We start from the raw sequence: 115,343 nt of genomic DNA on the forward strand, positions 1-115,343 counted from the left end.
CCCAGATCCACCGTCGCCAAATCGTGATACCGCTCCGTCGTCCCGCCATTGATCGCAAAATGCTTCGCGCCCGACAACTCGATCACATCCCCAAACGGCGCGAACGCCTCTCGCGTCAATCGCGCTATCTTCAACGTCGGACCCGACATATCACGTTCTCCTTGTGTCTGCATGCGCTTTTCTTTTTCTCCTCGCAGCCGGTGCGAGGAGCGTTGGTCTGGCCTTATGCCGTCTTCTCGCTCAGGCGGCCCCACAGCCGCAGACGCGACACCCCGCCGTCCGGAATGATGTTGAAGCGAATGTGCGTGATGGCCCCCAGCTTCTGCACCGGCGCCTCGAAGACGAACTGCCTGTCCATCGCCAGCTTCTGCTCGGGCAGCAACACCGGCCAGAACATGGACTGGGTAATCAGCGACTGCTCGGTACCGCCCGTCACGTAGGCCGCCTGGATGGAGCACCGGTCCGGGAAATTCCCCTTGAAGTGCGCCGTATCGACTTCGATCTTCTCGATCTCGCCCGGCTGCGCCAGCGCGATGATGGCCCAGTCGTTGCCCGGCTCTCGCCGGCGGCGCGTCTCCCAGCCATCGCCCATGTTCACCCCGCGGCCCGGCATCAGCAGGTTCGACGCCAATCCGAAATGCTGGTTGTTCGCCGCCACGACGTACCCGCCGTTTTCCATTGCCACCAGATCGATCAGCGCGTCGCGCGAACGGTGGGCCCAGTCGCCCTGCGGCAAGCCGTACAGGCGCAGACGGGCCAGACCCCCGTCGGGATACAAGTTCACGCGCACGTGCGTCACCGCGCGCTGCTCGGCAATCGCGTGGTAGTGGTGCGCATTGCCCTGCAGGGTGGTCGAGGGCAGCAGTTCGAACCACTCGGCCGACGCGCAAGGATCGCCGCTCGGGCTGTAGCAGCCCTCGAGCGAGGCGGCCGGCGGGAAGTTGCCGGTGAAGTGGCTGGTGTCGAGGTCAACGCCGTAGAGCACGCCCGCGCGCGCGAGCTTGACCACGCACCAGTCGTAACCGTTCACGCGCTTGCGGCGCGTCTCCCAGCCGTCCATCCACTTGCCGTTCTCGTCATACTTGCCCGGAATGAAGACCGCAGGCTCGGGGTTGAGCATGCGCTCCTTGGCCGCGAAGAACTCGTCGCTGGCCTGCAGCGCCTGCGCGCCCAGACGCGGATCGGCCAGATTGACGTAACGGCGCACGAATTCCGGTGCGTTCGGATCTTGCGGGGCGAGGGCCATGCCAACTCCTTGATGCTCGGTAATGTCCTGAAACTGAACTTCGATTCTCTTGAAAACAATCCGGGCGACGTCTCGCCGCCCGATGGCAAGCGCTCAGTCGCTCACCAGGTCCTGCAACCGGAAACCCGCGATCCGGAAAATCTGGCGCAGGCACTCCTCGATTTCGTCGGCCCGGCTGTTCTCGAGCCGCTTCGCGAAGTTCTCGATGATGCTGCTGCGCGTATGCCCACGCACTGCCAGAATGTACGGAAAACCGAACTTGGCCTTGTACGCGTCGTTGAGCTCGGTGAGCCGCGCAAATTCCTCCGTGCTGCACTGGTCGAGACCCGCCCCCGCCTGCTCGCGCGTCGATTCGGCCGTCAGCTCGCCGCGCACCGCGGCCTTGCCGGCCAACTCGGGGTGCGCGCGAATGAGGTCGAGCTGCGGCCCCTCGCCCACGTTGATGACGGCCTGGCACATGGCGTCGTGCAATGCCGCCACCGTGGCGAACGGTCGGTCCTCCCAAGCCGCTTCGGCCACCCACGGGGAGTGCTCGAAAATGCCGTCGAGCGCGGCCACGAACTCGGCACGCGGCAACGCCGAAAGCTCGGCAACGGTACGTCGGGTCATAGGCAACGGGGCGTTCATTGACTGCTCTCCTGCAGAACATGGTGGCGCCCCGCCGCACGTACTCGCGCAGCCCGATGACGCCTGTCGGATTCAATCTGCTTTGACCGCCCGCCGTTTTCCCGGACGCGGCAGTCGCTCTCAACATCTCAGGCCGCCACGAACGGGTGGCGCTCCTGCCAGTGGCGCGCCACGTCGATCCGACGGCACACCCACACACGATCGTGCTTCTCGATGTGATCGAGAAAGCGCTGCAACGCCGCGAATCGGCCCGGACGGCCCAGCAGCCGGCAATGCATTCCGATCGACAACATCTTCGGCGCCTCGTCGCCCTCGGCATACAAGACGTCAAACGCATCACGCAGATAGTGGAAAAAGTGATCCGCCGTGTTGAAACCCTGCGGCGCGGCAAAGCGCATGTCGTTGGAATCGAGCGTATAGGGCACGACCAGATGCGGCTTCACTTCGCCTCGGCTCGTCTGCACCTGCGTCCAGAACGGCAGGTCGTCGCCATAGTTGTCGGAGTCGTACACGAAGCCGCCGTGCTCGACCACCAGCCGGCGCGTATTGGGACTGTCCCGGCCCGTGTACCAGCCCAGCGGCGCGCTGCCCGTCATCTCCTTGAAGATGTCGATGGCAATGCGCATGTGCTCGCGCTCGGTCGCCTCGTCGATGTTCTGGTAGTGAATCCAGCGCCAGCCATGACACGCGATCTCATGTCCGAGCTCCTGGAACGCGGCCGTCACCTCGGGATGACGCTGCATCGCCATCGCCACGCCGAACACGGTCAGCGGCAGACCACGACGCTCGAACTCGCGCAGGATTCGCCACACGCCGGCACGCGACCCATACTCGTAGATCGACTCCATGCTCATGTGACGCGCCTCATACGCTGCCGCGCCAATGATCTCGGACAGGAACTGCTCGGACGCCCGGTCGCCATGCAACACGCAGTTCTCGCCGCCCTCTTCGTAGTTCAATACGAACTGCACAGCAATGCGCGCACGCCCCGGCCAGTCGGCAAACGGTACGTGGCGGCCATAACCGACGAGGTCACGGGGATAGTCCTTGGCACTTCCGATGTTGCTGGCCATGATGTCCTGGCATCCTTCTGGTAGCGAAACGATCGATGAAGTTTAGCCAAATCCCCGAGCGCTAAACATAGCCATAATCAGATAGTCAGGCTGCGGCCAGACGTATAGTCGCTTGCGCAATGCACCATTTTTCGTCGCATTCCGCTGCATTCCGTCGCATTCCGTCCGCATGTCGCCCGCCCGGCCGCCCCTCACCGCGCCTTCACCGCCCCTCACCGCCCCCCACCGCTCTGTCGCCAGCCCCTCGCCCGTGGTGTTCAACGACGGCGTTACGCACCGCCACGTCCGGCACATGGACGCGTTCGAGCGATCAAACCCGGGCAAAGGCCGCCCCCCGACGGCAAAATTCGACGAAAACCGCGCCCCGTAAAAAAAGCACGCCGGGCCGTCGACTCGGCCCGGCGTGCCCCGGCATGGCAATGCGCTCGGTTTCCCGGCCTTCGGCCGGCCGTTCAGCTCGCGATATAGGGATATCCCGTGAGCGTGAGCGTGACCTGGGCTCCCGCCGTCTGCAGCCTCGCCTGTCCGCCGACCGGCAAGGTCAGCTTGTCGCGACAGTGGCCGAACGGCATATCGGTCACGATCGGGATGCCAACGACTCGCCGGACGTTCTCGATCATGGCCGCCATGTCGTAACCGTTGTCGTAGTCGCTCACGCGGTATTCGGAGAAGTCTCCCAGCACCAGGGCGCGCTGGCGCGCCAGAATTCCCGTCTGGTGCAACTGGTAAATCATCCGCTCCACCCGGTAAGGCGGCTCGTTGACGTCTTCGACGAACAGCACGCCGCCCTCGACCCTCGGCAAGTACCGCGTGCCGATGAGGCTGCACACCATTGCCAGGTTGCCGCCCCACAAGGGGCCCGCCACGTCGATGTCGCCGCTCGCCCCGTCGCCCGTCCATCCGACACTATGGCTGGGCGCGCCCAACACCGACCGGAACTGGCCGAGCGTAAAGTCGCTCGGCGTCTCGGCACCGAAGTCGGCCAGCAACATGGGCCCGGCGAACGTGGTGAGGTGCGCCTGCGACAGCAACGCGAGTTGCAGGGCCGTGAAGTCGCTATGGCCCACGATCGCTACCGGCGCTCCCGATAGCCGACGATGCAACCCCTCGTAGTCGAGGTGATCGAGCAGATGCACCGCCCCATAGCCGCCGCGCACGGCCAGCACGATGTCGGGCAACGGACGGTCGCCCCGCGCCAGTTGATTGATCTCGGCCACGCGCTCCGCGTCGGTGCCGGCAAAGCGCAAATAGCGACGCGCGAGCGCCTCGCGATTGCTGACGTTGTAGCCGAGCCGCTCGAGCATCTGCACGCCCCGCTCGGCCACTTCGGCGTTGGGCGCGTAGCCCGAAGGGGCAATCAGTTCGACAAGCCTGTTTTGCATCAGTTGGGGGATTCCGGAGTTGGGATTGCACCGGCGCCATCCGACTCGGACGCCGCCGGCGAGCGCCGCGCCTTCGCCGCCGCGCGCCGCTCACTGAAGAATTGTTGAAGCACGCCAACGCACTCATCGCGCATGAGGCCGCCGACGACTTCGGCATGATGGTTCAGACGGGGTTCCGCAAAGAGGTCGACCACGCTGCCGCACGCGCCCGTCTTGGGATCGGCCGCCCCATAGACGACCCGCCTGATACGCGCGTGCATGATCGCGCCCGCGCACATGACGCACGGCTCGAGCGTCACGTACAACTCGCATTCGGGAAGCCGGTAGTTGCCCAAGGCCTGTGCCGCCGCGCGAAGTGCCTGCATCTCGGCGTGCGCAGACGGGTCATGGCCGCCCACCGGACAGTTGTGGCCCACGGCCACCACCCGCCCGTCGCACACCACCACGGCGCCGACCGGCACCTCGCCCTTTGCCATCGCGGCGCGCGCCTGCGCCAGCGCTAAGCCCATGTAGGTCTCGTCGGTCGGAGGTAAATCTCGATTCATGAAACGTTGACGAAAAGCCGCCGTCCGCAGCCATCCCCGCAGGGCCGGCAACGCACGGCGCAATTGGCCGCTGTCGGCAATGCGTTATTCTCGCACGGCAGCCGTTACCGTTCACTTCATGACGCCATGGCCGCATCCGCGTCCGGCATGCCGCGCTTGCGGTACAGCACGAGCGTGGCAATCAGCCCGCACACGGCCGCAAAGGTCATCCACCAGCCGGGCGCCGCCTTGTTGCCCGTGAGCCCGATCAGGCCTGTCGCCACCGCCGGCGTGAAGCCACCGAACAATGCCGTCGCCAGGCTGTACGCCAGCGAAAAGCCCGCGGTGCGCACGTCGACCGGCATGATCTCGGTCAGCGCCACGACCATCGCGCCGTTGTAGCTGGCGTAGAGGAACGACAGCCACAACTCGACCAGCAGCATCTTGCCGAAGTTCGGCTGCACCACGAGCCATGCCATCGCGGGGTAAGCGGTCAGGATGGTCAGCACGGTAAACGCGATCAGCAATGGCCGGCGGCCGACTCGGTCGGACAACGCTCCCATCACCGGCAGCCAGAAGAAGTTCGACACGCCGACGCAAAAGGTAACGACGAGCGCATCGGTCGTGGAGAGCTTCAGCACGGACTTGCCGAAGGTCGGCGTATATACGGTGATGAGGTAGAACGACACGGTGGTCATGGCCACGAGCATCATGCCCGCAATGACGAGCCCCCAGTTTTGCACCATCGACCGGAATATCTCGCCCGTTCCCGGACGGTGCTTGCGCGCCAGAAACGCCTCGGTCTCCTGCAACGAACGCCGGATCATGAACAGCACCGGCACGATCATGCAGCCGATGAAGAACGGCACGCGCCAGCCCCAATCGGCCACCTGCGCCGGCGTGAGCCACTTGTTGAGCCAGTACCCGAGCAGCGCTGCCACGATGATCGCCACCTGCTGGCTGCCCGACTGCCAGCTCACGTAAAAGCCCTTGCGGCCCGGCGTCGCCATCTCGGACAGGTAGACCGACACCCCGCCCAGCTCCACGCCCGCCGAGAACCCCTGCAACAGCCGGCCGACAAGCACGAGAAACGGCGCCGCGTATCCGATAGTCGCGAAGCCTGGCACGAAGGCGATCAGGATGGTGCCCATCGCCATGATCGACAGCGTGACGATGAGCCCCTTGCGCCGGCCAATCCGGTCCACATACGCGCCAAGGATGATCGCGCCCAAGGGCCGCATCAGGAAGCCCGCGCCGAACGTCATGAAGGTGAGCATGAGCGACGCGAACTCGTCGCCCGACGGGAAGAACGTGGCGGAAATGTAGGTGGCGTAAAAGCCGAACAGGAAGAAGTCGAACATCTCCATGAAGTTGCCGCTGGTGACGCGAATCACCGTGGCAATCTTCGAGGGAGACGAATGCGGTACCGACGCGGGATTTGCGGGGCTGGCAGCCATGGTGCGTTCACCTCACCGGACGTGATGCCGCCCACGATAGCACCTGAGGCGAGGCGCGCGCATCAACTTTTCGCCAACGCCCGCCCGCCGCCGCTGGCTCGCTCAGTCCCAGGCCGGGGCGAGCGACGCCGGATTGGCCTGCCGGTCGTTGCGATCGAGCGTGGCGATCCGCGCCATCTCGTCGTCGCTCAGGCGCAACTCGCGCGCCTTCATGTTGCTCGCCAGATGCTCGCGCTTGGTCGACGACGGAATCACGGCATAGCCCTGCTGCATCGCCCACGCCAGCGCGACCTGCGCCGTGGTCGCACCATGCGCCTGGGCAATTCCGGCGAGCACCGGATCGCCCAGCACCTTGCCATAGGCGAGCGTCATGTAGGACGTCAGCGCAATATCCTGCGCGCGGGCAAACTCGGCGAGCTTGCGGTTCTGCAAATACGGGCTCAACTCGACCTGGTTGGTGGCCAGCTCGCCCGGCCCGACGATGCCCATAGCCTGCTGCAACAACGCAATCGTGAAGTTGGACACGCCGATGGCACGCGTCAGGCCCTGCTCGCGCGCCTCGCGCAATGCACCCAGATATTCGGCCATCGGCACGGCGTTGCCCGGCGACGGCCAGTGAATGAGCGTCAGGTCGACATGATCGGTGCCCAGCCTGGACAGGCTCTCCTTGAGGCTCGGAATCAGCTTGTCCTGCGCGAAATTGTCCACCCAGATCTTGGTCGTGAGGAACAGCTCGTCACGCTTGACGTTCGATACGGCCAGCGCTCGGCCGATGTCGGCTTCATTTTCATAGATCTGCGCCGTGTCGATGGCGCGGTACCCAAGCGCCAATGCGTTGGTGACGGCGTCGAAAACGGTCTGGCCCTTCAGGCGAAACGTGCCCAGGCCGAAGGCGGGAAGATTCATGGCTACCACTCCTGTCGAAAACGTCGCACAAGCCGCTCAACGTCGGTTGAACGGTGCGACCCAAAACCCCAGTGTGTCGAATTCCCACGAGCGGCAGAAGTCCCCACAAACGCACAATATTCGTGCCGTGAATTCACAAATGGAATGAACTTGATACACCCACGGAGCCAATCCGCGGTGAGGCGAACGCGCTCAGAGCGTGGCGCGGGAAAGGAAGCTGCTGTCCAGTCGTGCCAGCGCCTTGATTTCGTTGCGCGTGGCGAGGATGTGGGCTTCGAGCAGCGAAACGACCGCACCGACGTCGCGACGCCGGCATGCCGCCAGGATCTCGTAGTGGTCGTGCTGCGGCTTCTCCTTGCCGGTGGCCTGCGACATCGCGAGATGCGAGTACCGATCGGTGTTCAGGCAATACTCCTCGATGAGCATGCGCAAACGCCGGTTGTTCGCGGGCGCCGAGAGCGCCAGGTGGAAGCGCCGGTTGTATTCGGCCCACGCCGACACGACTTCCGAGGCCGAGTAGTCGGCCAGGATCTGTTCCATCAGCTGGAAGTCGCGTTCGGCCATGTTCGGCACCGCCAGCTTTGCCGCGTGGCATTCGAGCGCCACGCGGATGTCGAGCAATTCGCACAACTGCTCGAGGTTCATGCTCGCCACGGTTGCGCCGCGGTTCAGGTGATGCGTGACCAGCCCCTCGGCTTCGAGCTGCCGCAAGGCTTCGCGCACGGGAACGCGGCTGGCCTGGAAACGCTCGGCCAGCGCTTCCTGACGCAGTTGATACCCACCCGGGAGCACGCCGCTCAAGATCTCGTCTCGGAGCGTGTCGCGGATGACCTGATGGCGGGCTTGGGGTCCGGGAGTTCGCATGGCGCGATTAGAGCACACTTCGCGGCGGCACGCGCCTTACCTGCCGGCCCGCGCCTCGGCCAGCGCAATGCTCAGGTGCGCGACCTTTTTCTTGAGCGCGTCGCGCTCCGCGCTCACCGCCTTGAGCTCGCGAGCCAGACGGGCAAGTTCCTGCGCGGGATCGGCGCTCGTGTCCCACGGCGGCATGCCGTCGTCCTCTTCCGGCTCGACCGCTTCCTTTGCCTTGCGCGGCTTGGCGGGACGCGCCTCGCGCACCTGGCGCGCCAGCTCGCGCAGTTCCTGCTTGCCGGCCGCAACGGCCGCGACCTGCGCCGCTTGCGGCAACGTCGACACGGCAGCCGCTGCGTTGATCGACACGTCGCCGCGCTTGACCGCCTCCACCAGTTCGGGCGCGGCGGCGTTATGGATCCGCTCGATCTGTCCGAGCGTGTTGCTCGACAGGCGGGCCGCACGGGCGAGCGCCGCCCGCGTGAGCGCCATGGTGTGCGCCGTGGCAGCCTTCGCGCTGTCCTTCGGGGCGTGCGCGTCGGTCGATGCGACCTCCCCGGCGGCCGGCGGCGCCGTGGCAATCGCGGCCGTGCGCGCTTCCAGGATGGTCTTCTTGCGCAGCGCCAGGACCCCGCGCTGGTAATCCGACACGCTGCGACGCCCGAGGTGATTGTCGATCATCCACAGATGGACGTCCTCCATCGAGCGGAACGTTGTGTTCTGCACCGTCCGGAATTCGATGCCGTGCTTGCGGCAGATCTCGTAACGGTTGTGCCCGTCGACGAGTACGTCGCCCCAGAGGACCAGGGCGTCACGGCACCCTTCGGCCAACAGACTTTGCTCGAGTGCGGCGTATTCGTCAGGCGTGAGCGGGTCGATGTACGCCTTGAGTTCTTCGTTGATCTGGACTTGGACTGTCATGGTGTTCTGTGACGATGCTGCCGTGCGGCGACGCTGCACGCAGCGTGCCCGGTGAGGGCAGCAGAGAAACCGTTGCAGGCGGCATTATCGCCTGAGTTGTTGTCGCCGCGTTTTCGCCTGAGCCGTTGTCGCCCGAGTTGGCGAACCGGGGGCGCCGAAGCGCCCATGCAAGACGCGATGTCGCGCGGGCGGGAATGCGTTCGGGCCTTGCGCGAGGGCCGCAAGCGGTTGCCGACGCGTGCGGCGGCGCAAGCCCTCACGACAACACGCCGTGATCGGTGAGGAACGCCTGAATGCGTGCGAGGCGCGCGACGGGATCGGCCATGCCGAGCAACGTTTCCTTCTCGTGCGCGGGCAGCGGCAGCAGTTCGGCCCACCGGTCGGCGACCCAGCCGCACTCGTCGAGGCGGTAAGGCGGCGCCAGCGGCAACTTCGCAGCGCGTGCGGGATCGCGCTGCAGCCCCGCGATCAACTTGCCGAGCGTGTCGGCACTAATCTGCAGGCCGTCCGGGATCTCGACGGGCGCGTCGTCGGGCAGCATCTCGGCCTCGCCCATCCATAGCCCGTATTTACCCGGCTGCGCGCATGAAAGCCGGAACTTGGTCGTGCCGCGGCACACCAGTTCGAGCAGCGCGGGCATCGGCGCGCGCCAGTCGTCGATACGCGCCATCGTGCCGACCATCGCCGGCTCCTCGACGCTGTCGGGCAGCCTCACCTCGCTGCCCTGGCGCAAGACGACGACACCGAATTCGGTGCCGTCGGCAAGGCATCGCTTGATCATGTCGAGATAGCGCACCTCGAAGATGCGCAGATGCAACACCCCGGCGGGAAACAGGGCGTTGCCAAGCGGGAAGAGCGGGATCAGGGCCATGCCGTATCATGACACGAAGTCAAACCCCACACGCGCCGATATCGGGCCACCCGGCCGATTCCCGGGCGAACCGTTCGATCAGGAAGTCGAGCAGCGCCCGCACCCGCGGCACCATGTAGCGCGTGCGATGGCGCACGGCATACACTCCCGGCTCCTTCGCGATGTAGTCCGAGAGCAGTATCTTCAGCCGGCCGGCACGGACGTCGTGCGCCGCATCCCAGAGCGTCTTGCGCACGATGCCGCGTCCGTCGAGCGCCCATCGGCGCGCAAGCGTCCCGTCATTCGTCTCCCAGGCCTGCGCCATCGGCACGGTAAACGCCCACGTCGCCTCGCCCTTGCGGAAGTGAAATTCATTGAGCGGCCCCGCCGACGTCACCAGCACGATGAACTGATGCGCCGACAAGGCCTCCGGCGTGTGCGGCTCGCCATGCCGCGCGAGATAGTCCGGCGACGCGCACAGCACCCGGCACATCGGCGCGAGGCGCCGCGCCACGAGCGTGCCGTCGTCCGGCTCGCTGAAGCGGATGGCGAGATCGACGTCGTCCTGCACCAGATTGGACAGCGAATCGGTCAGCGTGAGCGACAGGCGCACGTCCGGATGACGCGCGATGAATTCGTCGAGCCACGGTGACAGCGTGTGCAGCCCGAAGTCGGTCGACGCCGATAGCCGGATCTTGCCGCGAATCGCCGCACAGCCCGCCTGCAGCGCCGCCTCGCCATCATCGATGGCCTGCAGGGCCACCAGGCAATGCGCGAGGTAGACCCGCCCCTCGTCGGTGAGACGCAATGCGCGCGTCGTTCGCACGAAAAGACGCGTCTGCAGCGACGCTTCGAGCTTGGCCAGACGCGCGCTCGCCGCCGCCGGCGAAAGGCCAAGCCTGCGCCCGGCGGCCGACAGGCTGCCCAGTGTTGCCGCACTCGTGAAAAGCCGCATGTCGCCCAATCTGTCAGTGGCCATTTTCTATCTGGATTTGAAAGTCATTCAATCTCACGACGGATTATCAAATATAGCGCGCGTTGGCAGACTACGTCACGTCGCCCCGGCCCGGGGCTTTCATTGGCAATCATGACCATGTCTTCTCCCTGCTCTCGCGCTACCTGCGTCGCGTCATCACAACGCGCCACCGCTGCCCGGACTGTCCCGGCTGCCGGCCCGGATGCGGGCAGCGAGGCCATGCCATGGGCTTCGCTCGTCGCGCTCATGCTCGCCACCTTCTGCGCCGCTGCCAACGAGACCGTGCCCGCCGGCTTGCTCCCGCAACTGGCCGACGGCTTTGCCGTCTCCGAATCGTGGGCGGGCCAACTCGTCACGCTGTGCGCGCTGGGCGCCGGCCTCGGCGCCGTGCCGCTCACCGCGCTGCTGCAACGCTGGTCGCGGCGCACGGTGCTCATCGCCGCCCTGCTCGGCTTCACCGCGTGCAATCTCGTCACCGCGTTCTCGACGCATTTCGCGATCACGCTCGCCGCGCGCTTCGTCGTCGGTCTCGCGACGGGCCTCGCCTGGAGCGAGATCGCGACGTATGCGCGTCGCCTCGTGAGTCCGGCGCGGCAAGGACGTGCGCTGGCTGTCGCGATGCTCGGCGTGCCGCTCGCGTTGGCGCTGGGTGTACCGATGGCCGCCCTGCTGGGCCACATGATCGGTTGGCGTTGGGTGTTCGGCGGGCTCGGCGCCTTCGCGCTCGTCCTCGCTGGCTGGATGCGATGGATCGTGCCCGACGTGCCGGGCGCCGCGCCAGGCACACGCGCCCCGGTTGGCGACGTGCTGCGGCTGCCGGGCGTGCGTGCGGTCCTCGCGGTCGTGATGCTGTGGGTGGTCGCGCATTACACCCTCTACACCTACATCGCACCGTTTCTCGCGTCGGCCGGCATGGGCGAGCGGCTTGCCACGGTGCTCTCGACGTTTGGCGTGTTCACGCTCGTCGGCTTGTGGGGAATCGGGCTGTGGGTGGACCGTTGGCTGCGGCGGCTCGTGCTGCTGGCGCTCGCGGCGTTCGTTGCCGTGATCGTCGCCTTCGGGGCGTGGCCCACGTGCCGGGTCGTGCTTGTCGCCGGGGCCGTGCTGTGGGGGCTGAGCTTCAGCGGCGCGCCAACGTTACTCCAGACGGCGCTCGGCAACGCGGCCGGCGCGCACGAGAACGTCGCGCAATCGATGCTCGTCACCGCGTTCAACCTGTCGTTCGCCGGCAGCGGCGTTCTCGGCGGCGCCGTGCTCTCGACCCTGGGGGCGGCTGCGCTGCCGCACGTACTGCTGCTCCTCGCGATCGCCGCATGGGGCGTCGCCTACCTTGCGCGCCGGCACGGGTTTGTACAGCGCGCCGGGCATTGACCGGTTCTCACCGCGCGCGCCCGCTTGCGCCCCCTTGCGTCCGCCGGTTCGCGGCGCGCGCCTGCCGCAGGAGCCGGCCCTGGATGTTCGCAATCTGTGCCGCATGGCGCGTGCGGCGCGGATACACGAGGTAGAAGCCAGCACCGGTGCGCAACGCCGTGTCGAAGAGTCGGATGAGGTGCCCCGCCGCGATGTCGGCAGCCACGAAATCCTGGTGCGCAAGCGCGAGCCCCTGGCCGGCAAGCGCTGCGTCGATCGCCAGCGCCGTCTGGTTGAAGCGGATGTTCTTGGCCGCATGCAGCGGGGCGTCGGGCATGGCGCGCTGGAGAAATTGCGGCCAGGCGTTGTGCGCATCGTGCAGCAACGCATGCCCGTGCAGGCCGCCGGCCTGTCCGGGATGTCCCGACGCGGCAATGACCTGCGGCGACGCCACGGCGATCTGCACCTCGTCGAACAGCGGCTCGACGACCAGACCGGCACCGAACGGCGGCCGCCCATAACGCACGGCGAGGTCCACGGCATCGGCCTGGAAATGCGAGAGCCGGTCGGTGGCGAGAATGCGCAGATCGATATCCGGATGCGTGTCGAGAAACGCCGGCAAACGCGGGACCAACCACTTGGCGGCAAACGTGGGCGTCACGCTGATCGTCAGCCGCAGCGGCTCGGGACGCAGCGCCTGCGTCGCCTCCGTGAGCAGTTCGAAGGCGCGTCGCACGCCCCCGGCATAACGGCGCCCGTTCTCGGTCAGGGACAGCGCACGCGGATGCCGCTCGAACAGTTTCATGCCGAGCTCGGCTTCGAGCGCGCGGATTTGCTGCGCGACCGCGCCTTGCGTCACGCCAAGCGCCTCGGCGGCAAGCCGGAAGTTCAGATGTCGGCTCGCCGCCTCGAAGGCGCGCAGTGCGTTGAGCGAGGGCAGTCGGCCGATGGTTTCCGTCATGGTGCGATCACGGTGTAGTTTTTCTACTGGATGATGTGTCGAAATCTGGTGCCCGTGGGGTGCGCTGCGATGTTACGCTGCTGCCCATGGATTTCTCATTGACGACAAGCGCCGGCGCGCCTGTGAGCGGATGCCGGCTTTCCCGGAGGATAGCAGCATGACAGTAGAAAAAGTCGCGTTGATTACGGCAGGCGGCAGCGGAATGGGCGCGGCAGCGGCACGGCGTCTGGCCGCCGACGGCTTCAAGGTCGGCATTCTGTCGTCGTCAGGCAAGGGCGAAGCCCTGGCCAACGCATTGGGCGGCGTGGGCGTGACGGGCTCGAACCAGTCCGGCGAGGCGCTGGCCAGGCTCGTCGACGCCGCTATGGCCCGCTGGGGACGCATCGACGTGCTGGTCAACAGCGCCGGGCACGGTCCGCGCGCACCGATCCTCGACATCACCGACGAGGACTGGCACCGCGGCATGGACACGTATCTGATGAACGTGATTCGTCCGACGCGGCTCGTCACGCCGATCATGCAGAAGCAGCGCGCGGGCGTGATCGTCAACATCTCGACGGCGTGGGCGTTCGAGCCGAGCGAGATGTTTCCGACGTCGGCGGTGTTCCGCGCCGGATTGGCCTCGTTCACGAAGCTGTTCGCGGACAAGTATGCGCCCGAGAACGTTCGCATGAACAACATCCTGCCGGGCTGGATCGACAGCCTGCCGCAGCAGGAAGCGCGTCGCGAGCGCGTGCCGATGCAGCGCTACGGCAAGGCCGAGGAGATCGCGGCGACAGTGGCGTTTCTCGCTTCGGACGGCGCTGGTTACATCACCGGCCAGAACATTCGGGTCGACGGCGGACTGACGCGCTCGGTTTGAGTGGCAGCACGGGGTCGAGCGTGACAGGTCCTGGCTGGCGCGGCGTGCGTCTCGAGTCCGATGGCGCCCGGGCCGGGCGTGTGGCGGCCCTGACCCGCGCGGCGCCTCGAAACGAGGCGGATATGGGCGCACCACAGGCCGGGATGTCACGGAATATCGGACCGGGCTCAGAGGGTCTGTAGAATCATGCATCGATTCGCATTGACCCATGTCGCGATCGCGTGGCGCGAATGCTTGCACACCGATCGCCGACGAACCTGAACCCCTGCATGCAGACCGTAGCAATCCTCGACTTCGAAACCACGGGCCTGTCGCCCGCTCAAGGCGAGCGCGCAACCGAGATTGCCGTCATCCTTTGGCGCGACGGCGAGATCGTCGATCGCTATCAGAGCCTGATGAATGCCGGCCGGCGGATTCCGTCGGACGTCGCGGCGCTGACGGGCATCACGAATGACATGATCGCAGCGGCGCCGCCCGCATCGAAAGTGATGCGAGAAGCCGCGGCGTTTGTCGGCGCGTGCCCGGTCGTCGCGCACAATGCCGGCTTCGACAAACGGTTCTGGCAAGCTGAATTGGCTTTGCTCGGCATGAGGGCCGATCACGCCTTTGCATGCACCATGCTCACGTCGCACCGCATCTACCCGCACGCGCGCAATCACCGGCTCTCCAGCCTTGCGCAGATGCTGTGCCTGCCGCAAACCGGACGCGCCCACCGGGCAATGGTCGACGCGGAAATGACGACACACCTCTGGCACCGTTTGCAGAACGACATCGGGCGCACGTATGGGCTCGCATACGTGGACCATGCGCTGATCTCGCGCGTGCAGACAACGAGCAAGGACAAGGTGCCCGCCATGCTGCGGGCGTTGGCGCAGTCCCGCTAACGTCTCTTGCGTCTGTCACGCCTGTCACGTCGGTTACGTCTGTCGGCCGGTCGGCAACAGGGACAGCGCGGCGGGTCCATGCAAAGCGGCGCACGGGCTTTGCGCGCCTTACGCGTCAACCCGTTCGAGATCGGCAATCAGACCCGGCCCCGTGGGGTTCCAACCCAGCGTTTTCCGCGTCTTCTCGCTCGAGGCCACGAGATCGAGGCCGGCGAATGTCGCCAACCAGCCGAAATGCGCCGGCGCCTCCTGCGCGGATATGGATCTGACGGGTACGTTTAACGCGCGGCCGATGGCATCGGCAATATCGAACATCCGCACCCCTTCTTCGGCCACCGCGTGATATTTCGCGCCCGCTTCGTTCTTCTCCAGCGCGAGCCGGTAAAGACGAGCGACGTCGGAGATGTGCGCCGCTGCCCAGCGGTTGCGTCCTTCTCCGACATAGGCGGACACGCCCTTCTCCCGCGCCACGGCAACGGCATAGGTCAGAAGCCCTTGCCGCGCCGTATCGTGAACTTGAGGAAGACGCACGATCGCGGCACGCACGCCCTCGAGCGAGAGCGCCGTCTGTTCAGAGACGCGGGGAAGCGGGTAATCAGGCGGCACGTCGTCGTCCTCGGTAGCCACCCGGCCCTGCCCGGTCAATCCGGCCGTACCCGCCGTGACGATGAGAAGCTTGTCCGACCCCGCGAGGACGGAGCCCAATGCTTCGATGGCGTGGCGATCGATCTCGCAGGACCGGGCGAAGTTCGACCAGTCGTGAACGAAACCCAGATGGATGACGGCGTCGGCCGCCGCTGCGCCGGCGCGCAGGCTGTCGACATCTTCGAGCGAGCCGCGATGAACCTCCGCGCCGATGGCCGCGAGGGATTTCTCGCCTTGCTCCGAACGCGCCATGCCAAGCACCTCATGGCCGGCAGCGATCAGGGCCTTTACGGTGGGAATGCCAACAAATCCGGTCGCACCGGTAACGAAAACACGCATGATCCGATCTCCAAGTTTTGCCTGGAGACAAATCTAGGTGCTACAGCTATCCTGGTAAAGTAGTGACGTTATCATATTAAGGAGATTAACAGGCTCCAAATGCAGCAGGCGAACGAAAACCTTCTCGGGGCATATTTGCGGGACAGGCGCATGAGGCTCGATCCCGCGGCACTCGGCTTTCCCGCGGGGCGTCGGCGCACGCCCGGACTGCGCCGTGAGGAAGTGGCGCAGCGCGCCCATATCAGCCCCACCTGGTACACCTGGCTGGAGCAGGGTCGCGGCGGCGCCCCCTCGGCCGATGTACTGGACCGGATCGCGCAGGCGCTGATGCTGACGGACGTCGAGCGCGAACACCTCTTTCTGCTCGGCCTTGGGCGACCGCCCGTGGCACGCTATCAGGAGAAGAATGGCGTCACGCCTCGTCTGCAGCGCGTCCTCGACGCCCTGGAGCCGAGCCCGGCTCTCATTCGCACGGCCACCTGGAACGTCCTGGCCTGGAATCGGGCAGCCACTGTCATGTTGGGCGACTATGGTTCGCTGCCACCGCATCAGCGCAATGTGCTGCGCACCATCTTCCTCGATCCGCGCGCCCGCGCCTTGCAGTACGACTGGGAGAGCGTGGCGCGCCACGTCATCGGTGCATTCCGCGTGGACGCCGCGCGTGCCGGCGCGGCAACGGAGGTGGAGCCTCTCGTCGACGAACTCTCGCGGCTCAGTCCCGAGTTCAGAGCGATGTGGCGAGACAACGACGTTCGCGAAATCCAGGGAGAAGCGATCAAACGGATTCGGCATCCGGTGCTCGGCCCGCTAGCGTTCGAATATTCCACCTTCTCGGTCGACGGCCGGACCGACCTCAGCATGTGCGTCTACAATCCCGCAACGCCCGCGGACGTGGAGAAGATCGCATCGCAGATCGGTTTGATGCCACATGGAAGTACTCAGCCACTGCCGCATCCTGCGACCGGCGCGCCGCTCACCTCGCCATAGAAACGGGCGTGGCCGGGGAGTGCACAGCTTGCCCGACAATGCCAGTCAGCGAATAAAAAAGCCCGCAGTGACGCGGGCTTCGAGGTGGTTTCGTGCTCTTTGGTGCCGGTCTATGCCGGACGCGGGATCATTCCCACTCGATCGTCGCAGGCGGCTTGCCCGAGATGTCGTACACCACTCGATTCAAGCCACGCACTTCGTTGATGATACGGTTCGAGACCTTGCCAAGCAGTTCGTGAGGCAGATGGGCCCAATGCGCCGTCATGAAGTCTTGCGTCTGCACCGCGCGCAGCGCCACTACCCACTCGTAAGTCCGGCCATCGCCCATCACGCCCACGCTCTTGACGGGCAGGAACACCGCGAACGCCTGGCTCGTCAGCTCGTACCACGTCTTGCCGCTGTTCGGCTCGACCGTGTTGCGCAGCTCTTCGATAAAGATCGCATCCGCGCGACGCAGCAAATCGGCGTACTCGCGCTTCACTTCGCCCAGAATTCGCACGCCCAGGCCCGGGCCGGGGAACGGGTGACGGTACACCATGTCGTGCGGCAGGCCCAGCGCCACGCCCAGCTCACGCACTTCGTCCTTGAACAGATCTCGCAGCGGCTCGAGCAGCTTCAGACCCAGCGTCTGCGGCAAGCCGCCCACGTTGTGGTGGCTCTTGATCGTCGTCGCCTTCTTCGTCTTCGCGCCGCCCGACTCGATCACGTCCGGATAGATCGTGCCCTGCGCCAGCCACTTCGCATTCTTCAGCTTCTTCGCTTCGGCCTGGAACACTTCCACGAACTCGCGGCCAATGATCTTGCGCTTCTGCTCCGGATCCGTCACGCCCTTGAGGTGCCCCATGAACTGCTCGGACGCATCCACGTGCACCACCTTCGCGTGCAGACGGCCCTGGAACATGTCCATCACCATCTGGCCTTCGTTCAGGCGCAGCAGACCATGGTCGACGAACACGCACGTCAGCTGGTCGCCGATCGCGCGATGAATCAGCGCCGCGGCCACGCTCGAATCCACGCCGCCCGACAAGCCCAGAATCACTTCTTCGTCACCCACCTGCTCGCGGATCGCCTGCACGGCCTCCTCGATATGGTCGCGCATGATCCAGTCCGGCTTCGCACCCGCGATTTCCAGCACGAAGCGCTCTAGCAGCTCGCGTCCCTTCACGGTATGCGTGACTTCCGGGTGGAACTGCACCGCGTAGTAATGACGCTTCACGTCCGCCATGCCCGCGATCGGGCAACTCGGCGTGGACGCCATCAAGGCAAAGCCCTCCGGCAGCCGCGTCACCTTGTCGCCATGGCTCATCCATACCTTGAGCATGCCGTGGCCCTCGGGGGTGCGGAAATCCTCGAGACCATCGAGCAGCGGCGTATGGCCATGCGCACGGACTTCCGCATAACCGAACTCGCGATGGTTGCTGGCTTCGACCTGACCGCCCAGTTGCACCGTCATCGCGAACATGCCGTAGCAAATGCCCAGCACCGGCACGCCCAGATCCCAGACAGCCTGCGGCGCGCGCAGGTCCTGATCTTCGTAGGTACTCGCGTGGCTGCCCGACAGAATGATCGCCTTCGGATTGAACTCGCGGATGAATTCGTCCGTAACGTCGTTCGGATGGATCTCGCAGTAGACGTGCGCCTCGCGAACGCGGCGTCCAATGAGCTGGGTGACTTGCGAGCCGAAGTCAAGAATGAGGATTTTGTCGTGCATCGTGAGGTACGGATGAAGTGGATTCGTTGGACGTCGGCGCCGTGGCCGAAGGCACGGGCGTGACAATGCCGGTGGCGCCCACGGGCGCGACCGGCGTGGTGTGGGCGGACGCCCCCACCGGCGTTTCCATGCGCGGCTCGGCGCGCCGGCCCTGGGGGTCGTCGTCGACGCCCCGGGCCTCGGAGTATTCGTTGCCCGTATTGCGTAGGTCGCGTGGATCGCGCGGGTCGCGGCGGCCGTCGCTCACGACCCCGCCGCGCACGCGCTCGCCCGCCTGCTGCGCCGCCAGCACGCGCTCTTTCGTGCGCACGCTCGAGGCGAGCTTGACGAGGATGGCACCCGTCACCAGCAACACGGCGCCGAGCGCGGGCATCAGCAACTTGCCCCCGCCCGTGACCGCCAGTTGGCCGGAGATCAGCCAGCCCAGCACGAACGCACCGGTCACCCAGTTGATATGCCCCGTCACTTTCGCGACGGTGGCCGTCAACTGGCCGTTCACGGTGGCGTGCCATTGCAGCCAGGCCACGCCGATGAAGGCCACGCCGAGCGCCTGCGCATACAGCACGGGCGACGGCGCGGGCACTTCGATGGCCGCGTACAGCGATGACCAGAACGAGGCGATCAATAACACACCGAGTGCCAGATTGAGCGCTGCATCGAGGAACAGGACCGTACGCAACATGGCCTTCATGGGCGATTACTCCACGTGGTAGTTGGGGGCTTCCTTCATGATCTGGACGTCATGCACGTGCGATTCGCGCATGCCGGCGGCCGTGATTTCGACAAACTCTGCCTTCTCGTGCAGATCCTTGATCGTCGGGCAGCCGAGATAACCCATCGACGAACGGATGCCGCCGGTCAACTGGTGCAGGATCGCGTTCACGCTACCCTTGTAAGCCACGCGGCCTTCAATGCCTTCGGGCACGAGCTTGTCCGCGTTGTTGGCCGGGTCCTGGAAGTAACGGTCGGCCGCGCCATCCTTCATCGCCCCCACCGAGCCCATGCCGCGGTAGCTCTTGTACGAGCGGCCCTGGTACAGGAACACTTCGCCCGGCGCCTCTTCCGTGCCGGAGAACATGCTGCCCATCATCACGGTGTGCGCGCCGGCGGCCAGCGCCTTGGCAACGTCGCCCGAGTAACGGATGCCACCGTCGGCGATCAACGGCACGCCCGAATCCTTCAGGGCTTCCGCCACGTTTGCGATGGCCGTGATCTGCGGCACACCCACGCCGGCGACGATACGCGTCGTGCAGATCGAGCCCGGGCCGATACCGACCTTGACGGCGTCGGCGCCGTGCTCCACGAGCGCCAGCGCAGCGCTTGCCGTGGCAATGTTGCCGCCGACCACTTCGATCTGCGGGAAATGCTTCTTGACCCACTGCACGCGATCGAGCACGCCCTGGCTGTGGCCGTGAGCCGTGTCGACCACGATCACGTCAACGCCCGCGGCGACGAGCAGTTCGACGCGCTCCTCGTTCTCCGGGCCCACGCCCACGGCCGCGCCGACGCGCAGCTTGCCGTGTTCGTCCTTGCTTGCGAGGGGGTACTCGGTCGCCTTCGTAATGTCCTTGACGGTCATCAGGCCGCGCAGCTCGAAGGCGTCGTTGACCACCAGCACGCGCTCGAGGCGGTGGTCGTGCATCAGACGCTCGGCGTCGGCCGGCGATGCGCCTTCGCGCACCGTAATGAGCTTGTCCTTCGGCGTCATGATCACGCGCACCGGCTCGTCGAGGCGAGTCTCGAAACGCAGATCGCGGTTGGTGACGATACCGATGAGCTGAGCGCCCTCCACGACCGGGAAACCGGAAATGCCATGCTGGCGCGACAGCGCAATGACATCGCGCACTTTCATGTGCGGCGGGATCGTGATCGGGTCACGCAAAACGCCCGATTCAAAGCGCTTCACTTTCGAGACTTCCCGCGCCTGCTCGGCCGGCTTCAAGTTCTTGTGAATAATGCCGATACCGCCCTGTTGCGCCATGGCGATGGCCAGACGCGCCTCGGTCACCGTATCCATGGCGGCCGACAACAAAGGCATGTTCAGGGTGATGTTGCGCGTGAGCTTGGTTTTCAGGCTGGTGTCGCGCGGGAGAACGGCGGAGTACGCCGGGACGAGGAGCACGTCATCGAAAGTGAGTGCTTTTTGGATCAGACGCATGGCAAATCCTATAGGCGCAAAACCGAATTATACAGAAATCGCGCGCGGCATGGAGCGTCTGCCCCACATGTCAAGGGGCTTTTTCCCCGACGCCCGAATCGACCGGTCGGCGGCGCGCCGGGTGCCGGATTTCACAATAGGGCGCGACGGCCCCATGCTATTCTTGCGCCCTTCCTGCACCGGCCTCACCCGCCTCACCGGCGGCACCTGCAGCAATCCCGGCGCCGCCGCTGGCCGACGTGCCCGTCGTTCGGCCAGCGCTACGCTTTCGCTGGCGGGCCCAGGCGGATGCGGAATATCGACCTCTCGACACTCTCAACATCACGAACCACGGACGCGACTTCATGGGGCAAGGCATTTCGTATGGACTGGCGGCGGGCGCGTTATGGGGGCTGGTCTTCCTCGCCCCGCGCCTGCTGCCCGGCTTCTCGCCGCTCGAACTGTCGGCCGCTCGTTACGTACTCTACGGCGTAGTATCGGCGATGCTGCTCGCGCCGCTCTGGACGCGCCTGCGCCGGTCCGTCACCACAAACGACTGGCAGGCGTTATTCCGACTGAGCCTCGTCGGCAACCTCGTCTACTACCTGTTCGTTGCCGGCTCGGTACAGATGGCCGGCGTGGCGCCGGCCTCGCTCATCGTTGGCGTACTGCCGGTGACGGTGACGCTCGTCGGCAGCCGGGACCAAGGCGCCCTGCCCCTGTCTCGGCTGGCCGGGCCGCTCCTGCTCGTGGCCGCCGGCATCGTCTGCATCAACGTCGACGTGTTTGCCCACGCCACGCAAACCGGCGGGGACTGGCGGCTGACGCTCGTCGGCATCGTCTGCGCCGTGGGCGCGCTTGCCAGCTGGACCTGGTACGCGGTGGCCAACGCCCGCTATCTGTCCCGTTTCGGACACTTCACCAGTCAGGAATGGTCGCTACTGACCGGCGTCGCGACCGGGGTGCTGGCATTGGGACTCGCCATCGTGGCCGCGCTCGTGCCGCATCCGGCGACCGCCGGCGCGCCGCGCGACTGGCCGATGTTCCTGGGGGTGAATATTGCTGTGGCGGTGGGCGCGTCGACCATCGGCAACGCATTCTGGAATGCCGCCAGCCGGCGCCTGCCGCTCACGCTCTCGGGCCAGTTGATCGTATTCGAAACGCTCTTCGCGCTGCTGTACGGCTTTCTCTATGAACACCGGCTGCCGCGTCCGCTGGAAGTCGCCGCCATGGTGCTGTTGCTCGCGGGGGTGAGCGCGTCGGTGCGCCTGCATGCACGAGGGGCGCACTAGGCAGCGGTCAGCGGGCGAACGAGTGACGACCGGGTGGAGAGCGGGTGGAGAGCGGGCAATGACCGAGTGGCGATCGGGTGGCGGCCGCGTAGCGCCCCGCGGTACGCTCCTCGAACGGTGCCCGCGGGGCGTTCAACCGCTGCGGCGGCTACCGAGCCACTTCTGGCCCTCGCGACTGCCCTCGTTGCGCACTTTCTCGACGCGCCGTTGTCGCGCCACCTTCGGATCGGCTTTGAGCGGACGATAGATTTCGACACGGTCGCCGGCTTCGACGAGCGCGTCCAGCGCCCGTACCTTGCCGAACACGCCAGTCTTCACCCGCGCCAGATCGAGTTCGGGATACCGCAGCAGCAAGCCGCTGCGCTCGATGGCATCGCCGACGGTGGCGCCTTCGGGCAGTTCCAGCACCACGATGGTCTGCTCGGCCGGCAACGCGTAACAGACTTCCACCTTCATCTCACCTGGCATAGACGGTCTCCGCGCGTTTGACGAACGCGTCCACGAACGTATTGGCGATGTGACTGAAGACCGGCCCGATGACCTTTTCGAGCAGGAAATTCGCAAATTCGTAGTGCAGGGAAAACTCGATCTTGCAAGCGTTCTCGCGCAGCGGCGTGAATTTCCACGTGCCATGAAAGCGCTTGAACGGCCCTTCGACAAAGGTCATCTGAATGGAGTGCGGACGCTCCTGGACATTGCGCGTCGCGAACGAATGCTTCAGGCCCTTGAAGTCGATAATCAGCGACGCCTCCATGCTGTGCTCGTCCTGGTGCCGAATGTCGACACCGCCACACCACGGCAGGAACTTGGGATAGTCGGCGACATTGGTCACCAGATCGTACATCTGCGCAGCAGAGAAATGCACGAGAACGGTTTTACTGACTTCGGCCATCGTCTGTCGGGCGAGGTCAGCGTGGACGCGTCGCGTATCGGTGCCTGGTCAATCCACCGATCCTCAATGACTACGCGTCGCTGGCCGCCTCTTGCCGAGACTCTTTGTTAAAATCACCATTTTACCCGAGCCCGCCTCACCGGGTCCGACCAAGTTACCCGCCAAGGATCCATGAGTATCATCGACAACAAGAAAGCCTTCTTCGACTACTTCATCGAGGAGCGATACGAAGCCGGGATCGCGCTCGAAGGCTGGGAAGTCAAGGCCATTCGCGCCGGGCGGGCGCAGATCAAGGAAGGTTACGTCGTCATCAAGGAAGGCGAGATCTTTCTGATCGGCACGCACATCAGCCCGTTGCCCACGGCGTCGACGCACATCAAGCCCGACCCGGTGCGCACGCGCAAGTTGCTGCTCAAGGCCGACGAGATCAAGAAGCTCATTGGCAAAGTCGAGCAGCGCGGCTATACGCTCGTGCCGCTGAACCTGCATTACAGCAAGGGGCTCGTCAAGGCGGAAATTGGCCTTGCCAAGGGCAAGAAGCTGCACGACAAGCGCGAGACCGAGAAAAAGCGCGACTGGGAACGCGAAAAGGCGCGCCTTATGCGCACGCCGACCTGAACAGCCGGGCGGCGGCGCGAGGCACGGCACCGGCGCCGGTATGCTTCACTCTCAAAGGAAAACGGCCCGAATGGGCCGTTTTTTTTTGAGCGGAGATGGCGCCGCCGCGGAAGCCGTACACCGGAAACCGGCGTCGCCGTCGCACGCCCGGCGCTTATCGATTGCGGGCAGTCGCAGTCATCGGCAGCCCGCAGCTCGTTGCCCGCTTTGCGCCATCGGGCTCAGCGGCGCACGCTCGAATTACCGAAGCCGCCGACACCGCCGTCGGCAGCGACGCTCGAACCGCCTTCCGCCCCACGAACGATCTTGAGCGCCGCGGCGATCATGCCGCTCATGTCGGTCAGATTCCCCGGCACGATCAGCGTGTTGTTCGTCTTCGCGATCTTGCTGAATGCGTCGACATACTGCTCGGCCACCTTCAGGTTGACGGCTTCCATACCGCCCTGCGTCTGAATCGCCGTCGCAATCTTGTGAATGGCCTCGGCGTTGGCCTCCGCCACCGCCAGAATCGCCGCCGCTTCACCCTGCGCCTGGTTGATCGCCGCCTGACGCTCGCCTTCCGACTTCTGAATGGCCGCTTCGCGCGCCCCCGACGCCAGGTTGATCTGCTCCTGCTTCTTGCCCTCGGACGCCGCAATCAGCGCCCGCTTTTCGCGCTCGGCCGTGATCTGCGCCTGCATGGCGTGCAGGATTTCCTTCGGCGGTGTCAGGTCCTTGATCTCGTAACGCAGAACCTTTACGCCCCAGTTCGACGCCGCTTCGTCCAGCGCATTGACCACGCTGTGGTTGATGAACTCGCGCTCCTCGAATGTCTTGTCGAGTTCGAGCTTGCCGATCACGCTACGCAGCGTCGTCTGCGCGAGTTGCGTGATCGCGACGATGAAGTTGCTCGACCCATACGACGCCTTCATCGGGTCCGTCACCTGGAAGTACAGAATGCCGTCGACCTGCAACTGCGTGTTGTCCTTGGTGATGCAGATCTGGCTCGGCACGTCGAGCGGCACTTCCTTGAGCAGGTGCTTGTACGCCACACGGTCCACGAACGGCACGACGATTGAGAGCCCCGGCGTGAGCGTCGCGTGGTACTTGCCCAGACGCTCCACCACCCAGGCGTGCTGCTGCGGCACGATCTTGATCGAGCGCGCCGCGATGACCACCGCGATGATGAAGATGATGAACGCGACGTTGGATAGATCGAACATAGTTTCCCCTGATGCGCCCGCCTCGCCGGCAGGCTGTTACCCCGATTTCCTGCGACCGTCCGCCGTTGCCTGCCGCACGGCGGGGCGCGCGCCTCGTCCGACACGTGCGCGCCGCACAAGTTGCCGGGCCGCGTTACGCCGCGACATTCGCCACATACAGGCGACTGCCGCGAACTTCCCGAATCACGAACCAGCCGGCATTGGGCAACTCGCCCGGCAACAGTTCGACGTCCCACTCCGCCCCGCGATACATCGCCCGTGCGCGGCCATCCCGCTGCCACGCTTCGATGCGCAATTGCTGACCGATATCGAGGTTCGTATTCGGGTCCGCCGCGGCGTCGGCCTTGATACCGCGACGCCCGAACCGGCTGCGCCGCAGCAGCCAGACCGCCACGCCCGCCACCACGGCCGCAACCACCCACTGCAGCGGCCACTCCACGCGAAACACCGCAGCAACGCCACCGGCGGCCATGCCGAGCGCCACCATCAGGAGATAGAACGTTCCGCTTGCCAGCTCCAGTACCACCGTCAATCCGGCAACGCCGAACCAAAGCCAAGCCTGTTCCATCGCAACTCCCCGACATAAAAAAAACCCCGGCGTGATACCGGGGTTTATAGCATGAAACCCACCGATCGGCGCGAGCTTCCCCTGGGGGAGCCACTGCCTTTCGGTGGCGTCCGAGTGCCGCTCGGACGCTTCCCAACCGGACCTCAGACGAGCCTCAATACGAGGCCCGGGACGAGGCCCAATACCAGCACAATACGGGGGGCTTCGTAGGTCTTACTTCGCCAGCTTGGCGAGTTGCTGCCACGTATCGATGACCGTATCCGGGTTGAGCGACATGGAAGCGATACCCTCCTTCGCCAGCCATTCGGCCAGGTCCGGATGGTCCGAGGGGCCTTGACCGCAGATGCCGACGTACTTGCCCTTGGACAGGCACGCCTTGATGGCGCGGCTCAGCATGAACTGCACGGCCGGATCGCGTTCGTCGAAGTCCTTGGCGAGCAGTTCCATACCGGAATCGCGGTCCAGGCCCAGCGTGAGCTGCGTCAGGTCGTTCGAACCGATCGAGAAACCGTCGAAGTACTCGAGGAACTCGTCGGCCAGAATGGCGTTCGACGGCACCTCGCACATCATGACGAGCTTCAGGCCGTTTTCGCCACGCTTCAGACCATAGCCGGCCAGCATGTCGACCACGCGCGCCGCCTGACCCAGCGTGCGCACGAACGGCACCATGATCTCGACGTTGGTCAGGCCCATTTCGTCGCGAACACGCTTGAGCGCACGGCATTCCATCTCGAACGCCTCGGCGAAGTCTTCCGAGATGTAGCGCGACGCGCCGCGGAAGCCTAGCATCGGGTTCTCTTCGTCGGGCTCGTAACGCGAGCCACCGATCAGCTTCTTGTACTCGTTGGACTTGAAGTCCGACAAACGCACGATGACGCTCTTCGGATAGAACGCCGCGGCAATCGTGGCGATGCCTTCCGCGAGCTTGTCGACGTAGAACGCGCGCGGCGACGCATGACCGCGAGCCACCGACTCCACCGCCTTCTTCAGGTCCGCATCGATGTTCGGGTACTCGAGAATCGCGCGCGGATGCACGCCGATATTGTTGTTGATGATGAATTCCAGGCGGGCCAGCCCCACGCCTTCGTTCGGCAACTGCGCGAAATCGAAAGCCAGTTGTGGGTTGCCCACGTTCATCATGATCTTCACCGGGATCTTCGGCATTTCGCCGCGCTGGATCTCGGTCACTTCGGTCTCGAGCAGGCCGTCGTAGATCTTGCCTTCGTCGCCTTCGGCGCACGACACGGTCACGAGCGCGCCGTCCTTGAGCACGTCGGTCGCGTCACCGCAGCCCACGACTGCCGGCACGCCCAGCTCACGCGCGATGATGGCGGCGTGACAGGTCCGCCCGCCGCGGTTCGTCACGATGGCCGAGGCGCGCTTCATCACCGGCTCCCAGTTCGGGTCGGTCATGTCGGCCACGAGCACGTCGCCCGGCTGCACGCGTTCCATCTCGCTCGGATCCATGATCACACGCACGGGACCGGCGCCGATCTTCTGTCCGATGGCGCGGCCCGTGGCCAGCACCGGCGCGTCGCCCTTGAGCTTGAAGCGCTGTTCGACCTTGCCGGCCGCCTGGCTCTTCACCGTCTCCGGGCGGGCCTGCAGAATGTAGATCTTGCCGTCCTTGCCGTCCTTGCCCCACTCGATGTCCATCGGACGACCGTAGTGTTTCTCGATGATCAGCGCGAACCTGGCGAGCTCGGCGCAATCGTCGTCGGTGATGGAGTAGCGGTTGCGCAGTTCCATCGGCACGTCGACGGTCTTCACGCGGCCCGGCTCGCCCGGCTGCGTGAACTCCATCTTCACGAGCTTCGAGCCCAACGTTCGGCGGATGATCGGATACTTGCCGGCTTGCAGCGTCGGCTTGAAGACGTAGAACTCGTCCGGATTCACGGCGCCCTGCACCACCGTCTCGCCCAGACCGTAGCTCGACGTGATGAACACCACGTCCTGGAAGCCCGACTCGGTGTCGATCGTAAACATCACGCCCGAGGCGCCGCAGTCCGAGCGCACCATGCGCTGCACCCCGGCCGACAACGCCACTTCGGCATGCGTGAAGCCCTTGTGGACGCGGTACGAGATCGCGCGGTCGTTATAGAGCGACGCGAACACGTGCTTCATGCGATCGAGCACGTCGTCGATGCCCACGACATTCAGATAGCTTTCCTGCTGACCGGCGAACGAGGCGTCCGGCAGGTCCTCGGCCGTGGCCGACGAGCGCACGGCGAACGACGCCTCGGGCTGATCGGCCGTCAGGCGTGCAAACTGCTCGCGGATGTCCTTCTCGAGCTGCGGCTGCAGCGGCGCGTCGACGATCCATTGACGGATTTCCGCACCGGCCTGCGCAAGCGCCTTGACGTCGTCGACGTCGAGACCCTCGAGGCGCTGGGCAATGCGCTCGGTCAGATTGTTGTGATGGAGGAACTCGCGAAACGCGTGAGAGGTCGTGGCGAAACCACCCGGCACGCGCACGCCTGCGCCCGCCAGCTGGCTGATCATCTCGCCAAGCGATGCATTCTTGCCGCCGACCGACTCGACGTCGGTCATGCGCAGATGCTCAAACGGCACCACGTAGGCGCCGTTGTGTGCTGCGTTAGTCATAAAAGCCCCTAAGGTAAGAAAAAAATTCTCGGTGAACCGGCTGGGACTGACATGGGCCGATCGACCTGTTGGATAAGAAATCGCGCTTCGGCGGCGTCGAGCACCAGGGGCTAGCGCCCGACGACCTGCGTCCGGTTTCCGCGCCCCGGACTTCCCGCGGTGCCCCGCCGCACGGGGCTGGCGCCCGGTCGCACGCGAGGGCCGCGCAATTGCTTATCCAACAAGTTGCCGCTATTCTACCGTGCAACGCACCATTTTGCGATTCTGCGCATGACCGACGCCCCCCATACCGGAAATTCCCCGACACCCGCCTCCGACAACGCTGCTGCCCCGGTCAGGCCGGTGTCCGCGCGCCCGGTATTCATCGTGTCCGACGGCACGGGGATCACGGCGGAAACGTTCGCGCACTCGATCCTCGCGCAGTTCGAAATGCGCTTCCGTCAGATCCGCGTTCCGTTCGTGGATTCCGTCGATAAAGCCTATGAAACGGCACAACGGATCAACGAAATGTATCGGACCGAGAATGTACGGCCGATCATCTTCAGCACCCTGGTCGACGCTCGCGCCAACGAGATCCTGCGCAACAGCTCGGGCGTGATCCTCGACATGTTCCAGACATTCATCGAACCGCTGGAGCAGGAACTCGGCCTCAAATCGATGCACGCCATCGGGCGGGTTCACCAGAACGCCGACAGCGAGGCGTACAAGAACCGGATCGAGGCCGTGAACTTCTCGCTCGCCCACGACGACGGCCAGTCGAACAAGAACCTGGAGAGCGCCGACGTGATCCTCGTGGGCGTGTCGCGCAGCGGCAAGACGCCGACGACGCTCTACCTCGCCATGCAATACGGCGTGAAGGCGGCCAATTACCCGCTGATCCCGGAGGACTTCGAGCGCGAGAAGCTGCCCTCCACGCTCGACCAGTACAAGGACAAGATCTTCGGCCTGTCCATCGATCCGCAACGGCTCTCGGAAATTCGCAACGAGCGTCGGCCGGGCAGCAAGTATGCGTCGCTGGAGAATTGCCGCTACGAGGTCAACGAGGCCGAGGCGATGATGCGGCGCGAAGGCATCAAGTGGCTGTCCTCGACCCACAAGTCGATCGAGGAAATCGCCACGACCATCCTTCAGGAAATCAAGCTCGAGCGCGACGTCTACTGAGGGCATCGAGCCCGGGCCCGGCTCGCCCGTCACGTGAGCCGCTGGCGCACCGCCTCGAACAGGCAGATGGCCGCGCACGCGGCGACGTTGAGCGACTCCATCCCTCCGGGCTGCGGGATGCGAATCGGCGTTTGCACACGATCGAGCCAGTGCGGCGACACGCCTGCCCCTTCGTTGCCGAAAATCCACGCGAGCGGCGCGCGCAGATCCAGCGCATAGAGCGAGGTCTTCGCCTGCAGGCTGGTGGCGATCAGCGGCACCGCCAGCCGTGGCCCGAGCGAATCCGGCGTGCAATGCTCCACGATGTTCAGCGAGAAATGCGCGCCCATGCCCGCACGCAGCACCTTGCTCGACCAGGCGAGCGCGGTGCCCGACATGCAGTAGACGTCGCGCACCCCGGCGGCCGCCGCGCTGCGCAGGATGGAGCCGACGTTGCCGGCGTCCTGCACGGCGTCGAGGATCACGCAGTCGGCCGTTTGCGAGACGGGCAAATGCCCCGCCGGCATCTCGACGACGAACAGCAGGGGCACGCCGTTGACGAGCGTCGAGAGCGGCTCGAACAACGCATGCGGCAGGCACACGCGGCGCTCCGCCTCCACGCGCGCCCAGATCCGGGCAACCTCATCGTTGCCGAGCGCCGATTCCGCCGCGACGCACACGAGCGGCTGACCCAGGGCATCGAGATACGCGTCGGCCAGGTGCACACCTTCGAGCAGCGTTTGCCCGAGCTTGCGACGCTGCTGGTTCGACTGCGCCAGTTGCTTGAGCCGCTTGTAGAACGGGTTGTCCTTGGAACTGATGAGCTTCATGAGGTGCTGACCACGCGCGACACGGTCAGCGTGCCGAAGATTTCGAACGCCTCGCGCACCGGCGCGAACGACTGGCGATGATGGGGACACGGCCCGTGCAAACGCAGTGCCTCGAGATGGCGGGGCGTACCGTAACCGACGTGCTCGTCGAAGCCGTACTGCGGAAACGCGTCGTGCAGCGCGATCAGTTGACGATCGCGCGTGACCTTCGCGAGGATCGACGCCGCCGAGATCGCGGGCACCTTGTCGTCGCCCTTGACGATGGCCTGCGCACGCATCGGCAACACGGGGCAACGATTGCCGTCGATCAGCGCGAGGCTCGGCACGCGTGACAGGCCGTTGACGGCGCGCTGCATGGCCAGCATCGTCGCGTGCAGGATGTTGAGCGAATCGATCTCGGCCACACTGGCTTCGGCGACGCAGAAGGCCAGCGCGCGCTCGACGATCTCCTCGTACAACGCTTCGCGCCGCTGTGGCGTCAGCTTCTTCGAATCGGCCAGCCCCTTGATCGGGCGCGCCGGGTCGAGAATGACGGCTGCCGTGACCACGGGGCCCGCCAGCGGCCCACGCCCGACTTCGTCAACCCCACAGGTGAGGTCGGCCGCCACGTCGGCGAACAAATCGAGCGCCATCTGCGACCGCGTCGCGTTGGCGCCACGGGCGCGCGGCTTCGCGGCCGCGGGCGGCACGCCCTCGCCCGCCGCTTTGCGAGCCGTTCGGCCAATCCTGATGTCGTCGCTCATATCCGCCCCTTCTCGCGCAGCACGCGTTCGATGACCTCGGCCGAACGCGCCGCGGTGTTCTGGCGCAGTTGCTCGTGGATCTTCGTGAAGCGCGCCTGCAGGGATTCGCGCAATGCGGGGTCCGTCAGTTGTCGCCAGACGGCGTCGGCCAACGCTTCGGGCGTCGCGAAATGTTGCAGCAGTTCCGGTACGACAAATTCGCCGGACAGGATGTTGGGCAAGCCGACGTAAGGCAGATACCCCTGACGCTTCATGATCTGCGCGGTGAGCCAGGGCACCTTGTACGAAATCACCATCGGCTTCTTGTACAGCGCCGCTTCGAGCGTTGCCGTACCGCTCGCGAGCAGCACGCTGTCGGACGCTTCGAGCGCGAGCGGCGCCTGCGCGTCGATCACCTTGAGATTGAGGTCGCCGTGCGCGTCGATGATCGGCTGCATCATCGCGCGCAGGCGCGGCGTAGCGGCCGGCAGCACGAAACGGATGGACGGCTCGCGCTTGGCGAGCCGTCGCATCGCGGCAAAGAACACCGGCGTGAGACGCTGCACTTCCGAGGTGCGGCTACCCGGCAGGATGGCGACGACCGGGCCGCTGCCCGACAGCGCCAGCCGCGCGCGCGCACCGGCCACGTCGGGCACCATCGGAATCTTGTCGGCCATCGGATGGCCCACGAACGTGGCGTCGATCCCGGCCCGATGATAAATCTCCGGCTCGAACGGGAACAGGCAGAGCATGTGATCGACGGCCCGCTTGATCTTCTTGATGCGCCCGCCGCGCCACGCCCAGATCGATGGGCTCACGAAGTGAATCGTCGGCACGCCCGCTTCGCGCAGCTTGATCTCGAGGTCGAAGTTGAAGTCGGGCGCGTCGAAGCCGACGAACGCCAGCGGTCTGTCGGCCAGCCAGCGCTCGCGAAGTTGCTTGCGGATGGAGAGAATCTCGCGCAGGTGCTTGATGACTTCGACGTAACCCATGACCGAGAGCTTGTCGATCGGGAAATAGGCGTCGAAGCCGGCTTCGGCCATGTGCGGGCCGCCAACGCCCGCATAGGCGATGTCGGCCGGCAGGCTCTGCTTGAGACCGGCAAGTACGTTGCCGGCAATGAGATCGCCGGACAGTTCCCCGGCCACCATCGCCAGGGTTCGCTGGCCGGCGCCGGGAAAGTTCGGCGACATGGGTCAGCGCACGATACCGCGCGTGCTGGTGTTGAGGAAGTCGAGCAGCGTGCGCACGGCGTCGAAAACGTCGGAAGCGCCGGTGTTGCCGAACGCCTCGATCTGCACCTTCGCTTCGTCGAGTGTCAGCCCGCTCTTGTACAGCAGCTTGTAGGCGTGACGCAGGGCAGTGATCGTCTCCGCCGAGAAGTTGCGGCGGCGCAGCCCCTCGACGTTGATGCCATATGGCACTGCGCGATCGCCCGAGGCGATGACGTAAGGCGGCACGTCCTGCACCAGTACCGAAGCGCCCCCGACCATCGAGTGCGCACCGATGCGCACGAACTGGTGCACCCCCGTCATGCCGCCGATGATCGCCCAGTCGTCGACGTTGACGTGACCGGCGAGCTGCGCGTTGCTCGAAAACACCGTGTGGTTGCCCACGTGGCAATCGTGCGCGATATGCACATACGCCATGATCCAGTTGTCGTTGCCGACGCTGGTCAGCCCGCCGTCCTGCACCGTGCCGGTGTGGATCGTCGTGAATTCGCGAATGGTGTTGCGATCGCCGATGACAAGCCGGGTCGGCTCGCCTGCGTACTTCATGTCCTGCGGGCTGCCGCCGATCGACGCGAACGGACCGATCTTGTTGCCCTCGCCGAGCGTCGTGTGACCGTCGACGACAGAGTGCGAAAGGATCTGCGTTCCCGCGCCGAGCGTGACGTTCGGCCCGATGATCGCATAGGGGCCGACGACGACGCCCTCGGCCAGTTGCGCCTTCGGATCGACGACTGCGGTGGGATGAATGTTCGTCATGAGCGTCTCAATTCCGGTTATTCGCCGTTCTTCTTGACCATGCACATGAACTCGGCTTCCGCCGCGATCTTGCCATCGACCAGGGCCTTGCCCTTGAACTTGAAGAAGCCGCGCCGCTCGCTCAGGAAGTCAATGTCGAGCACGATCTGGTCGCCCGGTTCGACAGGACGCTTGAAGCGAACGTTCTCGATACCCACGAAATAGTAGAGCGTGTTTTCGTCATGCACCGGCTCCTCGGAGAACGTGAGCAATGCGGCGGCCTGCGCCATTGCCTCGACGATCAGCACGCCCGGCATGACCGGACGCTGCGGATAATGCCCCGTGAAGTACGGCTCATTGATCGTGACGTTCTTGATGACCTTGATGTTCTTGTGCGGCTCCAACTCGATCACACGGTCCACCATCAGCATCGGATACCGATGCGGCAGCAGCTTCATGATCTTGTGGATATCGATATTGATAGTGGTCTCGCTCATTTGTCTTGCAGGTCTTTGACCTTCGCTTCAAGTTGACGCACGCGGTCGCGCATCTTGTCCAGATTGCGCATGATGGCCGCGTTTTTGTTCCATTCGGCGTTCGGAATCGCCGGGAATGCGCTCGTATATGTGCCCGGGCCGGGAATCGATTTCGAGACGCCGGACTTGGCCGTCACGATAACCCGGTCGCCGATGGTGACGTGTCCGGCCACGCCGACAGCCCCGCCCAGCATGCAGAACTTTCCGATCGTACTGCTGCCGGCAATGCCCGTACACGCGGCAATCACGGTGTAGGCGCCAACGCGCACGTTATGCGCGATCTGCACCTGGTTGTCGATCTTGCAACCGCGCTCGATCACCGTATCGGCCATCGCGCCGCGGTCGATGGAGGTCGACGCGCCGATCTCCACGTCGTCCTCGATCACGGCACGGCCGACCTGCGGAATCTTCACCCATTCGCCGCCCGTGGCCGAGAAGTCGGGGGCAAAGCCGAAACCATCGGAGCCGATCACCGCCCCCGCGTGAATCACGCAACGCGCGCCGATCACGCTCGTGTGGTAAATCGTGACGTTCGGGTAGACGAGCACGTCGTCTCCGAGCGTGGTGCCGCGGCCGATGAAGACATTGGCCATCAGACGCACACGCTCGCCCAGACGCACGCCCGCTTCGATCACCACGTTCGGGCCGATCACGCACGAGGCCGGAACTAGCGCCGCCGGGTCGACCACGGCGCTCGGGTGAACGCCGGGCGCCACGGCCGGGGCCGCGGCCTGTGCGAACATCTGCGCCACACGGGCGAAATACGCGTAAGGATTCGGCGCGATGATCCAGGTGCGACCGTCGTGCGACGGCAGCTTGTCGAAATCGGCCTTGGAGAGAATGATTGCCGCCGCGCCCGACTTGGGCACTTCGGCGAGATACAGCGGATTGGACAGGAACGCGAGTTGACGCGCGCCGGCGCGATCGAGCGGCGCGAGGCCCTCGACCGTCACGTCGCCGTCACCGACGAGATCGCCGCCGAAGCGGGCGACCAGTTGAGCAATCGAAACCGACGGCGCTCCCGACATGGAAGACGCCCCCGTCACTTGCCGCCGCCCGAACTGGCGTTCAGGGTCTTGAGCACCTTGTCGGTAATGTCGATACGCGGGCTCACGTAGACAGCCTCCTGCACGATCAGATCGTACTTGTCGGCCTCGGCAATTTGCTTGATGACGCGGTTGGCGCGGTCGAGCACGGCGGCGAGTTCTTCGTTGCGACGCTGGTTCAGGTCTTCACGAAACTCTCGCTGCTTGCGCTGGAACTCGGTGTCGGCCGCGGCCAGATCGCGCTGGCGCTTGGCGCGCTCGGCGTCGGACAGCGTGGGATTGTCCTTGTCGAGCTTGTCCGACATCGCCTTGAGACGTTGGGCCATGCTTTGCAGATCCGCGTCCCGCTTGGAGAACTCGGCTTCGAGCTTGGCTTGCGCCGCCTTGGCCGGTGCCGAATCGCGCAGAATGCGATCCGAATTGACAGCGGCGATGCGCGCATCCTGGGCCGTGGCGGCAAACGCCGCGCCGGCCAGCAACGCCGCGGCCACGCCGCGCAGGCAATGCTTACGGATACCGTTCAATGTATTACCCCTTACAACGATGATTCATTCGTAACCGGTCGACGCGCCGTCGTCAGAACGACGTACCGACCTGGAACTGGAATTTCTGATACTGGTCGCCCGTCTTCTTGACCAGCGGGAAGCCCATCGAGAGTTTGAGCGGGCCGATCGGCGAAATCCACGACAGGCCGAAGCCGTAAGAATAGCGCAGGTTATTGAAGGTGATCGCCTGGCCGTTATCGAACACGTTACCGCCATCGAAGAACGTGAAGATGCGCAGCGTGCGATCGTAACCCGTGCCCGGCAGCGGGAACGTCAGTTCGACGTTGCCGATGAGCTTCGAGGCGCCACCCAGCGGCTCCCCGTTCGTATCCTTCGGCCCCAGCGAGCTCGGCTCGTAACCGCGTACCGAACCGATACCGCCCGCGAAGTAGTTCTTGAAGATCGGGAACGGCTGGCCGCCCAGCCCGTGACCGTAGCCCACCTCGCCGTTCAACGCCAGCGTGAAGCCGCGGCTTACCGGATAGTAGTACTGGTGCTGGTAATACGCGCGGAAGTACTTGGTCGTACCGATCGGCGTGCCGACTTCCAGGTTGGCCTGCTGATAGTGACCGCGGTTCGGGATCAGCGCGCTGTCACGCGAATCGCGCGACCAGCCGATCGTGAGCGGATAGTTGTTGCTGACGTAGCCGAACTGGTTCGCGTAGTCGATGTAGCGCTGCGGCGTGGTGCCGTCGCTCGTCAGGTGCAGGCGCGTCTGTTCGAAACCCAGACCGAAGAACACCGTATCGACTTCCGAGAACGGCACACCGAACTTGAGGTTGCCGCCCAGCGTGTTGATACGGAAGTCCGAATCGCTCGTGAGCAGCAGCGGCTGATACGTGCGGTAATAGACGTCGGTAATGCGGCTCACGCCGTCGACGGTGAAGTACGGATCGACCTGCGTGACCGCCAGCGTGCGGTAGGTCTTGCCGGTGTTTACGTTCACCGAGAGCGACGTGCCCGAGCCGAACACGTTGTCCTGGCTGATACCGGCCTGCAGCACGACCTTGTCGGTCGACGAGAAGCCGGCACCGACGTTGATCGTCCCCGTCGGCTTTTCCTCCACCTTCACCTGCAGGTCGACCTGATCGTTCGAGCCGGGCACCGGCTCGGTCGTCACGTTCACGTCGGTGAAGTAGCCCAGACGGTTGATACGGTCCTGCGAGAGTTTCAGGCGGTCCGCGTCGTACCACGAGCTCTCGAGCTGGCGCAGCTCGCGGCGAATGACTTCGTCGCGCGTGCGCGAGTTGCCCACGATGTTGATCTTGCGCACGTACACGCGGCGGCCCGGATCGATCGTCATCGTCAACGCCACCGTGTGGTTGTTGCGATCGATCGTCGGCTGCGCGTTCACGTTGGCGAAGGCGAAGCCGTAGTTGCCGAGCAGATCGGAGATGGCCTTGGTGCTCGCCTGCAGCTTCGCCGCGGAGAACGTGTCGCCGGCCTTGAGTTGCACGAGCTTCTGGATGTCGTCCTGCTTGCCGAGCATCTCGCCGGTGAGCTTCACGTCCGAGACCTTGTACGGCTCGCCTTCGTGCAGATTGATCGTCAGGAACATCTGGTCCTTGTCCGGCGTAATCGAGACGTCGGTGGAGTCGATGTTAAATTCCAAATAACCGCGATTCAGGTAGAACGAACGCAGCTTTTCCAGATCGCCGGTGAGCTTGTCCTTGGAATACAGATCGTTCTTCGAGTACCACGACAGCCAGTTCGGCGTGCCCAGCTCCATCTCGGACATCAGGTCCGAGGAGGAGAACGCCTTGTTACCCACGAAGTTGATCTGCTGGATCGTTGCCTTCGGGCCTTCGGTCACGGCGAACTGAATGCCCACCCGGTTGCGCTCGAGCGGCGTGACCGTCGTCTTCACCTCGGCAGCGTAATAACCGCGCGTAAGGTATTGACGCTTGAGTTCCTGCTCCGACTTGTCGAGCAGGTTGCGATCGAACGTGCGACCTTCGGTCAGGCCGACCGAGCGCAGCGCCTTCTTCAGACCGTCCTTGTCGAATTCCTTGATGCCGAGAAAGTCGATGCTCGCAATTGCGGGACGCTCGTTGACGTGCACCACCAGCACGCTGCCTTGCGCTTCGACGCTCACGTCCGAGAACAGGCCCGTTGCATAAAGGGCACGAATTGCTTCGGTGCCCTTATCGTCGTTGAACTTGTCACCCGGTTTGACCGGCAGGTAGGAGAACACCGTGCCGGGTTCGATGCGCTGCAAGCCCTCCACTCGGATATCCTTGACCACGAACGGCTCGACGGCGCGCGCCAGGAAACTGTGTGCCGCCAGAACCGCAATCACCAGGGTCTTCGGAACAAGGTGGTATTTATTCGACAACTTGCTTCCCCAAGAAACAATTGAATCGTAAAAACTCGGATTTGCCTGCGACCGGCAGGCGCGTGACGCTGTCTAGTGCAGCAACTTCGACAGGTCGTTGAAAAGTGCTACGGCAGAGAGCGCAAGGATGCAGACGATGCCCACTCGTTGCAGCGCGCCCTGCCACCGTTCGGAAACCGCCCGCCCGGTAATCGCTTCGACCGCATAATATAACAGATAGCCACCGTCCAGAACCGGAATCGGCAACAGATTCAATACGCCGAGACTAATGCTGACAAGGGCCAGAAAGGCGACGAAATAATCGAGTCCCAGACGTGCGGAACGCCCCGCATAATCGGCAATCGTGACCGGCCCGCTCAGGTTTTTGAGCGACGCCTGCCCGACGATCATCTTGCCGAACATGCGCACGCTGAACGCCGTCACATCCCATGTGCGCTGCGCACCGCGGCCGATTGCCTCGAAGAGGCCGTAACGCACGCTCACCGAATCGACCTGGCTTGCGAGCGCGGCGCCGATCTTGCCCACGGGGGCGCCCGCCGGCCTGGCTGCACTGCCCTCGCCCGCCGGCTCGACTTCGGCGCTCGGTGTAAGCGTTACGCTGCGCACACCGCCGTCGCGGCGCACGGTCAGCGTCATGGGCTTGCCGGGGTGCGCGCGCACGGCATCCACCAGCGCCTTGGCCGACGCCAACGGGCTGCCATCGACGGCCGTGATCTCGTCGCCTACGCGCAAGCCCGCCTTCTGCGCGGCGCTTCCCGGCACCAATTGCCCGACCTTGACGCGCGCCGACGGCACCAGCCCCAGGCGCTGCATGAAATCCTGCTCGCCGTCGCCTTCGAAATGCTGACCCGCGGCGTCCAGCGTGTACTCGGCCCGGCCGTCGCGCGTACGCGCCACCAGCGTGACGCGCTGCCCTTCGATGATCGGATCGACGAGCCGCCAGCGCAGGTCTTCCCAAGAGCGCACCGGCACTTCGTCGCCTACGGCGGCATCGGGATCGTTACCGTTTTCGCGAACGCCGGTGATCAGTTCGCCCCCCGAGAGGCCCGCGCGCGCAGCCAGCGTTCCGGCCGCCGGCGGCGCAATGCGCGCGACCGGCTCGGTCACGCCGGTGAGATTCAGACCGGTGTAAAGCGCGATGGCAAGGAGGAAGTTGGCGACCGGCCCGGCCGCCACGATGGCGAATCGCTTGTAGACGGATTGACGGTTGAAGGCGCGATCCCGGTCTTCCGGCGCAACGATCTGCGTCTCGTCACGCTCGTCGAGCATGCGAACGTAGCCCCCCAGCGGCAAGGCGCACACCGTCCATTCGGTACGGTCACGCCCCATCGTCCACTTGAAGAGCGGCGCGCCGAACCCCACCGAGAAACGCAGCACCTTCACGCCGCAAAGCCGCGCCACCGTGTAATGCCCCAACTCGTGGAACACCACCAGCACGCCAATGGCGACGGCGAAAGCGAGCAGCGTGGTGAGCAGATTCATGAGCGGGACGGGGCCTCGGGGACGTTATGACATCGACGTGGCGTCAGGAAAACGCCGGGGCGGGCAATGCGGCGACGATGCCCGTCGCCAGTTCGCGGGCGCGGCGGTCGGCCTCGAGCACCACCTCGAGCGACGTGGCTTCGCCGACCGGCACGGTATCGAGCACCTGTTCGACCACCTGTGCGATTGCCGTGAAGCGGATGCGCCCTTCGAGGAAGGCGGCGACGGCGACTTCGTTGGAAGCATTGAGCAGCGCACCGGCCGTGCCGCCGCGATGCAGCGTCTCGAACGCCAGGCGCAGGCACGGGAAGCGGCGCAGGTCCGGCGCCTCGAACGTCAGACGGGCAATGTCCGCCAGATTCAGGCTCGGCACGCCCGACGCCACCCGATCGGGGAACGCCAGCGCGTGCGCGATCGGCGTGCGCATGTCGGGGTTGCCGAGCTGGGCGAGCGTGGAACCGTCCGTGTACGTGACCATCGAATGGATCACGCTTTGCGGATGAATCAGCACCTCGATCTTCTCGGGCGGCATATTGAAGAGCCAGTGCGCCTCGATGACTTCCAGCCCCTTGTTCATCATGCTGGCCGAGTCGACGGAAATCTTGCGGCCCATGACCCAGTTCGGGTGCGCGCACGCTTGATCCGGCGTCACGTTTTCCAGCGAGGCCAGTTCGCGCTCGCGAAACGGTCCGCCCGAGGCCGTCAGCACCAGTTTCTCCACGCCGCGCGTGGAAATCCGGCTCTCGCCCGCCACTTGCGGCAGGCACTGGAAAATGGCGTTGTGCTCGCTGTCGAGCGGCAGCAGCGTGGCGCCGGCGCGCTCGGCCGTCGCCATGAACAGCGCCCCGGAGAGCACGAGCGACTCCTTGTTGGCAAGCAGAATGCGCTTGCCAGCACGAGCCGCAGCGAGCGTCGACTGAAGACCCGCGGCGCCAACGATGGCGGCCACGACCGTCGTCGCTTGCGGCGCTTGAGCGATGTCCACGAGCGCCTGCGGCCCGTAAGCGACTTCGGTCTTCAGCCCGGCGTCGGCCAGACGCGCCGCGAGCGAGCGAGCCCCGTCGGCGTCGGCGACCACGGCCACCTGCGGACGATGCGCGACGCACTGCTCGAACAGGCGATCGAGGTTGCGATGCGCCGAGAGCGCGTAGACGGCAAAGCGGTCGGGATGACGGCCCACGACATCGAGCGTGCTGACGCCGATGGAGCCGGTGGAGCCGAGAATGGAGAGACGTTGCGACATGATCAGACGAGGAGCAGAGCCAACGGGAGGACCGGGAGCAATGCGTCGATTCGGTCGAGCACGCCTCCGTGGCCGGGCAGCAGCGCGCTGGAATCCTTCACGCCGGCCTGCCGTTTGAGTTGAGATTCGAACAGGTCGCCCACGACCGAGAACGCCACCAGCAGCGTCAGCGCCAGCGCGCCGAGCGCCAGTCCGAGCGTGCCGGCGAGGTGCGAGACGAGGGTCGGCGCCTGCATGCCGCTCGCGAGCACGCCAGCCGCGACCACCAGTACCAGCAGCCATCCGCCGACCGCCCCTTCCCACGACTTGCCGGGGCTGATGGACGGCGCCAGCTTGCGGCGGCCGAATGCGCGCCCCGCGAAGTAGGCGCCGGTATCGGCCAGCCATACGATCACCAGCACCGACAGCAGGAACGCCACGCCGCGCTCACGCGCCAGACACAGCGCCTGCCACGCCGCGATCAGCAGCACCGGGCCGGCCACGAGCAGCAGCGCGCGCCAGGCGCCCTTCGTGGCGGGCTTGCGCATCAGCGTGTAGGGGCCCGCGAGCAGCCAGAAAATGGCCGCGGGCTTGAGCCAGAGGCCCGAAGAGGTCCAGCCGCCGCCCCACGTGAGGCCCACGCCCAGCAGCGAGAGCGCCCCGTAGAAAACCGCGCCGGTACTGTTGAGTCCGACCAGCCTTGCCCATTCCCAGCCGGCCGCGGCGACGATGACGGCCGCGAGCAATGCGAACTGCGCCGGCGTACCGACGAAGATCACGGGCAACAGAATGGCGAGAAGTACGACAGCGGTAATGACGCGTGTCTTGAGCATCAGGCGGATTGTCCCGAGGAGTTCTGGACTTGCGCGCTGGTACGGCCAAAACGGCGTTCGCGCTGCTGAAACTCGGCGATCGCCCGCTTGAGCGTGTTGGCGTTGAAGTCCGGCCAGTATTCTTCGGTGAAATACAGTTCAGTGTACGCCAGTTGCCAAAGCAGAAAATTACTGACCCGCTGGTCGCCGCCGGTGCGGATGAACAGGTCCGGCTCCGGGGCGTAGGCCATGCTCAGATACGGCGCGAGATCTTCCTCGCTGAACGAGGTCTCGAGCGCAGCGGCCCCACCCTGCGCGACGCGCGCCGCCGCAAGCTTCTGCGCCGCTTGCAGAATGTCCCAGCGCCCGCCGTAGTTGGCGGCAATGGTGAGCGTGAGGCCCTTGTTGTCCTGCGTGCGCTCTTCGGCACGCCGGACCAGTTCCTGAATGCGCGGCTCGAACGCTTCGAGCGCGCCGATGACGCGCAAACGAATGCCGTTGCTGTGCAGTTTGCCGACTTCTCGCTCCAGCGCGAGGATGAAGAGCTGCATCAGCGTCGAGACCTCGTCCTGCGGGCGACGCCAGTTCTCGGAGCTGAACGCGAACAGGGTCAGGTACTCGACGCCGAGTTCGGCGCACGCCGTCACCGCTTCACGCACGGCATCGACACCGCGCTTGTGGCCCGCCACGCGTGGCAATTTACGACTGGTGGCCCAACGCCCGTTGCCATCCATCACGATGGCGACGTGGCGCGGGATGCTCGCTGTCTCGGGAACGGTGAGCGTGGAGCTGAGAAAACCCATTGAGATACGGCGCGGAAGTCGCAAAAAGTCGACGAGAGTCTTACGGTGAAGGCCGGCGGCCCTCAGACCGTCATGATCTCGGCGTCCTTCTGCTGCACGAGCTTGTCGATTTCGGCGACAAACTTGTCGGTGAGCTTCTGCACGTCTTCGCTGCCGCGGCGCTCGTCGTCTTCCGAAGCCTCCTTGTCCTTGACCAGCTTCTTCAGCTGCTCGTTGGCATCGCGACGCAGGTTGCGCACGGCGACCTTCGCACTTTCGCCTTCGGACTTGACCAGCTTGGTCAGCTCGCGTCGACGCTCTTCGGTCAGCATGGGCATCGGCACGCGGATCAGATCGCCTTGCGTGGCGGGATTCAGGCCGAGATCCGACTCGCGGATGGCCTTCTCGACGGCGGCGACCATCTTCTTTTCCCACGGCTGCACGCCGATCGTGCGACCGTCGATGAGGTTGACGTTGGCCACTTGCGAGATCGGCACCATCGAGCCGTAGTAATCGACCTGCACATGATCGAGCAGGCCGGTATGCGCGCGACCGGTACGAATCTTCGCCAGGTTGTTCTTGAACGATTCGATCGAGCTTTGCATTTTTTGCTCGACATTCTTCTTGATGTCAGCAACGGTCATGACAACCTCCAAACCTTGAATTGATACGCAAACGTAAATGATACGGCGTCGGCGCGCCAATGCCCGCCGACGCCGCAATTTGAGCTCAAACGTGGACGAGCGTTCCCTCGTCCTCGCCGAGGATGACGTGCTTGAGCGCGCCCGGCTTGACGATCGAGAACACGCGCACCGGCATCTTCTGATCGCGGCACAGCGCGAAAGCGGTCGCGTCCATGACCTGCAGGTTCTTCGAGATGGCCTCGTCGAAGCTGATGGTCGAATACTTTACTGCGTTGGGGTCCTTCTTGGGGTCGGCCGAGTATACGCCATCGACCTTGGTTGCCTTGAGCACCACTTCCGCACCGACTTCGGAGCCGCGCAACGCGGCGGCGGTGTCGGTGGTGAAGAACGGGTTGCCCGTACCGGCGGCGAAGATCACGACCTTGCCCTCTTCGAGCTGACGGATCGCACGCGGACGAATGTAGGGCTCGACCACCTGGTCCATGCGCAGCGCGGATTGCACACGCGCTTCGATGCCGGCGTGACGCATGGCGTCCTGCAAGGCCAGCGCGTTCATCATCGTCGCGAGCATGCCCATGTAGTCGGCCGTTGCGCGGTCCATGCCGGCGGCCCCGCCTGCCACACCCCGGAAAATGTTGCCGCCGCCGATCACGACGGCCAGTTGCGTGCCCAAGCGCACGACTTCGGCAATGTCGGCCACCATCCGCTCGATGGTCGCGCGATTGATGCCGAACGCATCGTCACCCATGAGGGCTTCACCAGAGAGCTTGAGAAGTACGCGTTTGTAAGGAGTAGACATGGCGGTCCTTAAGAAGTCTGGTCGGGCACTGTGAGGGTATTCTGGATGAAACAACGGGGACGGCATGGCCGCCCCCGGGTACTGCGTGCTGCGCGAATTACGACTGCTTGGCAGCGGCCACCTGGGCAGCCACTTCGGCAGCGAAGTCGTCCTGCTTCTTCTCGATGCCTTCGCCGACCACGAACATGGTGAAGCCCTTGACCGTGGTGTTGTTGGCCTTGAGCATCTGCTCGACGGTCGACTTGTCGTCCTTCACGTAAGCCTGGTTGAACAGCGAGACTTCCTTCAGGAATTTCTGCACGCTGCCTTCCACCATCTTGGCGACGATCTCGGCCGGCTTGCCCGACTCGGCGGCCTTCTCGGCGGCGACCTTGCGCTCCTTCTCGATCAGTTCCGGCGAAACCTGGTCGCCCGACACGGCCACCGGCTTCATGGCGGCGATGTGCATGGCCACGTTCTTGCCGACTTCCGGATCTGCGCCGTCGTACTCGACCATCACGCCGATGCGCGTGCCGTGCAGGTAGGCCGCGAGCTTGGCCGACGTTTCATAGCGCTGGAAGCGGCGAATCGTCATGTTCTCGCCGATCTTGCCGATCAGGTCGGCGCGCACTTGTTCGACCGTCTTGCCGTCGAGCGGCAGGGCCGAGAGCGCCGCCACGTCGGCCGGGTTCTGCTCGGCGACCAGCTTGGCCAGGTCGTTGGCGAACTTCAGGAAGTCGTCGTTCTTCGAGACGAAGTCGGTCTCGCAGTTGATTTCGACCACGGCGCCCTTGCCGCCGTCGATGTAGGCGGCGATCACGCCCTCGGCCGTGATACGGCTTGCGGCCTTGCTCGCCTTGCTGCCCAGCTTGACGCGCAGGATTTCCTCGGCGCGGACCATGTCGCCGTCGGCTTCGGTCAGCGCCTTCTTGCATTCCATCATCGGCGCATCGGTCTTGGCGCGCAGTTCGCCCACCATTGCTGCAGTAATTGCCGGCATCTCTTACTCCTGTATATCGAATCAGTCGGGTGGAGACGGCGCCGTGACGGCCTCGCTGCCCGCCCCTGGCGCCCCGCGCACCCGACGCGGGGAAATCAGACTAAAAAAAGGGGCGCCACCAGCAGCCCCTTTTGTTACGCAGCGGTGGCCGCTTACGCCTCTTCGTTCACTTCGACGAACTCGTCGCCATCGCCGCGCACGGCTTCGACGACTTCCTTGACGGCGTTTGCACGGCCTTCGAGGATGGCGTCGGCAACGCCTTGCACGTACAGCTCGACAGCCTTGCTCGAGTCGTCGTTACCCGGGATGACGTAGTCCACGCCATCCGGCGAGTGGTTCGTGTCGACCACGGCGATCACCGGAATGCCCAGCTTGTTGGCTTCGGTGATGGCGATCTTGTGGTAGCCGACGTCGACCACGAAGATGGCGTCGGGCATGCCGCCCATTTCCTTCACGCCACCGATGGACTTCTGCAGCTTGGCCATTTCGCGATCGAACAGCAGCGCTTCCTTCTTGCTCATGCGCTCTTGTTCGCCGGCTTCCAGAGCCTGCTCCATGTCCTTGAGCTTCTTGATCGACGACTTCAGGGTCTTGAAGTTCGTCAGCATGCCGCCCAGCCAACGGTTGTTGACGTAAGGCATACCCGCGCGCGTTGCGGCTTCCGCCACGATTTCACGCGCCTGGCGCTTCGTGCCCACGAACAGGATCGTGCCACGGTTGGCGGCCAGTTGACGCACGTACTTCAGTGCGTCCTGGTACATCGGCAACGTCTTTTCGAGGTTGATGATGTGAATCTTGTTGCGATGGCCGAAGATATAGGGGGCCATCTTGGGGTTCCAGAAACGGGTTTGGTGACCGAAATGGACGCCCGCTTCCAGCATCTGACGCATCGTGACAGACATGTGATTCTCCGTGAGGGTTGGGTCTTAGACCGGCTGCCGTACCCGTTTCGCCAGACTGCCACACAGCTTTGCATGACCCGCCTGCGAAAATCGGGCACCCTGGGTGCGCCGGCCCGCGATTTCAAAAGTTTCCAAGCCGAGGCGAATATCGCCCGCCTCACCGGACGCGACGCCTTTATTTGGCACCACACGGGGGCAAAACACCCCAAAAATCCGGCCAGGACCCTTGAAAGCCAAGGGAAAACCCTTGGCTTTATTGACAACTCGTCCTCGACTTAGCCCGAGATTATAGCATCGCGGGGCGCCTTCGCTCAAGTGACGCACAAGCCTGTCATGCGACCCGCCAAACGCCCGGTCCATGCGGCATTGCGCCCGGTCCGGGGCGCCGTCCGAGGCCGGGTCCGGAAGTTCGGAAAATTCGCCTCGGAATCGGCCGAAATCCGCGCCGCGCGGGCCGAAACCGGCCCATTGATGCGATAATGCGGCATTGTTTCCGCAATCTGTCAGATCCAGCAATGGCCATCACCCTCAAGAATGCCCACGACATCGAAATGATGCGCGTCGCCTGCCGCCTGGCCAGCGAAGTGCTCGATTTCATTACGCCGCACGTCCGCGCGGGCGTGACGACCGGGGAGCTCGACCGGCTGTGCCACGAGTACATGGTCAAGGAGCAAGGGACCGTGCCCGCGCCGCTGAACTATCAGCCGCCCGGCTATCCGCCCTACCCGAAGGCCACCTGCATTTCCGTGAACGACGTGATCTGCCACGGCATTCCGGGCGACAAGGTCCTCAAGAACGGCGACGCGCTGAACATCGACATCACCGTCATCAAGGACGGCTACTTCGGCGATACGAGCCGCATGTTCATCGTCGGCGAAGGCTCGATCCTGGCCAGACGCTTGGCGCAGGTCACTTACGAGTGCATGTGGCTCGGCATCAACCAGGTCCGGCCAGGCGCGCATCTGGGCGACATCGGGCACGCGATCCAGACGCATGCCGAAGCGCAGGGTTACAGCGTCGTGCGCGAATACTGCGGCCACGGCATTGGCCAGGTGTTTCACGAAGATCCCCAGATCCTGCACTACGGACGCCCGGGCACCGGCATCGAGCTGCAGGCCGGCATGATCTTCACCATCGAGCCGATGATCAACGCCGGCAAGCGTGAAATCCGCACGATGCCGGACCAGTGGACGGTGAAGACGCGCGACCGCAGTCTGTCGGCGCAGTGGGAACACACCGTGCTCGTGACGGAAACGGGGCACGAGGTGCTCACGCACTCGGCCCTCACGCCGCCGCCGCCGCCGGGGTCCGCCTATGTGGCGTCTTTTCCCGCGGCCGCCTGACGTTCGCCGACTTCGAAGCCCCCATGCCCGGCCGCCGATGAGGGCGGCCGCCCCGGCCTGACCCGTCACATACACTCAGGAAGAAGCCGCCATGCACGCGCGTGCTCATGCCCCGTCCCCGCTACGTCAGGCCCTCAGGCAACGCAAGGCCGACCTCGTCGAGCGTTTCACCGCGCATGGCAAGGTCGACGCCCTGCTGCACGGACTCTGCCAGGCCGTCGATCAATCGATGCGCGAGGCCTGGGCCCAGTGCGGCATGCCAGACGGTCTCGCGCTGGTCGCCGTGGGCGGCTACGGGCGCGGTGAGCTCTATCCGTATTCGGATGTCGACATCCTGTTGCTGCACCGCAGCATCGATGGCGAGGCGCTCACGCAGCACGTGGAGCCGTTCATTGGTTTTCTGTGGGACATCGGGCTGGAAATCGGCTCGTCGGTCCGCACGGTAGACGAGTGCCTGACCGAAGCCCATGCCGACATCACCGTGCAGACAAGTCTGCTCGAGGCGCGCTTTCTCACGGGCAATCGCGCGCTTTTCGACGAATTCGGGCAACGCTTTGCCGCCGATCTCGATCCGCTCGCGTTCTTTCGCAGCAAGCAGCTGGAGATCCGCCAGCGGCACGCCAAGTATCAGGACACGCCGTACAGTCTGGAGCCGAACTGCAAGGAAAGCCCGGGCGGGCTGCGCGACTTGCAGGTAATCCTGTGGATGACGAAGGCGGCCGGCCTGGGCAACAGTTGGGCGGAGCTCTTCGCACGCGACTTGCTCACCGAGCGCGAGCTCAAGGAACTGCGTCGCAACGAGCAGTTCCTGAAAGGGCTGCGCGCGCGGCTCCATCTGATTGCGCGGCGTCGCCAGGACGTCCTCGTGTTCGACATGCAGACGTCGCTCGCGCAAAGCCTCGGGTTCGAGGCAACGCCGACCAAGCGCGCGAGCGAGCAACTCATGCGCCGGTATTACTGGGCCGCGAAAGCCGTCTCGCAGCTCAACACCGTGCTGCTGCTCAATGTCGAAGCCCGCCTCTTCCCGCAGACCAGCGGTGTGACGCGCGTAATCAACGAGCGATTCGTCGAAAAGCAAGGAATGATCGAGATTGCGGACGACGAGTTGTATCAGCGTCACCCGAACGCGATCCTCGAGACCTTCCTGCTGTACGAGCAGGTCGTCGGCGTGAAGGGCCTGTCGGCGAGAACGCTGCGCGCGCTGTATAACGCCCGCGAACTGATGGACGCCCGCTGGCGCGCCGATCCGGAGAACCGACGGACGTTCCTCGAAATCCTGCAGCAGCCGCAGGGCATCACGCACGCCTTGCGTCTGATGAACCAGACAAGCGTGCTGGGCCGCTATCTGATCAACTTCCGTCGCGTCGTGGGCCAGATGCAGCACGACCTCTACCACGTCTACACGGTCGACCAGCACATCCTGATGGTGGTGCGCAACATCCGCCGCTTCGCGGTGGCGGAACACACGCACGAATACCCGTTCTGCAGCCAGTTGATCGCGAACTTCGACCGGCCGTGGGTATTGACCATCGCCGCCCTCTTCCATGACATCGCGAAGGGCCGCGGCGGCGATCACTCCACACTGGGCATGGTCGACGCCCGGCGCTTCTGTACGCGCCATGGCCTCGGCCGCGAGGATACGGAGTTGATCGTGTGGCTCGTCGGCGAGCATCTGACGATGAGCACGGTGGCGCAGAAGCAGGACACCACCGACCCCGAGGTCATTCGCCGGTTCGCCGACAAGGTCGGCAACGAGCGTCGTCTGACGGCGCTCTACCTGCTGACGGTTGCCGACATTCGCGGCACCAGCCCGAAGGTGTGGAACGCGTGGAAGGGCAAGCTGCTCGAAGACCTCTACCGCCTGACATTGCAGGTGCTGGGCGGGGCCAATCCCGATCCGCATGCACGGCTCAAGGCGCGCAAGGAGGAAGCGCTCGGCCTGCTACGGCTGTACACGGTGCCCGAACGCGCGCAGGAGGCGCTGTGGAACACGCTGGACGTCGCTTATTTCCTGCGCAACGACCCGGCGGATGTCGCATGGCAGACGCGCCATTTGTGGCGACATGTGCAGAGCGCCGAGCCCATCGTCAAGGCGCGTCCCTCGCCGATTGGGGAAGGATTGCAGGTGATGGTCTACGTGCGCGACCAGGTGGACCTGTTTGCCCGAATTTGCGGCTATTTCGAGCGCAAGGGCCTGTCGATTCTCGACGCCAAGGTACACACGACCAGCGAGGGCTTCGCGCTCGACAGCTTCCTGCTTACCGACCCGGGCCTCGATACGAGCTATCGCGACATCATCAGCCTGGTGGAGAGCGAGTTGGTCTCGCTGCTCACGCGCGCCGAACCGTTGGCCGAACCGAACAAGGGGCGCCTGCCGCGCCGCTCGCGCAGCTTCCCCGTCACTCCGCGCGTCGATCTGCGCCCTGACGATCGCGGCCAATACTACTTGCTGTCGGTATCGGCCAACGACCGCACCGGCCTGCTCTACGCGGTCGCCCGCGTGCTCGCGCGTCATGGCGTGAGCGTGCGTACCGCCCGCATCAACACCCTCGGCGAGCGTGTCGAAGACACGTTCCTGCTCGACGGCAGCCGCTTGCAGGATAACCGCCTGCAAATCGCCGTCGAGACCGAATTACTCGAAGCACTGGAACCATGAGCGATACCCCGCGCGCCAAGCTGAGCGCCAAACATCCCCGCATCCTCGACAAGACCCGCGCGCCCGTGCGCTCGTCGAGCCCGCTTCGGCGCCCGACCAAAGCCGTGCCCGCGTCAATGCTCGATGGGTCCGGCGCGAAGATGAGGCCGACGAAGCCGACGAAGGCGAATGAGCCGACTAAGCCGACTAGGCCGACTAAGCCCGCGCGGCCGCGCCCGGCGGGCGATGTGCCGGCACCCGCCGGTGGTGCTCGCCCCTCCGGGACTGCGCCCCGCAAGGCCGCAGGCAGTACCAAGCCATACGAGAAGCGCACGAGCGGCGAACGCCCACCGGCGCGCGGTCAGCGCGAGCGTGTGGCGGGCGCCCGTCCGGCTCGCTTCAATGCTGAGGAGAGCCCGCGCCGCAGCGCCGAAGGCAGCGCCCGGAGCGGTGACTACGCACGCCCGGTCAAGCGCGGCGCGGACGATCGCCCTCCGCGTCGCTTCGATGAAGAGCGCCCGCGCCGTGGCGCCGAAGGCAGCACCCGGAGCGGTGACTACGCGCGCCCGGTCAAGCGCGGCGCGGACGAGCGCCCGCCGCGTCGCTTCGATGAAGAGCGCCCGCGCCGTGGCGCCGAAGGCAGCGCCCCGGGCGCCCGGAGCGCCCGCCCGGCCCCCCAGGCTCGCCCCGCACGCGCCCGGCGTGACAGCGATGACGACATCAAGATTCACCACGACGCCGCCGGCTCGCTGCGTCTGTCCAAGCGCATGTCCCAACTTGGCCTGTGCTCGCGTCGCGAAGCGGACGAGTGGATCGCCAAGGGCTGGGTGCGTGTCGATGGCAAGGTGGTAACCGAGCTCGGTACGAAGATTCTGCCGACACAGGACATCACGGTCGTCCAGGCCGCCCAAAAGGAACAGGCCAATCGCGTGACGGTCCTTCTGCACAAACCCGTCGGATACGTGTCGGGACAGGCGGAGGACGGCTATGAGCCGGCCGTCGTACTGGTTACGCGCGAACACCATTGGAGCGAGGACGACGCCGGCATACGCTTCTCGCCGTCGCATCTGCGCAGTCTCGCCCCGGCGGGACGCCTCGACATCGACTCGACGGGCCTGCTTGTCCTGACGCAGGACGGCCGCGTCGCGAAACAGCTGATTGGCGAGGACTCCGAGATCGAAAAGGAATATCTCGTCCGCGTCTCGTTCAACGAGCATTCGCACAACGTCCAGGCGCACTTCCCGGCCGAGCGTCTGGCGTTGCTGCGTCACGGTCTGGCGCTCGACGATCAGCCGCTCAAGCCGGCGCAGGTCGACTGGCAGAACCCGGAGCAACTGCGTTTCGTGCTCAAGGAAGGCAAGAAGCGCCAGATTCGTCGAATGTGCGAACTCGTCGGACTGCATGTGACGGGCCTCAAGCGCGTGCGAATGGGGCGCATCACGCTTGGCAACCTGCCTGTCGGCGAGTGGCGTTACCTGCGCCCGGGCGAAACGTTCTGATTCCCGCACGCCGGTTGCCAGGGCCGGCGTGAATGCCGCAGAGGGCTTCCACCACTCCCGGTCGCACCAAGAAAAAGCCCGCCATTTTCGGCGGGCTTTTCCATTCCAACGCGCCAACGTGTCGCGCGTCAATCGTCGTTGGCCGGGTCCAAGCCCGGGAACAGGATCTCCGTGAAGCCGAACTTGGTGAAATCCGTGATGCGTATCGGATAGAGCTTGCCAATCAGGTGATCGCACTCGTGCTGCACCACTCGCGCATGGAAGCCTTCCGCCACACGGTCGATGACGCGACCGTATTGATCGAAACCTTCATAACGCAGCATGGAATAGCGGTTGACCATCCCCCGCAAGCCGGGCACCGACAGGCACCCTTCCCAGCCCTCCTCCATGTCCTGCGTGAGCGGCGTGATCACCGGGTTGATGAGCACCGTCTCGGGCACTTCGGGCGCGTCCGGATAGCGATCGTTGTGTTCGAAGCCGAAGATCACCACCTGCAGATCGACGCCGATCTGCGGCGCGGCCAGACCCGCGCCGTTTGCGTGCTTCATCGTGTCGAACATGTCGGCCACGAGTTCGTGCAACTCGGGCGTATCGAACTGCTCCACCGCCTTGGCGATGCGCAACAAGCGCGGATCGCCCATCTTCAGAATGTCGCGAATCATCGGTCGGGTCCTCACATCAAAGCGCGGCCAACATTGCGCGCATAGCGTCCTCGTCGAGCACGGGCACCCCCAGTGCCTCGGCCTTCGCCAGCTTGCTGCCGGCCTCGGCGCCCGCGACGACATAGTTCGTCTTCGCAGACACGGAGCCGGCCACTTTCGCTCCCTTCTCTTCGAGCATCGCCTTGGCCTCGTCGCGCGAGAGCGTCGGCAGCGTGCCTGTAAGCACGAAGGTCTTGCCTGCCAGCGGCAACGGCGCCGCGGCGGCCGGTTCCGACTCCGGCCAGCTCACGCCCGCGGCGCGCAACTGCTCGATCACCTCGACATTATGATCTTCGCAGAAGAAATTGTTGATCGACTCGGCCACCACCGGTCCGACGTCCGGCACGGCAAGCAGTTCCGTCAGGTCCGAATCGCGCTTGCACGCCGCAATCAGGTTGTCGAGCTTGCCGAAATGACGGGCGAGATCCTTTGCGGTCGCCTCGCCCACATGGCGAATGCCCAGCGCAAAAATGAAGCGGGCGAGCGTCGTGTGACGCGCCTTGTCGATCGACGCCACCAGATTGGACGCCGATTTGTCGGCCATCCGATCGAGCGCGGCCAGCTTCGCCACGCCCAGCTTGAACAGATCGGCCGGCGTGCGAATGATCTGCTGGTCGACGAGCTGCTCCACCAGCTTGTCACCCAGCCCCTCGATATCGAGCGCACGGCGCTGCGCGAAATGCAGCAGCGCCTGCTTACGCTGTGCTGCGCAAATCAGGCCGCCAGTGCACCGCGCGATCGCCTCATCGGGCAGCCGCTCGATCGCCGAGCCACAGACCGGGCATTCGGTCGGCATGACGAAGGCGCGGGCGTCGGCCGGGCGGCGATCGAGCACCGCGCCAACGACCTCCGGGATCACGTCGCCGGCGCGCCGGACGATCACCGTATCGCCGATCATCACGTCCTTGCGGCGAATTTCGTCCTCGTTGTGCAACGTGGCGTTCGTGACCGTGGCACCGCCCACGAACACCGGCGCAAGGCGCGCCACGGGCGTGATTGCCCCCGTGCGGCCGACCTGCACCTCGATGTCGAGCAGCGTCGTCAGCGCCTCCTGCGCCGGAAACTTGTGAGCCAGCGCGAAGCGCGGCGCGCGCGAGACGAAGCCGAGGCGGTCCTGCTCGTCGCGGCGATTCACCTTGTAGACCACGCCGTCGATGTCATACGGCAGCGACTCGCGCGCCGCGCCGGCGGCCCGATAGAACGCGAGCAGGCCGGCCGCGCCCTGCACCACTTCGCGGCGATCGTTGACGGGAATACCCAGCTCGACATACCAGTCGAGCAGCGCCGAGTGCGTCTCGGGCATCGGTACCCCGACCAGTTCACCCACGCCGTAAGCGAAGAATGACAGCGGGCGCCTGGCCGTGATGCGCGAATCGAGTTGACGCAGACTGCCCGCCGCCGCATTGCGCGGGTTCACGAAAACCTTCTCTCCGGCCGCTTCCTGCGCGCGGTTGAGTTTGTCGAAGTCGGCGCGAAACATCAGCACTTCGCCGCGCACCTCGAGCACCTCAGGGGGCGTGTCGGTGTTCAGGCTGAGCGGAATCTTCTTGATGGTGCGAATGTTGGCGGTGACATCTTCGCCCGTCGTGCCGTCGCCGCGCGTCGCGGCTTGCACCAGCACGCCGTGCTCGTAGCGCAGCGCGATCGCGAGGCCGTCGAACTTCAGCTCCGCCGCGTATTCGACGGGCGCGCCGAACAGATCGCCGCTGGACACGTTCGCGCCCGCCCCGTCGCGCAGCGCGTCACTCACGCGACGGTCGAACGCTTCGACATCCTCATCGGTAAACGCGTTGTTGAGCGAGAGCATCGGCACCCGGTGCACGACCGGCGCGAAGCCCTCCACCGGCTTGCCGCCGACGCGCTGCGTGGGCGAGTCGGGACGCTGCAATTCCGGGAAGGCGTTCTCCAGCGCGACCAGTTCGCCGAACAGGCGGTCGTACTCGGCGTCGGGGATGAGCGGTGCATCGTCTTCGTAGTAGGCGCGGTTGTGGCGAGCCAGTTCGATGCGCAACTCGGCGGCGCGCTTTGCTGCCGCCGTGGCGTCGGCTGCCGTATGGGCTTTCGCGCCCTGGCCCGTAGCGGAAGTTTGGGACATGCGTTGAGACTCGGGATTCGAGAGTTCAGAACATTATGCCTTCGACGCCCGCGGCTTGGCGTCGTCGATAGCAGGAATCAATGGGAATAAAAACGCCGCTCACCCAACGGTGAACGGCGTGCATCGAACGCCCGCCGGAGAGCGCCGCACCGGCGCCGCCACCCGCCGGGCATCGGCCCCGGGCTTACTGACTGAACAGGCGGCGCGTGACCGGCGAGCCGGCCGGCAGTCCCCTCGCCTCGAGGCGCTCGTAGAGCTTGAGCAGTTGCTTGTCGACGTTTTGCAGCGCAGCATCCGAGAGCGGCCGGCGCTGATCGTCCACCACCCGGCCGCCGATGCGCTGGCCGATCGAGCGCGCGTAATCGCACATCAGGCGAAACGGCAGCAGGTCCTCGTCGGCCACGGGCACGTCGAGCAGCATCGTGATGAGGTCGCCGCCCTTGTACGTCAGATCGTCGCGCAGGAAATTCGTGTCGCCGAACTGCAGCATGAACACCGGGTTCTGCCGCGTGTCGAGCTTGACGAACCGCATGCCGTCGCGCGAGAGCAGCAGACCATCCTGGGTTGCCACCGCCTGCACGTAGTTGGCCGACCACGGTGCGCCGTCGGACAACACGTTCACGGACAGTTGCGCGTCGCACTGTGCGGCAAAGCCGTCGAGCTCGCGGGCGCGTGCCACCGTCTCCATCATGTCCGGCAACTCGGGCAGCGCGTCCACGGTGTCGGAGAGCGTCTGCACGAGATTCGAGAATTCGGAGAATTCGACTTCGTTGAGTGCGCCCGCGCGGTTGGCCAATTGCACGGCCATGCGCAACTGGTGGTAGCGCCCGCCCGTGCGGATCGGCTCCCACGGCGAATGCTCGTCCGCACGGCCCTCGATGTTGACGGGCTTGCTGCCCGCACGGCGCATGCGCACCGTGAGCGGCATCAGGCGCTCGGCGGCGATCACGTTCGCGAGCGGCAGATCGACGATGCAGTCGATGCGCTCGTCGATGATCGGCGCCGGCCCGCTCGGCGCGGCAGCGCGGACCGCCGTCGGAATGGTGGCTGCGGTGGCTGCGGTGGCTGCGGAAGCTGCAGTGGCAGCAGCGCCGGCCCCGTCCGGCGCGGCCGCGACCGCATCCGACGGGGCGCCGGCCGCAGCCGAGACGGACGCCGCAGCGCACGCATCGACGGTATCGTCGGCCGCCAGTTCCGCATCGACGCGCGCGACGGTCCCTGCGGCGTCGTTCGCCTCGCCCTGCTCGGCGCCATGCGCGACGGCGTCCGTTCCGGCGGCCGGGGCCGAGGTTGATGTCAAGGCCGAGGCAGCTTCGGTTTCGACGGCGAGCGCGGCGTCCCCGGCGTCCCCGGCGTCCCCGGCGTGCGCGGCGGCGGACGCGGCCGACATAGCGGCCTCCTGCGCAGCGCGCCTGCGCGCGGCGGGCGGCGCATCCCAGGCGTCTTCGTTGATGGCAAAGGCGTCCTGCACCGACGTGCCGGCCGGCGTCGCCTGGCCCAGCGCGCCGAGCGTCGGCTCACGACGCTCGCCCGATTGCACCGGCACGCGCGGCGGCGAGAGCGTCGGTTCGATGAACGGACGATCGTCATCGGTCTCGGGCGCCGCGGCGCTCGCGTCGATGCCCGCTGCGTCGACCGGCATGCGGCGCGGGATGCGCGCTCGCGCCTTGCTGCCCTGCCAGGCGTTATAGGCCACCACCCCCAGCAGTACCACTACCCCTGCGGCAATCAAGCTAAGCTGCAGTTCATTCATGCGCGGCGTTCCTCTCTCTTCTCCATCGTGGGCGCGGGGTCAGGCGATCTCGGCCAGATTGATCGCGGACTCCATGTCCACCGCCACGATCCGCGACACCCCTTGCTCCTGCATGGTGACGCCGATGAGCTGGTTGGCCATTTCCATCGCGATCTTGTTGTGCGAAATAAATACGAATTGAGTGCGATCCGACATGCGCGCCACCATCTTGGCGTAGCGCTCGGTGTTCGCGTCGTCGAGCGGCGCGTCGACCTCGTCGAGCAGACAGAACGGCGCCGGATTGAGCTGGAACATGCCAAACACCAGCGCAATGGCCGTGAGCGCCTTCTCACCGCCGGACAGCAAATGAATCGTCGAGTTCTTCTTGCCGGGCGGCTGGGCCATCACCTGCACGCCGGCGTCGAGAATTTCGTCGCCGGTCATGATGAGCTTGGCCTGCCCGCCGCCGAACAGCATCGGGAACAGTTCCCCGAAATGCTTGTTCACCTCGTCGAACGTGCCCTGCAGCAGCACACGCGTCTCCTCGTCGATCTTGCGAATGGCGCCTTCGAGCGTTTCGATGGCGTCGTTCAGATCGGCCGATTGGGCGTCGAGGAAAACCTTGCGCTCGCGCGCGGCCTCCAGTTCTTCGAGCGCGGCCATGTTGACCGGTCCGAGCGCGTTGATCGCGTTGTTGATGCGGGTGACTTCGCCTTGCAGGTACGACGGCTTCATGTCCGGCGTGAGCTTGGCCGCGAGGGCTTGCTCGTCCACCTCGGCGGCCGCCAGTTGCTCGACGAACTGCTCGCGATTGAGCCGCGCCGCCTGTTCCTTCAACTGCAGTTCGGTAATGCGCTCGCGCAGCGGCTGCAGACCGCGCTCGGCCGCGAGACGCTCCTCGTCGCTTTGACGCAGCTTCTGCGTGAGCGCTTCGAGTTCCCTGCGCGCCGCGGCCAGGATTTCTTCCTTCTCGGCGCGCAGTTCCAGCGCATCCTGCAAGCCGTTCTCGGCCGTCTGTTCGGTGATCTGGGCGAGTTCGGCCTGCGCCTGCTCGATCGACGCGACGAGTCGCTCGGCCTGTTCGTGCGCCGTCTGGATATTGCGGCGATGCTCATCGATCTTGCTCGCGACGCCCTTCTGGCCATATGTTGCTTCCTGCGCCAGGCGCTCCAGTTCGCGCGCGCGGTTGCGCGCTTCGGAGAGCTGGGCGTCGAGCGATTCGAACTCGAGCTGGCCGTCTTCGAACGTTGCCTGCAGTTCGGCCAGACGCGCGTCAGCCTGCTCGAAGTTGGCTTCCGACTCGGCACGCATGGCCGATTGCTCTTCGATCTGCGCGGCGATTTCGCGCAGTTCTTCGTCGATCTGGGTGCTGCGAGCGTTGTAGCGCTCGTGCGCCTGGGTGAGCTTGAGGACGTCCAGTTGCAGCGCGTGCACGCGCTGCGTGGCGCGCTCGGCGCGGCCCCGCACTTCGGTCAACGACTGCGCCGCCTGGCTGTAGGCGGCCTCGGCGCGCACCGCGTTGGCCTTCGCTTCGTCCGAGAGCAGCGCCTGCGCACGCAATTGCTTGCCGAGGTTTTCGATTTCCTGCTGGCGGGCGAGCAAGCCGGCCTGCTCGGAGTCCGCCGCATAGAGCTGCACGCCTACGCGCGTGACCTGATGCCCGGCCTTGACGACGATCGCGGCGCCTTCGGGCAGTTGGCCGCGCGCGGCCATCGCCTGCGCGAGATCATCGGCGACGAATACGTGACCGAGCCACTCCTGCAGCACGGCGCGCAGGCCCGGATCGTCGATGCGAAGCAACGACAGCAGCGCACGCAGCGACGCGGGCGCGTCGAGCGCACGCGCGGCCGGCGGCGGCGAGTAGAACGCCAGCTTGGCCGGCGGCGCGTCGCTCGCGAAAGCCTTGACCCAGTCGAGATTGCTGATTTCGAGCGCCGCCAGACGCTCGCGCAGCACCGATTCGAGCGCGTTTTCCCAGCCCGGCTCGATGTGCAACTTTTTCCACAGACGCGGCAACTGGGCAAGCTCGTGCTTGTCGAGCCACGGCTGGACCTTGCCCTCCGTCTGCACGCTTTCCTGCAACTGCTTGAGCGCGGCGAGACGGGCTTCGAGCTGGGCGATGGTCGCCGCTTCGGCCTGCACGCGCGCCTGCGCTTCGGCGCGTTCGGCCTCCAGGCGAGGCAGACGCTCCTGCGCTTGGGCGAGTTCGGCCTGCGCGTCTTCGAGCATCGCCTGATGCTCGGCCAGCTCCGCACGCTGCATCTCCAGCTCGGCTTCGTCAGGCTTGTCCAGCCCGCGCGCCTCGCCCTGCAGGCGCTCCTGACGCTGCTGCAACTGCTGCAGCGCCTGATCGGCGTTGCGCTGGTGCGCCGCCTCGAGCTTCAAGCTCTGCTCGACTTGCGCGATTTCGCTGCGTTGCTCGTTGAGCAGGTTCTGCGCGTCGCGCCAGCGCGCCTCGAGTGCGGGAAGCGCATCGTTCTGTTCTGCGGCCTGGTCCTGCGCCGTGGCGGCGCGCTCTTCGGCGATGATGAGCTCTTCCTCGGCAAGCGCGAGCGCCTCTTCGGACTGCGCCGAGCGGGCCTGCCACTGTTCGCGCTGCGAAGTCAGCGCGGCCAGTTGCGCCTGCACGCGATTGCGCGACTCGACCACGTAGCGGATTTCCGCCTCCAGGCGGCTCACCTCCGAGTTGGCCTCATACATGGCGCTTTGCGCGGCCTGCACCGCATCCGTCGCGGTGTAGTGCGCGGCGCGCAGCGTTTCGAGGTCCGATTCGGAGCCGCGCAAACGCGCCATCTGCGCTTCGAGGTCGACCTGCGCCGCCTCGATCGCGCGCTGCTGACGCTCTTGCTCGTTCTGCGCTTCGTTCTTGCGCAACAGCCACAGCAACTGCTGTTTTTCCTCGCCGTCGCGCTGCAGATCCTTGAATCGATTGGCCACGACGGCCTGCGACTCGAGCTTCTCGAGATTGGTGCCGAGCTCGCGCAGGATGTCCTCGACGCGCGTCAGGTTCTCGCGCGTGTCCTGCAGGCGGTTCTCGGTCTCGCGGCGGCGTTCCTTGTACTTGGACACGCCGGCGGCTTCTTCGAGGAACACGCGCAGTTCCTCGGGCTTCGCCTCGATGATGCGCGAGATCATCCCCTGCCCGATGATGGCGTAGGCGCGCGGCCCCAGGCCGGTGCCGAGGAAGATGTCCTGAATGTCGCGGCGGCGTGCCGGCAGGTTGTTGATGTAGTAGCTGGACGTGCCGTCGCGCGTGAGCACGCGCTTGACGGCGATTTCGGCGTACTGGCTCCACTGCCCGGCGGCGCGCCCCGCGCTGTTGTCGAATACGAGTTCGACGCTCGCACGGCTTGCCTGCTTGCGGGCGGTCGACCCGTTGAAGATCACGTCCTGCATCGATTCGCCGCGCAGCTCCGAGGCGCGCGACTCGCCGAGCACCCAGCGCACGGCGTCGATGATGTTGGATTTGCCGCACCCGTTCGGGCCGACGATCCCGACCAGTTGGCCGGGCACCGCAAAGTTCGTCGGATCGACGAACGACTTGAAGCCAGCGAGTTTGATGGAAGTCAGACGCACGGCAGGTTCGCTTTTTCGGTCATTGAATGATGGGAAAGACGCAGACGCGCTCAGCTGGTCCTGTCGGGCCTCGCGCACGCTGGCGCGCGCGGGGGCCACACTACGCCGAGTCCACGAGATTCGCGCAAAAACAATGCCTTATCGGCACCGCCCCGCTATCGCATGCGACCCGGCGTCACATCGGTACGCATCATACCATCGCATCCCCGGGCGTCGCGCTTTTACCACGCCGCGGCGCGGGCAAAATGCCGGACAGCACGCCGGCCGCGACGATACACAGCCCGCCCGCGATTTCGCGCATGCCGAGGCCCTCGCTCGCCAGCCACCACGAGGAGACGGCGGCCACCACGATTTCGAACAGCATGATGAGTGCCGCCTGATTGGCCGGCACCCGCGCCAGCCCGAACTGGACGATGACATTCGTGATCGCAATGGTGCAACCGAGCGCGAGTGCAACCGCTGCGCTCGTCCCGCTCGACGAGAGTTCGGCGAGCGCCGCCCGTCCGGCCTCGACCCCGCCGTCGAGCGGCAGCACCAGCAAGCCGCCCACGACGCAACCCAGATAGAGCGTCCAGCTGCGCATCTCCGGGCGCACGTCGGGCAGCGCCTGGCTGACCTTGCGCAGCAGCACGTTGTTGAGCGCAAACGCCGCGCCGGCCATGGCGCCGGCCCATTCGCCGGGGTTGTCCGGCATGGGCCAGCCCAGCTCGGGCGACCAGAGCATGAGCCCGGCGCCGCCCAGCGCCAGCGCGATGAGCCCCGCGCCGCGCAGCCCGACGCGCTCGCCGAGCAGCCAGTGGGCGAAGAGCGCCGTCCAGACCGGGGTCAGATAGAAAAGCAGCAGCACGCGCATGACATGGCCGTGCGTGGTGCCCCACACGAACGACACGTTGGTGGCGCCGCCCGCGAACGCCACGCCCGCGAGCAGCCACGACCAGCGCAGCGTGCCGAGCGAGCGGTGATAGACGAGCGTGAGCAACAGCAGTGCGACGGTCGCCGTACAGGCCTGGGCGGGCACGGCCGCCACGCCCCACTGGGCCAGCATCCGGTAGGGAAACCAGGCCAGCCCCCACACCGACGATCCGATGAGAATGGCCAGGGCGGGCGCCGCCCGGGTGCGCACAGACGCGCCAGACGCCAGGTCCGGGCCCTGCGAGCCGTTGCCGGCTACGGTCATGCTGATGACTCCTGAAAAACCTGAGATACTCCGCAGGCTTGCCCCATTGGCGCCTCGGAATGTGCTGAATTACGCGGCGGTCGCGCCTTCAGCGCGCCGTGACGGTATAATTTTCGCTTTGCCGATCTTGCCATTCTTGCGGGCATCCGGGAACCCCTTCGGGAGACGGTTCTTGTCCGCCAAGCCCTGCCGCACGCGTGCGCCAAGCTGCCTCGAATTGCCTCGAATCGAATCGCGCCACAGCGCGAACCCTAGTCCTGAGTCTGTTTGAATCTCGTGAACCCATTACTCGACAAGCTCCAGCCTTACCCCTTTGAACGCCTGAAGTCGCTGGTGGCCGATGTCACGCCCGCCAGCGCCTTCAAGGCCATCAGCTTCGGTATCGGGGAGCCCAAGCACCCGACGCCGCAGTTCATCAAGGAAGCCCTGATCGAAGGGCTGGGCGGCCTTGCGAACTACCCCGCCACGGCGGGCAGCGAGCCGCTGCGCGCGGCCATCGCGCAATGGCTGGAGCGGCGCTACACGCTGCCGAACGTGAACCCGGCCACCGAGGTGCTGCCGGTGACCGGCTCGCGCGAGGCGCTGTTCTCCTTCGCACAGGCTGTGGTCGACGGCAGCAAGCCCGGCGCGCGCGTGCTGTGCCCGAACCCGTTCTATCAGATCTACGAGGGCGCGACGCTGCTCGCCGGCGCCACGCCCTATTACGCCGACAGCGATCCGGCACGCAACTTCGCGCCGAGCTACGACGCCGTGCCCGCCGACGTCTGGCGCGACGTCCAACTCGTCTACCTGTGCTCGCCGGGCAACCCGACCGGCGCGGTACTGGGTCTGGAGGACTGGAAGCGCCTGTTCGAACTGTCTGACCAGTACGGTTTCGTGATCGCCTCGGACGAGTGCTACTCCGAGATCTATTTCGACGAAGAGCACGCACCGCTGGGCGGCCTGGCCGCGGCGCATCAGCTCGGGCGCGGCTTCGAGCGCCTGGTGGTGTTCTCGAGCCTGTCCAAGCGCTCGAACGTGCCGGGCATGCGCTCGGGCTTCGTCGCCGGCGACGCCGCCATCCTCAAGAAATTCCTGCTGTATCGCACGTACCACGGCTGCGCGATGAGCCCGGCCGTGCAGGCCGCGAGCATCGCCGCGTGGAACGACGAAGCGCACGTGCGCCTGAACCGCAGCAAGTACCTCAGGAAATTCCAGACGGTCACGCCGATGCTCGCGCAAGTGCTCGACGTGCGCCTGCCGGACGCCGGTTTCTATCTGTGGGCCAGGGTCGACGCGAAGACCGGCCTGTCGGATACGGAATTCACGCGCCAGTTGCTGGCGCAATACAATGTGGCCGTACTGCCCGGGTCGTATCTGGGCCGCGCGGCGCACGGCACCAACCCGGGCGAGAACTACGTTCGCATCGCCCTCGTGGCCGATGTGGACGAATGCACCGAAGGCGCGCAGCGCATCGTGCAGTTCTGCCAATCCCTTTAATTACTCACTGCAACTGATTCTCGCCATGTCGCAACAACTGCAAACCACCATCGACCAAGCCTGGGAAAACCGTGCCGAGATCTCGGCCAAGTCGGCGCCCGCCGACGTGCGTGAGGCGGTCGCCCACGTCATCGCCGAACTCGACAAGGGCGCGCTGCGCGTGGCCCAGAAGCGGGACGGTCAGTGGATCGTGAACCAGTGGGTCAAGAAGGCCGTGCTGCTGTCGTTCCGCCTGGAAGACAACGCCGTGATGCCGGCCGGCGGCTTCAGCCAGTTCTACGACAAGGTGCCGAGCAAGTTCGCCAGCTACACCGCCGAAGATTTCGCACGCGGGGGCTTTCGCGTCGTGCCGCCGGCCGTGGCGCGCCGCGGCTCGTTCATCGGCAAGAACGTCGTGCTGATGCCGTCTTACACCAACATCGGCGCCTACGTCGACGAAGGCACGATGGTCGACACGTGGGCCACCGTCGGCTCGTGCGCCCAGATCGGCAAGAACGTCCACCTCTCGGGCGGCGTGGGCATCGGCGGCGTGCTCGAGCCGCTGCAGGCCAACCCGGTCATCATCGAGGACAACTGCTTCATCGGCGCGCGCTCGGAAGTCGTCGAAGGCGTGATCGTCGAAGAGAACTCGGTGATTTCGATGGGCGTGTACCTCGGCCAGTCGACCAAGATCTACGATCGCGAAACCGGTGAAGTTCACTACGGCCGCGTGCCGGCCGGCTCGGTCGTCGTGCCGGGCAACCTGCCCTCGAAGGACGGCAAGTACAGCCTGTACTGCGCGGTGATCGTCAAGAAGGTGGATGCGCAAACGCGCGCCAAGACCGCCATCAACGATCTGCTGCGCGGCGAGTAAGCCAGCGCGCAGGATGCCGGCGAGTGCGAGGACCTCGCCCGCCGGCTTTTTTTGTAACAGCGACATCAGGAGTCCAGGCATGACGGCAGTGCTGTACGGCATTCCCAACTGCGATACCGTGAAGAAGGCGCGCACGTGGCTCGACGAGCACGGCGTGGCGTATGACTTTCACGACTTCAAGAAGGCGGGCGTGAGCGACGCAATGCTGGACCTCTGGCTCGCGCAGGTGCCGCTCGCCACGCTGCTCAATCGCCGGGGCACCACGTGGCGCAAGCTCTCGCCGGAGCAGCAGGCCGCGGCGGCCGAGGTGCCGGCGGCGCGCGCCCTGATGATCGAAAACCCGTCGCTCATCAAGCGCCCCGTGCTGGTGGCCGACGGCAAGGTTTCCGTGGGCTTCACGCCCGACAGTTACGCTTCACGATTCTGACTTCATGACTTCCTCCCAAGGCGCCACGCTCGCGCTTACCGAGCAACTGATCGCCCGTCACTCGGTGACGCCCGAAGACCGCGACTGCCAGACGATCCTGGCGCGCCGGCTGGCCGCGATCGGCTTCGCGTGCGAGACCATCGCGTCGAACGGCGTGACGAACCTGTGGGCGCTCAAGCGCGGCACGCGCGGCACCGACGGCAAGCTGCTCGTCTTCGCCGGCCACACGGACGTGGTGCCGACCGGCCCGCTCGAGCAATGGCACTCGGACCCGTTTGCCCCGACGCACCGCGACGGCATGCTCTACGGTCGCGGCGCGGCCGACATGAAGACGTCGCTGGCCGCATTCGTGGTCGCTTCGGAGGAATTCGTCGCCCAGCATCCGGATCACGCCGGCGCCATCGGCTTCCTGCTCACCAGCGATGAGGAAGGTCCGGCCACCGACGGCACGGTCAAAGTCGTCGAAGCGCTCCAGGCGCGCGGCGAGCGGCTCGATTACTGCGTGGTCGGCGAGCCGACCTCGAGCCGGCGTCTGGGCGACATGGTCAAGAACGGCCGGCGCGGATCGATGTCGGGCAAGCTCGTCGTCAAGGGGGTGCAAGGTCATATCGCGTACCCTCATCTGGCGAAGAACCCGACACATCTGTTCGCCCCGGCGCTGGCCGAACTCACCCAGACCGTGTGGGACGAAGGCAACGAGTACTTCCCGCCCACCACGTGGCAAATCTCGAACATTCACGCGGGCACCGGCGCGACGAACGTCATCCCCGGCGAACTCACTGTAATGTTCAACTTCCGCTTCTCGACGGCGAGCACGTCCGAGGGCCTCCAGCAGCGCGTGCACGAATTGCTCGACCGCCATGGCCTGACCTATACGCTCGACTGGACGATCAGCGGCCAGCCGTTCCTCACGCCGCGCGGCGAGCTCTCCGAAGCGCTGTGTGGCGCGATCCGCGAGGAAACGGGGCTGGAGACGGAGCTGTCGACGACCGGCGGCACGTCCGATGGCCGCTTCATCGCACGCATCTGCCCGCAGGTGATCGAGTTCGGCCCGTGCAACGCGAGCATCCACAAGATCGACGAGCACATCGCGGTGGCCGACATCGAGCCGCTCAAGAACATCTATCGCGGCGTACTCGCGCGTCTGGTGGCCTGATGACCATGCACGCGCATTCCTCTCACCCGTTTCGGACGCTGCGCGACCTGCTGCGCTACGCCGTGTCGCGTTTCAACGAGGCCGGGCTCGCGTTCGGCCATGGCTGCGCCAGCGCATACGACGAAGCCGCGTATCTGCTGCTCCACACGCTGCACCTGCCCATCGACACGCTCGAGCCGTTTCTCGACGCGCGGCTGCTGCCCGAGGAGATCGAGCGCGCGCTGTCGGTCATCAATCGCCGTGCCGGCGAGCGCGTGCCCGCCTCGTACATCACCAACGAAGCATGGATGCACGGCCGGCGCTTCTACGTCGACGAACGCGTGATCGTGCCGCGCTCGTTCTTGGGCGAACTGCTCGAAGACGCGCTGCAGCCGTGGGTCAACCATGCCGAGGACGTGACCGACGTGCTCGAACTGTGCACCGGCTCGGGCTGCCTCGCCATTCTCGCCGCCGAAGCCTTCCCCGCGGCGCACATCGACGCCGTGGACATCTCCCCCGACGCCCTCGCCGTGGCCAGGATCAACGTGGCCGATTACGCGCTGGAAGACCGCGTCGCGCTGCATCTGGGCGATCTGTATGCGCCGCTGCCCGAGGGCAGGCGTTATGAGGTCATCCTGACCAACCCGCCCTATGTGAACGAGGGTTCGATGCAAGCGCTGCCGGCCGAATATCGTCACGAACCGCGCCTTGCGCTCGCCGGTGGCGACGACGGCATGGACGTGGTCCGGCGCATCATCGCGGGCGCACGCGAGCGCCTGAGCGACGATGGCGTGCTGATCGTGGAAATCGGCAACGAGCGCGCTTTCGTCGAGGCCGCGTTCCCTGATCTGCCCATGACGTGGCTCGCCACCAGCGCGGGCGACGACATGGTGTTCCTGGTGCACGCGGCCGACCTGCCGTAAGCGAACGGTCGCCAGCACGGCGCCCGGCCGCTGCGATCGCGGCTGTCGCCGCACTCGCTGCTCTCGGGACGGTGGCATCGCCGCCCCCCTCGCCCAAGTCGACACACCCCGGTTACACTCGGGGTCCCGAGTCGGCTCGACTCTTGGCTGGGAGGAAAGAAGTCCGTCATGGTGCTCAATTGGCTCGACGTCGGCTTTGGCGTGGCCTGTATCCATGCACTGGGGATCATCGCCGCGATCCACGCGGTCCTGACGGTGCGCACGTCGCAGGGCGCTGTCGCGTGGGCGGTATCGCTCACGACGATGCCGTACCTCACGCTCATCCCGTATCTCTTTCTCGGACGCTCGAAGTTCGTCGGCTACGTCGAAGCGCGGCGTGCACGCAACGAAGCGCTGCAGTCGCGCATGGGCGAAATCCAGTGGACCGGCGAGCCGCCCGTTTCGATCGACGCCCACCCCGAATTCGCCGCGCTCACCGCCATGACGCGCATGCCGTTCGTGGCGGGCAACCATGTGCGTTTGCTCGTGAACGGGCGCGCCACGTTCGAGGCCGTCTTCGCCGCCATCGACCGCGCGCGCGACTACATCCTCGTTCAATTCTTCATCGTCAAGGATGATGCGCTCGGACGCGCACTTGCCGCCCGCCTGCTCGCGCGCGCCGCAACGGGCGTCAAGGTCTACTTTCTCTACGATCGCATCGGCAGCCACGACCTGCCGCGCAGCTATTGCGAGAAGCTGCGCGAGGGCGGCGTCCTCGTGCATGAATTCGCGGCGGCCAGGCGCGGCATCATCGTCAATCGGTTCCAGCTGAACTTCCGCAACCACCGCAAGATTGTCGTCGTCGACGGCAACGAGGCGTTCGTGGGCGGGCACAACGTCGGTGTGGAGTATCTCGGCGAAAGGCCGCCGCTCGCGCCGTGGCGCGACACGCATGTTTCGGTGCGCGGTCCGGCTGTCGTGGGCATCCAGCGCGCCTTCGCGGAAGACTGGCACTGGAGCACGGGCACGGTGCCCGAGCTCAACCGTCAGCCGGCCGCCTCGGGCGAGGACATGCACTGCCAGGTGGTGCCGAGCGGCCCCGCCGACCGGCTCGAGACATCGTCGCTGTTCTTCGTGACGCTCATCAACGCCGCGCAAAAGCGCGTATGGCTCGCCACGCCCTACTTCGTGCCCGACGAAGCAGTCTTCTCCGCCCTGCGGCTCGCGGTGCTGCGCGGCGTGGACGTTCGGCTGCTGATCCCCGACCGGGCCGACCACTACGTGGTGTTCGAGGCGACCACGTCATACGCCTTCGAGGCGGCGCGCAGCGGCATCCAGGTCTATCGCTACCAGCACGGCTTCGTCCATCAGAAGGTCGTGCTCATCGACGACAGCGCCGCGGCCGTGGGCAGCGCGAACCTCGACAACCGGTCGTTGCGCCTCAACTTCGAGCTCATGCTGCTCACGGTCGATCGCGCCTTCGCCGACGGCGTGGCATCCATGCTGGCCAATGACTTCGCGCGCGCCGCGCTGCTCGACAAGGACGACTTTCGGAAAGTGCCGAGGTGGCGCCAACTCGTGATGCGCGTGGCGCGGCTCTTCGCGCCGATTCTCTGACGCTCGCCGGCGTGTCGCGACAAGGCGTGCGGGCGTGGCTGGCGCAATGGATTTCCGCCGGGACCGCCCCACCCGGTAAAATGCGCGTTTGGCCGCCCAGAGGCGGCCTCGCCCGCATTCATACCGCTATCTCGTGATCCGATTCGAACACCTCACGCTCGCGCGCGGCACCAAGCCGCTTTTCGAGGACACCTCCGTCACGCTCAATCCCGGCGAACGCGTCGGCCTCGTCGGCGCCAACGGTGCCGGAAAGTCCACGCTGTTCGCGCTGCTGCGTGGTCAGTTGCACGCCGACGGCGGCGATGTTCTCGTGCCGGCCAGTTGGCGCGTTGCCCACGTCATGCAGGAAACGCCCGCCGTCGAGCGCACCGCACTCGACTACGTGCTCGACGGCGACACCCGTCTGCGCGAGATCGAAGCGGCCATTGCCGCGGCCGAAGCGGCCCACGACGGCCACGCACAGGCCGAGGCGCACGCGGCGTTCGCCGACGCCGACGGCTACACCGCGCCGGCGCGCGGCGAGGCGCTGTTGCTCGGCCTGGGATTCACACTGGCGCAGACGCAGCTGCCGGTGGCGAGCTTCTCGGGCGGATGGCGCATGCGCCTGAATCTGGCGCAGGCGCTCATGTGTCCGTCCGATCTTCTGCTGCTCGACGAGCCGACCAACCACCTGGATCTGGACGCCATCGTCTGGCTCGAAGACTGGCTCAGGCGCTACGCGGGCACGCTCATCGTGATCTCGCACGATCGCGAGTTTCTCGACGAAGTCTGCAACGTCACCCTGCATATCGAGAACCAGCAGATCAAGCGCTATGGCGGCAACTACAGCCAGTTCGAGATTTTGCGCGGCCAGCAACTGGCGTTGCAGCAAAGCGCGTTCGTGAAACAGCAAAAGACGATCGCGCATCTCGAATCGTTCATCTCGCGATTCAAGGCCAAGGCCACGAAGGCGCGTCAGGCGCAAAGCCGCATGAAGGCGCTCGAGAAGATGGAGCGCATCGCGCCCGCGCATGTAGCCTCACCGTTCACGTTCGAGTTCCGGGCGGCCGACAGCGCACCGAACCCGATGCTGGTGCTCGATGCCGTGCGCTGCGGCTACGCGCTCGACGACGGCTCCGAAAGGATCATCCTGCCGCATGTGACGATGTCGGTGCAAAACGAGCAGCGCATCGGCTTGCTCGGCGCCAACGGCCAGGGCAAGTCGACGCTGATCAAGACGCTTGCGGGCACGCTCGCGCCGTTGGCCGGCACGGTGAAGACCGGCAAGGGGCTGCAGATCGGCTACTTCGCCCAGCACCAGGTGGAGACGCTGCGTCACGACGATTCGCCGCTGCAGCATCTGCAGCGCCTCGCGCCCGACACGCGCGAGCAGGAGCTGCGCGACTTTCTCGGCGGCTTCAATTTCCGCGGCGAGATGGCCACCTCGCCCATCGCACCTTTCTCGGGCGGGGAAAAGGCCCGCCTGGCCCTGGCGCTCATCATCTGGCAAAAGCCCAATCTGCTGCTGCTCGACGAGCCGACCAACCACCTGGACCTGGAAACGCGTCATGCGCTCACGATGGCGCTCGCGCAATTCGACGGCACGCTGATTCTCGTCTCGCACGATCGGCACTTGCTGCGCGCGACGACCGATCAGTTCCTGCTCGTGGCCGGTGGCGAAGTCAAGCCGTTCGACGGCGATCTTGACGACTATCGCGACTGGCTGCTGCAGCACGCGGCCGAGCAGCGCGCGGCCGCACGCCAGATGCGCGGCGAAGCCGACGACAGTGAGGGTGCGGAGGGCGCCGACGGTGCAGACGGCGTCACGCGCAAGGACCAGAAGCGCGCCGAAGCGCAGGAACGCCAGCGCCTGTCGCAGTTGCGCAAGCCGCTGCAGCGCAAGATCGAGAAGCTCGAAGCGTCGATGGCGGCACTGTCGGAAGAAAAGGCCCGGCTCGACGCGCTGCTCGCCGACAGCGCGACATACGACGCGTCGAACAAGGCGCTGCTCACCGAGAGCCTCAGGCAGCAGGCGGATGTCGCCGCGAAGCTGTCGGCGGTCGAAGCCGAGTGGCTGGAAACGCAGGAAGCGCTCGAGCAGATCGCCTGATAGCGGCCGAGCGCGGCAGGGCGAGCCGTTCGTCCCCGCGCCCCTGCCGCCCCCTTGCCTGCCTGCGACGACACACTTCGCCGCCGTTACATCCCGGCGACCACCGAAATCGCTTGCTCCAGACGGTCGACGGCGTGGACTTCGAGCCCGTCGATCGGTTGCTTCGGTGCGTTCGCCTTGGGGATGACCGCAATCGAGAAGCCGAGCTTGGCGGCCTCCCGGAGGCGCTCCTGCCCTCGCGGGCTCGGCCGGATTTCCCCCGCCAGACCGACTTCGCCGAACGCCACGATGCCGCGCGGCAGCGGCTTGTTGCGCAGCGACGAATGGATCGCGAGCAGCACCGCAAGATCGGCCGCCGGCTCGGAAATCTTCACGCCGCCCACGGCATTGAGAAACACGTCCTGGTCGAAGCACGCGATGCCCGCGTGGCGATGCATCACCGCCAGCAGCATGGCCAGACGGTTCTGCTCCAGCCCGACCGCCAGACGCCGCGGGTTCGGCACCTGCGCCGTGTCGACGAGCGCCTGCACTTCGACGAGCAACGGGCGCGTGCCCTCCTGCGTGACGAGCACGCACGAGCCCGGCACGCTCTGCTCGTGCTGCGAGAGGAACAGCGCGGAGGGGTTCGCCACACCGCGCAGCCCCTTCTCGGTCATCGCGAACACGCCGAGTTCGTTCACGGCGCCGAAGCGGTTCTTGAATGCGCGCACGAGACGATAGGACGAGTGCGTGTCGCCTTCGAAATACAGCACGGTGTCGACGATGTGCTCGAGCACGCGTGGCCCGGCCAGACTGCCCTCCTTCGTCACGTGACCGACCATGATGACAGTCACGCCGCTTTGCTTGGCCGCGCGCGTGAGCTGCGCGGCGCACTCGCGCACCTGCGCCACCGAGCCGGGCGCGGAGCTCAGCGCTTCGGAATAGATGGTCTGGATCGAGTCGATGACGACGACGTCGGGCTTCTCCGAATCCATCGCCCCGAGAATCTTCTCGAGCTGGATTTCCGCGAGCAGATCGAGCTCGCCGCCGCCCTCGCCCGACGCCCCCAGGCCGAGTCGCTGCGCGCGCAACGCAATCTGCGCACCGGATTCCTCGCCGCTCACGTAGAGCGCGCGGCGCTCGCGCGACAGATGCGCCAGCGACTGGAGCAGCAGCGTCGACTTCCCGATGCCGGGATCGCCGCCGATCAGCACCACCCCGCCGGCCACGAGGCCGCCGCCGAGTACGCGGTCGAATTCGCTCACGCCGCTCGAAAAGCGCGGCACGTCCGCCGCTTCGATCTGCGCGAGCTTGCGCACCGGCGTGCTCTTGGCGAGCGACTGATAGCGGTGGCCGGTCGACGTTTCCGCCACGGACTCGACGAGCGTATTCCAGCCGTTGCAGTTGGGGCACTGACCGGCCCACTTGGGCGTTTGCCCACCGCATTCGGTGCAGAGGTAGACAGTCTTGGCTTTGGCCATGCGTTTGCGATCCCGTCCCGGTGTTCCGTGGTTCAGTTGGCGTGCACCGGAACGCGGCGCGCAACCGCACACATCAACTCGTAGCCGAGCGTGCCAGCCGCGGCAGCCACCTCGTCGATGCTAAGCCCGCGGCCCCACAGCGTAACGCTCGAGCCTACGCGCGCCTGCGGCACCGGCGTGAGGTCGACGGCCAGCATGTCCATCGACACGCGACCGACCGTGCGGGTGCGCACGCCGTCGACGAGCACCGGCGTGCCCGTGGGCGCCACGCGCGGATAACCGTCGGCATAACCGCACGCGACCGTGCCGACACGCATCGGCGCCTCGGCCGTAAAGAGGCTGCCGTAGCCGACCGTGCCGCCCGCGGGCACGTCCTGCACGCCGATGAGCGAGGCTTCGAGCGTCATCGTCGGCTGCAGATCGAGCGACGCGGCGCTCACCTCGACGCCCTTCGGCGACGACCCATAGAGCATGATGCCGGGACGCACCCAGGCACCGTGCGTGCCCGGATGAAACAGTGTGGCCGCCGAATTGGCGAGACTGCGCTCGCCGGGCACGTCGCGCGCGCCGCGCTCGAACGCTTCCATCTGGTGCTCGATGCCTCGCGGGCCGTCGGCGTCGGAGAAGTGAGTCATCAGCACGATCTGGCTCACGCACGGAATCGCGCGGGCACGCTCCCACGCGGCACGAAAACGCTCGGGCGCGAAACCCAGGCGATTCATGCCGGAATTCATCTTCAGCTGCACGTTGACCGGCTTGGTGAGCCGCGCCGTCTCGAGCATGCGCAACTGGTCGTCGCAGTGCACGGTGGTCGTCAGACCGTACTCGTCGACGACGGCCAGGTCGTCCGGCGTGAAGAATCCCTCTAGCAGCAGAATGGGGCCGGCCCAGCCGAGCTGGCGCAAACGGACGGCCTCGTCGAGGTCGAGCAGGCCGAAGCCGTCGGCGTCGCGCAATCCGGGATAGGCGTTCTCGATGCCGTGCCCGTAGGCGTTGGCCTTGACGACCGCCCACACCTTCGCGGCGGGCGCATGGCGGCGGGCGACGTCGAGATTGTGGGCAAGGGCTGCGGTATGAATCGAGACTTTGATGGGACGAGGCATGGCAGGTTCGGCAACGGGAGGAGAAGCTCGCCGGCACAGGCCGGCGGCATAACGCATCGGCATATTTTCGTGTTATAAAGCCGTGCGCACAACTTGTTTTGCCGAAATCTTTATCCCGACAAGAATATCGGTCTCAGACCGAGGGCGACCGGGCGCCCGACACGGGGACTCCAAGACCGAGCATACGGTCGTTTGACGACATTTGAAGGCTGGATGAGCGCAGATACCCCTGTGTTTAAGCCCGGTTTCTTCCCGTTAAGGCGCCTGCGGAGGGCGCCGCGGATTCCGACAACCGAGACACGCAAGTTTTACGCCGCACGGGATCGACTCAAGTACCGATGAAGAAAGGCTTTTACACCATCATGGCCGCGCAGTTTTTTTCGTCGCTGGCCGACAATGCATTGCTCATCGCCGCAATCGCACTCCTGAAAGACTTGCATTCCCCGCAGTGGATGACCCCGCTGCTCAAACTCTTCTTCGTTCTCTCCTACGTCATTCTCGCCGCCTACGTGGGCGCGTTCGCCGACTCGATGCCCAAGGGCCGGGTGATGTTCATCAGCAACTCGATCAAGGTAGCCGGCTGCCTGATGATGCTGTTCGGCTCGCATCCGCTCATCGCCTATGGCGTGGTGGGGTTCGGCGCCGCGGCCTACTCGCCCGCGAAGTACGGCATTCTCACCGAATTGCTGCCCGCGGAGAAGCTCGTCGCGGCCAATGGCTGGATCGAGGGGCTGACGGTGAGCTCGATCATTCTGGGCACGGTGCTCGGCGGTGCGCTCATCAGCCCGCACGTCTCCGAGTGGATCCTGCAGCGCACGCCCGAGGTCATCAATTCGCCCGCGATGGCCGCCATGGTGGTCATCATGGGCATCTACGTGATCGCCGCACTGTTCAATCTGCGCATTCCCGATACCGGTGCGCGCTATGCGCGCCAGGAACGCAATCCGATCAAGCTCGTCTCGGATTTCGCCGATTGCTTCGTCACGCTGTGGCGCGACAGGCTCGGTCAGATTTCGCTCGCCGTGACCACGCTGTTCTGGGGCGCCGGCGCGACGCTGCAGTTCATCGTGCTGCGCTGGGCCGAGAAGGCGCTCGGCATGACGCTGTCCGAAGGCGCGATCCTGCAGGCCGTGTCGGCCGTGGGCGTGGCCATTGGCGCCATCGTGGCGGCTTCGCGCATTCCGCTCAAGCGCTCGCTGTCCGTGCTGCCCGTGGGCATCGCCATGGGCGTCGCCGTCATGGCCATGGCGTTCTTCTCGAAGGACCTTCTGCCCTGGGGCACCGAGTGGAAGATGCCGCTGTACCTGATCATCGCGTACATCTTCCTGATCATCGTGGGCGCGCTCGCCGGCTTCTTCGTGGTGCCGATGAACGCCCTGCTCCAACACCGCGGACACGTGCTGCTCTCGGCCGGCCATTCGATCGCCGTGCAGAACTTCAACGAAAACCTGTCGGTGCTGATCATGCTGTGCCTCTACGCCCTGCTGATCTGGTGCAACGTGCCGGTCGGGGTCGTCATCATCCTCTTCGGTGTGTTCGTCTCGGGCACGATGTGGCTCGTCATGAAGCGCCACCAGGCCAATCAGCGCGAATTCGACTCGGTCGCGCTCATTGGCGAAGTCAAGCATTGATATGGATTTGCGTCAGTCGTCCGCCCCTATCGCCCTCACCATCGCCGGCTCGGATTCCAGCGGCGGGGCCGGCATCCAGGCCGATCTCAAGACCTTTTGCGCGCTCGGCGCATACGGGGCGAGCGTCATCACGGCGCTCACCGCGCAGAACACGCAAGGCGTGACGGGCATCCACACGCCGCCTGCGAGTTTCGTCACGGCTCAGATGGACGCCGTGTTTCAGGATCTCGAAGTCGACGCCGTAAAGCTCGGCATGCTCGCGAACGCCGACGTCGTGCGTGCGGTGGCCGCCGGCCTGCGGCGGTACAAGCCGCGCTTCGTGGTGCTCGATACGGTGATGATTTCGAAGAGCGGACACGCGCTGCTGCAACCGGACGCCGTCGCGGCATTGCGCGACGAATTACTGCCGCTCGCGGATCTGATCACGCCGAACCTGCCCGAGGCCGCCGCGTTGCTGGGCGTGGCGCCTGCGACGGACGAAGCCGGGATGGAGCGCCAGGCGCAGGCGCTGCGCTCGCTCGGCGCTCGCCATGTGCTCGTCAAGGGCGGACATCTGGCGAGCGACCTGAGCCCGGACTGGCTCGTGAGCGCCAGCGGCGTCGAGCGCTTCAACGCGCCGCGCATTGCCGCTCACAACACGCACGGCACCGGGTGCACGCTTTCGGCCGCACTCGCCGCCTTGCGTGCACGTCGCGAAGACTGGTCAAGCACCGTGCGCGACGCCAAGGCCTACCTGAGCGGCGCACTCGCGGCCAGCGACGCGCTGCGCGTCGGGCACGGCATCGGCCCCGTTCATCACTTCCACGCGATCTGGCCGAAGCCGTAGCGCGTGTCGGCGAACGCGCCGCGCGTTCGCCCCTCTCACGTTCGCCTCTCACGTCTGCAAGCCCGGCGCCCTGCCGCCGCCGTCAGATCGACGGCGCGCTGTCTTCGGCGGTGCGTGCGAGCGCGCGTTGCGCAGCCGCCTCGGCGCGCTCGCTCAACTCCTCGATGCGATGCCTCGCTCGCGGCGCCCAGAAATCCGGCACGATGAAGCCGCGCTCGCATTCGAACCAATCGTCCGCTGCGCCGGGCTTCTCAACGCCCTCGCGGCGTGCGAGCGAGACGACGAGCAGCGGCTCGGCGACGCCGCGCTCGCGCCAGTGCGCCTCGATGCGCTCGTGCATCTCGACGAGCGAGCATGCGCGGGACGCCGCAACGCGCGCAGGCGCCAGCCAGCGCGCGCGCGGCAGCATGGCCCACGCACGCGCAGGAGACGACGCGCCCGCGGGCGCGGCCGATTGCGCGTGCGCCCACCACTCGTCGAGCGTCGCCCACCAGCCCCTGCCGTGCGTCTCGGAGGCCGCCTGCGGCAACTGCACGGGCTGCGTGAGCGGATGGAACAACCAGCCCTTGAGGTACACCTGCGGCAGCCACGGGCCGGCCGCCGGCAACGCACTGCGGGCAGCGTCGAGGGTCGTGAGCCGCAGCTGGTGTCCGAGCAATCGCGCGACCTTGTCGGCGAAGCTGTCGGCGAGGTTCGGCCCGAGCCAGTGAAATTGCACGGCGCGCTCGTCGAGCGGGGCCGACGCGGCCGGGGGAACGAACAGATACAGCTTCACGGCCAGTTCCCAATGCAGCAGCCGGCCGTCGGCGCGACGCTCGAGCAGGAAGTCGCATTCGCCGAGCGTCATGTTGCCACGCCGCGCGTCGCGCACCTGAAGGCCGGCCGCGAGCAGTTCGAAGCGCGGGCTGTGCAGCAGTGCGTAGTGCAGCAACTGTTCGGCATAACGGCCGAGCCGGTGACTCTCGCCGCGCGCGAGAAATTCGCGCAACGGCCGCGAATCGGCGTCGCAGGCGAGCAGCCAGTCGTGCAGGTCGCGGGAATGGAAGATGGGATCGGGAGCAGAACCGGGATCGGGACCGGGATCAAAATCGCCGGGCGGCGACGTGCCGGGCGCTTGCGGCGCTGGCGAGGATGGCGATGGCAGTGGCGGTGATGTCGGTCGCGATGACGGTCCCGATGATGGTCGCGATGACGGTCCCGATGGCGGCGACGTCTCGGCCGCGGCGTGGACGCCGTCGAAGTGGGCAAGCGCCGCGGGAAAGCGCGCGGCACTGAGCAAATCGGCAGACAGCAACAACCACGCGAGGTCGCGCACCGGCGCCTCGCGCAGCGCTTGCATCAGTTCGCCATAGGCTTGTTGGCCGGAGTCGATTCGCACACTGCCTCGTAGGTAGCCCGCGCCAGGCACCAATCCGTCCAGGCCTTGGCCTTGTCGGGCAGACTGCGTAACAGATAGGCCGGATGATAAGTCACGATCACCGGCACCCCTTCGTACTCGTGTACGCGCCCGCGCAGGCTGGCAATGCTCGCCTGCGTGCGCAGAATGCTCTGCGCCGCGAAGCGCCCCATCACCACGATCACCCGCGGCTTGAGCAACGCCACCTGCCGCTTCAGATACGGCTCGCAGTTCGTCACTTCGCCGGGTTCCGGATCGCGGTTGTTCGGCGGACGGCACTTGAGCACGTTCGCGATATACACGTTCTCGCCGCGCCGCAGCGTTACCGCGCGCAGCATGTTATCGAGCAGCTTACCCGCTTGTCCGACGAATGGCTCGCCCTGCAGGTCTTCCTGTTGCCCGGGCGCCTCGCCCACGAGCAGCCAGTCGGCTTCGCGATCGCCCACGCCGAACACCGTCTGCGTGCGCTTTTCGCACAGGCCGCACAGACGGCAATTGGACACGCGCTCGGTCAGCGCGTCCCAGTCGAGCGTGTCGAGCGCCGGTACGGCCAGGCGCGCCGCCGCACCGCTCGCCTGACCGGCCTCGCCGGCCTCGCGCATGATCGACCACAGGGCCGCATCGGCCGCCGCGTCGCCGTCGCCGCTGCCATCGGCGTCGAGCCACATCGGAATGTCGTCGGGCGGCGCAGCGCCCATGCGGCGCTGGGTGCCGCGCGCCGCCCCATCGGACGCATGATCGGACGCAGCATCCGGCCCGGCAGCCCGGGCCGCCGGGCGAACGGCGGCAGGCGGCGCCATCGTCGCCGTGCGCGCCGAAGTCGCGGCGACCGGCGTCACGTCCCACGGCGGCAGTTCGTCCGCCTGTGCAGGGCTCGCTGCGCGCATGGCGTTCGTCGCCCGCGCGATAGCGTCGGGCGCAGCAAGCGTCGCCCCGCCGTCGGCTTGCGCGTCGGCCACAAGGGATGCGGCACCTTGCGGCACCCACACCGGCCAAAGCCCGAACTCTTCCAGAATCGCTTTAGGCCACGGCACGATCGGTCTCCCACGACAGGCGCATCACGATAGCGTCTTCACGACGCCCGCTCGCCGGATAGTATCCCTTGCGACGGCCAATCTGCTCGAAGCCGAAACGCTCGTAAATGCGCAGCGCGCGCAGGTTCGACGGGCGCACCTCGAGCAGCACGCCGCCCATTCCCTGCGCGCGCGAGACGCGCACGACTTCTTCGAGCAACTGCACGCCCAGTCCGTTGCCCTGCATCTCGGGTGTGACGCAGACGTTGAGCAGATGCGCCTCGTCCACCACCGGCATCAGCAGGAAATAGCCGAGCAGCGTACCGTCGACCGCCCGCAGACAAACCCCGTGATGTCCGGCGGCAAGCGAATCGGCGAAGTTCTGGCGCGTCCACGGGAACGGATAGGCGCGCACCTCGACGGCGAGAATCTCGTCGAGATCGGCCATCGTCATCGGTGAAAAGTGGTTCGGCCCGCTCTGGCGCATCACGACGCTCCCTTGCCGCCGCCGGGCGCGGCCGCCTTGATCGCCTCGCGCTCGGCCGTCGTCTGCGCCACCTTGTTGCGGATGTACACCGGCATGGCCTGATCGGCGGGAATCGCCTCGCCGCGCGCGAACGCGCGGGCCGCCAGTTCGGCGACGTAACGTGCGCGCGGCATGGCGTCGGCCAGCACGGCCTGCGCCGCGGCAGCCGCCTGCAGACGCTCGCCGAACGCAGTCGCGGCGTTGCCCGCGACGACGAAGGCCGCGTCGGGCGCGCGCACCTGCTCTGCGGCGTCGAGCGATGGAGCCCGCACCTCTTGCCATTCGCCCGCCGCGGCATCCCAGGCGTAGTCGGCCCAATACGCTTCGTTCATGCGGGCATCGAGCGCAACGAGCACACGCCGGGCGTCGGCACGCGACGCGCGAGCCGCCTCGGCGCAGGCCAGGAGCGTGCCGACGGGCACCACCGGCAGTCCGGCGCCGAATGCGAGCCCCTGCGCCACGCCGCATGCGGTGCGCAGCCCGGTAAACGAGCCGGGGCCGGCGCCGAACGCGATCGCGTCGCAACCGGCGAGCGCAACGCCCGCCTCACGCAGCACCTCGCGCGCGGCGGGCAGGATGTGAGTGCTGGAAACCGGACCGGTATCGAGGTGACGCTCGACGACGAGGGCCGGAGCGCCGCTGGCAGGATCGTGGCGATATACGGCGACCGAGCAGAATTCGGTCGAGGTATCGAGAGCGAGAAACGTAATCGAAGACATGGCGCTATTGTAATCGGCCACACGGCGCGCGACCTAGCGGGATCGCGAGCTTGCAGGATGCGCGCGCCGCCGCGGGCGCCACGCGGCTCGCCGTCCGCCCTCTCATCCCCCGTGAAAATCCGAACGTGCACTTTTCCAAAAAACCAGGTATAATCCGCGCTTCGCTTAGCGGGACCCTACGCAATTTCCCGTCAGGCGACGAAAAACCGCGTTTTGCCCCAATTCTGTGATAAGCCGTAGTAGTGCTTGCCGGCACTGGCGTTCGCCACGAATGAATCGCGAACGACCCGCCGCCGTCCCTGGCTTACGATACGGATTACGATCCGCTTTCTGCCCCATCCGCGATTTGCTTCCTGCTTGCGACGAATTGGGTTTGCCGATTGGCGCCAACGCCCCGACACAACCTATCCATCCGCAAGAGGATTCATGGAACAGACTTCCAAGCTGTCTGCGCTCGCGCAGACGTATTTCCCTACGTCCGAAGAAAATGCCGACGCCACCGTTGACGCTGCAACCGCGGGCAACGACGACGGCAAGCCCACGTTCGCCGAGCTCGGCCTGAACCCGGCCATTCTCTCGGCACTCGCCACCGCCGGCTACCACCATCCCACGCCCGTGCAGCAGCGCGCCATTCCGGCCGCGCTCGCCGGGCGCGATCTGCTGGTGTCGAGCCCGACGGGTTCCGGCAAGACGGCCGCCTTCATGCTGCCGGCCATCCATCGCTTCGCCGAGATGCAGGCCAGCGGCGAGCTCAACGGCCGCGCCCCGGCCGCGCATCCGCGCAATCAGCCGGCCGCGCCGGGCGAGAAGCCGCGCAAGGGCCAGCGCGTTCGCCGCGTGGCCGCCCAACCGCTGCTGCTCGTGCTCACGCCGACGCGCGAACTCGCGCAACAGGTGTCGAGCGCCGCGGACACGTATGGCAAGCAACTGCGCCGGCTGCGCACCGTGAGCATCCTGGGCGGCATGCCCTACCCGCGCCAGCTCGAAATGCTGGCCAAGCAGCCCGAGATCGTCGTGGCGACGCCGGGCCGCCTGCTCGATCACATCGCCAGCGGCAAGATCGACCTGTCGCAACTGATGATGCTCGTGCTCGACGAAGCGGATCGCATGCTCGACATGGGCTTCATCGACGATATCCAGACCATCGTCGACGCCACGCCCGAATCGCGCCAGACGCTGCTGTTCTCGGCGACCATCGACGCTCGCATGGGCGAGATCACCCGCCGTCTGCTGCGCGATCCCGAGACCATCGAGATCACGCGCGGCACCGAGCAGCGCACCAACGCCAACATCGAGCAAACGCTGCACTACGTGGACGATCGCGCCCACAAGGACCGTCTGCTCACGCACCTGCTCGGCAACGACGCGCTCGATCAGGCCATCGTGTTCACGTCGACCAAGCGCGACGCCGACCTGCTGGCCGATCAGCTCGAGCAAGCCGGGTTCGACAGCGCCGCGCTGCACGGCGACATGCCGCAAGGCGTGCGCAACCGCACGCTGCGTGCGCTTCGCGAGCGCCGCGTGCGCGTGCTCGTCGCCACCGACGTGGCGGCGCGCGGCATCGACGTGCCGGGCATCACGCACGTGTTCAACTATGACCTGCCGAAGTTCGCCGAGGACTACGTACACCGTATCGGCCGTACCGGCCGTGCCGGCCGCCGCGGTGTCGCCGTGAGCCTCGCCGCACACGCCGAAATCGGCGCGGTGCGCCGCATCGAGCGCTATACGCGCCAGCCGCTGCCGGTCAACGTCGTGGCCGGTTTCGAGCCGCGCCGTGCGCCGCCCAAGGCGGGTGCGGGCGGCAAGCGTCCGGGCCAGGGTCGCGGCGGTCCGCGTCACGGCCAGGGCAACGGCGGCGGTCGCTGGAACAGCAACGGCCCGCGCTACGCCAGCCAGGGCGGTAACGGCGCTGGCGGCAGTCATGGCGGTAATGGCGGTGGCGGCTATCAGGGCGGCCAGCGTTTCGGCGGCGGCAAGCCGGCCGGCGGCCCGTTCGAGCGTCGCGAGAGCAACGGCTTTCACGGCGGCTACCAGCACAGCGCCGGCGGCAATGCCGGCAACGGTTTCTCGAACGGCAGCAGCACCGACCGCTTCGAGCGTCGTTCGCCGCGCCCGTTCGACGGCAATCGCCAGGAGCGAAGCGGCCGTTCGTTCGAAGGCGGCTATCGCCAGGATCGCGGCGGCCGTGACTTTGGCGCCGCACGCCAGGATCGCGGCTTCGGCCATCGAAACGGTGGCAATGGCGGCGGCTTCAACAAGCGTCGCGGCGACTGAGCGTTCTTGGCGCGTCCCGGCCCGAACGAGGCGTCGGGGCGCTGTCCGGCAAGACATCCGACGAGACGCTCGGCGCCTCGCCCGCCCGCATCAAAACCCAAACCCCGAACGTCGGCGTGCCTCGTCGAAGCCGGGGTTTTTCTTTGTCCGCGTGAGGCGACCCGGCGAACGCCTCACGAGGCGCGCGCGAACCGGTCCGTGGCCTCGATCAGCCAGTGCAGAATGGTCGGCTCGCTGAACGCGTGTCCCGCATCGGGCGCCCAGTAGAAGTCCGCCTCGGGCCAGGCCTTGTGCAACTCCCACGCCGTGCGCGCGGGCGTGGCCACGTCGTAGCGCCCCTGCACGATCACGCCGGGAATGTCGCGCAGCGCCGACGCCCCGTCGATGAGCTGATTCGGCGCGAGAAAGCCGTCGTTGACGAAGTAGTGATTTTCGATGCGCGCGAACGCGATCGCGTAGTACGGATCGCCGAACGCTTCGGTGAGAGACTCGTCGGGCAACAGCGTGATCGTGCTGCCCTCCCACTGGCTCCACGCTCGCGCCGCTTCGACCCGCAGCGCCTCGTCCGGACTCGTCAGCCGCTTCTGGTAGGCGCGCATCAGATCGCCGCGCTCCTCGAGCGGAATCGGCGCGAGGAACCTCTCCCAGCGATCCGGGAACAGCCACGACGCCCCCTTCTGGTAGTACCACTGCAACTCCTCGCGCCGCACGGTGAAGACGCCCCTCAGCACCAGTTCGCTCACCCGCATCGGGTACGTCTGCGCATAGGCCAGCGCCAGCGTACTTCCCCAGGAACCGCCGAAGACGAGCCAGCGGTCATAACCGAACTTCGCGCGCAGCCGTTCGATGTCGTCCACCAGGTCCCACGTCGTGTTGTGTTCGAGGCAGGCATGCGGCAACGAGCGCCCGCACCCGCGCTGATCGAACAGGGTCACGCAGTACTTCTCGGGGTCGAACAGGCGCCGGTGCTCCGGCGAGCAGCCACCGCCCGGGCCACCGTGCAGAAACACGGCCGGCTTGCCGAGCGGATTGCCGCACCGCTCCCAGTAGAGCGTGTGACCGTCGCCCACGTCGAGCTGCCCGCTCTCGAACGGCTCGATGGGCGGGTAAGCGCCGCGCAGCGACGTCGGCCGCGCCTCGATGACCCGCCCCGGAGCGCGCGGCGTTCGCGGCGACACCGGCGCAATGGCGTGAGCGTCGGTTCTCGCGTCATGGGGCGCATCGTCGGGAAAATCGGCTGACATCGGCATCCTCTCGTGAGCGGGGGCGGCTGGGACGAACGGCTTCGCCCAAGCCGGGCGCCGGCGGGGGCGAATACGTGAAGTCCAGTGTAGCGCGGTGCCGCAAACAAGACAAAGGACGCCCATCGACGGAAATGGGACGATGCTGCCATCGTCCGGCCCGCCCCGCTCGAGCCCTGCTCGAGCCGTGCTCCAGCCCGCGCGCACCGCCCGTAGTCCGGGTGGTGCGCGCCGGCTCAGCGTGCGGGCGTCACACTTCTTCGTACAGCGGCAGCGTGAGGAAGTCGACGAAGTCCTCGCTCGTACTCATCTGCTCGAAGATCACCGCGGCGCGATCATACGTGGGCGCGCCCTGTCCGACGATTTCCTTGACCTTCGCGAGCTCCTGCGCCACCAGCTCCCGCACCAGCTCGGCCGTCACCTTGCGGCCGTCTTCCAGCTTGCCCTTGGGCGAACGAATCCACTGCCACACCTGCGAGCGCGAGATCTCGGCAGTCGCCGCGTCTTCCATCAGGTTGTGAATCGGCACGCAGCCGTTGCCCGCAAGCCACGCACCCAGATAGTGAATGCCGACGTTGATGTTGTTGCGCAGACCGGCCTCGGTGATCGGCGCCTCGGGCTTGAACTCGAGCAGATCGCGACCCTTGACGTTCACGTCGTCGCGTTGCCTGTCGATCTGGTTGGGGCGATCGCCGAGCACCTTCACGAACGCTTCCATGGCCACCGGCACGAGCCCCGGGTGCGCCACCCAGCCGCCGTCATAGCCATCGGTCGCATCGCGCGCCTTGTCGTCGCGAATGCCGGCCATCGCCTTTTCGTTCGCTTGCGGATCGTTCTTGATCGGAATGAGCGCGCTCATGCCGCCGATGGCCGGTGCGCCGCGACGATGACACGTCTTGAGCAGCAGCAACGCATAAGCGCGCATGAAGGGCACGGTCATGGTGATGCGGCTGCGCTCGGCCAGACAGAACTCGGCGTCGACCTTGAATTTCTTGATGCAGGAAAAGATGTAATCCCAGCGGCCTGCGTTCAGGCCCGCGCTGTGCTCGCGCAGCTCGTACAGGATTTCGTCCATCTCGAACGCGGCGAGGATCGTCTCGACGAGCACGGTCGCCTTGATCGTGCCTTGCGCCACGCCGAGTTCGCTCTGAGCGAGCACGAAGACGTCGTTCCACAAACGCGCTTCGAGGTGGCTTTCGAGCTTGGGCAGGTAGTAGTACGGTCCGAAGCCGCGCTCGAGCGACGCCCTGGCGTTGTGGAAGAAGTGCAGGCCGAAGTCGAACAGGCTGCCCGACATGCGCGCGCCGTCCACGCTCACGTGCTTCTCGTCGAGATGCCAGCCGCGCGGGCGCACGATCAGCGTGGCGACCTTGTCGTTCAATTTGTAGTGCTTGCCGTTCTGCTCGAGGCTGATCACGCCGCGCACGGCATCGCGCACGTTGATGTGGCCTTGCAACTGATTGTGCCAGTTCGGGGTGTTCGAGTCCTCGAAGTCGGTCATATAGCTGTCCGCCCCCGAATTCAGCGCGTTGATGATCATCTTGCGCTCGACCGGGCCGGTGATTTCCACGCGGCGGCATTGCAGTGCGGCCGGCAGCGGCGCAATGCGCCAGTCGCCGTCGCGAATCGATTGTGTCTCGGGCAGGAAGTCGGGCACTTCACCGGCGTCCAGACGGGCGGCGCGCGCCGCGCGCGCGGCGAGCAACGCCTGGCGACGCGGCTCGAACGCGCGATGCAGCTTGGCGATGAACGCCAACGCCTCGGGGGTCAGGATCGCTTCGTACTCGGGACGGATATCGGTCTTGGCATCGACATGCAATTGCATGCCGGGGGGCAGCATCAGGGGCATCAGGATCTCCAGCTCTCTTGATTTATGTAAGGGAGTGCGCCGCAAGGAAGAACGTCAGGGGCTTTGCACGAGGCCTCACACCACGCGGGTGTCAGGCGCGCGCTCCCGTCAATGCCTCGACGAACCGCTGCAAGTCGCGCATGTCGCGCCCCATCCCTTGCGGCGTCACGCCGAGTTGTTCGACCGGCCATCCGGCGCGGTTCACCCAGAACGACGGGTAACCGAACCAGGTGGCGCCGGCCGCGTCCCAGCCGTTGCTGGAGACGAAAACGATGGCGTCGACCGGCAGGCCGAACGCGTCAGGTCCGAGCTGATAAGCCTCGGGCGCCGTCTTGTATTTGCGGACCGCGTCGACCGACAGCACGTGATCGAACAGGTCATGGATACCCCCGCTCTTCAAGCCGACGTCGAGCATCTGCGGATTGCCGTTCGATAGCACACCGAGACGCAGCCCCATCGCACGCAGCGCGCGCAACACGGGCGGGTTCTCGGGAAACACGGACAGGCACGTGTACTCGTCCATCAGCCGCTTCTCGGCAACGGGCGTGAGCACGAGGCCCAGACGCGCGGCGGCATAGCGCAGCGCATCGGCAGTGATCTCCCAGAACGGCCGATAGCGCTCGCCGCGCGGGCCGCTCAGCGTCCGCAGTTGCGTGTATTCGATCTGCTTGGCGCGCCACAGCTCGGCCAGCGCCGCCCCGTGACCGGGGAATTGCTGCTCGGCCGCCGCGGCGACGGAATACACGTCGAACAGCGTGCCATACGCGTCGAAGATCACTGCCTGAATACGCGAAGCCATAAGCCGGGTATCACTCTCAGAGACTTGTCATTGCTGACCGATTGTATTATTCATTGCCAGTGGCATAAAAGATCGGTCAAATCACTTTATCTTTTACTTTTAAGTACATAATCCCCGCGTGGATCGCTTCAAACAGCTCGAAACGTTCGTGGCCGTGGCCGCGAAGGGAAGTCTCTCGGCAGCCGCGGCAATGGAAGGCGTGGCGCCCGCCGTCATCGGCCGGCGCATCGACGCGCTCGAAGCCCGGCTCGGCGTGAAACTGCTCGTGCGCACGACGCGACGCGTCACGCTCACGTTCGAAGGTTCAGCCTTTCTCGAGGACTGCCAGCGCATTCTCAACGAGATGCACAACGCCGAAGCGGCGGTCTCGGCAGGCGGCGTGAAGGCGAGCGGCCACCTCCGTATCTCGGCCCCGGCGGGTTTCGGCCGTCGACACGTCGCGCCGCTGCTGCCCGTGTTCATCGAGTCGCACCCCGACGTCACGCTCACGCTCGACCTTTCCGACCGCCTCGTCGATCTCGTCAACGAAGGCTTCGATTGCGCCATCCGCCTCGGCGAGTTGCCCGACTCGAGCTTCGTGTCGCTGCGACTCGGCGAGAACCGGCGCGTGTGCGTGGCGGCGCCGCGCTACCTTGCGCGGCATGGGTGTCCCGAGTCGCTCGACGCCCTCGCCCGCCACAATTGCCTCGCCTTCGGATCGACCGCCAATCAACAACGCGGCTGGACGTTCTCGCAAGCGGGCAAGGTCGTCACCATTCGCGTGAGCGGCAACATGGAGTGCACCGACGGCGCCGTGCTGCACGACTGGTGTCTGGACGGGCACGGACTTGCGTGGCGGTCGTGGTGGGAGGTCGGCGACGACATTCGCGCAGGGCGCCTGGTCACCGTGCTCGACGAATTCGCGGCGCCTCCTATCGGCATTCACGCCGTGTTCCCCCAGCGGCGCCATCTGCCCCTGCGTGTACGGCTGTTCATCGATCATCTCAAGCATCACTACAGCCGCTCGGCCTACTGGCAAGACGAACTCCCGGCCGGCAACACAATGCCCTGATGCCGGCCCGGGCCGGGCCGGAACGTTTGTCACGCATCGCGCGTCTCATGCACGGATGAGGAATGCCGACGATGTCGGCCGGGCGTATCGAATTCCAGCGTTTTCCGCGCAAGCGGACACGCAGGCAGCGCCGGGGCGCGCGCCGTGCGCTTTACTGGAGATGCCAGGGTGTCAACAGCCTCGGGTTTGCCCCCGTTGTTGCGCCGCGCCAAAGCCATAGAATCGAAGCGAAGGGTCCGTTGACAGAGCGCCGCAACGGGCTGGGTGCAAGACCGTAATACCTGCGCGAGCCTGTGAACGCGTGTTCAGCAACGCAAACAGCGGGAGGTCATATGTTGTTTACCCACATCCTCATTCCGACCGACGGCTCGGAGCTCTCCGAGAAGGCCGTCACCGGTGGACTTGAGTTGGCGCGAGCGCTGGGCGCGAGAGTGACCGGCTATTGCTGCCTTGCCGAATATCCCTATTCGCCGTTCAGCGAATACGTACTCGAGGCGCCCGCCACGTTCAGCGAACGCATTGCCGAGGAGGCTTGCGCACACCTCGACAAGTTGGCCGAAGCGGCCGCGGCCGCAGGAGTGCCCTTCGATCGCGACAGTTCCACCTTTCCAGCCCCCTATCTCGGCATCATCGACGCGGCCGAACGTCACGGCTGCGACGTCATCCTGATGGCCTCTCACGGCCGGCGAGGCCTCACCAGCCTGCTGCTCGGCAGCGAGACACAGCGCGTTCTCGTGCACTCCAAGATTCCCGTTCTCGTCTATCGGTAACCGCCGCGCGTCGACGGCGCGGCGTCGCGACACGCGAATGAAAAAAGGCCCGCGAGCCGGATAAGCTCGTGGGCCTTTTCTCGTCAGGCGTGCATTGCGACGCTCGCCGCGACGGGACCGCGGCTCGCGCCGCTCCGGCCGGATAGGCCGGGTGCGCAGTCATGGCGCCGTGCGTTGCGCGCCGCGACGACGCGCCCCCACGCGCATCGTCACGGGCGGGCGCACCGCGCCCTCCCTCAGCCCGGTCAGGCTGCCTTGACTTGCGCCTTCTTCTCGTCGAAGAACTGTTCGTCCTCCGTCGAACCCTTCAGGGCCGTGGTCGATGCGTCGCGCTCGATCGTCTGCGTGACGGCGTCGAAGTAGCCCGTGCCCACCTCGCGTTGGTGCTTGACCGCCGTGAAGCCCTTGTCGGCGGCGGCGAATTCGGCTTCCTGCAGCTCGACGAAGGCGCTCATCTGGCGGCGGGCATAGCCGTGTGCCAGGTTGAACATCGAGTAGTTCAGGCTGTGGAAACCGGCCAGCGTGATGAACTGGAACTTGTAGCCCATGGCGCCGAGTTCCTTCTGGAACTTGGCGATGGTCGCGTCGTCGAGGTTCTTCTTCCAGTTGAACGACGGCGAGCAGTTGTACGAGAGCATCTTGCCCGGGAAGTGCTTGTGAATACCTTCTGCGAACTGCTTGGCGAACTCGAGGTCCGGCTTGCCCGTCTCGCACCACACCAGATCGGCATACGGCGCGTAGGCCAGACCGCGCGCGATGGCCTGATCGAGACCGTTGCGCGTGCGGTAGAAGCCCTCGACCGTGCGCTCGCCGGTGCAGAACGGCTGGTCGAGCGGATCGACGTCGGCGGTAATGAGGTCCGCCGCTTCGGCATCGGTACGGGCGATGAGCACCGTCGGCACGCCGAGCACGTCGGCGGCCAGACGCGCCGCCACGAGCTTGGCCACGGCTTCGCGCGTCGGCACGAGCACCTTGCCCCCCATGTGGCCGCACTTCTTGACCGAGGCGAGCTGATCTTCGAAGTGAACGCCGGCGGCGCCCGCTTCGATCATTGCCTTCATCAGCTCGAACGCGTTGAGCACGCCGCCGAAGCCGGCTTCGGCATCGGCCACGATCGGAGCGAAGTAGTCGATGTAGCCTTCGTCGCCCGGATTCTTGCCTTCCGACCATTGAATCTGGTCGGCGCGCGTGAAGGTGTTGTTGATGCGGCGCACGACCTGGGGCACCGAGTTGGCCGGATAGAGCGACTGGTCCGGATACATTTCGCCGGCAAGGTTGGCGTCGCCGGCGACCTGCCAGCCCGACAGGTAGATGGCCTTCAGGCCGGCCTTGACCTGCTGCATGGCCTGATTGCCGGTGAGCGCGCCGAGGGCGTTGACGAACGGCTCCTCGTTGATCATGTTCCACAGGCGCTCGGCGCCGCGACGGGCCAGCGTCTGCTCCGGTTGCAGCGAGCCGCGCAGGCGCACCACGTCCTCGGCGGTGTAGCCGCGCTTGATACCGTTCCAGCGCGGATTGTTCGCCCAGTCCTGCTCGAGTTGCTTCACTTGCTCTTGACGCGTCGTCATGATGATCTCTCCTGGTTTCTCGATACAAATAAGAGGGTGACTCTTGCTGCCTGGTCCTCGCCGGGGGTCTGGGTTGACCGCTCGCGGCGTCTCCAAATTGGCAGGTCTTGTATAAGAGTTTAGGGATTTGTCATGCAACGCAACAGGACGAATTACGGTTTTATTTGATATTTTTTATCATTAAAAATCAAGTACATAACTATTTTATTTCTTGATGTGAAACGATATTTTCCTTCCTGAAATCGCCGCGTTGTGCCAAGCAGCGCAAATTTTTACGCACCGCAAAGACATTTCACATCATGAAAAAATCGATGCGCGGAACCACCGGCCCGGAAGGGACACGGGCGGGGCCGGCGCAATGCCCGTCATCGGGCCTCACGGCGCGTGCGAGCCCGCGCCGCCGTGCGCGGCGTCACGATGCGGCGCGGCTGGGGGCCGGCACGGCCTTCGGGGGCTTGCACACGAGCCATACCGCCAGCGCGATGAAGCAGCCGCCCGCGAGATGCGCGAGGGTGACGGCCTCGTCCAGGAAGAGCGCGCCCCACAGCACGCCGAACGGCGGGATCAGGAACGTGACGGTCAGCGAGCGCAGCGGCCCCAGATCCGCGATCAGGCGGAAGAACAGCATGTAGGCGATGGCGCTGCACAGCAGGCCGAGCGCCGCCATGGCGGCCCATACGCCGCCCGTCGCCGGACCGGGAATGCCGGACGTGGTCGAGATGTAGGCAAAGAACGGCAGCAGCACCACCGAAGCGCCCAATTGACTCCCGAACGCGACGAGCCTCGCGTCGAGTCCACCCCGCTCGGTGATCCAGCGCTTGGTCAGATAGCCGGCGAGGCCGTAGCAGGACGTGGCAAGCAGGCACGCCAGCGCGCCCATGAGCACCGGCCCCGACAGCGTAACCGGCCCCGTGCGCGTGAGCACCGCCACGCCGGCCAGACCGAGCAGTACGCCGAGCGCCTTGGCGCCGGTGAGGCGTTCACGGAAAAACAGCGCGCCGATGATCGCGCCCATGAGTGGCGTGGTCGCGTTGAGGATGGCGGAGTAGCCGGCGGGCAGCACGCGCGCGGCAAGGCAGTACATCACGAACGGAATGCCGGAATTGATGACGCCGAGCGCCATCGACGCTGCGAGCAGGCCCTTGAACTGCCAGCGCACGCGCATCGCCATCAGGATCGCGGCGAGGCCCACGGCGCCCAGCACGACGCGCAGGAACGCCGTGGGCAGCGGCCCGAGTGCGGGCACGATGATGCGCATGAACAGAAAGCTCGCGCCCCAAATCGCGGAGAGCGTCAGCAAGCGGGCAATATCGGAGGAACGCATGTTCGGGGGTGGCGGCGCAACGCGCCGACCGCAGATGGGAATGGCTGAATCGTCCCATATCGGCGGCGGGCGTGCTGGTCATAATCGGACATGGCGGCAGGCGCATCAGGAACGTCCCGAGCCTCGGGCGACGTCACCGCGCGCGCGTCGATGCCGCGCGTTCCACGCATGCCGCATCTATCGCCAACGTGCGCACCGTCGGGCCATGAACCCGCGCGTCAGTCAAGCCGGGCTCGTATCCCGGGCGCGGCGGTAGGCAACCCAGTCGCCGTCCGGGATCCGGGAAAGTTGCGAGACGGCCGACGCACTGACCGGATAGACGATGCACGCGTATGTCGCGCCATCGCAAACGACATCCCGCACTTCGCGAACGAACAGCCCCGCCTCCCCCGGATACACCGCTTCGATTTCGTCGAGCACCGGAACCAGCGCCGCCGGAATGCGGTAGATGTCGCCGGTCACGCGACCGATGTCCGCGTCCGAGGTGGCGAGGACCATGCCGGGGTAATCGCCGAAGTCGTAAAGGCGTCCACGCAGCGTGGCGGTGCCCACGTAGACCGGTGCGGCAATGCCGTGCCGCTGCGCGGCGCGCGTCATGTCGTTGATCTCGCCGGCACGCAGCGTGCCGTAGACGAAGGCGTGGATGGCGTCGTGCTCGGACGCGGCGTGCGCGGGTCGATTCATGGCATGTCCCATCGTGTCGGTGAGGTGACGATCATAGCGCCCTGGCGGGCCGGAAAGCTGATGCCGCCCGCCGGCGGCGTCGATCCGCGGCGTGCCGGGCCGCTCGGGCATGGATCGCCCAACGACCGCCGCGGCTGAATTACACTTGTCGAACCCGAATTGTCGCGCTTACGCCATGCCCCACGTGCCGCACGTACCCGACGCCCCTGATGCCCCTGATGCCCCTGATGCATCTGACGCATCCGACGCACCTGACGCCGTGGCGAAACACGTGGTGCCCGAAGCGTTCACGCCAACGCGCCAGCGTCCGGTACGCTTGCGCGCGCGGCCGCTGCGCGACGGAATTCGCGTACCGGACCATCGCCACGCCTGGGCGCAGGTCGCCTACACGCCGCGCGGCGTCATCCAGATCGCGGTGGCCGACGCCGCGTGGATCGTGCCGCCGTCGCGCGCCATCTGGATCCCGCCGGACGTCGAGCACAGCCTGCAAGTCAACGAGCCGTCCTACCTGCGCACGCTGTACGTACATCCGGCGGTCATTCCTGCCGGACTCGATCACTGCCGCGTGGTGGAAGTCTCGCCGCTGCTGCGCGAGTTGATCGCCGCCATCGACGTACCGGAGGCCGACCTCGACGCCCCGCGCGAGCAATTGCTGGGCAAGCTGATTCTCGACGAATTGCGACGCGCCTCCCCCCTGCCGCTGGAAGTGCCGCTGCCGCGCGACAAGCGTCTGCTGACGCTGTGCAACGCAATGCTGGCCGATCCGGCGCGCGCCTGGACGCTCGACCAGTGGGCCCGTTACGCGGGTGCGAGCCCGCGCACGATCGGGCGGCTGTTCCGGCAGGAACTGAACATGAGCTTCGTGCAGTGGCGGCAGCAGGTCGTGCTCGCGCAGGCGATTCCGCTCGCGTCGAAGGGCTATCCGCTCGCGCGCATCGCGCGGGAACTCGGCTACCGGAGCCAGAGCGCGTTCTCGGCGATGTTCAAGCGCACGTTCGGACGCACGCCCAGCGAGTTCTTCGCCACCGCCCCCGACGCTACATCTGTCGGAACAGGTGAGCATACTGGCGGCTGACCGCCACCCGGTCCTTGCGGCGCCTGAGTTTGAGCGTGAGGCGGCCGAGCGGCGTGTGTTGCGCGCTGACGACTTCCGCCACATTCACGACCGTGCTGCGATGCACCTGCCAGAAACGCGACGGATCGAGTTGCGGCAACAGTTCGCGCAGACTGGTGCGAATGAGCAGGTCGCCGTCGGCGGTCGCGACCATCACATACTTGTCCGCGGCCTCGAAGAAGCACACCTCCTCGACTGGCACGATGCGAATTTCGTCGCCGACCGACGCCCGCACGAAACGCAGGTACTCGCGCGGTGATGCCGCCGCTGTCGCGTCCCTCGGCGCCCCGCCCTCCTTCTGCTCACCCTGCTCATCCCGCTCACCCCGATCCCCTCCCTCATCCGCCGTGATCACCGTGATCGCCGCCATCGCCGGATTCGCCGCAATCGCCTGGGCTGCGACGCCTTGCTCCAGGTGCGCCCTCAGCGTCTCCAGCAAGTGCGAGAGCGTCCCGTTCGACGGCGACGCGAGGCGCGCGCGCACGCGCGCGACGGTACGCGCGAGCCGCTCGGGCTCGACCGGTTTGAGCAGATAGTCCACGGCGGCGGCTTCGAAGGCGTCGAGCGCGAAGCGGTCGAACGCCGTCACGAAGACGATCTGCGGCGCATGTGTGAGGCGCGCACATGCGCGCGCGACCTCGATGCCCGACGCGCCGGGCATCGCAATGTCGAGAAAGACCACGTCCGGCTGCGATTGCGCGATGGCGGCGATCGCCGCCACACCGTCCGGCGCCACGGGCAGCACTCGCAGTTCCGGCCACGCCTGTGCGAGCCGCGTGCGCAACGCCTCGGCAAGCAACGGTTCGTCTTCGGCAATCAGGGCGACGGGGGATGTCATGCACGGCACTCGCTGGGACGGAAAACCTGAGCCGTTGGCGACCCGGGCGACCCCACGGGCAGGCGCAACGTTGCAACGGCGCCGCGCGGCACGCCTTCGGCGAGCGAAAGACGGGCGGCGTCGCCGTAGAGCACGCGCAGGCGCTCTCGAATATTCGCCAGACCGACGCCGCCCGCGCGTGCCGATTCGCGCGCGGCAGTCCGGGCGGGCGGCGCGCCGCCTGGGCCCGCCGTGCGAAATCCGGCGCCGTCGTCGGCCACGCGAAGCACAATGCATTCGCCACCGTCGGCCGCGGGCTCTCGCTGCGCGCTCACGGACACCGTGGCGCCCTCGGTGAGCGGTTCGACGCCGTGCTTGACGGCGTTCTCCACGAGCGGCTGGACGAGCATGGGCGGCATGCGCAGCGCACGGCAATCGTCGGGCAAATCGATGCGGTATCGCAATCGCTCGCCAAAGCGAATGCGGTCAATCGCGAGCAGCGCGTCGATCAGTGCGAATTCGTCGGCGAGCGTGACGGATTCTGCGCGCGTTGCGGCAAGCGACGCGCGCACGAACCGGTTCAGATGACCGAGCAGTTCGCGAGCGCGCGGCGGATCGGTCGCAATCAGCGAATCGAGATTGGCGAGCACGTTGAAGAGGAAATGCGGTTCGAGCTGCGCCTGCAGCGTCTGCAGTCGCGCCCGCACGAGCTGCCGTTCGGCGGCTGCCTCGCGCAGCGCCTGCTGCGCGGCGGCTTCGCGCAATTGTGCGAGCCGGGCGCGCGACCAGCCGTTGTACGTGCCAATCGCGGTGCCGAGCAGCGCGATCAGCAGCACGATCGGCACCGTGTGACCGTTGACGGGGCGCCATATCGCCATCGGCACGCCGAGCAGCGACGTGCCCAACGCGATCCCTGCGGCAAGCCCCGCCACACACCCGAGCGCCACGAGCAGCAGGAATGGCGCCATCGGCGGCGCGCCGCGGCGCCACAGCACGCGGCGGCCGCCGTCGATCAACACCGCGATCGAAATGCCGATGCACTGGCTGAACACGAAGTTCTGCCAGACCGTGCCGCCAAAGCCGATAAGCCGAAGGACCACGGCAATGATCGTGTTCAAGAGCAGGACGCCGACCAGTTCGCGGGCAAACGACAGCCAGGGCCCGCGCGGCGGCGAGCGCTCGGGCAGCGCGGCCGAGGGCACGGATTGCGGTCGTCTCGTCGTCATTGTCATTGTTGCTCCCCCTGCCCGCCTGCCCCGCGAGCTCCCTTGTATTGCCTCGTCAGCATCGTCGCCTGCCGTGCGCCGCCATCCGCTGCCGGGAGTATCGTTGCCGGTCCCTCCGCGGCGACGAGCATGCGCGGCGCGCCGGCGCGCGACAGACTCAGCGTGCGCCCCGGCACCGCGAGCGCGGCCACTCCGGCAATGACGAGGCCGGCGTAGAGGCCCAGCATACCGCGCCGATGCAGCGCCACGTTGCCGCGCCGGACGGCGGCGATCGCCATCGTCAGGCTGATCAGCACCCACGCCGAGAGCAAGTGTAGCCATGACAGCTCACCGTGTCGCAACTCGCGAATACCGAAGCTGGAAACCGCCGTCGCCACCATCGCGAGCGCCCAGACACGCCCCAGCCAGCGGTGGCGCGGCGTGCCGCGCCGCAATGTCCAAATCCCGATGCCAAGCAAAACCGCCGCCACGGCGGCGCTGACATGCAATGCCACTATCGTCGTCATCCTGTCCTCTCGTCGATCGATTCGATGACGGGACGATAGGGCCGACGCGCCGGCCCGGCACGCGCGTTGCGACGAAAGCCGCGCCGTGCGGCGCGAACGGTCGGCAGACGTCGCCAACGGTGCGCGGCGCACAGTGGTTTGCGTGCCCGCGGCCTGGGCCGGCCACGCCCGGCATTCTCGCCGACGATTGTGACACGCCGATGCCGGGCGGCCCCCCGCCCGCGCGTGAGGACATGAGGACATGAGGACATGAAGGCATGGAGGCACGGCCGACGGGACTTTCCTTGCCGCCGCTCGCTGGGCGCGGAAAAAAATAACCCCGCGCTCCGTGAGGAACGCGGGGTCGTCTGTTTCAGTTTGTTTCGCAAGGATCGCCCCGCGCCGCCGTCGGCATCAGGCGCGGGCCCGACGCCATCCGGCCGGCGTGACTTACTGGGACGCCGCTTCGGTACTCGTGTCCTTCGCGACCTGCGCGGCCGTCTCGCCTTCGAAGGTGAAGCGGCCGTTGCGCCAGTCGACCGGAATCGTGTCCTTCGGTCCGAACTTGCCCGCCAGCACCAGCTTGGCGACCGGATTCTCGATCTCCTGCTGGATGGCGCGCTTGAGCGGACGCGCCCCGAACACCGGGTCGAAGCCCTCGCGGGCCACGTGCATGAGCGCCGCTTTGCTGACCTCGAGCGTCATGTCGAGCTTCGCCAGACGCTGACGCAGGATCTCGATCTGAATCGAGGCGATGGACTCGATGTGCTTCTGATCGAGCCCGTGGAACACCACGACTTCGTCGATGCGGTTCAGGAACTCCGGACGGAAGTGGTCCTTGATCTCCGTCCACACGGCGTCCTTGATGCGGTCCTGCGGCTCGCCGACCATCGACTGGATCATCGAGGAGCCGAGGTTCGACGTCATCACGATCACCGTGTTCTTGAAGTCGACCGTGCGGCCCTGGCCGTCGGTCATGCGACCGTCGTCGAGCACTTGCAGCAGCACGTTGAACACGTCCGGGTGCGCCTTCTCGATCTCGTCGAGCAGGATCACGCTGTACGGCTTGCGACGCACGGCTTCGGTGAGATAACCGCCTTCCTCGTAGCCGACATAGCCCGGGGGCGCACCGATGAGACGCGCCACGCTGTGCTTTTCCATGAACTCGCTCATGTCGATGCGAACGAGATGCTCTTCCGAATCGAACAGGAACATGGCGAGCGCCTTGCACAGCTCGGTTTTGCCCACGCCGGTCGGGCCCAGGAAGAGGAACGAGCCGTATGGACGATTCGGGTCGGCCAGACCGGCGCGCGAGCGACGGATCGCGTCCGCCACGGCGTTGATCGCCTCGTCCTGTCCCACCACACGTTCGTGCAGCTTCGCTTCCATGTTGAGCAGCTTCTCTCGCTCGCCCTGCATCATCTTCGAGACCGGAATGCCGGTGGCCCGCGAGACCACTTCCGCGATCTCCTCGGTGCCCACCTGCGTGCGCAGCAGACGCGGATGCGCCTGCTGCCCGGCCGCCTCGGCCGCATCGGCGTCCTTCAACTGCGCTTCGAGCTGCGGCAGCTTGCCGTATTGCAGTTCCGCCACCTTGTCGAGCTTGCCTTCGCGCTGCAGCTTCGCGATCTCGGCGCGCACGCGATCGATCTCTTCCTTGACTTGCGCGCTGCCCTGCACGGCGGCCTTCTCGGCCGTCCACACTTCTTCCAGATCGGCGTACTCGCGCTCCAGACGCGAAATCTCTTCCTCGATCAACGCCAGACGCTTCTGCGAGGCTTCGTCGGTTTCCTTCTTGACGGCCTCGCGCTCGATCTTGAGCTGGATCAGACGACGATCGAGCTTGTCCATCACCTCGGGCTTCGAGTCGATCTCCATCTTGATCTTCGACGCGGCTTCATCGATCAGGTCGATGGCCTTGTCCGGCAGGAACCGGTCGGTGATGTAGCGATGGCTGAGTTCGGCTGCCGCCACGATAGCCGGGTCGGTGATCTCCACGCCATGGTGCAGTTCGTACTTTTCCTGCAGCCCGCGCAGGATGGCGATGGTCGCCTCCACGCTCGGTTCGTCCACGAGTACCTTCTGGAAGCGGCGCTCGAGCGCGGCGTCCTTTTCGATGTACTTGCGGTACTCGTCGAGTGTGGTCGCGCCAATGCAGTGCAGCTCGCCGCGAGCGAGCGCCGGCTTGAGCATGTTGCCCGCGTCCATGGCGCCTTCGGCCTTGCCGGCGCCGACCATCGTGTGGATTTCGTCGATGAACAGGATCGTGCGGCCTTCGTCCTTGGCGATGTCGTTGAGCACGCCCTTCAGACGCTCTTCGAATTCGCCGCGGAACTTCGCGCCCGCGAGCAACCCGGCCATGTCGAGCGCCAGCACACGCTTGTTCTTGAGCGACTCCGGCACTTCACCGTTGACGATACGCTGCGCAAGACCTTCCACGATGGCGGTCTTGCCCACGCCCGGCTCGCCGATGAGCACCGGATTGTTCTTCGTGCGGCGCTGCAGGATCTGGATCGTGCGACGGATTTCGTCGTCGCGCCCGATCACCGGGTCGAGCTTGCCCTGCGCGGCGCGCTCGGTCAGATCGAGGGTGTACTTCTTGAGGGCCTCGCGCTGGCTCTCGGCGTCCTGGCTGTTGACGGACTGGCCGCCACGCACGCCCTCGATGGCGGCTTCGAGCGACTTGCGCGTGAGCCCCCGGGCGCGGGCAAGCTTGCCCGTCTCGCCCTTGTCGTCGGCGAGCGCGAGCAGGAACATTTCGCTGGCGATATAGCTGTCGCCGTGCTTTTGCGCTTCCTTGTCGGCCTGGTTGAGCAGGCCGGCAAGCTCGCGCCCGACCTGCACGTTGCCGTCGGTGCCCTGCACCTGCGGCAGCTTGGCGATGGCCGCCTCGACGTCATGGGCGAGCGGCTGGACCTGCACGCCGGCGCGCTGCAGCAGCGAGCGCGCGGCGCCTTCGGGCTGTGCGATCAGCGCGGCGAGAAGGTGCAGCGGCTCGATATATTGCTGGTCGCGACCGACTGCCATGCTTTGGGCATCAGCCAGCGCTTCCAGGAACTGCGTGGTGAATTTGTCTTGTCGCATCTGGTGCTCCGGTAAGAAATCTTGCTGGATCGGATGTGCGGACAATTCCCTTCGGTTTCAAGGGGCATTACGGCGCGGCGCCGGACATTTCGCGCAGGCCGGTCGCGGACCGGCGCGGGGCTTGCGGCAGGGACTTCGGGAGGGCGGGCAACCGCAGGACACGCCCGGGTTTGAGGCTCATAATAGCGATTTTGAGCATGCCGCACCATGAGTCATTCCGCCGCCAGACCCGGGGGCGCCGCCGCTGAGACCGGCGCCGAAAGTCACGCGCAGCCGCGCTGCACCGCCACCGCCGCCGACGTTGGCGCGTCGCCCGACGCGTTGGCCAGACCTGCCAGACCTTCCGGACCTGCCAAGGGCACCGCGCTTGCCGAAACCCGCTTGGCCGACATCGACGAGGATGCCGTGCGCGTGCTCGTGCACACGTTCTACGGACGCATTCGCGACGACGACATGCTCGGCCCCGTCTTTCGCGAGGCGCTGGAAGGCCGCTGGGATCTGCACCTGGACAAGATGGTGGCGTTCTGGTCGAGCATCGTGCTCGGCGCCAAACGCTATCGCGGCAACGTGACGCAGGCGCACCAGCCGTTCGGGCATTTGAGCGGCGAGCACTTCAGCCGCTGGCTTTCGCTGTTCTTCGACACGCTGGACAAGCTGTTCGAGCCGCAGGCCGCGTTCGCGTTCGCCGAACCGGCAATTCGCATTGCGGAGAGCCTGCAACTCAACCTGTTTGGATGGCAATACACCCTGCCGGCCGCGCAACGCGCCCTGCTCGAAAGCGTGAAGCAGGCCAAGGCGCGACGCGAAGCGTAAGCGGCGGCCATGCGGTCGTCGGGATCGACAAAGAAAAATCGGCGGAGATGAGAGACAATCGCCGACGTAATGGGAAATTACATGAAATTCAACGGTCGAGCGACTTCCCACCGCTTGCCCAGCGCTCGCGGGCGGCCGTATCGGTGTCGCGGGCGTCGACCCAGCGCTCGCCTTGCGGCGTGGACTCCTTCTTCCAGAACGGCGCTTCCGTCTTCAGATAGTCCATGATGAATTCGCACGCCGCGAACGCGTCGCCGCGATGGGCCGACGTGACGGCCACGAGCACGATCTGGTCGCCCGGCCCCAGATCGCCGTAGCGGTGAATCACCAGCGCGTCGAACAGGCGCCAGCGCTCGCGCGCCTGCGCCACGATCGCCTCCAGCGCCTTGTGCGTCATGCCCGGATAGTGCTCCAGGGTCATGCGCGAGACATCCTTGCCGTCGTTGAGCTCGCGCACCGTCCCGACGAAGCTCGCAATGGCGCCCACGCGCAGGTCGCCCGCGCGCAACCGCCGGATCTCGTCCGACAGGTCGAAGTCTTCGGTCTGTACTCGAATCGGCATGATGGTCGGCGTCTCCTGTGCCGGATGGATGGCGCTCGCTCAGCCGCCCGTCACCGGCGGAAAGAAAGCGACTTCGCACCCTTCGCGCAGGCGCGTGGCGGCGGGTACCATCGTGTGATCGAGCGCCATGCGCAGCGCACGCTGCTCGCCCAGCGTCTCGGCCCACACCGGACCCCGGCGGCACAGCCACTGGCGCACATCTCCCACGGTGGCAACGTCTGCCGGCACCTCGACGCGCTCTTCGGCGACATTGAGCGCCTCGCGCACGCTCGCGAAAAAACGAAGTTCGATCTGCATAGTCTGGCCGGCGCGCCGCACGAGCGACGCACCTGTCTCTCAATATAGAAGGTCGGAGAACGGCAGGAAGGCCACCGTTTGCCCGGCTTCGATGCGATGTCCGGGCGGATTGTCGATCAGACCATCGCCCCATACGGTCGAGGTCAGCACCGCCGAGCTCTGGTTCGGGAACGCGTCCAGCCCGCCCTGCGCGTTGATGCGCGCCCGCAAGAACTCGTTGCGGCGATCCGCCTTGGTCTGCGTGAAATCCGCGCGCATCGCGATACGGCGCGGCCTCACGTCCGCCACGCCTTGCAGGCGCAGGATGAACGGCCGCACGAACAGCAGGAACGTCACGAAGCTCGACACCGGATTGCCCGGCAGGCCAATGAAATGGGCCGTCTCGCCGACGCCCACCCCATCCGTGCCACCCGCGCCGTTCGGACGATTCACCTCGCCATAGGCGAGCGGCTTGCCCGGCTTGAGCGCGATCTGCCACAGGCTGAGGCGCCCCTCGGCCTCGACGGCCGGCTTTACGTGGTCCTCCTCGCCGACCGACACGCCGCCCGACGTGATGATCAGGTCGTTGGTGCGGGCCGCGTCGCGCAGGATGGCCCGCGTAGCCGCCAGATTGTCCGGCACGATGCCGTAGTCGGTCATCTCGCAGCCGAGATTCTCCAGCAGGCTGCGCAACACGAAGCGGTTCGAGTTGTAGATGCTCCCGGCGCGCAGTGGCTCGCCGGGCATCGTCAGTTCGTCGCCGGTAAAGAACACGGCCACGCGCAGACGCTGCGCCACCTCCAGCCGCGCGACGCCCACCGAAGCGGCCAGTCCCAGCGCCGGCGCACGCAGGCGCGTACCGGCCGCGAGCACCACACCGTCGCGCCGGATGTCGGCGCCCTGGCGATTGATGAACTCGCCAGCCTGCGGCGTATGGCGAATCGCGACCGAGCCGTCCTCGAGCGCTTCGCACTGCTCCTGCATCACGATCGCATCGGCGCCCGGCGGCACCGGCGCACCGGTGAAGATCCGCGCCGCCGTGCCGACAGCGAGCGGTTCGGGCGCATGTCCGGCGGGAATGCGCTGCGAGACCGGCAGCACGACTCGCTCGCCCCGCAGGTCGGAGACGCGCACGGCATAGCCGTCCATCGCGCTCGTATCCATTGGCGGGACGTCGAGCGTGGCGACGACGTCACGCGCCAGCACACGGCCGTTGGCGGCCAGTGTGTCGACGCTCTGCGTGCGGGCGAGCGGACGAGCTGCCGCCAGCACGGCGTCGAGGGCTTCTTGGGTACTCAACATGACGAATGGGCCCGAAAGTCTTGGAAAGGCCAGGCAGCGACCGCCTTACAGGCCGGTGTGCTCGGCGATGTACGCCTTCACGCGCGCCGCGTCGTTCGGCACGGTCTCGAAGCGCTGCGGCAACGATTCGAGCTGCTCGAAGCCGGCCGGGCGCGGCGGCTCACGGTCCAATGCTTCGCGGATGGTCTGCGCGAACTTGGCCGGCTGCGCCGTTTCGAGCACCACCATCGGCACGCCCGGCTCCAGCGCCTCGCGGGCTACCTTCACGCCGTCGGCCGTGTGCGTGTCGATCACCACGTCGTAGCGCCCCGCCACGTCCCGGATCGTGGCCAGGCGATCGTCGTGCGTGCTGCGGCCCGAGACGAAGCCGAACTGCGCCACGCGCGCAAAGGCGTCCGTGCCCGACAGATCGAAACCGCCCTCGCGCTCGACCCTGGAGAGCAGCGCGGCGGTGGCCGTCGCGTCGCGGCCGAGCAGATCGAACAGGAAGCGCTCGAAGTTCGATGCCTTCGAGATGTCCATGCTCGGGCTGCTGGTGTGAAACGTTTCGGTCGACTTGCGCACACGGTAGCGGCCGGTGCGGAAGAACTCGTCGAGCACGTCGTTCTCGTTGGTCGCCACGACCAGCTTGCGGATCGGCAGCCCCATCATGCGCGCGATGTGGCCCGCGCAGACGTTGCCGAAGTTGCCCGACGGCACCGTGAACGACACTTCGCCGTCCTGGCCCGGCTTGCCGCCGGTGGCCGCGAAGTAGCCCTTGAAGTAATAGACGACCTGGGCAACGACGCGCGCCCAGTTGATCGAGTTGACCGTGCCGATCTTGTGGCGCGCCTTGAACGCGTGATCGTTGGAGACGGCCTTGACGATGTCCTGGCAGTCGTCGAACACACCCTCGAGCGCGAGGTTGAAGATGTTCGGATCCTGCAGGCTGTACATCTGCGCGGTCTGAAAGGCGCTCATCTTGCCCGCGGGCGAGAGCATGAACACCCGGATGCCCGCCTTGCCGCGCATGGCGTATTCGGCCGCGCTGCCGGTGTCGCCCGAGGTCGCACCGAGAATGTTCAGCGCGTCGCCGTGCTGGGCCAGCGCATACTCGAACAGGTTGCCGAGCAACTGCATCGCCATGTCCTTGAATGCGAGCGTGGGACCGTTCGAGAGCGCCAGCAGCGAGAGCGGCGCGCCCTGCTCGACGCCCAGCGGCAGCAGCGGCGTGATCTCGCTGGCGTCCTCACCCGGGCGCACGTTGCGATACACCTCGGCGGTGTAGGTGCGCCGCGTGAGCTCTGCGAGGATCTCGGCCGGAATGTCGTCGGCGAACTTGGCCAGCACCCGGGCGGCCAGTTCGGCATATGACAACTGGCGCCAGGCGCGCAGTTCGTCTGCGCTCACCTGCGGATATTCGGTCGGCAGGTACAGGCCGCCGTCCGGCGCCAGCCCGCCGAGCAGAATGCTGGAGAACGACTGCGGTTCGCCCGAAGTAAGGCCTGCGCCGCGCGTGGAGATGTATTTCATGGCAATCGTGTCCTGTCGTATCGCTTCGTGTGGCTCGCCGCTCAGCTCAGCGACTCCATGCGGATGCGCGTCACCTTCGAGAGCACGGTGCTCATCGCTTCGATCCTGGCGATGGCCGCGTTGATGTGCTTCTCCTGCGTCTGGTGCGTCAGGATGATGATGTCGGTCTGGTGCTCGCCTTCGCGCGATTCTTTCTGCAGCAGCGCGTCGATGGAGATGTCGAGATCGGCCAGAATGCGCGTGAGCTCGGCCATCACGCCGGCGCGGTCGACCACGCGCAGACGCAGGTAGTAGCTCGTGGTGACTTCGTCGATGGGCAGCACCGGCGCGTCGGACAGCGCGTCGTGCTGGAACGCCAGATGAGGCACGCGATGCTCCGGATCGGCGGTCTGCAAGCGTGTCACGTCCACGATGTCGGCCACGACGGCCGAGGCGGTCGGCTCGGCGCCGGCGCCCTTGCCATAGTACAGCGTGGCGCCCACGGCGTCGCCCTGCACCAGCACGGCGTTCATGGCGCCTTCGACGTTGGCGATCAGGCGCTTGGCCGGGATCAGCGTCGGATGCACGCGCAGTTCGATCCCCGCGTCGGTGCGACGCGTGATGCCGAGCAGCTTGATGCGATAGCCGAGTTCTTCCGCGTATTTGATGTCGAGCGCGGCCAGCTTGGTGATGCCCTCGACGTAGGCGCGGTCGAACTGCACGGGCACACCGAACGCGATGGCGCTCATGAGCGTGAGCTTGTGGGCGGCGTCCACCCCCTCGATGTCGAAGGTGGGATCGGCTTCGGCGTAGCCCAGGCGCTGCGCGTCGGCGAGCGCGACGTCGAAGTCGATGCCCTTGTCGCGCATCTCCGAGAGGATGAAGTTCGTCGTGCCGTTGATGATGCCCGCGATCCACTGGATGCGGTTGGCCGTGAGGCCTTCGCGCAGCGCCTTGATGATCGGAATGCCGCCTGCCACGGCGGCCTCGAAGGCCACCATCACGTTGGCCTTGCGCGCCGCGGCGAAGATTTCGTTGCCGTACACGGCGAGCAGCGCCTTGTTCGCGGTGACCACGTGCTTGCCGTTCTCGATCGCCTTGAGCACCAGTTCCCGGGTGAGGTCGTAGCCGCCGATCGTCTCGACGACGACCTCGATGTCCGGATCGGTCACCACCTCGAACGGATCGCCGGTCACGACGGCCGCGCCGCCGACGAGCCCGCGGGCGCGCTCGACATTACGCACCGCCACCTTCGTAATCTCGATACCCCGGCCGGCACGTCGTTGAATTTCCTCCTGGTTGCGAGCCAGTACCTGGAAGGCCCCGAAGCCTACCGTGCCAAGGCCGAGCAGGCCCAATTTGATCGGTTTCATGCGGTTTTACTCAAAAGTCGAAATCGGTTGGCGCGCATCACTTGCCGTGGCGACGGCGATATCCGTCAAGGAAGCGGGCAATGCGGCTGATGGCATCTTCCAGGTCGCCCTCGTGAGGCAGGAACACCACGCGGAAATGGTCCGGGTGCATCCAGTTGAAGCCGCTGCCCTGCACCAGCAGGACCTTCTCTTCGAGCAGCAACTGGAGAATGAAGTCCTGATCGTTGGCAATGGGGTACACCGCCGGATCGAGACGCGGAAACAGGTACAGCGCCGCCTTGGGCTTCACGCACGTCACGCCGGGAATGTCGGTGAGCATGCGATGCGCGATCTCACGCTGCTCGTACAGACGCCCGCCCGGCACGATCAGATCCTTGATGCTCTGGTAGCCGCCTAGCGCCGTTTGCACGGCGTACTGGCCGGGCACGTTCGGGCACAGACGCATCGAGGCGAGGATGTTCAGCCCCTCGATGTAGTCGCGCGCCGGGCGCTTGTCGCCCGACACGACCATCCAGCCCGCGCGATAGCCGCATGCCCGATAGCTCTTGGACAGGCCGTTGAACGTAATGGTGAGCACGTCGTCGGACAGGGCGCCGATCGAGGTGTGCTCCGCGCCGTCGTAGACGATCTTGTCGTAGATCTCGTCGGCGTAGATGATCAGCCGGTGCTCGCGGGCCAGCGCCACGATCTCCTTGAGCAGCTCGTCCGAGTACAGCGCGCCGGTCGGATTGTTCGGGTTGATGATGACGATCGCGCGCGTGTTGGGCGTGATCTTCTTGCGGATGTCGGCCAGATCGGGCTGCCAGTCGGCCTGCTCGTCGCAGACGTAGTGCACGGGTGTGCCGCCCGAGAGGCTCACGGCCGCCGTCCAGAGCGGATAGTCAGGCGCGGGCACGAGCACTTCGTCGCCGTCGTTGAGCAGCGCCTGCATGGCCATCACGATGAGCTCGGACGCCCCGTTGCCGAGGTAGATGTCGTCGAGCTGCACGTCGTTGATGCGCTTTTGCTGGCAGTAATGCATGATCGCCTTGCGCGCCGCGAACACCCCCCGCGAGTCCGAATAGCCCGCCGAATTCGGCAGATTGCGGATCATGTCCTGCACGATCTCGTCGGGCGGCTCGAAGCCGAACGGCGCCAGATTGCCGATGTTCAGCTTGATGATGCGATGGCCTTCTTCTTCCATGCGCTTGGCATGTTCGAGCACGGGCCCACGAATGTCGTAGCAGACATTCTGCAATTTCTGCGATTTGAGGATCGGTTTCACGGCGGTTGTGGTCTTGGCGGGCGGCGCAGGGCCAGGCGGGACGCCCCGCCACGCGAAAAGCGCCGGCGGCCGGCGCGCTGAAAGCGCACGGTCCACCGGATTTCCCCGCGTCTGGCGTGGCAGATGCCGCACTGCAACGGTTTTGCCGTGCTGCGTACGGCAAAAAGCTATAATTTAGCCAATTATGACAGAGTTCGGCAATGCATCATTGACGGTTTGCGCCATGCGAGGCAAGATGCCCGGCCGCCGCGCAACCTGCCGACGCTCCGTCGCCATTGGGACACCATTGGCCAACCACTGGGTAGGGAATCTCCGAAAGTGAAACTGCATCAAGACCCGTCGCAAGCATTGAACACGGTGACCGGCTACGGGCCGGGCTATGTCGAGGTCAACAAGGTCCGTCACGAGCAGAGCGTGGTCATCGCACCCGAGGGCGAGATCCAGCCTTGGCCGGTGTCGAGTTTCGATGCGCTCGAGCCGGCGCACTTCGAGAGCTTGCGCCGCCTCGATCCGGAAGTTGTCATCTTCGGCAGCGGGGGGCGCCTGCGCTTCGCGCATCCGCGCCTGACCACGTCGCTCACCAGCGAGCGCATCGGCGTCGACTCGATGGACACGCAAGCCGCCTGCCGCACCTACAACATCCTGATGAGCGAAGGCCGCCGCGTCGTTCTCGCCCTGCTCATCGAAAGCGAGACGCCTGCGTGAGCCGCCGCCCGCTCGCTGCCGCGCTGACGGGCGCCGATTCGTCCGCCCCTCACGCGCCAGGCGCCCCTCTCGCCTTGTCCACTCCCGGCCCCGCGCCGGTGTCGTATCCGCTCTCGCCGAGCGCGTTCTGGCTGCTGCTCGCGGCGTTCGCGCTCGTGTGGTTCGGCGTGCTCGACTATCGTCACCTCATTGCCAGCGACGAGGGCCGCTACGCCGAGATGGCGCGCGAGATGTGGGTCACCGGCGACTGGATCACACCGCGCTACAACGGCTACAAGTACTTCGAGAAGCCACCGCTGCAGACCTGGATGAACGCGCTCACGTTCGCCGTGTTCGGGCTGGGCGAATGGCAGGCGCGTCTGTGGACCGCGCTCACCGGCTTTGCCGGCGTACTGATGGTCGGCTTCACCGGCCGGCGCGTCTTCAACGCCCGCGTCGGGCTCTTCGCCGCCGCCGCACTCGCGAGTGCCCCGCTGTGGTCGCTGCTGGGGCACTTCAACGTGCTCGACATGGGGCTGTCCTTCTTCATGGGATTGTCGCTGTGCGCGCTGCTGCTCGCGCAGCGTCCCGGGCTTGCACGCCGCGCCGTGCGCGGCTGGATGTGGCTGTGCTGGGCGGCCATGGCGCTCGCCGTGCTGAGCAAGGGGCTCGTGGGCGTCGTACTGCCCGGCGCCGTGCTCGTGCTCTATACGCTGATCGCACGCGACTGGGCGCTGTGGCGCCGGCTCTATCTGGGCAGCGGGCTGATCGTCTTCCTGGCGATCGCCGCGCCCTGGTTCGTGCTGGTCCAGGCGCGCAATCCCGAGTTCTTCGACTTCTTCTTCATCAACGAACACTTCCGGCGTTTCGCGATGGAGGGCCACAACCGCGACGGTGCGCCCTGGTACTTCGTGCCCGTTTTTGTGGCGGGCTTTCTGCCGTGGCTCTCGGTCCTGCCGGGCACCGTTCGCGCCACGCTGCGCATGCCGCGGCAGCCCAACGGCTTCGCGCCGGCGCTCGTGCTGTGGGTGTGGTCCGTCTTCATCTTCCTGTTCTTCAGCGCCTCGCACTCGAAGCTCATCTCGTACCTGTTGCCGGTCGCGCCGGCCATGGCGCTGCTTTTCGGCCTGTATCTGGCCCAGTTGCGTCGCGACACGGTTCGCCTGCATCTGGCCGGTTACGCGATCTTCCTGATCGCCGCACTGGTCATGGTGGCCATCTTCGTGGGGCGCGCCGGCAGCGTGCGCAATCCGAACGAGTTGTACAAGGCGTTCCAGATCTGGCTGTACGTGGCGCTGGGCGTGGGCCTGGCCGGCACGCTGGCGGCATGGCGCATGGCGCGGCACAGCGCACGCCGGGCGCTCCTCACGTTCGCCGGCGCGATGCTGCTGCTCACGACCATCGGCGGACTGGGACACGAGGTGTTCGGGCGCCAGAGCAGCGGTGTGCTGCTGGTGCCGGCCGTCAAGGCGCAAATGCAGCACCTCGGGCCGGACGTTCCGTTCTATTCGGTAAACGTGCTCGATCACACCATGCCCTACTACCTCGGGCACACGATGATCATGGTGCAGCATCCGGACGAACTCGAGTTCGGCGTGAAGCAGGAACCGCAAAAGTGGCTGCCGACGCTCGACGCGTTCTACGCGCGCTGGCGGGCCGATCCGAAAGCGCTGGCGCTGGTCGATCCGGACACGTTTGCCAAGCTCGAGGCCCAACATTTGCCAATGCAAATCATTGCGCGCGACGCCCGACGCGTCGTGATCTCGAAACCATCGCCCGAAGACAACGTAAAATAGCGCTTTTATCGTTCGTCGGTTCGTTTCAATCGCCAGTATCTCGAGGGTCGAGCGGCGACCCGCGGCGCACGGACAGAGCCACGCGAAGACAGACAGGCAGATGGCAGGGATGCAAGATGGGTGGCGCGGCGCGCACGCACGGGGAACGCGGCGCAGCATGCCAGACGATCGGGCCGGGCGGCTCGATCGTGCCGTTGCGGATGGCGGCATGCCGGCGCGCCGCAGGCGTATCACGGCGAGCGCCGCTGCCTGCGGTTTCGGCAAGGTGCCGACCGCCGCATCGGTCCGCCCCCCGGCCAAGTGACGTCCATCGCTAATCGCCAGCCAATTGACGGCGTCCATAATTATTCACAAACGTTCACAAACGTTCCATGAATCTCGCTACGTTTTCACTTATTCTCACGGGCGTGCTGCTCAACGCCTGCGCGCAGTTGTTGCTCAAGGCTGGCGCAGGCTCCATCGGCGCACTGGAATTCACGCGCGCCAACATCGTGCCCATTGGCATCAAGCTTGCTACGCAGTTGCCGATCATGGGCGGACTGGTCTGCTATGCCATCAGCGTGGTCGTCTGGATCCTCGCGCTCTCGCGCGTCGAGGTCTCCATTGCCTATCCGATGCTCTCGCTGGGCTACGTCGTGAACGCGATTGCCGCGTGGTACCTGTTCGGCGAAACACTGTCGATGCAGCGGGTCGTGGCCATCGGCATCATCCTTGTCGGCGTCTATATTCTTGCGCGCAGCTAACCCGCGTCGGGGCCTTCGCGCCCGATGCGACCGAATCGAAGAACGCGCGGCGACTCGCGCCGGCGCGTTCGTAACGCTTACCTGAGGCTTCGACCAACATCATGAGCGACTCGGCAACCTCCCAACCGACTCAACCGTTCCTGCCGTTCACGCGGCCGAGCATCGACGACGCGACGATCGCCGGCGTGGTCGACGTGCTGCGCTCGGGCTGGATCACTTCCGGGCCGCAAGTGCAGGCCTTCGAGAAAGCCCTGTCGGAATACTTCGGCGGGCGTCCGGTGCGCGCCTTCAATTCGGGTACCGCCACGCTGGAAATCGGCCTGCGCCTGGCCGGCGTGCAGGCGGGCGACGAAGTCATCACCACCCCGCTGTCGTGGGTGGCCACCGCCAACGTGATCCTCGAAGTGGGCGCCACGCCCGTGTTCGTCGACGTCGATCCGGCCACGCGCAACCTCGACCTCGACCTGCTCGAGAAGGCGATCACGCCCAAGACGCGCGCGATCATCCCGGTCTATCTCGCCGGGCTGCCGCTCGACATGGACCGCCTCTACGACATCGCCCGCCGCCATCGGCTGCGCGTGATCGAAGACGCGGCGCAGGCCATGGGCTCGAGCTGGGGCGGCAAGCGCATCGGGTCGTTCGGCGACCTCGTGTCGTTCAGCTTTCACGCCAACAAGAACCTCACGTCCATCGAAGGCGGTGCGCTCGTGCTCAACAACGAGGACGAGGCACGTCTGGCGGAGAAGTACCGGCTGCAGGGCGTCACTCGCACCGGCTTTGACGGCATGGACGTGGATGTGCTCGGCGGCAAGTACAACCTGACCGACGTGGCCGCACGCGTTGGCCTCGGGCAGATGCCGCACCTGGCCGAATTCAACGCGCGCCGCACCGAACTCGCGCGCCTGTATTTCGATACGTTCGCCGGCGGCCCTGCCGTCGCGCTGGGGCTCGGTCTGCCGCGCGCCGACTTCACGAACTCGAACTGGCACATGTTTCAGGTCGAGCTGCCGCTCGAGCGCCTGACGATCGATCGCGCCGGCTTCATGGAAAGGCTGAAGGCCCGCAACATTGGCAGCGGTGTGCATTACCCGGCGATTCACCTGTTTACAATGTATCGCGCGCTCGGCTTCCGGGAAGGTCAGTTCCCGCACACGGAACGGTTGGGCCGCGCGATTCTCACGCTTCCCCTATTCCCCGCCATGACGAATGCCGACGTCGCGCGCGTTTGCGAAGCCGTCAATGCCATTTGCGCTGAACATCAAAAATGACTTCTCCCCAACTCTCCGTCGTCATCCCGGTCTATAACGAAGAGGCCGGACTCGCCGCGCTCTTCGCTCGCCTGTACCCGGCACTCGACAAGCTGGGCGTGACTTACGAAGTGGTGTTCGTCAACGACGGCAGCCGCGACCGCTCCGCCGCGATCCTGGCCGAGCAGCAGCGCCAGCGTCCGGACGTGACGCGCGTGGTGCTGTTCAACGGCAACTACGGCCAGCACATGGCCATCCTCGCGGGTTTCGAACACACCCGCGGAGAATGGGTCGTCACGCTCGACGCCGACCTGCAGAACCCGCCCGAGGAAATCGGCAAGCTCGTCGACCAGCTCGCCGCCGGTCACGACTACGTGGGCACCGTGCGCATGAACCGCCAGGACACCTGGTTCCGCCGCAACGCGTCGCGCGCGATGAACCGCTTGCGCGAGCGCATCACGCGCATTCGCATGACCGACCAGGGCTGCATGCTGCGCGGCTACAGCCGCCACATCGTGGATACGGTCAACCAGTGCCGCGAAATCAACACGTTCATTCCGGCGCTCGCCTACACGTTCGCGCAGAACCCCACGGAAGTGGACGTCGCGCACGAAGAGCGCTTCGCCGGCGAGTCGAAATATTCGCTCTACAGCCTGATTCGCCTCAATTTCGATCTGGTCACCGGCTTCTCGGTGGTGCCGCTCCAATGGCTCTCGGGGGTGGGCATTACGCTCTCGGCCGCCTCGGGCGTGCTGTTCGTCGTACTCATGGCCCGGCGCTTCATCTTCGGTTCGGAGGTTCAAGGCGTATTTACGTTGTTTGCCGTCACGTTCTGCCTGCTCGGCGTGATCCTGTTCGGCATGGGGCTGCTCGGCGAGTACATCGGCCGCATCTACCAGCAGGTGCGTCAGCGCCCGCGCTATCTGGTGCAAGCCGTGCTCGAGAATCAGCCGGCACCGGCCGGCCACGGCGAGAAAGCCGCCGGCGGCGCAAGCCACACGGCCGGCGCGAAGGAACTGGGGTCGCACACCTCATGAGCGCCAAAGCCGTCGTCTTCGCTTATCACAACGTTGGCGTGCGCTGCCTGCAGGTGCTGCTCGCGCGCGGCGTCGACGTTGCCCTCGTGGTTACCCACCAGGACAACCCGAACGAGAACATCTGGTTCGGCAGTGTCGCCGGCGTGGCCGCCGAGCATGGCATTCCGGTCATCACCCCCGACGATCCGGCCGACCCGGCACTCGCCGAGCGCATTCGCGCCGTGGCGCCGGACTTCATCTTCTCGTTCTATTACCGTCACATGATTCCGGTGCCGGTGCTGGAAATCGCGCCGCGTGGCGCCTTCAACATGCACGGTTCGCTGCTGCCGAAGTATCGCGGCCGCGTGCCGGTGAACTGGGCCGTGCTGAATGGCGAAACGGAGACCGGCGCCACGCTGCACGAAATGGCCCTCAAGCCGGACGCCGGCGCGATCATCGATCAGACGCCGGTGCCGATCCTGCCCGACGACACCGCCGGCGAAGTGTTCGAGAAGGTTACCGTGGCGGCCGAGCAGACGCTCTGGCGCTGCCTGCCGGGGCTGCTGGCCGGGACGGCCGGGCGGCGCATCAACGATCTGTCGGCCGGCAGCTATTTCGGCGGGCGCAAGCCGGAGGACGGCCGCATCGACTGGTCGAAACCCGCGCGCGACGTCTACAACCTGATTCGCGCCGTCGCCCCGCCCTATCCGGGGGCGTTTACGGAAGTCGCCGGCCATCGCTGGGTGGTGAGCCGCGCGCGCCTTGCCCGCTCGCCGGCCCCCGCCGGTTTGCCCTGCGGACTGCAAGTAGTGGATAATGCGTTCCTTGGCGTTTGCGGGGACGCAAACGCCGTCGTCATTCATGAACTATTACTGGACGGCAAGCCTGTCACGCCGGACCGGTTTTCCCAGCTAAATCACTGACCGCAATATGAAAAAAGTCCTGATTCTCGGTGTCAACGGGTTCATCGGCCACCATCTGTCGAAGCGCATCCTGGAGACGACCGACTGGGAAGTTTATGGCATGGACATGCTCACCGATCGCCTTGGCGATCTGGTCAATCACGAGCGCATGCACTTCTTCGAAGGCGACATCACGATCAACAAAGAGTGGGTCGAGTACCACATCCGCAAGTGCGACGTGATCCTGCCGCTGGTGGCCATCGCCACGCCGGCCACCTACGTGAAGGCGCCGCTGCGCGTGTTCGAGCTCGACTTCGAAGCGAACCTGCCGATCGTGCGTTCGGCGGCGAAGTACGGCAAGCATCTGGTGTTTCCGTCGACCTCCGAGGTCTACGGCATGTGCACCGACAGCGAGTTCGATCCGGAAAACTCGCCGCTGATCTACGGCCCGATCAACAAGCCGCGCTGGATCTACGCCTGCTCGAAGCAGCTCATGGATCGTGTGATCTGGGGCTACGGCATGCAGGAAGGACTGAATTTCTCGCTGTTCCGCCCGTTCAACTGGATCGGCGCCGGCCTCGACTCGATCTACACGCCGAAGGAAGGTTCGTCGCGCGTGGTCACGCAGTTCCTGGGCCACATCGCCCGCGGCGAGAACATCAGCCTGGTCGACGGCGGCTCGCAAAAGCGCGCGTTTACCGACATCGACGACGGCATCGACGCACTCGTGCGCATCATCGACAACAAGAACAACGTTGCCAGCGGCAAGATCTACAACATTGGCAACCCGAAAAACAATTACTCGGTGCGCGAGCTGGCCAACATGATGCTCAAGCTGGCAGCCGAATTCCCCGAGTATGCCGAGACGGCCAAGAAGGTCCAGCTCGTCGAGACGTCGTCGGGCGCCTACTACGGCAACGGCTACCAGGACGTGCAAAACCGCGTGCCGAAGATCGAGAACACGATGCAGGAGCTCGGTTGGGCGCCGAGCACGTCGATGGACGAAGCGCTGCGCAAGATTTTCGAAGCGTACCGCGGCCACGTGGCCGAAGCTCGCCGCCTGGTCGAGTAACGTCCGGGCCCGCCGCTTCCATGCCGCGGGCCGCACATCGCACGGCACGCCCGGTGCGCCCTCGGCGCATCGGGCGTTTTTGACTCGGAAACGAAGGTATCGGACAACGCATCGCCGATACCCGCCATCAAGGACGGCCATGGCCAAGATTGTCCTGAAGATCGACGTCGACACGCTGCGCGGCACGCGCGAAGGCGTGCCCAATTTGCTCGCCGCGCTCGCCGAGCATGAGGCGCAGGCGACGTTCCTGTTCAGTCTCGGACCGGATCACACCGGCTGGGCGCTCAAGCGCGTCTTCCGGCCCGGCTTTCTGAAGAAGGTCTCGCGCACGTCGGTGGTCGAGCACTACGGCTTCAAGACGCTCATGTACGGCACGCTGCTGCCCGGCCCGGACATTGGCCGGCGCGCCGCGGACGTCATGCGCACCGTGCAGGCCGCCGGTCACGAGACCGGCATCCACACGTGGGATCACACCTACTGGCAGGACAACGTGCGCACGCGCGACGCGGCGTGGACGCAACGCCAGATGTCGCAGGCGCACGCCCGCTTCACGCAGATTTTCGGCGCGCCGCCGCTCACGCATGGCGCCGCCGGCTGGCAGATGAACAACGACGCATTCCGCCAGATCGACGCGTGGGGCATGAAGTACGCCTCGGACGGACGCGGCACGGCGCCGCATTACCCGATCGTCGACGGCGTGCGTCTGCAACACGTGCAGATGCCCACGACGCTGCCCACCGTCGACGAACTGCTCGGCGTGGACGGGCGCGATGCCAACGGCGTGGCCGAGCATCTGCTTGCCCTCACCCGCGATCCGGCGCAAGATCACGTGTTCACGCTTCACGCAGAGCTCGAAGGGCAGAAGCTCGCCCCGCTGTTCCGTCAGTTGCTGGCCGGATGGCGCCGCCAGGGGCATGATCTGGTGACGATGGGCCAGTTGTACGCGTCGCTCGATCTCGCCTCGCTGCCGGCCCGCCCGGTCGTGTGGGGAGAGATTCCGGGGCGCTCGGGCGACCTGATTCTCGAGGGCGGCGAGCGCCGTGCGGCGGCCTGAATCGCTGGCGGCCCGCCTCCTGCTTGCCCTCAACCCGCTTCCCCGTTCCGGCCTCGCAAGGCCATCCAAGGAGACCATAGTGACGGTAGCCATCGACACCGCCGTGCCAGATTTCACCGCACCGGCCACTGGCGGCGATTTTTCGCTCAAGGCGCATCGCGGCCAGAAAGTGGTGATCTACTTCTACCCGAAGGACAACACGCCGGGCTGTACGACGGAAGGCATGAACTTTCGCGACAGCTATGCGCAATTTCAGGCCGCTGGCGCGCAGATCGTCGGCGTGTCGCGCGACAGCCTGCGCTCGCACGAGAACTTCCAGAAAAAGCTCGGCCTGCCCTTCCCGCTCATCTCGGACGCCGACGAAGCGGTGTGCAGGCTGTTCGGTGTCATCAAGCTGAAAAAACTGTATGGCAAGGAGCATCTCGGCATCGAGCGCAGCACGTTCGTGATCGACGAGAAGGGGGTGCTGCGCAAGGAGTGGCGCGGCGTGCGCGTGCCCGATCACGTGGGCGAAGTGCTGGCCGCCGTCCAGGCGCTCTGAACGCGGTACGGGCCCAGGCCCAAGCGTCTTCCTGCCCGGCGCGGCCCGCGGGGACGCCCGCCGCGCGGCGGCCGGCGTGTTGCACGAGCGCCGCCCGGGCGGACATCCAACGCTATACAAGCACGGCAAGAGACGTTATAGTCGGCCGTAATGATCAAGCGCATTGAACGAGACTATTGCAGGCGTCGCCAAGGCGGCGCCTTCAGCCAAGCCGCCTCTCCGGTGCGTCCGGGCAGGCGGCTTTTTTGTTGCCGGGACGTGTTGTGCCGCTGTGTGTCCCGGCCGAGTAGTGTTGTGTTTTCTTGAACGGGAAATCTATGCCATTGCCATCGGCGCCGACCAAACCGGGCACGCTGCTCGCCCCGGATCAATTCCCCACTCGCCTCAAACCTTCGCGCACGGAGGCCAAGAAACCGATCCCCTCTTCCGAACAACACGCGCTGGGCGACACGTCCGGCGCAGCCGGCACGGCCGACCTGAAGGTCGTTCCCAAGACACCCGCGGTGACGCAGACTGCAGCACAGCCGTCGCCCGTCGCACGTTCGCCGCAATCGCCCGCGCCTGCCGGTTCGAATGGCGCCGCCGCGCCGCTCAAATCCGTGAAGACGACGGCTCAGGGCGCCGGTTCGAAACGTGCGCGCAACAAGGACCAGGAGCCGGCCAAGCTCTTCGTGCTGGACACGAACGTGCTCATGCACGACCCGAGCAGCCTGTTTCGCTTCGAGGAGCACGACGTCTATCTGCCGATGATGACGTTGGAAGAGCTCGACAACCACAAGAAGGGCATGTCGGAAGTGGCGCGCAATGCACGTCAGGTCAGCCGCACGCTCGACGGACTGGTCGCGGAGAGCGGCACGAAATCGATGGCGGAAGGCATTTCGCTGTCCCGCCTCGGCAACAAGGACGCCACGGGCCGTCTGTACTTCCAGACCGATCTGCCCGAAGTACCGCCGCTCGAGGGCTTGCCGCAGGGCAAGGCCGACAACCAGATTCTGGGCGTCGTGCGCGCGCTGCAGGACAAGTTCCGCGATCGTCAGGTCGTGCTGGTGTCCAAAGACATCAATATGCGCGTCAAGGCGCATGCGCTCGGCCTGCCGGCCGAAGACTACTTCAACGACAAGGTGCTCGAGGACAGCGATCTGCTCTACTCGGGCGTGATGGCACTGCCGCCGGACTTCTGGACGAAGCACGGCAAGGGCATGGAGAGCTGGCAGGACAACCGTACCGGCACGACGTTCTACCGCATCACCGGCCCGCTGTGCTCGAGTTTTCTCATCAACCAGTTCGTCTATCTCGAGACGAACAACGGCGAAGCGCCCTTCTATGCGCAGGTCCGCGAGATCAACGGCAAGACGGCACTGCTGCAAACGCTGCGCGACTACGGGCACCACAAGAACAACGTGTGGGGCATTACGGCGCGCAACCGCGAGCAGAACTTCGCGCTGAATTTGCTGATGAATCCCGAGGTCGACTTCATCACCCTGCTCGGTCAGGCCGGCACGGGCAAGACATTGCTCGCGCTCGCTGCCGGGCTGGCGCAGACGCTCGACGAAAAGCGCTACAACGAGATCATCATCACGCGCGCGACCGTACCCGTCGGTGAGGATATCGGCTTCCTGCCGGGCACCGAGGAGGAGAAGATGCAGCCGTGGATGGGCGCCTTTGACGACAACCTCGAAGTGCTGCAGAAGACCGACGACTCCGCCGGCGAATGGGGCCGTGCAGCCACGCAGGAACTGATTCGCTCGCGACTCAAGGTCAAGAGCATGAACTTCATGCGCGGTCGCACGTTCGTGAACAAGTTCGTCATCATCGACGAGGCGCAGAACCTCACGCCGAAGCAGATGAAGACGCTCGTCACGCGCGCCGGCCCCGGCACGAAGCTGATCTGTCTGGGCAACATCGCGCAGATCGACACGCCGTATCTGACCGAAGGCAGCTCGGGCCTCACCTACGTGGTGGATCGCTTCAAGGGCTGGGGTCACAGCGGCCACGTCACGCTCGCGCGCGGCGAACGCTCGCGTCTGGCCGATTACGCCGCGGAGATTCTCTGAGCGCGGCGGCTTGACGGCCTCTCGACGACGGCGCCTTCGGGCGCCGTTTTTCATGATCGCCAGGCCGCGAATGCAGCGACCACGGCGCCTGAGCGGCAAAATCGCCCGAAAATCGGCGCATTTGTGACATCGATGCCACAGAATGCCCGTATTTCGGCACTTCCGCGGTGCATTCGTGCGGCAAGCGTCGTAAACTCGGCGCATGCGAATCCAGGGCCATCTCCGCATGCCACGATCCTTCGTCCGGTCCTTCGGCCGTCCCGTCGTCCCTGCCCGCAGCATTGCGCTCTCGCCAGAATGGCTGCGCTCGTCGACGCGCTGTGCCGCGGCACTCGCGATTACGCTGCTGGTTGCCGCATGCTCGTCCGGTCCGTCGATCCGCCAGGGTGGCAGCGCCAACTATGGCAATCGCACGATGGGTCCCGAGAACAGCGCCGGCCAGGAAGAGATCACGCTCGAGGCGATGAGCCTCGTGGGCATCCCCTACCGCTATGGCGGCAACACGCCTGATTCCGGTTTCGACTGCAGCGGTCTCGTGCGCTATGTCGTTGCACGCGCGGCCGGGGTCAACTTGCCGCGGACGACGGCCGACATGAGCAGTGTCGGCACGTCCCTCGATCGCGACGATCTCGCCTCCGGCGACCTCATCTTCTTCAATACGACGGGGCGCGCCCACTCGCACGTGGGCATCTACGTCGGCCAGGGGAAATTCGTGCATGCGCCGAACTCAGGCGGCACGGTGCGACTGGAGAGTCTCTACGTCCCTTATTGGGCGCGCCGTATCGACGGTATCCGCCGCGTGGCGGCGAACAAGGCACCGGCGGGCAATACGACCTATGTGAACCGCGCCGCACCGGCCAACGTGGCGCAAACCCAGCCGTCGGCGGCCTCGCCGGCCCCAGGGGCCCCGCCGTCGCCCATGTCGTCGCCCATGTCGTCGCCCATGTCGCCGCCTGGGCTACCCGGCGCACCAGTGAGCGCGGTCGCGGACTCGCCCAATCGGCCGCTGACGGCCGCCACGCCTTCGCCGCTCCAAACACCGCAGCCCAGCGCACCGCCGAGCAGCACGGCCCGTCTGAACGGGTCCCTGGCGGCCGACGACGATCCCATCGCCCGCTTCGCCAACAGTTCCATGTGAGGCTCCCAAAGGTAAAACACGCCGGCCGCCCGCGGCGTCTGGCGTGTTTCATGCCCTGTCCGTGGCCCCACGTTCCCTTGTTCCCTCGTTCCCTTGCTCCCGCGTTTTCTTAACGCAGGTGGGTCAGCAGGCTCGCGGCGCCGCCGAGGTTGATCGCCACGCCCATCAGCGTGGTCAGCGGGCGGTGGCGCAAGGCATGGTTGAACAATGCGGTCATCTCAGCCTCCTGTGGTGCTCGTCGAATATCGTATGCAAATGATAATCAATATCATTAACAAATTGAAATTGATTCTCCCGATGGCGGCGATATCCCGGCTCAATGTGGGCATGCGGGAAATCTCGGCGGACCTGGGCGAACGTCGAGCATGAAAAAAGCGGCCGAAGCCGCTTTTTCCGGAGTCTGAGGATCGCCGGACGGTCCACCGTCCGACAGGGTTATAGGAACTGCTTGCCGACCCACCAGGCGATGGCGGCAATGAAAGCCGAAGCCGGGATCGTCAAAATCCACGCCCATACGATGTTGCCCGCCACGCCCCAGCGCACGGCCGAGAGCTTCTGCGTCGCGCCGACGCCAACGATGGCGCCCGTAATCGTGTGCGTCGTCGACACCGGCACGCCGAGCCACGAGGCGAAGAACAGCGTGAAGGCACCGCCCGTCTCGGCACAGAAACCGCCCACCGGCTTGAGCTTGGTGATCTTCTGTCCCATCGTGCGCACGATGCGCCAGCCGCCGAACATGGTGCCCAGACCAATGGCCAGATAGCAGCCGACGATCACCCACAGCGGCGGCTCGGCGGCCTGCTGCGGCCACAGTCCGGCGGCGATCAGCAGCATCCAGATGATGCCGATGGTCTTCTGCGCGTCGTTACCGCCATGCCCGAGGCTGTACATGCCGGCCGAAACCAGTTGCAGGCGGCGGAACCAGCGGTCCACGCGGGCGGGCGGCGTGCGAAAGCACAGCCACGACACCACGAGCATGAAGAACGAACCGAGCACGAAGCCGAGCAGCGGCGACACGAAAATGAAGGCCACGGTCTGCAGCAGGCCGCTCGCCACGAGCGAGCCGGTGCCCGCCTTGGCCACCGCCGCGCCGACCAGGCCGCCGATCAGCGCATGCGACGAGCTTGACGGAATACCGTAGTACCACGTGATGATGTTCCAGGCGATCGCCCCGACGAGCGCGCCG

101 protein-coding genes and 1 pseudogene (1 of these 102 running past the window's edge) are annotated in these 115,343 nt (G+C 65.9%); 35 read left to right on the forward strand and 67 right to left on the reverse strand.

The window, feature by feature from the left end:
- From CDN36_RS11375 to CDN36_RS11430, 12 genes are all read right to left on the reverse strand, one after another.
- Positions 1-149, reverse strand: a 149-nt coding sequence (locus CDN36_RS11375; protein ID WP_287496839.1) for an ureidoglycolate lyase, incomplete at its 3' end; no start/stop codon positions are given.
- 74 nt (positions 150-223) lie between these two features.
- The gene (gene alc / locus CDN36_RS11380; RefSeq protein WP_150557514.1) at positions 224-1,246 is read right to left on the reverse strand and encodes an allantoicase; all 1,023 of its coding nucleotides are present in this window, start codon (positions 1,244-1,246) and stop codon (positions 224-226) included.
- A gap of 93 nt (positions 1,247-1,339) precedes the next feature.
- Positions 1,340-1,873: a 2-oxo-4-hydroxy-4-carboxy-5-ureidoimidazoline decarboxylase gene (gene uraD / locus CDN36_RS11385; RefSeq protein ID WP_502920359.1), complete on the reverse strand. Its 534-nt coding sequence runs from the start codon at positions 1,871-1,873 to the stop codon at positions 1,340-1,342.
- Between the two features lie 128 nt (positions 1,874-2,001).
- Positions 2,002-2,946, reverse strand: coding sequence for an allantoinase PuuE (puuE, locus tag CDN36_RS11390; protein ID WP_150555843.1), 945 nt, complete (start codon positions 2,944-2,946; stop codon positions 2,002-2,004).
- Positions 2,947-3,398: 452 nt separating this feature from the next.
- Entirely contained in the window at positions 3,399-4,331 is a 933-nt protein-coding gene (ldcA, locus tag CDN36_RS11395) for a muramoyltetrapeptide carboxypeptidase (RefSeq protein ID WP_287496841.1), read from the reverse strand.
- Positions 4,328-4,873 (reverse strand): tRNA adenosine(34) deaminase TadA, encoded by a 546-nt coding sequence (tadA, locus tag CDN36_RS11400; RefSeq protein ID WP_287496842.1) that lies wholly within the window; start codon positions 4,871-4,873, stop codon positions 4,328-4,330. Before tadA ends, ldcA begins: the two co-directional genes overlap by 4 nt.
- A gap of 116 nt (positions 4,874-4,989) precedes the next feature.
- Complete coding sequence (locus CDN36_RS11405) at positions 4,990-6,309, reverse strand: MFS transporter (protein ID WP_150555845.1); 1,320 nt, start codon at positions 6,307-6,309, stop codon at positions 4,990-4,992.
- Between the two features lie 102 nt (positions 6,310-6,411).
- The gene (dkgB, locus tag CDN36_RS11410; RefSeq protein ID WP_150555846.1) at positions 6,412-7,215 is read right to left on the reverse strand and encodes a 2,5-didehydrogluconate reductase DkgB; all 804 of its coding nucleotides are present in this window, start codon (positions 7,213-7,215) and stop codon (positions 6,412-6,414) included.
- A gap of 192 nt (positions 7,216-7,407) precedes the next feature.
- Positions 7,408-8,079 (reverse strand): GntR family transcriptional regulator, encoded by a 672-nt coding sequence (locus CDN36_RS11415; RefSeq protein ID WP_287496774.1) that lies wholly within the window; start codon positions 8,077-8,079, stop codon positions 7,408-7,410.
- Positions 8,080-8,115: 36 nt separating this feature from the next.
- Positions 8,116-8,988 (reverse strand): ParB N-terminal domain-containing protein, encoded by an 873-nt coding sequence (locus tag CDN36_RS11420; protein ID WP_150555847.1) that lies wholly within the window; start codon positions 8,986-8,988, stop codon positions 8,116-8,118.
- A 256-nt stretch (positions 8,989-9,244) separates the two neighbouring features.
- A complete protein-coding gene (locus CDN36_RS11425; RefSeq protein ID WP_287496775.1) occupies positions 9,245-9,859 on the reverse strand; it encodes an LON peptidase substrate-binding domain-containing protein in 615 nt (204 codons plus the stop codon).
- Positions 9,860-9,878: 19 nt separating this feature from the next.
- On the reverse strand, positions 9,879-10,817 hold the full coding sequence (locus tag CDN36_RS11430) for a LysR family transcriptional regulator (protein WP_150555849.1): 939 nt from the start codon (positions 10,815-10,817) through the stop codon (positions 9,879-9,881).
- A 216-nt stretch (positions 10,818-11,033) separates the two neighbouring features.
- Between CDN36_RS11430 and CDN36_RS11435 the strand changes: the two genes are divergently transcribed.
- Entirely contained in the window at positions 11,034-12,185 is a 1,152-nt protein-coding gene (locus CDN36_RS11435; protein ID WP_287496776.1) for an MFS transporter, read from the forward strand.
- A 7-nt stretch (positions 12,186-12,192) separates the two neighbouring features.
- Here the strand turns inward: CDN36_RS11435 and gcvA are convergent, their stop codons facing one another.
- Positions 12,193-13,125: a transcriptional regulator GcvA gene (gene gcvA, locus CDN36_RS11440; RefSeq protein ID WP_287496777.1), complete on the reverse strand. Its 933-nt coding sequence runs from the start codon at positions 13,123-13,125 to the stop codon at positions 12,193-12,195.
- Between the two features lie 157 nt (positions 13,126-13,282).
- Here gcvA and CDN36_RS11445 point away from each other — a divergent pair, with 157 nt between their 5' ends.
- A complete protein-coding gene (locus tag CDN36_RS11445) occupies positions 13,283-13,987 on the forward strand; it encodes an SDR family oxidoreductase (protein ID WP_150555851.1) in 705 nt (234 codons plus the stop codon).
- A gap of 269 nt (positions 13,988-14,256) precedes the next feature.
- Positions 14,257-14,871 carry a 3'-5' exonuclease gene (locus CDN36_RS11450; RefSeq protein WP_287496778.1) on the forward strand — a complete coding sequence of 205 codons (615 nt, stop codon included), beginning with the start codon at positions 14,257-14,259 and terminating at the stop codon, positions 14,869-14,871.
- Between the two features lie 108 nt (positions 14,872-14,979).
- Here CDN36_RS11450 and CDN36_RS11455 read toward each other — a convergent pair whose 3' ends face one another.
- Entirely contained in the window at positions 14,980-15,855 is an 876-nt protein-coding gene (locus CDN36_RS11455; protein ID WP_150555853.1) for an SDR family oxidoreductase, read from the reverse strand.
- Positions 15,856-15,954: 99 nt separating this feature from the next.
- Between CDN36_RS11455 and CDN36_RS11460 the strand changes: the two genes are divergently transcribed.
- Positions 15,955-16,842 carry a helix-turn-helix transcriptional regulator gene (locus tag CDN36_RS11460; protein WP_150555854.1) on the forward strand — a complete coding sequence of 296 codons (888 nt, stop codon included), beginning with the start codon at positions 15,955-15,957 and terminating at the stop codon, positions 16,840-16,842.
- 127 nt (positions 16,843-16,969) lie between these two features.
- On the opposite strand, the gene guaA is transcribed toward CDN36_RS11460, so the two are convergent.
- Genes guaA through guaB form a run of 3 tightly spaced genes read right to left on the reverse strand, consistent with a single transcriptional unit; the run spans position 16,970 to position 20,711 of the window.
- Positions 16,970-18,553, reverse strand: a complete 1,584-nt coding sequence (guaA, locus tag CDN36_RS11465) for a glutamine-hydrolyzing GMP synthase (protein WP_287496779.1) — start codon at positions 18,551-18,553, stop codon at positions 16,970-16,972.
- Complete coding sequence (locus tag CDN36_RS11470; protein WP_287496780.1) at positions 18,528-19,244, reverse strand: hypothetical protein; 717 nt, start codon at positions 19,242-19,244, stop codon at positions 18,528-18,530. The genes guaA and CDN36_RS11470 overlap by 26 nt, the downstream gene beginning before the upstream one ends.
- A gap of 6 nt (positions 19,245-19,250) precedes the next feature.
- The gene (guaB, locus tag CDN36_RS11475) at positions 19,251-20,711 is read right to left on the reverse strand and encodes an IMP dehydrogenase (protein ID WP_150555864.1); all 1,461 of its coding nucleotides are present in this window, start codon (positions 20,709-20,711) and stop codon (positions 19,251-19,253) included.
- Between the two features lie 344 nt (positions 20,712-21,055).
- Between guaB and CDN36_RS11480 the strand changes: the two genes are divergently transcribed.
- Complete coding sequence (locus tag CDN36_RS11480; protein WP_150555865.1) at positions 21,056-21,982, forward strand: DMT family transporter; 927 nt, start codon at positions 21,056-21,058, stop codon at positions 21,980-21,982.
- A gap of 132 nt (positions 21,983-22,114) precedes the next feature.
- On the opposite strand, the gene CDN36_RS11485 is transcribed toward CDN36_RS11480, so the two are convergent.
- Both CDN36_RS11485 and CDN36_RS11490 read right to left on the reverse strand, forming a co-directional pair.
- A complete protein-coding gene (locus tag CDN36_RS11485; RefSeq protein WP_287496781.1) occupies positions 22,115-22,450 on the reverse strand; it encodes an RnfH family protein in 336 nt (111 codons plus the stop codon).
- Positions 22,440-22,874 carry a type II toxin-antitoxin system RatA family toxin gene (locus CDN36_RS11490; RefSeq protein WP_150555867.1) on the reverse strand — a complete coding sequence of 145 codons (435 nt, stop codon included), beginning with the start codon at positions 22,872-22,874 and terminating at the stop codon, positions 22,440-22,442. Before CDN36_RS11490 ends, CDN36_RS11485 begins: the two co-directional genes overlap by 11 nt.
- Positions 22,875-23,042: 168 nt before the next feature.
- Between CDN36_RS11490 and smpB the strand changes: the two are divergent.
- A pseudogene (gene smpB, locus CDN36_RS11495) lies at positions 23,043-23,492 on the forward strand (SsrA-binding protein SmpB); the annotation flags it as partial.
- Positions 23,493-23,713: 221 nt separating this feature from the next.
- Here the strand turns inward: smpB and CDN36_RS11500 are convergent.
- The 3 genes from CDN36_RS11500 to ppsA form a co-directional block, all read right to left on the reverse strand.
- Positions 23,714-24,694 carry an SPFH domain-containing protein gene (locus CDN36_RS11500; RefSeq protein WP_287496782.1) on the reverse strand — a complete coding sequence of 327 codons (981 nt, stop codon included), beginning with the start codon at positions 24,692-24,694 and terminating at the stop codon, positions 23,714-23,716.
- A 133-nt stretch (positions 24,695-24,827) separates the two neighbouring features.
- Positions 24,828-25,262 (reverse strand): NfeD family protein, encoded by a 435-nt coding sequence (locus tag CDN36_RS11505; RefSeq protein ID WP_287496783.1) that lies wholly within the window; start codon positions 25,260-25,262, stop codon positions 24,828-24,830.
- A gap of 213 nt (positions 25,263-25,475) precedes the next feature.
- Positions 25,476-27,866 carry a phosphoenolpyruvate synthase gene (gene ppsA / locus CDN36_RS11510; protein WP_287496784.1) on the reverse strand — a complete coding sequence of 797 codons (2,391 nt, stop codon included), beginning with the start codon at positions 27,864-27,866 and terminating at the stop codon, positions 25,476-25,478.
- 270 nt (positions 27,867-28,136) lie between these two features.
- On the opposite strand from ppsA, the gene ppsR reads away from it, so the two are divergent.
- The gene (gene ppsR, locus CDN36_RS11515) at positions 28,137-29,027 is read left to right on the forward strand and encodes a posphoenolpyruvate synthetase regulatory kinase/phosphorylase PpsR (protein ID WP_150555872.1); all 891 of its coding nucleotides are present in this window, start codon (positions 28,137-28,139) and stop codon (positions 29,025-29,027) included.
- 29 nt (positions 29,028-29,056) lie between these two features.
- Here the strand turns inward: ppsR and CDN36_RS11520 are convergent, their stop codons facing one another.
- The 17 genes from CDN36_RS11520 to CDN36_RS11600 form a co-directional block, all read right to left on the reverse strand.
- Positions 29,057-29,836: a TrmH family RNA methyltransferase gene (locus CDN36_RS11520; RefSeq protein WP_287496785.1), complete on the reverse strand. Its 780-nt coding sequence runs from the start codon at positions 29,834-29,836 to the stop codon at positions 29,057-29,059.
- A complete protein-coding gene (gene rnhB / locus CDN36_RS11525) occupies positions 29,833-30,468 on the reverse strand; it encodes a ribonuclease HII (protein ID WP_241013940.1) in 636 nt (211 codons plus the stop codon). The genes CDN36_RS11520 and rnhB overlap by 4 nt, the downstream gene beginning before the upstream one ends.
- A gap of 107 nt (positions 30,469-30,575) precedes the next feature.
- Positions 30,576-31,751, reverse strand: coding sequence for a lipid-A-disaccharide synthase (lpxB, locus tag CDN36_RS11530; RefSeq protein WP_287496786.1), 1,176 nt, complete (start codon positions 31,749-31,751; stop codon positions 30,576-30,578).
- 3 nt (positions 31,752-31,754) lie between these two features.
- On the reverse strand, positions 31,755-32,546 hold the full coding sequence (lpxA, locus tag CDN36_RS11535; RefSeq protein WP_287496787.1) for an acyl-ACP--UDP-N-acetylglucosamine O-acyltransferase: 792 nt from the start codon (positions 32,544-32,546) through the stop codon (positions 31,755-31,757).
- 17 nt (positions 32,547-32,563) lie between these two features.
- Positions 32,564-33,022: a 3-hydroxyacyl-ACP dehydratase FabZ gene (gene fabZ, locus CDN36_RS11540; RefSeq protein WP_150555876.1), complete on the reverse strand. Its 459-nt coding sequence runs from the start codon at positions 33,020-33,022 to the stop codon at positions 32,564-32,566.
- Positions 33,019-34,089 carry a UDP-3-O-(3-hydroxymyristoyl)glucosamine N-acyltransferase gene (lpxD, locus tag CDN36_RS11545; RefSeq protein ID WP_150555877.1) on the reverse strand — a complete coding sequence of 357 codons (1,071 nt, stop codon included), beginning with the start codon at positions 34,087-34,089 and terminating at the stop codon, positions 33,019-33,021. Before lpxD ends, fabZ begins: the two co-directional genes overlap by 4 nt.
- A gap of 14 nt (positions 34,090-34,103) precedes the next feature.
- The gene (locus tag CDN36_RS11550; RefSeq protein WP_287496788.1) at positions 34,104-34,631 is read right to left on the reverse strand and encodes an OmpH/Skp family outer membrane protein; all 528 of its coding nucleotides are present in this window, start codon (positions 34,629-34,631) and stop codon (positions 34,104-34,106) included.
- Between the two features lie 52 nt (positions 34,632-34,683).
- Entirely contained in the window at positions 34,684-36,987 is a 2,304-nt protein-coding gene (gene bamA / locus CDN36_RS11555) for an outer membrane protein assembly factor BamA (protein WP_174966377.1), read from the reverse strand.
- A 72-nt stretch (positions 36,988-37,059) separates the two neighbouring features.
- On the reverse strand, positions 37,060-38,469 hold the full coding sequence (gene rseP, locus CDN36_RS11560) for an RIP metalloprotease RseP (RefSeq protein WP_287496789.1): 1,410 nt from the start codon (positions 38,467-38,469) through the stop codon (positions 37,060-37,062).
- A gap of 43 nt (positions 38,470-38,512) precedes the next feature.
- On the reverse strand, positions 38,513-39,712 hold the full coding sequence (gene ispC, locus CDN36_RS11565) for a 1-deoxy-D-xylulose-5-phosphate reductoisomerase (protein ID WP_287496790.1): 1,200 nt from the start codon (positions 39,710-39,712) through the stop codon (positions 38,513-38,515).
- 2 nt (positions 39,713-39,714) lie between these two features.
- Complete coding sequence (locus CDN36_RS11570; protein WP_150555882.1) at positions 39,715-40,524, reverse strand: phosphatidate cytidylyltransferase; 810 nt, start codon at positions 40,522-40,524, stop codon at positions 39,715-39,717.
- Positions 40,524-41,306, reverse strand: coding sequence for a polyprenyl diphosphate synthase (uppS, locus tag CDN36_RS11575; RefSeq protein WP_287496791.1), 783 nt, complete (start codon positions 41,304-41,306; stop codon positions 40,524-40,526). The genes CDN36_RS11570 and uppS overlap by 1 nt, the downstream gene beginning before the upstream one ends.
- Before the next feature lie 62 nt (positions 41,307-41,368).
- Positions 41,369-41,929 (reverse strand): ribosome recycling factor, encoded by a 561-nt coding sequence (gene frr / locus CDN36_RS11580; RefSeq protein ID WP_150555884.1) that lies wholly within the window; start codon positions 41,927-41,929, stop codon positions 41,369-41,371.
- A gap of 85 nt (positions 41,930-42,014) precedes the next feature.
- Entirely contained in the window at positions 42,015-42,728 is a 714-nt protein-coding gene (gene pyrH / locus CDN36_RS11585) for a UMP kinase (protein WP_150555885.1), read from the reverse strand.
- Positions 42,729-42,825: 97 nt separating this feature from the next.
- The gene (gene tsf / locus CDN36_RS11590; RefSeq protein WP_150555886.1) at positions 42,826-43,707 is read right to left on the reverse strand and encodes a translation elongation factor Ts; all 882 of its coding nucleotides are present in this window, start codon (positions 43,705-43,707) and stop codon (positions 42,826-42,828) included.
- Between the two features lie 152 nt (positions 43,708-43,859).
- On the reverse strand, positions 43,860-44,609 hold the full coding sequence (gene rpsB, locus CDN36_RS11595) for a 30S ribosomal protein S2 (protein ID WP_023596248.1): 750 nt from the start codon (positions 44,607-44,609) through the stop codon (positions 43,860-43,862).
- 24 nt (positions 44,610-44,633) lie between these two features.
- Complete coding sequence (locus CDN36_RS11600) at positions 44,634-45,125, reverse strand: hypothetical protein (protein ID WP_287496792.1); 492 nt, start codon at positions 45,123-45,125, stop codon at positions 44,634-44,636.
- On the opposite strand from CDN36_RS11600, the gene map reads away from it, so the two are divergent.
- The 3 genes from map (at position 45,125) to CDN36_RS11615 (ending at position 50,086) form a co-directional block, all read left to right on the forward strand.
- Positions 45,125-45,952: a type I methionyl aminopeptidase gene (gene map / locus CDN36_RS11605; RefSeq protein WP_150555888.1), complete on the forward strand. Its 828-nt coding sequence runs from the start codon at positions 45,125-45,127 to the stop codon at positions 45,950-45,952. The genes CDN36_RS11600 and map overlap by 1 nt on opposite strands.
- Before the next feature lie 91 nt (positions 45,953-46,043).
- Positions 46,044-48,608 (forward strand): [protein-PII] uridylyltransferase, encoded by a 2,565-nt coding sequence (locus tag CDN36_RS11610; protein WP_150555889.1) that lies wholly within the window; start codon positions 46,044-46,046, stop codon positions 48,606-48,608.
- On the forward strand, positions 48,605-50,086 hold the full coding sequence (locus CDN36_RS11615) for a pseudouridine synthase (protein ID WP_287496793.1): 1,482 nt from the start codon (positions 48,605-48,607) through the stop codon (positions 50,084-50,086). The genes CDN36_RS11610 and CDN36_RS11615 overlap by 4 nt, the downstream gene beginning before the upstream one ends.
- 128 nt (positions 50,087-50,214) lie before the next feature.
- Here the strand turns inward: CDN36_RS11615 and def are convergent, their stop codons facing one another.
- The 5 genes from def to CDN36_RS11640 all read right to left on the reverse strand — a co-directional run bounded on the left by def (position 50,215) and on the right by CDN36_RS11640 (position 59,367).
- On the reverse strand, positions 50,215-50,748 hold the full coding sequence (gene def, locus CDN36_RS11620; protein ID WP_287496794.1) for a peptide deformylase: 534 nt from the start codon (positions 50,746-50,748) through the stop codon (positions 50,215-50,217).
- Between the two features lie 16 nt (positions 50,749-50,764).
- Positions 50,765-52,882 carry an NAD-dependent DNA ligase LigA gene (gene ligA, locus CDN36_RS11625; protein ID WP_287496795.1) on the reverse strand — a complete coding sequence of 706 codons (2,118 nt, stop codon included), beginning with the start codon at positions 52,880-52,882 and terminating at the stop codon, positions 50,765-50,767.
- Positions 52,883-53,066: 184 nt separating this feature from the next.
- The gene (locus tag CDN36_RS11630) at positions 53,067-54,635 is read right to left on the reverse strand and encodes a cell division protein ZipA C-terminal FtsZ-binding domain-containing protein (protein ID WP_287496796.1); all 1,569 of its coding nucleotides are present in this window, start codon (positions 54,633-54,635) and stop codon (positions 53,067-53,069) included.
- Between the two features lie 39 nt (positions 54,636-54,674).
- Entirely contained in the window at positions 54,675-58,190 is a 3,516-nt protein-coding gene (gene smc / locus CDN36_RS11635) for a chromosome segregation protein SMC (RefSeq protein WP_287496797.1), read from the reverse strand.
- Between the two features lie 190 nt (positions 58,191-58,380).
- Positions 58,381-59,367: a DMT family transporter gene (locus CDN36_RS11640; protein ID WP_287496798.1), complete on the reverse strand. Its 987-nt coding sequence runs from the start codon at positions 59,365-59,367 to the stop codon at positions 58,381-58,383.
- Positions 59,368-59,643: 276 nt separating this feature from the next.
- On the opposite strand from CDN36_RS11640, the gene dapC reads away from it, so the two are divergent.
- The 7 genes from dapC (at position 59,644) to CDN36_RS11675 (ending at position 67,869) form a co-directional block, all read left to right on the forward strand.
- The gene (gene dapC, locus CDN36_RS11645; RefSeq protein WP_287496843.1) at positions 59,644-60,846 is read left to right on the forward strand and encodes a succinyldiaminopimelate transaminase; all 1,203 of its coding nucleotides are present in this window, start codon (positions 59,644-59,646) and stop codon (positions 60,844-60,846) included.
- A 25-nt stretch (positions 60,847-60,871) separates the two neighbouring features.
- Complete coding sequence (gene dapD, locus CDN36_RS11650; protein ID WP_287496799.1) at positions 60,872-61,699, forward strand: 2,3,4,5-tetrahydropyridine-2,6-dicarboxylate N-succinyltransferase; 828 nt, start codon at positions 60,872-60,874, stop codon at positions 61,697-61,699.
- Between the two features lie 79 nt (positions 61,700-61,778).
- Entirely contained in the window at positions 61,779-62,126 is a 348-nt protein-coding gene (locus CDN36_RS11655) for an ArsC family reductase (protein WP_150555896.1), read from the forward strand.
- 4 nt (positions 62,127-62,130) lie between these two features.
- Complete coding sequence (gene dapE, locus CDN36_RS11660) at positions 62,131-63,282, forward strand: succinyl-diaminopimelate desuccinylase (RefSeq protein ID WP_150555897.1); 1,152 nt, start codon at positions 62,131-62,133, stop codon at positions 63,280-63,282.
- Positions 63,283-63,287: 5 nt separating this feature from the next.
- A complete protein-coding gene (gene prmB, locus CDN36_RS11665; protein ID WP_150556012.1) occupies positions 63,288-64,184 on the forward strand; it encodes a 50S ribosomal protein L3 N(5)-glutamine methyltransferase in 897 nt (298 codons plus the stop codon).
- Between the two features lie 168 nt (positions 64,185-64,352).
- Entirely contained in the window at positions 64,353-65,780 is a 1,428-nt protein-coding gene (gene cls / locus CDN36_RS11670; protein WP_150555898.1) for a cardiolipin synthase, read from the forward strand.
- Positions 65,781-65,913: 133 nt separating this feature from the next.
- Complete coding sequence (locus CDN36_RS11675; RefSeq protein WP_150555899.1) at positions 65,914-67,869, forward strand: ATP-binding cassette domain-containing protein; 1,956 nt, start codon at positions 65,914-65,916, stop codon at positions 67,867-67,869.
- 86 nt (positions 67,870-67,955) lie between these two features.
- Here CDN36_RS11675 and radA read toward each other — a convergent pair whose 3' ends face one another.
- A complete protein-coding gene (radA, locus tag CDN36_RS11680) occupies positions 67,956-69,329 on the reverse strand; it encodes a DNA repair protein RadA (protein WP_150555900.1) in 1,374 nt (457 codons plus the stop codon).
- A 32-nt stretch (positions 69,330-69,361) separates the two neighbouring features.
- Positions 69,362-70,432, reverse strand: coding sequence for an alanine racemase (gene alr / locus CDN36_RS11685; protein ID WP_150555901.1), 1,071 nt, complete (start codon positions 70,430-70,432; stop codon positions 69,362-69,364).
- Positions 70,433-70,770: 338 nt separating this feature from the next.
- On the opposite strand from alr, the gene lplT reads away from it, so the two are divergent.
- The gene (gene lplT, locus CDN36_RS11690; protein WP_287496800.1) at positions 70,771-72,063 is read left to right on the forward strand and encodes a lysophospholipid transporter LplT; all 1,293 of its coding nucleotides are present in this window, start codon (positions 70,771-70,773) and stop codon (positions 72,061-72,063) included.
- A 1-nt stretch (position 72,064) separates the two neighbouring features.
- Positions 72,065-72,889: a bifunctional hydroxymethylpyrimidine kinase/phosphomethylpyrimidine kinase gene (gene thiD, locus CDN36_RS11695; protein ID WP_150555903.1), complete on the forward strand. Its 825-nt coding sequence runs from the start codon at positions 72,065-72,067 to the stop codon at positions 72,887-72,889.
- An 82-nt stretch (positions 72,890-72,971) separates the two neighbouring features.
- Here thiD and CDN36_RS11700 read toward each other — a convergent pair whose 3' ends face one another.
- From CDN36_RS11700 to tsaB, 4 genes are read right to left on the reverse strand one after another with little or no spacing between them, the layout of a single operon-like run.
- A complete protein-coding gene (locus CDN36_RS11700) occupies positions 72,972-74,267 on the reverse strand; it encodes a DUF1853 family protein (RefSeq protein ID WP_287496801.1) in 1,296 nt (431 codons plus the stop codon).
- Positions 74,228-75,319 carry a uracil-DNA glycosylase gene (locus CDN36_RS11705; RefSeq protein ID WP_287496802.1) on the reverse strand — a complete coding sequence of 364 codons (1,092 nt, stop codon included), beginning with the start codon at positions 75,317-75,319 and terminating at the stop codon, positions 74,228-74,230. The genes CDN36_RS11700 and CDN36_RS11705 overlap by 40 nt, the downstream gene beginning before the upstream one ends.
- Positions 75,306-75,785 carry a ribosomal protein S18-alanine N-acetyltransferase gene (gene rimI / locus CDN36_RS11710; RefSeq protein ID WP_150555906.1) on the reverse strand — a complete coding sequence of 160 codons (480 nt, stop codon included), beginning with the start codon at positions 75,783-75,785 and terminating at the stop codon, positions 75,306-75,308. The genes CDN36_RS11705 and rimI overlap by 14 nt, the downstream gene beginning before the upstream one ends.
- The gene (gene tsaB, locus CDN36_RS11715; protein WP_287496803.1) at positions 75,785-76,543 is read right to left on the reverse strand and encodes a tRNA (adenosine(37)-N6)-threonylcarbamoyltransferase complex dimerization subunit type 1 TsaB; all 759 of its coding nucleotides are present in this window, start codon (positions 76,541-76,543) and stop codon (positions 75,785-75,787) included. Before tsaB ends, rimI begins: the two co-directional genes overlap by 1 nt.
- 426 nt (positions 76,544-76,969) lie before the next feature.
- On the opposite strand from tsaB, the gene CDN36_RS11720 reads away from it, so the two are divergent.
- On the forward strand, positions 76,970-78,817 hold the full coding sequence (locus CDN36_RS11720) for a DEAD/DEAH box helicase (protein WP_287496804.1): 1,848 nt from the start codon (positions 76,970-76,972) through the stop codon (positions 78,815-78,817).
- A 173-nt stretch (positions 78,818-78,990) separates the two neighbouring features.
- Here the strand turns inward: CDN36_RS11720 and pip are convergent, their stop codons facing one another.
- The 3 genes from pip to CDN36_RS11735 all read right to left on the reverse strand — a co-directional run bounded on the left by pip (position 78,991) and on the right by CDN36_RS11735 (position 82,706).
- Complete coding sequence (pip, locus tag CDN36_RS11725; protein WP_287496805.1) at positions 78,991-80,067, reverse strand: prolyl aminopeptidase; 1,077 nt, start codon at positions 80,065-80,067, stop codon at positions 78,991-78,993.
- A 241-nt stretch (positions 80,068-80,308) separates the two neighbouring features.
- Entirely contained in the window at positions 80,309-81,907 is a 1,599-nt protein-coding gene (gene aceB / locus CDN36_RS11730; protein WP_287496806.1) for a malate synthase A, read from the reverse strand.
- 91 nt (positions 81,908-81,998) lie between these two features.
- Positions 81,999-82,706: a haloacid dehalogenase type II gene (locus CDN36_RS11735; protein ID WP_287496807.1), complete on the reverse strand. Its 708-nt coding sequence runs from the start codon at positions 82,704-82,706 to the stop codon at positions 81,999-82,001.
- A gap of 118 nt (positions 82,707-82,824) precedes the next feature.
- Between CDN36_RS11735 and CDN36_RS11740 the strand changes: the two genes are divergently transcribed.
- Both CDN36_RS11740 and CDN36_RS11745 read left to right on the forward strand, forming a co-directional pair.
- On the forward strand, positions 82,825-83,757 hold the full coding sequence (locus tag CDN36_RS11740; protein ID WP_287496808.1) for a LysR family transcriptional regulator: 933 nt from the start codon (positions 82,825-82,827) through the stop codon (positions 83,755-83,757).
- A 335-nt stretch (positions 83,758-84,092) separates the two neighbouring features.
- A complete protein-coding gene (locus tag CDN36_RS11745; RefSeq protein WP_174966385.1) occupies positions 84,093-84,527 on the forward strand; it encodes a universal stress protein in 435 nt (144 codons plus the stop codon).
- A 245-nt stretch (positions 84,528-84,772) separates the two neighbouring features.
- Here the strand turns inward: CDN36_RS11745 and aceA are convergent, their stop codons facing one another.
- The 3 genes from aceA to CDN36_RS11760 form a co-directional block, all read right to left on the reverse strand.
- A complete protein-coding gene (aceA, locus tag CDN36_RS11750; protein ID WP_150555913.1) occupies positions 84,773-86,095 on the reverse strand; it encodes an isocitrate lyase in 1,323 nt (440 codons plus the stop codon).
- Between the two features lie 412 nt (positions 86,096-86,507).
- Positions 86,508-87,419, reverse strand: coding sequence for a DMT family transporter (locus tag CDN36_RS11755; RefSeq protein ID WP_150555914.1), 912 nt, complete (start codon positions 87,417-87,419; stop codon positions 86,508-86,510).
- A 222-nt stretch (positions 87,420-87,641) separates the two neighbouring features.
- A complete protein-coding gene (locus CDN36_RS11760) occupies positions 87,642-88,103 on the reverse strand; it encodes a gamma-glutamylcyclotransferase family protein (RefSeq protein ID WP_150555915.1) in 462 nt (153 codons plus the stop codon).
- 259 nt (positions 88,104-88,362) lie between these two features.
- Between CDN36_RS11760 and CDN36_RS11765 the strand changes: the two genes are divergently transcribed.
- Positions 88,363-89,178, forward strand: a complete 816-nt coding sequence (locus CDN36_RS11765) for an AraC family transcriptional regulator (protein WP_244958167.1) — start codon at positions 88,363-88,365, stop codon at positions 89,176-89,178.
- On the opposite strand, the gene CDN36_RS11770 is transcribed toward CDN36_RS11765, so the two are convergent.
- The 4 genes from CDN36_RS11770 to clpB form a co-directional block, all read right to left on the reverse strand.
- Positions 89,141-90,055 carry a LytR/AlgR family response regulator transcription factor gene (locus CDN36_RS11770; protein ID WP_287496809.1) on the reverse strand — a complete coding sequence of 305 codons (915 nt, stop codon included), beginning with the start codon at positions 90,053-90,055 and terminating at the stop codon, positions 89,141-89,143. The two genes, CDN36_RS11765 and CDN36_RS11770, sit on opposite strands and share 38 nt — an antisense overlap.
- Positions 90,052-91,260, reverse strand: a complete 1,209-nt coding sequence (locus CDN36_RS11775; protein ID WP_174966379.1) for a sensor histidine kinase — start codon at positions 91,258-91,260, stop codon at positions 90,052-90,054. The genes CDN36_RS11770 and CDN36_RS11775 overlap by 4 nt, the downstream gene beginning before the upstream one ends.
- Before the next feature lie 2 nt (positions 91,261-91,262).
- A complete protein-coding gene (locus tag CDN36_RS11780) occupies positions 91,263-91,748 on the reverse strand; it encodes a DUF2306 domain-containing protein (protein ID WP_287496810.1) in 486 nt (161 codons plus the stop codon).
- Between the two features lie 447 nt (positions 91,749-92,195).
- Positions 92,196-94,829 (reverse strand): ATP-dependent chaperone ClpB, encoded by a 2,634-nt coding sequence (gene clpB / locus CDN36_RS11785; RefSeq protein ID WP_287496811.1) that lies wholly within the window; start codon positions 94,827-94,829, stop codon positions 92,196-92,198.
- Between the two features lie 207 nt (positions 94,830-95,036).
- Here clpB and CDN36_RS11790 point away from each other — a divergent pair, with 207 nt between their 5' ends.
- Positions 95,037-95,642 carry a group III truncated hemoglobin gene (locus CDN36_RS11790; RefSeq protein WP_287496812.1) on the forward strand — a complete coding sequence of 202 codons (606 nt, stop codon included), beginning with the start codon at positions 95,037-95,039 and terminating at the stop codon, positions 95,640-95,642.
- Between the two features lie 88 nt (positions 95,643-95,730).
- Here the strand turns inward: CDN36_RS11790 and moaE are convergent, their stop codons facing one another.
- Genes moaE through CDN36_RS11820 form a run of 6 tightly spaced genes read right to left on the reverse strand, consistent with a single transcriptional unit; the run spans position 95,731 to position 101,910 of the window.
- Complete coding sequence (gene moaE / locus CDN36_RS11795) at positions 95,731-96,204, reverse strand: molybdopterin synthase catalytic subunit MoaE (RefSeq protein WP_150555921.1); 474 nt, start codon at positions 96,202-96,204, stop codon at positions 95,731-95,733.
- Between the two features lie 39 nt (positions 96,205-96,243).
- Positions 96,244-96,501 carry a molybdopterin converting factor subunit 1 gene (moaD, locus tag CDN36_RS11800; RefSeq protein WP_150555922.1) on the reverse strand — a complete coding sequence of 86 codons (258 nt, stop codon included), beginning with the start codon at positions 96,499-96,501 and terminating at the stop codon, positions 96,244-96,246.
- A 39-nt stretch (positions 96,502-96,540) separates the two neighbouring features.
- A complete protein-coding gene (locus CDN36_RS11805; protein WP_287496813.1) occupies positions 96,541-97,782 on the reverse strand; it encodes a molybdopterin molybdotransferase MoeA in 1,242 nt (413 codons plus the stop codon).
- Between the two features lie 45 nt (positions 97,783-97,827).
- Entirely contained in the window at positions 97,828-99,294 is a 1,467-nt protein-coding gene (gene thrC, locus CDN36_RS11810; RefSeq protein ID WP_150555924.1) for a threonine synthase, read from the reverse strand.
- 41 nt (positions 99,295-99,335) lie between these two features.
- Positions 99,336-100,646 (reverse strand): homoserine dehydrogenase, encoded by a 1,311-nt coding sequence (locus CDN36_RS11815; RefSeq protein WP_150555925.1) that lies wholly within the window; start codon positions 100,644-100,646, stop codon positions 99,336-99,338.
- 37 nt (positions 100,647-100,683) lie between these two features.
- Positions 100,684-101,910 (reverse strand): pyridoxal phosphate-dependent aminotransferase, encoded by a 1,227-nt coding sequence (locus tag CDN36_RS11820; RefSeq protein ID WP_150555926.1) that lies wholly within the window; start codon positions 101,908-101,910, stop codon positions 100,684-100,686.
- A gap of 318 nt (positions 101,911-102,228) precedes the next feature.
- Between CDN36_RS11820 and CDN36_RS11825 the strand changes: the two genes are divergently transcribed.
- From CDN36_RS11825 to CDN36_RS11875, 11 genes are all read left to right on the forward strand, one after another.
- Positions 102,229-102,615, forward strand: a complete 387-nt coding sequence (locus CDN36_RS11825) for an Mth938-like domain-containing protein (protein WP_150555927.1) — start codon at positions 102,229-102,231, stop codon at positions 102,613-102,615.
- A 74-nt stretch (positions 102,616-102,689) separates the two neighbouring features.
- Entirely contained in the window at positions 102,690-104,390 is a 1,701-nt protein-coding gene (locus tag CDN36_RS11830) for a glycosyltransferase family 39 protein (RefSeq protein WP_287496814.1), read from the forward strand.
- Between the two features lie 371 nt (positions 104,391-104,761).
- Entirely contained in the window at positions 104,762-105,133 is a 372-nt protein-coding gene (locus tag CDN36_RS11835) for an SMR family transporter (RefSeq protein WP_150555929.1), read from the forward strand.
- Between the two features lie 101 nt (positions 105,134-105,234).
- The gene (locus CDN36_RS11840; protein ID WP_150555930.1) at positions 105,235-106,401 is read left to right on the forward strand and encodes a DegT/DnrJ/EryC1/StrS family aminotransferase; all 1,167 of its coding nucleotides are present in this window, start codon (positions 105,235-105,237) and stop codon (positions 106,399-106,401) included.
- Positions 106,398-107,417, forward strand: coding sequence for a glycosyltransferase (locus CDN36_RS11845; RefSeq protein WP_241013944.1), 1,020 nt, complete (start codon positions 106,398-106,400; stop codon positions 107,415-107,417). Before CDN36_RS11840 ends, CDN36_RS11845 begins: the two co-directional genes overlap by 4 nt.
- Complete coding sequence (locus CDN36_RS11850; protein ID WP_150555931.1) at positions 107,414-108,319, forward strand: formyltransferase; 906 nt, start codon at positions 107,414-107,416, stop codon at positions 108,317-108,319. The genes CDN36_RS11845 and CDN36_RS11850 overlap by 4 nt, the downstream gene beginning before the upstream one ends.
- 7 nt (positions 108,320-108,326) lie before the next feature.
- On the forward strand, positions 108,327-109,370 hold the full coding sequence (locus CDN36_RS11855) for a bifunctional UDP-4-keto-pentose/UDP-xylose synthase (RefSeq protein ID WP_150555932.1): 1,044 nt from the start codon (positions 108,327-108,329) through the stop codon (positions 109,368-109,370).
- A 139-nt stretch (positions 109,371-109,509) separates the two neighbouring features.
- A complete protein-coding gene (locus tag CDN36_RS11860) occupies positions 109,510-110,424 on the forward strand; it encodes a polysaccharide deacetylase family protein (protein WP_150555933.1) in 915 nt (304 codons plus the stop codon).
- A gap of 79 nt (positions 110,425-110,503) precedes the next feature.
- The gene (locus CDN36_RS11865) at positions 110,504-110,965 is read left to right on the forward strand and encodes a peroxiredoxin (RefSeq protein WP_150555934.1); all 462 of its coding nucleotides are present in this window, start codon (positions 110,504-110,506) and stop codon (positions 110,963-110,965) included.
- Between the two features lie 317 nt (positions 110,966-111,282).
- On the forward strand, positions 111,283-113,019 hold the full coding sequence (locus tag CDN36_RS11870) for a PhoH family protein (RefSeq protein ID WP_287496815.1): 1,737 nt from the start codon (positions 111,283-111,285) through the stop codon (positions 113,017-113,019).
- A 226-nt stretch (positions 113,020-113,245) separates the two neighbouring features.
- Positions 113,246-114,157 (forward strand): C40 family peptidase, encoded by a 912-nt coding sequence (locus CDN36_RS11875; RefSeq protein ID WP_287496816.1) that lies wholly within the window; start codon positions 113,246-113,248, stop codon positions 114,155-114,157.
- Positions 114,158-114,592: 435 nt separating this feature from the next.
- On the opposite strand, the gene CDN36_RS11880 is transcribed toward CDN36_RS11875, so the two are convergent.
- A protein-coding gene (locus CDN36_RS11880) for an inorganic phosphate transporter (protein WP_150555936.1) crosses the window boundary here: on the reverse strand, positions 114,593-115,343 show its 3' portion. The gene runs 260 nt beyond the window's last position; 751 of the gene's 1,011 nt are visible here — the last part of the coding sequence; the start codon falls outside the window, past its right edge; its stop codon occupies positions 114,593-114,595.

The sequence above is a fragment of the Pandoraea sp. CB10b_02 genome (genome assembly GCF_002216225.1).
Taxonomy (GTDB): Bacteria; Pseudomonadota; Gammaproteobacteria; order Burkholderiales; family Burkholderiaceae; genus Pandoraea; species Pandoraea nosoerga.

Coding starts and splice junctions, on each gene's coding strand:
- CDN36_RS11775 (WP_174966379.1), bottom strand. CDS start 91,260: ATGACGACGAGACGACCGCAATCCGTGCCCTCGGCCGCGCTGCCCGAG.
- CDN36_RS11610 (WP_150555889.1), top strand. CDS start 46,044: ATGCACGCGCGTGCTCATGCCCCGTCCCCGCTACGTCAGGCCCTCAGG.
- pip (WP_287496805.1), bottom strand. CDS start 80,067: ATGCCGATGTCAGCCGATTTTCCCGACGATGCGCCCCATGACGCGAGA.
- radA (WP_150555900.1), bottom strand. CDS start 69,329: ATGGCCAAAGCCAAGACTGTCTACCTCTGCACCGAATGCGGTGGGCAA.
- uraD (WP_502920359.1), bottom strand. CDS start 1,873: ATGAACGCCCCGTTGCCTATGACCCGACGTACCGTTGCCGAGCTTTCG.
- CDN36_RS11470 (WP_287496780.1), bottom strand. CDS start 19,244: ATGAAGGCCATGTTGCGTACGGTCCTGTTCCTCGATGCAGCGCTCAAT.
- CDN36_RS11435 (WP_287496776.1), top strand. CDS start 11,034: ATGCCATGGGCTTCGCTCGTCGCGCTCATGCTCGCCACCTTCTGCGCC.
- guaA (WP_287496779.1), bottom strand. CDS start 18,553: ATGCACGACAAAATCCTCATTCTTGACTTCGGCTCGCAAGTCACCCAG.
- moaE (WP_150555921.1), bottom strand. CDS start 96,204: ATGCCGATTCGAGTACAGACCGAAGACTTCGACCTGTCGGACGAGATC.
- CDN36_RS11840 (WP_150555930.1), top strand. CDS start 105,235: ATGAGCGACTCGGCAACCTCCCAACCGACTCAACCGTTCCTGCCGTTC.
- cls (WP_150555898.1), top strand. CDS start 64,353: ATGGTGCTCAATTGGCTCGACGTCGGCTTTGGCGTGGCCTGTATCCAT.
- alr (WP_150555901.1), bottom strand. CDS start 70,432: ATGCCTCGTCCCATCAAAGTCTCGATTCATACCGCAGCCCTTGCCCAC.
- CDN36_RS11485 (WP_287496781.1), bottom strand. CDS start 22,450: ATGCCAGGTGAGATGAAGGTGGAAGTCTGTTACGCGTTGCCGGCCGAG.
- CDN36_RS11760 (WP_150555915.1), bottom strand. CDS start 88,103: ATGAATCGACCCGCGCACGCCGCGTCCGAGCACGACGCCATCCACGCC.
- aceA (WP_150555913.1), bottom strand. CDS start 86,095: ATGACGACGCGTCAAGAGCAAGTGAAGCAACTCGAGCAGGACTGGGCG.
- CDN36_RS11835 (WP_150555929.1), top strand. CDS start 104,762: ATGAATCTCGCTACGTTTTCACTTATTCTCACGGGCGTGCTGCTCAAC.
- lplT (WP_287496800.1), top strand. CDS start 70,771: ATGAAGAAAGGCTTTTACACCATCATGGCCGCGCAGTTTTTTTCGTCG.
- CDN36_RS11770 (WP_287496809.1), bottom strand. CDS start 90,055: ATGACATCCCCCGTCGCCCTGATTGCCGAAGACGAACCGTTGCTTGCC.
- CDN36_RS11855 (WP_150555932.1), top strand. CDS start 108,327: ATGAAAAAAGTCCTGATTCTCGGTGTCAACGGGTTCATCGGCCACCAT.
- rnhB (WP_241013940.1), bottom strand. CDS start 30,468: ATGGCGCTCGATTTGTTCGCCGACGTGGCGGCCGACCTCACCTGTGGG.
- tadA (WP_287496842.1), bottom strand. CDS start 4,873: ATGAATCGAGATTTACCTCCGACCGACGAGACCTACATGGGCTTAGCG.
- ppsR (WP_150555872.1), top strand. CDS start 28,137: ATGACCGACGCCCCCCATACCGGAAATTCCCCGACACCCGCCTCCGAC.
- CDN36_RS11640 (WP_287496798.1), bottom strand. CDS start 59,367: ATGACCGTAGCCGGCAACGGCTCGCAGGGCCCGGACCTGGCGTCTGGC.
- CDN36_RS11850 (WP_150555931.1), top strand. CDS start 107,414: ATGAGCGCCAAAGCCGTCGTCTTCGCTTATCACAACGTTGGCGTGCGC.
- CDN36_RS11815 (WP_150555925.1), bottom strand. CDS start 100,646: ATGAAACCGATCAAATTGGGCCTGCTCGGCCTTGGCACGGTAGGCTTC.
- puuE (WP_150555843.1), bottom strand. CDS start 2,946: ATGGCCAGCAACATCGGAAGTGCCAAGGACTATCCCCGTGACCTCGTC.
- CDN36_RS11420 (WP_150555847.1), bottom strand. CDS start 8,988: ATGACAGTCCAAGTCCAGATCAACGAAGAACTCAAGGCGTACATCGAC.
- CDN36_RS11630 (WP_287496796.1), bottom strand. CDS start 54,635: ATGAATGAACTGCAGCTTAGCTTGATTGCCGCAGGGGTAGTGGTACTG.
- lpxD (WP_150555877.1), bottom strand. CDS start 34,089: ATGTCGGGAGCGCCGTCGGTTTCGATTGCTCAACTGGTCGCCCGCTTC.
- rimI (WP_150555906.1), bottom strand. CDS start 75,785: ATGCGCCAGAGCGGGCCGAACCACTTTTCACCGATGACGATGGCCGAT.
- thrC (WP_150555924.1), bottom strand. CDS start 99,294: ATGAAATACATCTCCACGCGCGGCGCAGGCCTTACTTCGGGCGAACCG.
- CDN36_RS11875 (WP_287496816.1), top strand. CDS start 113,246: ATGCCACGATCCTTCGTCCGGTCCTTCGGCCGTCCCGTCGTCCCTGCC.
- CDN36_RS11845 (WP_241013944.1), top strand. CDS start 106,398: ATGACTTCTCCCCAACTCTCCGTCGTCATCCCGGTCTATAACGAAGAG.
- moaD (WP_150555922.1), bottom strand. CDS start 96,501: ATGCAGATCGAACTTCGTTTTTTCGCGAGCGTGCGCGAGGCGCTCAAT.
- dkgB (WP_150555846.1), bottom strand. CDS start 7,215: ATGAATCTTCCCGCCTTCGGCCTGGGCACGTTTCGCCTGAAGGGCCAG.
- CDN36_RS11450 (WP_287496778.1), top strand. CDS start 14,257: ATGCAGACCGTAGCAATCCTCGACTTCGAAACCACGGGCCTGTCGCCC.
- tsf (WP_150555886.1), bottom strand. CDS start 43,707: ATGCCGGCAATTACTGCAGCAATGGTGGGCGAACTGCGCGCCAAGACC.
- CDN36_RS11445 (WP_150555851.1), top strand. CDS start 13,283: ATGACAGTAGAAAAAGTCGCGTTGATTACGGCAGGCGGCAGCGGAATG.
- frr (WP_150555884.1), bottom strand. CDS start 41,929: ATGACCGTTGCTGACATCAAGAAGAATGTCGAGCAAAAAATGCAAAGC.
- CDN36_RS11405 (WP_150555845.1), bottom strand. CDS start 6,309: ATGGCTGCCAGCCCCGCAAATCCCGCGTCGGTACCGCATTCGTCTCCC.
- CDN36_RS11415 (WP_287496774.1), bottom strand. CDS start 8,079: ATGCGAACTCCCGGACCCCAAGCCCGCCATCAGGTCATCCGCGACACG.
- CDN36_RS11505 (WP_287496783.1), bottom strand. CDS start 25,262: ATGGAACAGGCTTGGCTTTGGTTCGGCGTTGCCGGATTGACGGTGGTA.
- CDN36_RS11425 (WP_287496775.1), bottom strand. CDS start 9,859: ATGGCCCTGATCCCGCTCTTCCCGCTTGGCAACGCCCTGTTTCCCGCC.
- CDN36_RS11805 (WP_287496813.1), bottom strand. CDS start 97,782: ATGTTGAGTACCCAAGAAGCCCTCGACGCCGTGCTGGCGGCAGCTCGT.
- lpxA (WP_287496787.1), bottom strand. CDS start 32,546: ATGACGAACATTCATCCCACCGCAGTCGTCGATCCGAAGGCGCAACTG.
- CDN36_RS11520 (WP_287496785.1), bottom strand. CDS start 29,836: ATGAAGCTCATCAGTTCCAAGGACAACCCGTTCTACAAGCGGCTCAAG.
- CDN36_RS11735 (WP_287496807.1), bottom strand. CDS start 82,706: ATGGCTTCGCGTATTCAGGCAGTGATCTTCGACGCGTATGGCACGCTG.
- aceB (WP_287496806.1), bottom strand. CDS start 81,907: ATGCCCCTGATGCTGCCCCCCGGCATGCAATTGCATGTCGATGCCAAG.
- tsaB (WP_287496803.1), bottom strand. CDS start 76,543: ATGTCTTCGATTACGTTTCTCGCTCTCGATACCTCGACCGAATTCTGC.
- guaB (WP_150555864.1), bottom strand. CDS start 20,711: ATGCGTCTGATCCAAAAAGCACTCACTTTCGATGACGTGCTCCTCGTC.
- rpsB (WP_023596248.1), bottom strand. CDS start 44,609: ATGTCTGTCACGATGCGTCAGATGCTGGAAGCGGGCGTCCATTTCGGT.
- CDN36_RS11480 (WP_150555865.1), top strand. CDS start 21,056: ATGGGGCAAGGCATTTCGTATGGACTGGCGGCGGGCGCGTTATGGGGG.
- map (WP_150555888.1), top strand. CDS start 45,125: ATGGCCATCACCCTCAAGAATGCCCACGACATCGAAATGATGCGCGTC.
- uppS (WP_287496791.1), bottom strand. CDS start 41,306: ATGGGTTTTCTCAGCTCCACGCTCACCGTTCCCGAGACAGCGAGCATC.
- CDN36_RS11790 (WP_287496812.1), top strand. CDS start 95,037: ATGAGTCATTCCGCCGCCAGACCCGGGGGCGCCGCCGCTGAGACCGGC.
- def (WP_287496794.1), bottom strand. CDS start 50,748: ATGATTCGCGACATTCTGAAGATGGGCGATCCGCGCTTGTTGCGCATC.
- clpB (WP_287496811.1), bottom strand. CDS start 94,829: ATGCGACAAGACAAATTCACCACGCAGTTCCTGGAAGCGCTGGCTGAT.
- rseP (WP_287496789.1), bottom strand. CDS start 38,469: ATGAATCTGCTCACCACGCTGCTCGCTTTCGCCGTCGCCATTGGCGTG.
- fabZ (WP_150555876.1), bottom strand. CDS start 33,022: ATGAGCGAGACCACTATCAATATCGATATCCACAAGATCATGAAGCTG.
- alc (WP_150557514.1), bottom strand. CDS start 1,246: ATGGCCCTCGCCCCGCAAGATCCGAACGCACCGGAATTCGTGCGCCGT.
- CDN36_RS11460 (WP_150555854.1), top strand. CDS start 15,955: ATGCAGCAGGCGAACGAAAACCTTCTCGGGGCATATTTGCGGGACAGG.
- thiD (WP_150555903.1), top strand. CDS start 72,065: ATGGATTTGCGTCAGTCGTCCGCCCCTATCGCCCTCACCATCGCCGGC.
- gcvA (WP_287496777.1), bottom strand. CDS start 13,125: ATGACGGAAACCATCGGCCGACTGCCCTCGCTCAACGCACTGCGCGCC.
- CDN36_RS11500 (WP_287496782.1), bottom strand. CDS start 24,694: ATGTTCGATCTATCCAACGTCGCGTTCATCATCTTCATCATCGCGGTG.
- ppsA (WP_287496784.1), bottom strand. CDS start 27,866: ATGACTAACGCAGCACACAACGGCGCCTACGTGGTGCCGTTTGAGCAT.
- CDN36_RS11720 (WP_287496804.1), top strand. CDS start 76,970: ATGGAACAGACTTCCAAGCTGTCTGCGCTCGCGCAGACGTATTTCCCT.
- ispC (WP_287496790.1), bottom strand. CDS start 39,712: ATGTCGCAACGTCTCTCCATTCTCGGCTCCACCGGCTCCATCGGCGTC.
- CDN36_RS11615 (WP_287496793.1), top strand. CDS start 48,605: ATGAGCGATACCCCGCGCGCCAAGCTGAGCGCCAAACATCCCCGCATC.
- prmB (WP_150556012.1), top strand. CDS start 63,288: ATGCACGCGCATTCCTCTCACCCGTTTCGGACGCTGCGCGACCTGCTG.
- CDN36_RS11755 (WP_150555914.1), bottom strand. CDS start 87,419: ATGCGTTCCTCCGATATTGCCCGCTTGCTGACGCTCTCCGCGATTTGG.
- CDN36_RS11430 (WP_150555849.1), bottom strand. CDS start 10,817: ATGGCCACTGACAGATTGGGCGACATGCGGCTTTTCACGAGTGCGGCA.
- CDN36_RS11455 (WP_150555853.1), bottom strand. CDS start 15,855: ATGCGTGTTTTCGTTACCGGTGCGACCGGATTTGTTGGCATTCCCACC.
- CDN36_RS11570 (WP_150555882.1), bottom strand. CDS start 40,524: ATGCTCAAGACACGCGTCATTACCGCTGTCGTACTTCTCGCCATTCTG.
- CDN36_RS11870 (WP_287496815.1), top strand. CDS start 111,283: ATGCCATTGCCATCGGCGCCGACCAAACCGGGCACGCTGCTCGCCCCG.
- dapE (WP_150555897.1), top strand. CDS start 62,131: ATGACTTCCTCCCAAGGCGCCACGCTCGCGCTTACCGAGCAACTGATC.
- CDN36_RS11490 (WP_150555867.1), bottom strand. CDS start 22,874: ATGGCCGAAGTCAGTAAAACCGTTCTCGTGCATTTCTCTGCTGCGCAG.
- CDN36_RS11860 (WP_150555933.1), top strand. CDS start 109,510: ATGGCCAAGATTGTCCTGAAGATCGACGTCGACACGCTGCGCGGCACG.
- dapD (WP_287496799.1), top strand. CDS start 60,872: ATGTCGCAACAACTGCAAACCACCATCGACCAAGCCTGGGAAAACCGT.
- CDN36_RS11655 (WP_150555896.1), top strand. CDS start 61,779: ATGACGGCAGTGCTGTACGGCATTCCCAACTGCGATACCGTGAAGAAG.
- ligA (WP_287496795.1), bottom strand. CDS start 52,882: ATGTCCCAAACTTCCGCTACGGGCCAGGGCGCGAAAGCCCATACGGCA.
- pyrH (WP_150555885.1), bottom strand. CDS start 42,728: ATGTCTACTCCTTACAAACGCGTACTTCTCAAGCTCTCTGGTGAAGCC.
- lpxB (WP_287496786.1), bottom strand. CDS start 31,751: ATGTCGCCGAACTTTCCCGGCGCCGGCCAGCGAACCCTGGCGATGGTG.